Source organism: Promicromonospora sp. NPDC090134 (genome assembly GCF_044746965.1).
Taxonomy (GTDB): Bacteria; Actinomycetota; Actinomycetes; order Actinomycetales; family Cellulomonadaceae; genus Promicromonospora.
In genome coordinates, this window is the sequence record NZ_JBIVCZ010000007.1 from 113,226 (window position 1) to 226,494 (window position 113,269).

Here is a 113,269-nt window from a genome sequence, read left to right on the forward strand (position 1 = left end):
GCATCGGCTCGACCGTCCCGCCGGCGTCGAGGACGGCGACGGGCAGGTCGGAGACCTCGTCCCACGCCCAAGCCCCGCCGCCGACGGTCAGCAGCGACTCCCCGAGGTACCCGCCGAGTGCCTCGACGAGACCTTCACGGGGCGCAGCGTCCAGCGTCTCGGTGAGCAGGAGGCGTTCGAGGTCGTGCAGCGAGGCAGCGGAGTGGTCGAGCGTCGTGCCGGAGCCGGCGACGAGGTCCTGCAGTCCGTCGAGCATCGGGCCGATGTGGTCGAGCCAGTGGGCGAGGCCGTCGTCGGGCGCTGTCTGCATGCCGCCACGGTAGGCGGGTGGGCGCCGCCGCCGCCACAGAAGCTCGGCCGCGCCGTCTCGTGTCGACTTTGGTCGCCTTTGCGGAGAAACGGTGTCATGTTGGTGTCGCCGCGCGACGTCCGGCTCGATGGCCGGACGGCCCATCGTCCTGGAAGGAGTCATCGTGTCTATGGCGACCGATGCTCGGAAACGGCTACCGACGATCCTCCTGGCTCTCGCACTGACCTTTTCCCTGGTGACGGTCCCGCAGGCGGAGTCCGCCTCTGCGGCGCCGCTCACGGGAAAACTGTGTCGTGACCTGTTCAACCTGCCCAAGCCCACGGGCCCGCCGCGGACGACGATGCCAGACCCGGCGGAGATCGCAGCGCTCGGGGAGCTGGCCCTGGACTACGTGAACCCGGCCGAGCCGGTCCGGAACGCCGCGCTGCCGAGCGACGATCCCGCGAAGGTGCGTACGGAGTTCGGCACGAAGTACCGGGGAAAGAGCGTCGGCACCGAGAAGCACCTGTTCGCGCGGTGGAACGCCTGGCTCGACAAGCACCCGGAGCTCAAGACGAAGGCGGAGATCAACGGGGCCTTCGACGGGTGGCGCAACAGCTACGTCACGGTGCACGACAACAACGCGCGGGGCCACGCCCTGCACAAGCTCGTGGTCGAGAAGCTCGGGCTGACGGGCGACGACTGGCTGTGCGAGAAGACGCTCGGGCCGAAGGGCAACCAGGTGCGCGTCGACATCGTCCACAGGCGCACGCTGCACGGCTTCGAGGTGAAGGCGGGTTCGGGGCACACCCCGGACCAGCTGGCGAAGTACAAGGCCCTCGTCGACAACAAGACACTGTCCCGCACGACGTACGTCCACGGTCAGGAGCCGGACAAGGCCACCCGGGAGGCGCTCAAGAACGCCGGGGCGGACTCCGCCAGGATCAAGGCCAAGCCCAGGGTCACCAACATCCAGCCGACCCTCCCCGGCGGCGGGTGCGCCACCGGCAAGGTCCAGACGCTCGCCGCCCGCTGCGCGCCCGGCCCGATGGACCCGAGCTCGAAGGGCCAGAACAGCAAGGTGCAGGACCTGGCCAAGCAGACCGGCAGGAACCCGGCCGAGGCGCGGCGGTACCAGAACCTCCAACGTGAGCTCGGCGCGCGCGACTGGGGGTTCCGGCGGCCGGGCGGGATCGACTGGTCGACGCTCGAGCTCAGCTACCTGGAGGTCGACCCCGGCACGGGCGACGTCGGCTACTCGTTCCAGGCGGACGACAACCCCGACGAGGCCGCGAACCCGTCCTTCGGCGGCGAGGAGACCCTGGACCTGAGCTCGGACGCGTTCTACACGTGGCTCGCCCTGCCCGACCAGGTGTTCTGGGTCAACCTCAACCCGGACCACCCCGACCAGGTCACGGACCCGCTGTTCGCGGACACCAAGGCCGCCCGCGTGCTCCTGGAGGCCGACCTGGAGATGAAGCGTGACTTCACGCGGCTCACCAACCCGGAGACCGAGGTCGGTGCAGCGTACTGGGACTCGTTGCGGACCAACCCCGACGGCAGCGTGTGCTGGCCCTCCACCCGCCAGTGGATCTACGCCGCCCCGGCCAAGGTCCGCCAGGAGGGTGACCGCCTGTACATCCTGGATGCCCCGATGAGCGTGGGCAAGGAGCGGATGGAGTTCACCAACTACCCCGACGGCCAGGAGCCGTGCACCGCGAGCGACGAGATCATGGACCACAACTTCCGGATGGCGCAGGAGCACCTCGCCCCCGTGGTCGAGCGGCTGATCAACACCGACCCGAAGTACGCGGACCTGCGCAGCGTCTACCGGGCCCGGGTCGCCGCGGCGTGGGTGAAGCAGCGCAACGAGGCGAACCCCGGACCGTACGACGCGATCATCGACTCGGGCGACGTCTCCCTGTGGCCGGAGGGAACCGGCTGGAAGACCAAGGACGTCTGGGACGACATGATGGAGAACGACTGGACCCGGGTCCAGTTCGAGGTCACCCGGGAGGAGATCGTCGACGGCGAGCCGTACACCTGGACCTATCCGATCTACGGTGGCGTCGAGCTGGACAAGTCGCCCAGGAAGCAGACGCCGACGGAGGAGTTCCGCCGCGACCACCCGGAGCTGCCCCGGGCCGTCCAGGCTTCCCGCGTCGACATCGTGGGCTACGGGGACGAGGACGCGTTGGTCGGTGGTGGCACGGCGCAGGAGCCGATCGAGCCGGAGCCGACCCCGACCCCGACGCCTACGCCGACTCCGGACGACCCTCCGGCTCGGAAGGACCCGCCGCTGGTGGCCACCGGCTGATCCCGGCGACGGAGTGCAGGCCGGCCCGTCGATGCGGGCCGGCCTGCGCCGTTTCACGGGACCGCCGCACTGTCCCGGTTCGATAACGGCCGTCGAGCAGTGCGATGGTGATGTGCTCTCACCGTCGAGGTTCGTGGATGATGACTGCTCATGGACGCCAGAAAGCCGCTGTCGGGCCTCTACGCCCCGATGCCCGAGGTGGGCACGAAGAAGTTCTGCGTGTTCTGCCGCGAGCCGGTGACCCTGGAGCGGGCGGCGTCGGGGTGGCACTACTGGACGGCGTTCGGTGACCCGGTGGACGGCGGCCGGCACTGCTACGGCGGCACGATGGGCAACGTCCACTCGCCGGCCCTGCGCACGCTGCACCTGCCGCTGGCGGAGTCCGACGACCAGAAGTGGGCCTGGCGGTACTCGCCGGAGGGCGAAGGCCGGTTGCAGTAGGGCGCGCCGGCCCATCGTCTCAGAACGGCCAGATCACCGGCACGTACCACACCGCCGCCGCGAGGAACACGAGGGCCAGCGGCAGGCCGAGCCGCCAGTAGTCCCCGAACCGGTAGCCCCCGGGCTGCAGCACCATGAGGTTGGCCGGCGTCGCGATCGGGGTGAGGAACGCGGCGGCCCCGACCACGGCGAGGGCCATCATGAACGGCTGCACGCTCACGTCGAGCGTCTGGGCGAACGACACCGCGACCGGCGCCATGACGAGCACGGTCGCGACGTTCGAGATGAACTGGCCGAGCACGAGCGTGAGTGCGCACAGCACCAGGAGCGCGAGGTGCGGGGAGCCGCTGCCGGTGAGGCGCATCACGACGTCGGCGATCGCCTCGGCCGCGCCCGAGGACACGAAGGCCGCCGACAACGGGATGAGCGCGGCGATGAGGATGACCGTGTCCCAGGAGATCGCGCGGAGCCCCTGGGGAACGGTGACCACTCGCAGCAGCACGAGCGCTCCGGCCGCCAGCAGCCCGACGATCACCGGGGGCACGGCGCCGGTCGCCAGGAGCCCGATCGTCGCGACCAGCACCCCGAGACAGCGTTTCCAGCCGGCCCCGAGCGGCACGCTCCGTTGCAGGCTCTGTGACGCCTCGACGGCGATGACGTCCGGGGAGCGGGTGTACCGGTGGAGCGCCTCCCACGGCCCGCGGACCAGCACGGAGTCACCGGCCTGCAACGACAGCGGTCCTGACGAGGTCGAGCCGCCGGGACCGCTCGACGAGTCGCTGCCACGGCGGAGCGCGACCACCACGAGGTCCTCGTCCCGCGTGGTCATGCCCGGGCTGACACGACGCCCGATCAGGGTCGAGCGCGGCGCGATGAGCACCTCGACGACCCCCGTCGCGCCCGTGAAGAGGCGTGCCGCGTCGAGCTCCGCGGCGTAGCTCTCCCGCCACGAACGCACCCGTTCGCGCGGGTCTGCCGCGACGTCGACCAGGTGTTCCGGCGCCCGTTCCGGCAGGAGCCGTTCGCCGACGGTCACCACGAGGAGCATCGTGACCAGGACGAGCGGGAGGCCCACCAGCGCGAACTCGAAGTACCCGAACTCCCGGCCGCCCGCTTCCGCGGCGACCTCGGAGACGATCACGTTCACCGGGGTCCCGGTCAGCGTCAGCATCGACCCCGCGCTGGCGGCGAACGCCACGGGGATGAGCATCCTCGACGGCACGATGCCGGCCCGCGCCGCGGCGACGACGGCGACGGGCAGGAGGGCCGCGACGGCTCCGTTGATGCTGATGACCGCCGCGAGGACCGCCGTGCCGCCGACCATCGTCGCGAGCAGCGCGGCGCGCCCGAGCGAGGCGCACCGCTCGAGCTGCGTCCCGATCCACGCGGTGATCCCCGTGGTCTGCAGGGCCTCACCGAGCACGAACAACGTGGCGATGAACAGGACGATCGGATCGCTGAAGCCGGACAGCGCCTCACCCAGGGGCAGCACGCCGGTCGCCCACAGCGCCACCGGGACGAACAGCGCCACGACCACGAGCGGCACCCGGTTGGTCGCGAAGCCGAGCACCGCCAGCGACAGGATCACGAAGGTCGCGACCAGGGGATCGATCATGCCTGTCTCGCCCGTCGAGGGTGTCGTCGCACGTGGTCCATGGTCGCACCCGGCCGACGGGTCGGCGGGCGGCCCGGGCGCCGCGCTTGTCGTGATCCGGACCTGCCCCCGGCCCGACCGAGTCTCACCACGATCCTTCTGCACTAGTGCACAGGGCCCCGGTCTCCACTGTCTGCCAAGGCCACGGACCTGCGTCCATACGGTGTTCGCATGCGCTATCTGGAAGGGCCCTTCGCGCCCGTCACCGAAGAGATCACCGCCTACGGTCTGCCCGTCACGGGCCGGATCCCGGCCGAGCTGAACGGCCGCTACCTGCGCAACGGACCCAACGCGCTGGGCGTCGAGGACCCGAGCGTGCACATCTGGGGGATGGGCCAGGGCATGGTCCACGGCGTGCGGCTGCGTGACGGCAGGGCCGAGTGGTACCGCAACCGCTTCGTCCGCACGTCGGGCTTCGCGCCCATGGTGCACGTCATCGAGCACGCGGAACGCACGTTCGCCCTGGCCGAGGGCGGACTCCCACCCGCGGAGCTCGACGACGAGCTGAACACGGTGGGAGCCTGCACCCTCGGTGGCACCGCAGAGGGCTTCACGGCCGGGGCGCACTCGAAGCACGACCCGCTCACGGGGGAGCTGCACTCGCTGTCGTACATGATGGGCAGGGACGTCGTCCAGCACATCGTGACCGACGCCGGGGGGACCGTCACCGGGACCACCACGATCCAGATGTCGCGCTCACCCTTCATGCACGACTTCGCACTCACCGAGAAGCACGTGGTGCTCTGGGACACGCCGCTCGGCTTCGACGGCTACGACTGCCGCTGGCTGCCCGACCACCCGACCCGCGTCGGGGTCATGCCCCGGTCCGGGGGTGACGTGCGCTGGCTGGACATCGATCCCGTCCACGTCAGCCACACGCTGAACGCCTATGACGACGGCGACTCGGTGGTGGTCGACGTGGTCACCGCGGAAGGGCCGTTCGCCCCGAACGATCCCGGTGCGATCCGCCCGATGCTCGACCGCTGGACGATCGGGCCGGACTCGATCCGTCAGCAGCGCGTCGACGACCGGCCGCAGGACTTCCCGCGCGTCAACGAGTCCCGCCTCACCCTCCCGTACCGCTACGGCTACTCGGCGGCGACCGCGCTCTACGGGGTCCCGTTCGAGGCGGAGGGCGTACCGGCGGACGACGCCTTCACGAACGCCCTCGTCAAGCACGACCTCGAACGAGGCACGGCCGAGGTGCACCGGTTCGGCCGCGACGAGGCCGTGGGCGAGGCGGTGTTCGCCGCGGCGGGCGACGGCGAGGACGAGGGCTATCTGCTCACCTACGTCCACAACCCGGAACGCAACGCCAGCGACCTGGTGATCCTGGCGGCACAGGACTTCACCGGCGCTCCGGTCGCCCGGATCCACCTGCCGGTCCGGGTGCCGCTCGGCCTGCACGGCAACTGGCTGCCGGACCGCTGAGGCGTGGCACGATGACGCCGTGACCGACCTGCCGCGGTACCTCCGGATCGTCGCAGATCTCGAGCGGCGCATCGCCGACGGCGAGCTCCGACCCGGTGACCGCGTCCCCACGACCCGGGCGATCATGCTCGAGTGGGGCGTCGCGATGGCGACCGCCTCCAAGGCCCTCGCCACGCTCGGGCAGTCGGGCGCGATCGAGACGGTGCCCCGGGTCGGCGCGGTGGTCGCCGCCCGGCGGCTGCCGTCCCGTTCGGCGGGTGGGCTCGACCGCGACGACATCGTCCGGGCGGCGCTGAGGATCGCCGACGCCGACGGCCTGGCCGCCCTGTCCATGCGGGCAGTGGCGGCCGAGCTCGGGGTGGCGACCATGACGCTCTACCGGCACCTCGACGCCAAGGCAGAGCTCACGCAGCTCATCGCGGACGCCGCGTTCGCCGAGATCGAGTACCCCGAGGCGCCGCGAGGCTGGCGGGCCCATCTGCGTGTGGCCGCCCAGCTCCAGTGGGCGACCTATCAGCGTCACCCGTGGCTGCCTCGCCTCGTCTCGATCGTCCGGCCCGCCACCCTGCCGGGGCTGCTGGAGTACGGCGTCTGGACCCTGCGCGCGCTCGACGGCCTCGACCTGGACCCGACCACCCGGCTGCACGTCTACGGCACCCTGGTCAACTACGTGCGGGGTACGGCGGTGAACATCGAGACCGAGACCGGTGCCGAGCTCGACACCGGGATGACCAGCAAGCAGTGGACCGTCGCGCGGCTCGCCGTCGACGGTCCACTGATCGCCCAGGTGACGGAGCCGGGTACGGAGCTCGACCTCGAGTCGTTGTTCTCGTTCGGACTCGAACGTCTGCTGGACGGCCTGACGCTGCTGTTCACGCTCCGCAGCCGTACGGAGACGTGACGTGCCCGCCCGAGGGCGGTGGGTCCGCCCCCGCGGGCCCACCGGACGGTGTGATCACCGCGGGACGTACCCCAGCGACGCCGCGGCGCCGTCACCCCGGGTCCCGGCCGGGACCAGTGTGAGCACCAGCGCGTCGGCCGCGTCCATGGACGCCGCCCCGCCGTCCGGGCCACGTGGCGCCTGCGCCTCGGCCAGGAGGTTGCCCGGCCCCTGGGCGACCACGTACGCGCGCTCGATGGTGCAGGGCGTGCCCAGCACCACCTTGGCGTCGCCCTCGCCCGTCAGCGTGGTCCGGTTCGTCGCCGCCTGCCACGGCAGGGCCGTGCAGGACGACGTCGTGGTCGCCGAGGAGTCGACGTCGAGGACGGCGAGAGCGCCGGCGGGCCTGCCCAGGTACCTCGGCGTCATGATCCCGGGGGCTTCGGCCAGCGCCGGCACGAGGCCGTCCGCGCGGGCCGGTTCGGCCGTCGGGCCGACCACCGCGTCGACGACGACGCGGACGCGGGTGGCGCCGGCCACGAGCACGAGGCGGTCGGACGTGTCGGTGACGATCGACCACCTGCCCTCGGCCAGCTCACCGCTGTCCAGTGCGGCGCGGCCGCCCAGCACGAGCCTCGGCCCGGTCGTCTCCTCGTCCTCCAGGGGCCGCGCGGTGGCCGGTGCGGCCAGGGCGAGCGTCGCGGCGCCCACCGCGGCGAGCATGGCCGCCAGCTGTCCGGCGCGATGCGTGTTCCGAGCGTTCTGTCCAGTCATGGTTCCGTTCCTCTGTGATCGGACCCCTCCGCACGGAGCCCTGGTACGAGCGACGCTAGGAGCGGGCGCGACGCGAGACATGACCGGAACGGACCATCTTCGAGGGCCGTCGCACATGGTCAGAACTGACCATCGACCCGCACGAGCGCCCGGGCGTAGCGTTGCTGACGTGTCGGGTTGGTCGGCGAGCGGGCTGCGGCGCTGGGGCGAGGCGGCACAGAGCTGCTTCGTCGGACGCCGGGCCGAGCGCGCCCAGCTCCGGAAGGCCTGGGAGGCCGCCCGCGACGGGGCGCGCCAGGTCAGGCTCGTGGGCGGTGAGCCCGGAGCGGGCAAGTCGCGTCTCCTGGCACAGCTCGCGGCCGACCTGCCGCACGACGAGGTGACCGTGCTCGCCGGCACGTGCCCGAGCACGCTCGCGTCACCCTACGAGCCGTTCGTGGCCCCGGTCGCCGCGATGCGGACCGCGATCGCCGACGGCGCGCTCCCGCTGGCGCGTCCGGCACCGGACGAGAGGGCCGTGGCGGACACGGTCGCCCTCCTGGACACGATCGCCGGCGAACGCCCGGCGGGCCGCGCGTCCCGCCGCGACCTGCTCGACGCGGTCGTCACCTCGGTGCGCTCGGCGGCCGCCGTCGAACCGCTCGTGCTGCTGCTCGACGACGTGCACTGGGCTGGCGAGACGGCGTGGGAGCTGCTCTCGTACCTCGTGGAGCAGACGGCGGACCTCCGGCTGCTCCTCGTGGCGGCCCAGCGGGTGACCGCTACCGACCGGACCGACCGCCTCGTGAACCACGTGGCCGGCCTCTACCGCCTCGACGGGGTGCGGCGCCTCGACCTGCCGCCGCTGGCCACGGACGACGTCGAGGAGTACCTCGTGAAGGAGGCGAAGGTGCCGGCCGCCCTGGCCCGCACCGTCGCCGCTGACCTGCACGACCGCACCGGTGGCAATGCGTACTTCGTGCGCGAGCTCGTGCAGACCCTGGGCGCTCGCGGCCCGGCCGGGTTCGTGCACCCGGACGGGCGGGCGCCGCCGTCGGTGCAGGACGCGGTCGAGGCCCGCCTGGGCACGCTGGACCCCGGGGCGCGCGCGACGGTCGAGCGCGCGGCGGTGATCGGCGACGTCGTCGACGCGGAGCTGCTGGTCGTCACGAGCGGGGCCGAGCCCGAGGAGGCGCTCGGGCACCTCGACGCCGCGCTCGACGCGCACCTGATCGAGCCGGTCGACGACATGACGACCGCCGTCCGGTTCCGGCACGCCATCGCCCGCGAGGTCGTGCTGGGCGCGATGCCGTCCGCCCGGCGCGCCGGCCTGCACCTGCGGGTGGCGCGTGCGCTGGAGGCACGCGGCGGACGCGGCGCCGCCCACGTGGCCCGGGTGGCCCACCACTTCGAGGCGGCCCACGTCCTGGGGCACCGGGAGGAAGCCGTCCACTACCTGCGTCTCGCCGCGGTCCTGGCGGCCGAGGGCCTGGCGCACGACGAGGCCGCCGACCTCTACGAGCGCGCCGCCGCGATCGACGACGACCGGTCGCGGGCCGACGACGCCGTGCTGCTCGCAGCCTGGGAGCGCATGCTCAGCGGCGCGGTCGTGCGGTCGCAGGCGCTCGCCGAGCCGATCGCGGACGACGCGGCGTCCGCGCACCGGCTGCGGGCCGCCGTGCAGTACGAGGACGCCAACTGGCGGACCAACGTCGATGCGGGCCGTTCGGTCGAGCTGCTGCGGGCCGCGCTCGACTCGTCCGACGACCAGGACGAGGAGCTCCGGATCCGCGCACAGGCGGGCCTGGGCCGCGCACTCGCCTTCGACGGCGAGGACGAGCCGGGCCGTGTGCTGTTCGAGCGCTCGATCACGCGTGCCCGCGAGCTCGGGGGCGACGACCTGCTCGGGGACGTCCTGGTCGCCTCGCTCGTCCTCGGCAGCTCCGTCACCGACGCCGACCTCAAGCTCGGCCGCGCCATCGAGCTGTCCGAGCTCTGCCTGCGGACCCATGACCTCTGGCGGCTGGGCCCGGCCGCGTCGTACCGCACGCTGCTCGGCTACCAGCGCGGGGACACGGCTGTCGTCCAGGCCGGCCTCGCCGACCTGCGCCTGGCGGTCGAGAGCACCCACCAGCGCTACTTCGGCTACCTCGCGGGCTGCGTCGACTTCTCGCGGGACCTTGCGGCCGGGCGACTGGCACGGGCCGCCCAGGTGTCGGACGAGCTGCTCGAGATCGGGGAGTCCGTGGAGCTCGGCGCGGACGTGCGTCCGGACGGCCAGTACGGGGTGCAGCAGTTCGTGCTCCGCCGGGAGCGGGGCGAGCTGGACGAGGTCCGTGGGCTCGTCAGCAGTGACGCCGACTTCGACGGACGATGGGTTCCCGGCCTGCTCGCGCTCTACACGGAGCTCGGCATGGAGGACGCCGCGCGCCGCGCGCTGTGGTGGCTCATCGAGTCCGGGACGACCCACTCGTCGCCGGGCACCCGCGCGGGCGTCCTGACGTTCCTGGCCGACGCGGCGGTCGCGCTCGGCGACGTCGACGCGGGCCGGCTGGTGCGCACCGCGCTCGCCCCGTACGCGGGCCTCAACATCATGTTCGGCTCGCTTGTCAGTGCGATGGGCAGCGCCGACCGCTACCTGGGCTCCCTCGGCGCCCTGCTGGGCACGGGGGACTGGGAGGCGGAGTTCGAGCGGGCCGAGGCGATGGACCGCGCGATGGGGGCGCACCTGCACGTCGCCCACACCCTGACCGCGCACGTGACGGCGCACGTCATGACGGGCGCCGACGGCTGCGACGTCGGCGCGCTCGCTGTCGAGGCGCGGCGGATCGCCACGTCGGTCGGGTCGCGGCGCGTGCTCCGCATGCTCGACGCCGCACTCGGGGAGCCCGACGGCGTCCGGGCCCGGCGCGCCGACGGGCTCACCGAGCGGGAGATCGAGGTGCTGCGGCTCGTGGCGCAGGGGCTCAGCAACCGCGAGGTCGCGCGCTCGCTGGTGATCAGCGAGAACACGGCCGCCAACCACGTGCGCAGCATCCTGCTCAAGACGGGCTGCGAGAACCGGACCCGCGCCGCGCGGTACGCGGCGACCCAGGGCCTGCTCGACTGACGCCCGGACCTCCGGGCGACCGACGGCTGCTCAGACGACCGGTTCGAGCGCGCCGGACGGCATCATCCGGCCCACGACCTCGACCACCCGGTCCGCCGGCACCCCCGCCGCCGCGGCGGCGCTCAGGATCAGCTCGGCGTTCGGCGCCTCGTAGAGGCAGTACGACTTGCGGTGGTCGAGCGAGAGGAACGAGTACAGCCAGCGCACACCTGTGTCGGCGTTGACCTCGTTGACCCGCTCGAACGCGCCCAGGAAGGGCTCGACGCGTTCCGCGTACGTTCGCTCGATGACATAGAGCGGCATGATGGATCTCCTTCGGTCCGGCCTCACGGGCAGCGCGGCACCGGCGCGCTCCAGGTGGTGTTCGACCGGTTCGAGACGTAGTAGTCGCTGACCCAGCGGTTGCCGTACAGCTTGTTCCACACCGACGTGGTCCCGACCGGGCTCCCCGACGCCTGGCACATCACCGGGGCCAGGGCGCCGCGGCGCAGCGGGCTGCCGGTGGTCGGGAACGAGGCCCCGGGGCCGGTGCGCGCGTTGAGCGAGTCGACGGTCACCTGCCCCGGGTAGAGGCACCGCGGCAGCCCCGGGGAGAACCCGGTGCTCGACGGCGTCGAGACGTAGTAGTCGCTCGCCCACGCCCCGTTGGTCAGCCGGTCCCACACCGACGTCGTGCCAACCGTCTCGCCGGTGGCCTGACACACCACGAACAGCGAGGCACCCGACGCATAGGTGCGGACGGCGGGATAGGACGTCGCCGGACCGCTGCGGACGTTCAGCGGCGTCGCGCTCGTGACCTGGTACGTGCGCGCCACCGTGGCGACGGGCGCCTTGACGGCGTCGGAGTCGATGTTGAGCCTTACCCCGCCCCAGGTCTCGAAGTGGTCGCCCTGGTACTGCTTGGCGCGCTGGTAGGTGGGCCAGTGCGAGTTCGGCGCCGTCGGCCAGTTGGTCAGCGAGGGGTCGCCGTCCCAGCGGGCCATCCAGACGGCGTCCGGCCGGGCGTACGTGGTCCAGTTGTAGGCGTCGGAGAGGTCGCGGATCCCCGAGTCCTGGTGCGCGTACACGCCCGCCAGGTAGCCCGAGGCGTGCACGGTCTTGGTCCACGCCGAGACGTACCGGTGCACGGCGGTCCGGCAGTCCGGGTCGGTGCGGTCGTAGTGCTCGACGTCCGCGTACAGGCCGCTGCCCGGCCGCACGCCCAGGGCCGCGGCCTTCGTGACCGCGTCCGCGCCGTCCGAGTTCCCCCGGGCGATGGCGTTGGCCGCGGTGTAGTGGTTCGGCTTGTTGCCGAACATGCAGTACGGCTGGTAGCCGAAGTAGGTGGGCAGCAGCTTCCACCCGCCCACCACGGCGTCGCGCACCCACGTCCTGGTCAGGTTCGGCTGCGCGCAGCCGCGGTTGTTGCCGCCGAAGTAGATGTTCACCACCCTGTACGGCGACGTGCCCCGCCAGGCGGCCAGCTGCGTGAGCGACGGTGCGGTGCAGGCGTCGAAGCCGAGGCCGTCCGCCCGCGTCATGGTCGACCCGGACGTGTAGTACACCGGCGTCTCCGGCTCGGCGGCCGCAGGAAGGGCGAGCCCACCGAGCAGCAGTGCCAGGCCGCCGCCACACGCCGCAAGGCTCCTGAGGATCGTGCGGGCGGCGGACATGGGGTACCTCCGTGGACAGGCCCCCTCACCTACCTCGGAGTGTGCGTCTCACCAGGTCGCCGCGGCAGAGTCTTTGGTCCCGACCCTGCGGGCCCGCGGGTAAGGTCCGGGCATGGCTGGTTCGAGGGAGGCAGGTTCGGGCGCCGTCGGTCCGGGCGCTGCTGGGTCGGGCGCCGTCGGGTCCCGGCGTTACCGCGACGTGCGCGCCGCGACCGTCGGCGCCCCGCCCGAGGCGGTCTGGCGCGCCGTCCTCGACCAGGTCGAGGTGCTCGGGCGGCCGGCCTGGTACGTGCACCTGATCGGCTGCCGCGACCGGCGGCCCGAGGGGCCGCGCCCGCTCACGGCGGGTTCCGTGGTGCCGGGCTTCCGGGTCCGGGCGGCGGACCCGCCCGATCGGTTGGTGCTCGACGGCGTCCACCGGTTCTCGGTCTACACCCTCACCTTCCGCCTCGTGCCCGACGCCGCCGGCACGCGGGTCGAGGCGCACACCGACGCGACCTTCCCGGGCGCGCTCGGCGCGGTCTACCGCCTGCTGGTGATCGACTCCGGCTTCCACAAGATCGCGACGAGGAGCATCGTGACGCGCGTCCGGCGCCGGGTGGCGGCGTCCTGACATGAACACTCCTTCGCCCGTCAGGCCGTTGTGCCTGGTGATCAACGGTCCTTCGGCCGCAGGGAAGTCGACCCTGACGACGGCGGTCCAGGACCGATCCGAGATGCCTCTGTTGAGGTTCGGCCTCGACGAGCTGTTCCGCATGGTGCCCGATCACTGGGGAGGCGGGCTGGCGGGTGCACGGCACTCGGACCTCGGATTTCGCTACGAGGACGTCGAGGTGAACGAGCGCCACGAACGTGTCCGGCGGATCCGTACGGGCCCGGACGGAATGCTCATGCTGGAGGCGATGAACGCCGCCGTCGTCGCGATGTTGCGGGTCGGTCAGGGCGTGATCGTCGACGGGCAGGCGTTCGAGCCGGAGGTCAACCGAGACCTCGAAACCCGGCTGGCGGCGCTCGGTGCGGAGGGTGCGGCAGCCGTGGCGATCGTCGAGCTCAGGACGGACGACATGGACCTCGCGGACCGCCAGCGCCGGCACGAGCACCCGGCAGGGCTCTCGTTGTTCCACAACAGCCGACTGCCGCAATCGCCTCGACCGGACCTGGTCATCGACACCACGGGACAGGACGCGGTGCAGGTGGCGGACCTGCTCTGGGACTGGCTGGTGGCGTTCTATCCGGCGGCCGCGACCGGGACACGCACGAAGATCGAGTAGGGGTCTGGCCGCCGCGTCGGTGGCCAGACACCGGGCCCACCGACCCGGGTTCACCTGGACGTGGGGCAGGGTTCACGAAAACGAATGTGTCGGCCCCTCGTCGTGCGCAAGGATGACGAACGTGGACCCGCGAGCTGACGCTGCTGCCCTGGTGGCCGACCGTTACCCCGAGGCGCGCTGGGCGCTGCTCGCGGGCAGCGTGCTCGACCCCGGCTCCCGGACGGCGGGCTCCGACCTGGACATCGTGGTCTGCCTGCCGGACGACGCCGTCGGCCACCGCGACGCGCTGCGCTGGCGGGGCTGGCCGGTCGAGCTGTTCGTGAACACCGAGGCGGGGCACCGCTGGTTCATCGCCAAGGAGACGGCACGGAGGCGGCCGACGCTGGCGCGGATGATCGCCACGGGGGTGCTCGTGGCGGGCCCGGCCGGGGCGGTCGACGGCCTGCAGGCCGAGTGCCGCGCGATGCTGGACGCGGGCCCCGGACCGGCGTCGGACACCGCGCTGGAGGACGCCCGGTACGGCGTCACGGACCTGCTGGACGACCTCGCGTACGCGCGGGACGGCGGCGAGGCGGACGTGGTGCGGTCCGTGCTGTGGGAGCGGGTCGGACACCTCGCCCTGGCGGCGGCCGGGCGGTGGGACGGCGGCGGCAAGTGGCTGCTGCGCGAGCTGCGCACCTGGGACCTGGGCTACGCCGCCCGGTGGGTCGCCGCCCGGCACGACGACCAGGCCATGGTCGACGTCGCCCGCGCCACCCTGGACGCGGCGGGCGGACCGCTCTTCGAGGGGTACCTGCGCCAGGCGCCCGTCGTCGACGAGCCGCAGGCGGTCCGGACCGTCCCACCGGTGGTGGTGCGCCGCTCGGCCCGCGCGATCCTGCTCGACGACGCCGGCCGCCTCGTGCTCATCAAGCGGACCGTGCGGGGCCGGGCGCCGTACTGGGTGACGCCCGGCGGCGGCGTCGAACCCGAGGACGCCTCCGTCGAGGACGCGCTGCGCCGCGAGCTGATGGAGGAGCTGGGCGCCACGGCGGACGTCGTCCGGCAGGTGTTCCTGACCTCCCGGCCCAAGGACGCGGGCGTCGCGGTGCACCACTACTTCCTCGCGCGCGTGACCTCCATGGACCTGGCGCTGCGGTCCGGCCCCGAGTTCCAGGAGCCGATGCGCGGCACCTACGACGTCGAGCACGTGGACCTGCGCGACGAGAAGGCGCTCGCGGACGTCGACCTGGTGCCCACCGCGCTCAAGGCGTTCCTCCGGACCAACCGGCACGCGCTGCTCGCGGAGGCGCCGTGATCGAGGTCCCGGCCTCCTTCCTCGCGATGCCGCGCTGGTGGACCGCGACGGCGGCCGAGGAGCAGTGGCTGAACGACCTGCCGCGCCTGGTGGACGCCTGGTGCCGGCGCTGGGACCTGACGGTCGACGGCCTGCCCCTGCACGGTTCGAACGCGCTGGTCGTCCCCGTGCGCCGGGCCGGGGCGCCCGGCGCACTCCGCCTGACGCCCCCGGGCGACGACACCGCCGCGCTCTCGGCGGCGCTGGAGTTCTGGCGCGGCCACGGCGTGGTGGGGGAGCTCGATGCGGACCCCGCGGCCGGGGTGCTCCTGCTGGACCGGCTCGACCCGGACCGTTCGCTCGCGAGCGAGCCCCTGGAGGTCGCGTTCGCCGAGATAGGCCGGATCGCGCGGCGCCTCGCGATCCCCGCCGGCGACGGCGTCGCGGCCGGCGTCGGTCACGTGGCGGACGACGTGGCCCGGCTGACCCCTCGCCTGCGCCCCGCCTGGGAGCACCTGGGCCGGCCGTTCGACCCGGGCGTGCTGGACGTCGCGGCCGACGCCGCGGCCGTGATCCTCGCCGGCGACCGGGACCCGGTGGCCGTGAACGCCGACCTGCACTTCGACCAGGTGCTGCGGGACCGGGAGGGCCGGTGGTGCGTCGTCGACCCCGTGCTGCGGCGCGGCGACGCCGAGCGGACGGCGGTGAACGTGCTCTGGCACCGGGTCGACGAGATGACCGACGGGGAGATCGCGGGCTGGTTCGACGTGCTGGTCGAGGCCGCGGAGCTCGACGCCGGGCTGGCCCGGGCGTGGGCCCTGTGGCGGGTCACCGACTACTGGGTCTGGGGGCTGGACAACGGCCTCACCGAGGACCCGCCCCGGTGCGCCCGGCTCGTCGGCGCCCTGGCCTGACCGCGGCGCGAACCACGCCGGTGGCGTCCCGACCTGCGTTCGCGACCTGCTGACGCGTGGCCCAGGATGGTGCCGACAGGCACCGGCGGCGAGAGCCGGCGCCGCGAGCACCGGAGGACGTCGTGGGCTCCACCAAGTCGGGCGGCAGCACCAAGCACCGCGGGGGCGGCCTGAAGCGGCTCGTCACGCTCGTGACCATCGGCCTGACGGTCGCGGCAGTGGTCAAGGAGCTGCGCCTGCCGGAGGAAGAACGCACGTGGAACGGCAAGGTCGCGGCAGTGGTGCCGTACGAGTTCCGCTTCCCCACGCTGGAGCGCGCCAAGGAACGGCTATGGGACCCGGAGGCGGAGCACGTCATCGGGCCGCGCGTGTTCGGCGTCGGCTGGGCGGTCAACGTGGGCCGGGTCGTCGCGCTGGTGCGGGAGAAGCTCGGCGTCTGAGGTACCGCACCGCGCTCAGCGCGGCGGCGTCAGGGTCCCTAGCCGGCGATCGAGAGCAGGCCCCTGGTCAGAGCCGTGACCGCGCCCGCCACCGCTACCGTGACCGCCGTGCGCGACGCCGCCCGCGTCGTGACCCGGCGGGCCAGGACGTTGCCGAACGCCACTCCCGCGAGCACCGCGGCGAGCAGCACCGGCCAGACCCACCAGGCGGGGGCGGAGCCGGCCGGGATCGCGCCGAAGCCCAGCTTGGTGATCACCGACATGACGTTCATGACCACCAGCAGCGGCTGCATCGTCGCGGCGAACGACCGGTGCTCCCAGCGGGTGGCCAGCGCGTACGCGGTCCAGGCGGGCGCCGCCACACCCGAGGTCGTGTTCATGAAGCCCGCCGCCAGCCCGGTGACGACGGCGACGGGGCGGCCCTGGATCCGGACCCGCCGGCGCAGCAGGGCCGAGGCGCCCAGCGCGACCAGCACGGACCCGCCCACGATCACGTCGAGCCACGCCGTGTCGGCCTCGCGGACCGTCAGCGCGCCCAGCACGGAGCCCACGAGCATCAGCGGCAGGATCGTGATCACCCGCCGCCAGTCCACGCCGTCCCGCAGCGCCCGCAGGATGAGCAGCGCCGTGACGATCGCGGCCACGTTGCTGACCAGCACGCCCACCGACGCGCCGAGAAAGACCGTGAGCACGGGCGCGGCCACCATGCCGACGCCCATCCCGGCGACCCGCTGCAGCCCGGCTCCGAGGACGACGGCCAGGCACGCTGCGATCAGGGCCGTCGTCTCCACCGGGCCACGCTAACCCCGATCCGCTTCCGTGCCTGGCCGCGAATGCCCTGTTCAGCGGCCGTTCAGTGTTGCGTCTCCCACACCGTGACGGCCAGGTCACCGGGCCCGCGGCCACACGACGGTGAACCGGGCACCGCCGTCGGGCGACTCGCCGACGACGGCCCGGCCACCCCGGCGGCGGACGAGCTCGGCGACCAGCGCGAGGCCCAGCCCGGCGCCGCCGGAGGTGCGCGCGCGGTCGTCGGACACCCGGTAGAAGCGGTCGAAGATCTTGGCCCGGTGCTCGGGCCGCACCCCGGGGCCGTCGTCGTCGACGAGCACGCGCACGGTGGACCGGCCCGCGAGCACCGACACCACCACGCGCGTGGCGGCGTACCGGCAGGCGTTGCGCAGGAGGTTGTCCAGCACGAGCCCCGTCTCCGTGCGCGTGGCGGCCGCCCAGACCTGGTCGGCCGCCGCGTTGACCACGATCGGCACCGGTTGGTCCCCGGCGTGCGCCACCGCCGCGTGCACCTCGCCCACGAGGTCCACGTCGTCCGACGGCGGCAGCTCGCCGGCGTCCGAGCGGGCCAGCGCCAGCAGCCCGTCGAGCAGGGCCGACAGCCGTTCGGCGTCCGCCAGCACGTCGGCGTGCACCTCCTGGGACAGCGCGGGGTCCGGGGCGGCCACTGCCACCTCCGACTGGAGGCGGATGGATGCCACGGGCGAGCGCAGCTCGTGCGCGGCGTCGCCCGTGAACCGGCGCAGCCGCTCCGTGGTGGCCTCCTGCCGGTCCAGCAGCACGTTGAAGTCGTCGGCCAGGGCGCGCAGCTCGCCGGCCGTGCCCTCGGGCACCTCCACCCGGGCGCCGGGCGCGAGCCGGCGCACGGACTGGCGCATCCGCGCGACCGGGACCAGCGCGGACCCGACGGCGAACCAGATCGCGACCCCCGCCACGACCGTCCCGACGAGGGCCGTGACCAGCAGCCACCGGCTGCCCGACGCCTCGGCGGCGCGCTGGCCCACGAGCCCCGTGCCGACCACGACGAGCCGCTGGCTCCCGTCGGGCGCCGTGACCACGGAGCCCTGCCAGCGCACCTGCCGCCGGTCGCCCGCGGTGACCGGGGTCCCGGCCTTGAGCGCGCGCACCTGGTCGCGCGTCAGGGCGGGCGGTGGGGCGTCGTCGACGGCGCCGCCCGCCGTGTCCAGCACGCGCACCTCCAGGCCGTCGGCCGGGGCGGGCTCCGTGCCGGCGACGACGTCCTGGGCGGCCCCGCTGAGCGCCGTCAGGAGCTCGTCGTCCACGGCGCCGGTCAGCAGCGGCCCGAGGCCCCGGCTCGCGACCAGCGCCAGGCCCAGCAGGCAGACCAGCGTGACCGCCGTGGCGAGGGCGGTGATCCGCAGGCGCAGCGAGACGCCCGCCCAGGGCGCTCCCGTCCGCCGCCCGCCGGGCGCCGCACGCACTAGGGCGCGCCCCCGAGCCGGTACCCCTGCCCCCGGACGGTCCGGACCAGGCCGTCGGCGCCGGCGGCCGTCAGCTTGCGGCGCAGGTAGCCCACGTACACCTCGACGACGTTCCGGGTCGCGGCCTGCTCGTCGCCCCAGACCTCGGTCAGCAGCTCCTGCTTGGTCCACACCGTCCCGGCGCGCGAGGCCAGCGCCACGAGCAGCGCGTACTCGCGCGGGCTCAAGGGCACGTCGACGTCGTCGTAGCGGACGGCGCGGGCCCCGCGGTCGACGGTCAGCGGCCCGAGCCGGATCGGCTCCCGCGTGCTGCCCGCGGCCGTGCGGCGCAGGACGGCGCGGAGCTGGGCGAGCAGCACCACGAACGAGAACGGCTTGACCACGTAGCCGTCGGCGCCGAGGTCCAGCCCGTCGGCCTGGTCCACCTCGCCGTCCTTCGCCGAGACGAGCAGCACCGGGGTGGTGACGCCGGCAGACCGCAGCTCCTGCAGCACGCGGTACCCGGACAGGCCCGGGATCATGATGTCCAGCAGCACCGCGTCGAACGACCCGGTCCGCGCCAGGCGCAGCGCGGTCGGGCCGTCGGCCGCGACCGTGACGTCCATGCCCTTGGCGCGCAGGCCGCGGTCCAGCGCCTTGCGCACGCCCGGCTCGTCGTCGACCACGAGAATCTGCGGCCTCATGCCTGCCAGCATGCCGCACGCGGCGGCCGGTGCGTAGGCGGGCGAGTGCGCTGGTGGGCGTGTCGGTGCTCGGCGTGCGGTTCTCAGCGAGGTCTCAGGCGCCGCGGGGGATCGTGGAAGGAGGAGACTCGAACCGGACGCGAAGGAGCGGGACATGAGGCCGAGGACGAAGGCGCTGGTCGCCGCAGGGTCAGGGATCGCGGTCGGGCTGGGCGGGCTGGCGCTCACCGCGCTGCCCGCGGGCGCGGACGACGATCCGGTGCTCCCCGCGATCGACGCGGAGCAGCTCGTGACCTCCACGCTGGAGGCCACCCCGCCCGCGTTCGACGGCGTGGCCGAGGTGACCAACGAGCTCGGGCTGCCCGCCGTGCCCGGGGCGGACGCCCTGGACTTCGAGTCGGTGCGGGTGTTCCACGACGGCGCGGAGTCCGCCCGGGTCCAGGTCGAGCGGCCGACGTCGGAGCTGACGTTCGTCAGGAACGCCGACGAGGCGTGGGCCTACGACTCACAGGAGAACAGTGCGCGCCACCTGACCTGGGACGACGCGGACCTCGCTGCGGCCAGGGCCCAGGCTGAGCAGCACGCCGGGAAGCTCGCCGGGGAGCAGGGCCACGCCGAGGCGCGCATGGCGGACCCGGCGCAGGCGGCGACCGAGATCATCGAGCGACTTCGCCCGACCAGCGACATCGCCGTGGACGGCACGGCGCGCGTCGCCGACCGCGCCGCCTACGAGCTCGTGCTCACGCCCAAGCCGACGGAGAAGACGCTGCTGCGCGAGATCACGGTGGCGATCGACGAGCAGACGCGGGTGCCGCTGCGGCTCGAGGTGTACGCCAACGGCACGTCCGAGCCGGTCCTGGCGCTCGGTTTCACCGAGTTCGAGGTGGGCGCGCAGGACGCCGGCCTGTTCGAGTTCACGCCGCCGGCGGGCGCCGACGTCGAGACCACAGACGCGGGCGACGTCGCGCAGGCCCGGGGCGAGCACGCCGGGCAGGCGGGCGAGCCGGGCGGCCCCGGGGAGGGGCTGACGACGGTCGGCGACGGCTGGGACGCGGTGCTGGTGGGCACGGTGCCCGCCGACGCGCTGGGCCAGGATCTTGCCGGCCCGGGGTCTGACGGCGGCGCGGCCGGGAGCGAGGGCTTCCTCGGCGGCGCAGGCTCGGCGGGAGGCGAGCAGGACCTCGCCGGGCTCCTGGCCCAGATCGGCCAGCCGGTGTCCGGGGAGTTCGGCTCCGGCTCCTACGTCCGGATCGCCGTCGGCGGCGCGATCGTCACCGACGACGGCCGGGTCGCGGCCGGCGCGGTGCCCCAGCAGGTGCTCGTCGACGCCCTGGACCAGCAGTGACCGGACCAGCAGCGACCGGGCCAGCGACCGGAGGCTCGGCGACCGCCCTGGCCGCCCGGACGCGGGGCCTGCGCAAGGTCTACCGCGGCACGGTCGCCGTGGACGGCGTGGACCTGGAGGTACCTGCGGGTGCCGTGGTCGGGATGCTGGGGCCCAACGGTTCCGGGAAGACGACCACCATCCGGATGCTGCTGGGTCTCGTCCAGCCGACCGAGGGGGAGATCGAGCTGCTGGGCGTCCCGGTCCCGGGGGCGGTGGACCGGGTGCTGCCGCACGTCGGGGCGCTCGTGGAGGGGCCGGGATTCCACCCGTTCCTGTCCGGCCGGGAGAACCTGCAGCGGTTCGCCGCCGCCGAGCCCCTGCTGTCCGGGAGGGAGCTGGACGGCGCCGTGTCGGCGGCGCTGGAGCGGGTGGGCCTGGCGGGCGCCGCCCGCAAGAAGTACCGGGCGTACTCGCTGGGCATGAAGCAGCGGCTGGGGCTCGCCTCCGCGCTGCTGGTCCCACGTCGGCTCGTGGTGCTGGACGAGCCCACGAACGGCCTCGACCCGGCCGGTACGCAGGAGGTGCGCCGGATCATCGCGGAGCTGCACGCCCAGGGTGTGACGGTGCTCGTCTCGTCGCACCTCCTGGCGGAGGTCGAGGCCACGTGCACCCACGTGGTCGTGCTGAACGCGGGCGTCGTCGTGGCGCAGGGCCCGCTGGACGACCTGCTGGAGTCCGGCAACCCCACGCTGCTCGTGGCCACCGCCGACGGCGCGGCCGCGGCGGCCGCCCTGCGTGACCAGCGGGTCACCGCGTGGCTCGCCCCGGCCGGCATACGCGTCGACCTGTCGAGCACGACGCCGGCGACCGTGATCGAGACGCTGGTCCGGGCCGGGGTCCGGGTCGACGAGGCCCGCCGGGAGCGCACCGGGCTGGAGGACGTCTTCGCGCGGCTCACGCACGACCTCGGGGAGGCGTCGGGCGGGAGCGCCGCCGGCGAGCCCGCTGCCCGGCCCGCCGTCGCCCGGCCCGCGCCCGACCAGGAGCCGGTCCGATGACCGCCCAGGCCCCGGTCACCGCCCCGGACCCGGCGCCGGCCCGGCTGCGCGCCCCGGTCGGCCGCCTGCTGCGGGCCGAGCTGCGGTGGATCTTCCGGCGTCCGCGGACGCTGGTGGTGCTGGGCCTGCTCACCGTGCTCCCGGTGATCACCGGCATCGCCGTGAACCTGACCGCGGACGGCGCGGCCGCCCCGGCCACGGGCGGACCCGGCCCGGACGGGCCCGGCGGGGAGCCGCCGATCTTCGTGACCATGGCCACCAGCGCGTTCGTGCTGCCGCTGGGCTCGCTCATGACGCTGCTGATGCTCCTGCTGCCGCTCACGGTCGCGATGGCGGCCGGGGACGCGCTGGCCGGCGAGCAGTCCCACGGGGCGCTGCGCGGCTGGCTGCTCGCGCCCGTGGCCCGCGGCCGGCTGCTGGTGGTCAAGGCCGTGGGCGTACTGGCGGTCGCCCTGGTCGCGGCCACGCTCGTCGTCGCGTCCGGCTTCGTCACCGGGCTGGTCCTGGCCGGGACGGACAACCTGGCGTCGATGTCCGGGACCGAGCTGTCCGTCCCGGAGGTGCTGGGGCGGCTGGCCGTAGCGATCGCCTGGGCCACGCTCTACCTGATGGCGGTGGGCGCGGTGGCGCTGGCGATCTCGGCGTCCACCGAGCACCCCATGCTGGTGGTGGTGAGCGTGCTCGGCGGGCTCATCGTGTCCGGGGTGCTGCTGCAGATCTCGGCGCTGGACTGGCTGCACCCGTACCTGCTGCCGCAGTCGCTGGCCAGCCTGGTCGACCTGATCCGGGACCCCGTGGCCACCGGTGACCTGGGCGAGGGCGCGTTCCGGGCGCTGTGCTACCTCGTGATCGGCATGTCGCTGGCCTACGCCCGCCTCACGACGCGCGACGGCTGAGAGCACGAACGCCGTCGCGCACCCCCTTGCGGAAGGCGCGCGACGGCGTCGGTACGAGGGGCGGTCGTCAGTCCCCGACGTTCTCCGCGTAGTCCACGTCGCGCGTCTCGTGCGTCAGGATCAGCGCGACCAGCGTGATCACGGCCATCGCCGAGAGGTAGACGCCCACCAGCACGGGGGAGCCGTCGGCCTCGGCCCACAGCCACACGGCGATGAACGGGGCCACCGCCGCGCCGAGCACCGAGGACAGGTTGTACGCGATGCCGGAGCCCGTGTACCGCACGTTCGCCGGGAACAGCTCGGGCAGGACGGCGGCCATCGGGCCGAACGTGAGGCCCATGAGCGTGAAGCCGAGGATCAGCAGGGTCTGCACGCCCGCGTGACCCGCGGCGAACAGCGGCACGAACAGCGCGCCGAACACGATGATCGCGACCGTGACCCAGATGAGGTGCTTGCGGCGGCCGAACCTCTCCGCCATCGGCCCGGACGCCAGCGTGAAGATGCCGAAGAACACGACGCCCACGATCAGCATCCAGAGGAAGTCGATCTTCTCGTAGCCGAGGCCGGCGGGAGAGCCGTCGGTGGGCGCGGTCGGCGCGACGCCGTAGTTCAGCGTGAACGTCGTCATCAGGTAGAACAGCGCGTAGGTGGCCAGCATGATGAACGTGCCCGAGATGATCTGCTTCCACGAGGTGCGGAAGACGCGGGCCACGGGCACCCGGCTGACGGCCTCGGCCTCGATCACCTTGCGGAACGCGGGGGTCTCCAGCAGCGAGAGCCGCACCCACAGACCCACGATCACGAGGATCGCCGACGCGATGAACGGGATGCGCCAGCCCCAGGCGGCGAACTGCTCGGGCGTGAGCGACGTGGACAGGGCGATGAACACCGTGTTGGCGAGGATGAAGCCGATCGGCGCGCCGAGCTGCGGGAACGTGCCGTAGATGGCGCGCTTCCCCTCGGGCGCGTTCTCGGTGGCGAGCAGGGCCGCGCCGCTCCACTCGCCGCCCAGGCCGAGGCCCTGGCAGAACCGGCACAGCACGAGCACCGCCGGGGCGGCCACGGCCCAGCCGGGCGTCGACGCCGCCGGGATGAGGCCGATCAGCACCGTCGCGACACCCATCGTGAGCAGCGACGCGACCAGCGTCGCCTTACGGCCGATGCGGTCACCGAAGTGCCCGAACAGGACCGAGCCGACCGGTCGCGCCACGAAGGCGACGCCGAACACGGCGAAGGACGACAGGAGCTGCGTCGTGGGGTCCTCGGCGTTCGGGAAGAACAGCGTCGGGAAGACCAGCGAGGCGGCCGTCGCGTAGATGTAGAAGTCGTAGAACTCGATGGACGTACCGATGAGGGAGGCGACGACGACGCGGCCGCGCGGGTTGCCGGCCGGCGCTGTGCTCTCCTTGCCGCCGGGGGCCCCGGCGGTCGGTGCTGCGGAGGTGCTCATGCCCGCGAGATTAGGCGGCCTGTCCGCGATCCGGGAAGTGCGTCTCGCGATACGGATGGGGTCTTGACGTAGGCTGCCGACGGCGGCATGCGCGGGCCCTGTGCACGAGCGGCGTGTCGAACTGCGACCTGGTGCGTCGCGAGTGAAGGTGTGGTGAACGGTGAATACTCCCACCGGCTGCCGTGTTGGCACGACCGGCGGTGAGGGGCAGGATCGACCGGGCTCCCGGAGGCTCCGCCATCGGACATCCATCATCGGAACGAACGAGACGACGACGAGGATATGAACGATCTGCTGTATGTGAACGGCGGCAACCCGTTGAACGGGACCATCACCGTTCGAGGCGCAAAGAACTTCGTGTCGAAGTCCATGGTGGCTTCTCTGCTGGGGGAGACCCCGAGCGTGCTGCGGAACGTTCCGCAGATCCGTGACGTCAAGGTCGTCTCGGGGCTCCTGGACCTGCACGGCGTGAACGTCAAGTACGACACCGACGCCGGCATCCTGGACCTCGACCCGTCCAACGTCGAGTCCGCCCACGTGGCCGACATCGACGCCCACGCCGGCTCCAGCCGCATCCCGATCCTGTTCTGCGGGCCGCTGCTGCACCGTCTCGGCGAGGCGTTCATCCCCGACCTGGGCGGCTGCCGCATCGGCGACCGCCCCATCAACTACCACCTCGACATCCTGCGCCAGTTCGGCGCCGTCGTGGACAAGCGGCCCAACGGCATCCACCTGCGGGCGCCGCGCCGCCTCCAGGGCACCAAGATCTCCCTGCCCTACCCGTCGGTGGGCGCCACGGAGCAGACGCTCCTGACGGCGGTCCGCGCCGACGGCATCACCGAGCTCTCGGGCGCGGCGATCGAGCCCGAGATCATGGACCTCATCGCGGTGCTGCAGAAGATGGGCGCCATCATCTCGGTCGACACCGACCGCGTGATCCGCATCGAGGGCGTCGACCGCCTCGAGGGCTACACCCACACCGCGCTGAACGACCGGATCGAGACCGCGTCCTGGGCCTCCGCGGCCCTGGCCACGGGCGGCGACATCACCGTCAAGGGCGCCACCCAGCCCGAGATGATGACGTTCCTCAACACCTTCCGGAAGGTCGGCGGCCGGTTCGAGGTGCAGGACGACGGCATCCGCTTCTGGCACGCCGGCGGCGACCTCAAGTCCATCGTGCTGGAGACCGACGTCCACCCGGGCTTCATGACCGACTGGCAGCAGCCGCTCGTCGTCGCGCTCACGCAGGCCACCGGCCTGTCGATCGTGCACGAGACCGTGTACGAGAACCGCTTCGGCTTCACGGACGCGCTGCGCAAGATGGGCGCCACGATCCAGGTCTACAAGGAGTGCCTGGGCGGTCGCGACTGCCGGTTCGGCCAGCGCAACTTCCACCACTCCGCCGTCGTCTCCGGCCCGACGCCGCTCTCCGCGGCGGACATCGAGGTCCCGGACCTGCGCGGCGGGTTCTCCCACCTCATCGCGGCCCTGGCCGCCAAGGGGCAGTCGACGGTGCGCGGCATCGGCCTGATCGACCGCGGCTACGAGAACTTCCAGGACAAGCTGGAGGCGCTGGGCGCCGAGGTCGTCCGCGGCTGACCCACCCCTCGCACGCGTCAGGCGCTCAGGTCCCCCCGGTGACCTGAGCGCCTGACACGTCAGGGCGGGGCAGGGTTCGTGGTTTGGCCGAGTATTCTTTCGGCCGTGTCCATCCCACGCCCCGAGTCGCGCATGTATCGCTTCGTCGCGTTCATCGTGCGGAACCTCATGTTCGCGCTGTGCAAGTACGAGTGGAAGGGCGGGGAGAACTTCCCGGCCAAGGGCGGGTTCATCGCCGCGGCCAACCACGTCACCGAGCTCGACGCACTGACGCTGGCGCACTACCTCTTCGACATGGGCCGCGAGCCCCGGATCCTGGCCAAGCGCGGCCTGTTCGACTCGCCGCTGACGGGGTGGGCGCTGCGGGGCACCAAGATGATCCCGGTGGACCGGGACTCCACGAAGTCCGCCGAGTCGCTGAAGGACGCCGCGAGCCAGCTCGGCGACGGCGCCTGCGTGGCGATCCTGCCGGAGGGGACGCTGACGCGGGACCCCGACTACTGGCCGATGGAGGGCAAGACGGGCGTGGCCCGCATCGCGCTGACGACGCGCCTGCCGGTGCTGCCGGTCGCGCAGTGGGGCGTCACCGAGATCCTCGGCCGGTACAGCCGCGTGCTCAAGCCGTTCCCGCGCAAGAAGGTGACGATCCAGACCGGCCCGCCCGTGGACCTGAGCGACCTGTACGACCGGCCGCAGGACACCGCGACGCTTCGCGAGGCCACGAGCCGCATCATGGACGCCATCACCGCCGAGCTGGAGCAGATCCGCGGGGAGGTGGCCCCCAAGCCGCGCTTCGACCTCCGCAAGCACCCCGACCACGAGGCCAAGATGACGAACTACCCGCCGGTGGAGCGCCCGTGAGCGCCCCGACGCCCGCCCAGACCAAGGTCGCCGTGCTCGGCGCGGGCTCGATGGGCACCACGTTCGCGATGGTCCTTGCCGACGCCGGGTGCGACGTCACCCTCTGGGGTCGCGACGCCGCGGTGCTCGAGGCCGTGGACCGGACGCACCGCAACGAGAAGTACCTGCCGGGCGTGCAGCTGCCGCCGATGCACGGCACGACCGACCCCGCCGTGGCCCTGGCGGGCGCGTCCATCGTGGTCGTGTCGGTGCCGTCGCAGGTCGCCCGCGCCACGCTGGAGTCGATGAAGTCCCTGGTGCACGACGTCGCCGCGCCGGGTGCCGTCGTCGTCTCCCTGATGAAGGGCGTCGAGCTCGGCACGGACAAGCGCATGAGCCAGGTCATGGCCGAGGTGCTGGACCTGCCGGACGAGCGCGTCGCCGTCGTCTCCGGACCCAACCTGGCGCCCGAGATCGCGGAGCGGCAGCCGACGGCGACCGTGGTCGCCTCGCGCAGCGAGGCCACGGCCCAGCTCGTGGCCGCGGCCTGCTCCACCGGGTACTTCCGGCCCTACACGAACACCGACGTGGTGGGTGTGGAGCTGTGCGGCGCGGTGAAGAACATCATCGCCCTGGCCGCCGGCATGGCCCAGGGCCAGGGCTTCGGCTGGAACACGCTGGCAACGCTCATCACGCGCGGCCTGGTCGAGATCACGCGCCTGGGCCTCGCGCTCGGGGCCGACGCCGCCACGTTCGCGGGCCTGGCCGGCATGGGCGACCTGACGGCGACGTGCGCGTCGCCGCTGTCGCGCAACCACCGGCTCGGCAAGCACGTGGGCGAGGGGCTCACGCTCGCCGAGGCGATCAAGGCCACGGGCGGCACGGCCGAGGGCGTGAAGTCGTCGGAGTCGGTGCTGGAGCTGGCCCGGGCGCACGACGTCGAGATGCCGATCACGGCCGGCGTCGTCGAGGTGCTGGCGGGCAGGCTGCCGCTGTCAAACCTCGCGGCGACGCTGCTCGCCCGGCCGCAGAAGTCCGAGGTCGCGGGCTGATTCTGCGCCGGCCGAGCCGGCCCGGCCCGGCGTCGCCGGCGCCGGGCGGTCAGTGCCGCACGTCCACCACGACGCGCATCGGGTCCTCCAGGAGGAACACGCGGAACGGGCGCTCGGCGTCGTCCACGCCGATGAACGCCGTCGTGTACCCCTCGAACCAGTAGCGGTACACGATCTCCTCGACCGACTCCGTGCCGGCGGGCTCGATGCGGTCGCCGGAGAACTCCTCGACCCCGCTGTCCATCGGGGTGGCGGTGCCGGACAGCGACACCCGCAGGATCGCGTCGCCGTCCACCTCGACGCCGGCGCCGGAGCCGTCGTCGGACGCCCGGTCCACGTACTCGACGCGCCAGCCGGGCTTGCCGCTGCCCGTGCCGTCGAGGTCGAACACGACGCGGTCGTAGCCGTCGTGGGCGGCGACGCGCACGTCGGTGACGCTCAGGAACGTCTCGCCCTCACCGGAGGGCTCCGCGGTGTCGGGCTTCGTGTCCGCGGGGAAGGCCGGGCCGGACTCGGTCTCGGTCGCGGAGGCGCTCGGCTCGGGCGCGTCGTCCCCGTCCTCGTCCTCGTCCGACCCGCCTGACGACGGCGACGTCGTCGGGTCCGCGTCCGAGTCAGGGGACACCGGCACGGGGCTGGTGTTGCTGAGCTCCGGCCCGCCCGTGCCCTGTGCACCCGTGCACCCGGCCAGCAGCAGCGCCGCGCAGGCGGCGACCATCAGGGCTGTGCGGTGTCCGGCTCGTCCCATGTGCCCAGCGTAGGGCCTGGGGCGCGGCCGGGCCGGTCACGATCGGCCGACGGGAGCAGTCTGCACTCTTGACTTGTGATATATGTGACGTACTACATTTAGCTCGCGTCGTTCAACGGTGATGACACAGAGGACGAAGGAGTCGCTCGATGAATCCGATCACGCGAAGAGACCTCCTGCGCACGACGGGCCTGACCGCCGGGGCGTTCGCGCTCGCCGGGCACGCCCCAGCGAGCGCGGCGGCCGACCCCGAGGGCGCCGACGCCCCGGACACCAATCCCATGCGGCTCTGGTACACCGCGCCCGCCGAGGAGTGGCTGCAGGCGCTCGCCATCGGCAACGGCCGGCTCGGCGCCATGGTGTTCGGCGGCGTGGCCGCCGAGAAGCTCATGCTCAACGAGGACACCGTCTGGGCCGGCGGCCCGCACGACTACGCCGACCCGCTGGGGCACGAGGCGCTGCCGGAGATCCGGCGGCTCATCAGCGAGGAGAAGTGGCTGGAGGCGCAGAACCTCGCCGACGAGCGGTTCATGGGCCGCCCCACGGAGCAGATGCAGTACCAGCCGGTCGGCGACCTGCACCTGGCCTTTCCCGGGCTGACCGAGGACGTCACGGGATACGAGCGGTCGCTCGACCTGACCACGGCGATCACCACCACGACGTTCGTGGCCGACGGCGTGCGCCACACCCGGGAGGTGTTCGGCAGCCACGCACACCAGGTGATCGTCGCCCGGTTCACCGCGAGCGCGCGCGGGGCGATCTCCTTCGACGCCGGCTACACGTCGCTCCAGGAGACCTCGACGTACGCCCACGACGGTCGCACGCTCGCCCTGGAGGGCCGCAGCGGCGAGGCCGAGGGGCTGGAGGGTAAGGTCCGCTTCGTCAGCCTGGTCCGGGCCGTGCCCGAGGGCGGGAGCGTGACCTGCGACGACACCGGACTGCACGTGCGCGGCGCCGACTCCGTCACGCTGGTCGTCTCGATCGGCACGAGCCACCGGAACTACCTCGACGTCGGCGGCGACCACCTCGCCGCGGCGGTGGCCCCGCTGGAGCGGGCCACGCCGCAGGGCTACGGGATCCTGCGGCGGTCCCACGTGCGCGACCACCAGGAGATGTTCGGCCGGGTCGACATCGACCTGGGCACCTCGGCGTCCGTCGACCTGCCGACCGACCAGCGGGTCGCCGCCTTCCGCGACGGCCAGGACCCGCAGCTCGCGGCGCTGTACTACCAGTTCGGCCGCTACCTGCTGATCTCCAGCTCGCGGACGCCGGGCCAGCCGGCCAACCTGCAGGGCCTGTGGAACGACCAGATGCTGCCGCCGTGGCAGTCGAAGTACACCCTGAACATCAACTGCCAGATGAACTACTGGCCCGCCGGTCCAGCGAACCTCGCCGAGTGCTGGCAGCCGCTGTTCGCGATGATCGAGGAGCTGGCCGAGTCCGGCGCCCGGACGGCGCAGAAGATGTGGGGCGCCAAGGGCTGGGTGGCGCACCACAACACCGACCTGTGGCGCGGGTCGGCGCCCGTGGACTTCGCGTACTACGGGGTCTGGCCCACCGGGGGAGCGTGGCTCTCGCTGCTGTTCTGGGAGCACTACGAGTACACCGGCGACCTCGACGTGCTGCGGGAGTACTTCCCCGTGCTGCGCGGGTCCGTCGAGTTCTTCCTCGACACCCTCGTGGAGGACGCCGCGACCGGCTACCTCGTCACCAGCCCCTCGCACTCGCCCGAGCTCAAGCACCACGACATCGACAACGTGGGCGTGAGCATGTGCGCCGGCCCGACCATGGACATGCAGATCCTGCGGGACCTGTTCACGGCCTTCGACAAGGCGTCCGCCGTCCTCGGCCAGGACCGCGAGATGGCCGCGCAGGCGCTCGCCGCGCGCGAGCAGCTGCCGCCCAACCAGATCGGCTTCCTGGGGCAGATCCAGGAGTGGCTGATCGACTGGGAGGAGGCCGCGCAGGAGACCAGCCGGCACGTCTCGCACCTGTGGGGCGTGTTCCCGAGCGACCAGATCACCCCGCGGCGGACGCCGGAGCTCGCCGCGGCGGCCAACCGGTCGCTCGAGCTGCGCGGTCCCGCGGTCACGGCGGGCTGGTCGCTCGCGTGGAAGATGAACATCCGCGCCCGGCTGCTCCAGCGGGACGGCGTCTACACCCACCTGAAGCAGCTCCTCTCGCCCGGCCGGACCGCGCCGAACCTGTTCGACCTGCACCCGCCGTTCCAGATCGACGGGAACTTCGGGGGCACCTCGGCGATCAACGAGACGATCGTGCAGAGCCACTCCGGCGAGGTCTGGCTGCTGCCGTGCCTGCCGGAGGCCTTCCCGACCGGGCGGGTCCGTGGCCTGCGGACCCGCGGCGCGTTCGAGCTCGCGGTCGCCTGGCGCGACGGGCGGCTCCACGGCGCCCGGATCCAGTCGCTGGCCGGCAACACGATCCGGCTGCGCACCGAGGGCCAGGTCCGCGTCTCGGGCCCCGGCGGCCTGGTCGACGTCGAGCGCCCCGAGGACGGCCTCGCCGTCTTCCGGACGCGCCGCGGGGCCACCTACGTCGTCGAACCGCAGGCCTGACCGACCACCCTTACCGACCATCCCTACCGACCACCCGCAGGAAACACACCGAGGAGAGGACATCGATGTCCAGGAACTGGATACAGACGAGCACCGTGGCGGTCGCCGCGGTGAGCCTGGTCGCCGCCATGGGCGGCGGCGGGATCGCGTTCGACCGCCTCGCCGGCGCGGCGGCCGATGCCGCTGCCGCGGTCTCGGGCGGCGGGTGCCCGCAGCTCTACGTCTCCCCGTCGGGCGACGACCGGGGCAAGGGCACGGCGAAGGACCCGTTCAGGACGGTCGAGGCGGCGCGGGACCACATCCGCGAGAAGGGCCTGAACAGCGACAGCCGGCAGCGGTGCGACATCACCGTGAATCTCGCGGCGGGCGAGTACCCCGTCACGGAGACCATCGCCTTCACCGAGCAGGACTCGGGCGGCGGCGGCCACCAGGTCGTCTACCGCAGCAGCGACGGCCCGGGCGCCGCCAACCTCGTGGGCGCCGAGGAGGTCACCGGCTGGGAGGAGTACCGGGACGGCATCTACAAGACCCAGGTCGACCCCGACGAGCAGTTCTACACCCTCTTCGAGGACGGCGAGCGCTCCGAGCTGGCGCGCTACCCCAACCGCGGCTCGGACGACACCCAGGGGCCGTACCTGTTCTCGCGGCTCGGTGAGCCCGAGAAGGAGGCCGTGCACCAGTGGCTGTACTGGCAGGACGGCGACTGGGACCCGGCCTGGGACGACACCCCCGAGAGCAACCCGCTCAAGGACGCCCAGGTCACCCTGTGGTCCGGCGGCTCGTGGAGCTGGTTCACCGACATCGTGCCGATCGGCGGCGCGGACTACCGCAAGGGGTTCGCGACGCTCGACTACTGGGCGCGGTACGCCCTGGTGAACAGCCGCAGCGGGTCGCGCTACTTCATCCAGAACGCGCTGCCGTTCCTGGACCAGGCGGGCGAGTACTACATCGACCGTGAGGCCGGCGAGCTTTACTACAAGCCGCGCGGTGACATCGACAGCGTCACGATCATGAAGCCCACGGTCACCAAGGTGATCGACGTCAAGGGCGCCACGCCCGAGCAGAAGGCGCACGACATCACCTTCGACGGCATCGGCATCCAGTACTCCGACTTCGTGAGCTGGTACAGGTCGGGCTGGATCAGCGCGGGCGACTCCGGCGAGGAGCACAAGTACCCCGAGTACGACCGGCAGATCGAGATGCCGCGCAACCGCTTCGGGGCCGTGACGGTCGAGAACACGAGCAACATCACGCTCACCGGGATGCACATCCGCGACACCGGCTTCATGGGTGTCTACGCGCTGTTCGCCAACGACCACCTGACCGTCGAGAACTCCCTCCTGGAGAACCTCGGCGCGGACGGCATCAAGGTCGAGGGCGGCTGGCCGGGCGAGGGCGACCTCACGCACCACCACACCTTCCGCAACCTGTACATCGACCACGTGGGCGAGCTCGTCCCCGGCGACGCTGCGGGCATCGAGCTCATGGGTACCGGCGACAACCTCGTCGAGCACGTGAACGTGCGGCACTCCGCCCGGTACGGCATCAGCCTGGAGTCCCGCCCCGAGGTGGTCGACGGCGACCAGTACACCGACCACAACACGTTCCGGTACATCCAGATCGACGAGGCCGGCCTGGACTCCGGCGACATGGGCGCGTTCTACACCTACGGCGTCGACAACCAGGACCCGTACCCGGTCAAGAACACGGTGGACCAGATGGTGATCGGCGACGTGCTCCCCGACCCGGTGGGCGAGATGCCCGACAGCGGGACCCGGGGCATCCACATGGACGCCGGCGGCTGCGCCTTCTCGTTCAGCAACATCGAGGTGGGTGAGACCACCGACCAGTCGTACCAGTCCTACCAGTGCAACGAGGTGACCAACGGCAACTGGGAGGCCGGCTTCGACGCCAGCAAGATGAAGTACGACCTCATCGGCGTGACGGACGCGTTCCCGTACCCGGTCCCGGAGTCCTGACCCGGGCCACAGGCAGCGACACGAGCAGTGACCGGGGTGGGGCGCCCGCGACGTCGGGCGCCCCACCCCCCCCGTTTCGAACGACCACGTCTTGATCGACCGAGAGGACGACGATGTCCAGACAATGGATCCGCGACGGCGCCGTAGCCGTCGCCGCGCTCAGCCTGGTGGCCGGCCTGACCGGCGGCGCCGGGCTCGACAGCTTCGCCGCGCTGGGCGCGGGCCGGTGCCCGCAGCTCTACGTCTCCCCGTCCGGGGACGACGACGGCAGGGGAACCGCCAAGGACCCGTGGCGCACGGTCGAGCGGGCCCGCGACCACGTCCGGGAGGCGGGCCTGAACCGTCCGGGGCGGATGAGGTGCGACATCACGATCAATCTCGCGGCGGGTGACTACCCGGTCACCGAGACGATCGAGCTGACCGAGGAGGACTCGGGCGCCGGCGGGAACCAGGTGGTCTACCGCAGCACCGACGGCCCCGGCGCGGCAGACCTGGTCGGCGCCGAGGAGGTCACCGGGTGGGAGCCGTTCCGGGACGGCATCTACCGGGCGAAGGTCGACACCGACGCGCCGTTCTACACGCTCTTCGTCGACGGCGAGCGGGCCACGACCGCGCGGCACCCGAACCGCACGTCGGCGGACACCCACGCGCCGTACCTGGTCTCGCGGCTCATCGAGCCGGAGAAGGAGGGGGTCCGGGACCAGATCGGCTACCACCCGGGCGACTGGGACGAGTCGGCCGACCTGCGGTCCTCCACGAGCTGGCCGGCTCAGGTGACCATCTGGTCGGGCGGCTCGTGGAGCTGGTTCACCGACACGGTGCCGATCAAGAACGCGGACACCGCGGACAGCGACAACAAGATCATCCTGGACCACTGGACGCGGTACGCGATGATGAACAGCCGCAGCGGGTCCCGGTACTTCCTGCAGAACTCGCTCAGCTTTCTCGACCAGGCCGGCGAGTACTACCTCGACCACGAGGCGGGGGAGGTTTACTACAAGCCGCGCGACGGCGCCATGGACGGCGTCCGGGTCATGCGGCCGACGGTCGCCAAGGTGCTCGACGTCAAGGGCGCCTCGCCCGAGGACCGGGCGCACGACATCACGTTCGACGGCATCGGCGTCCAGTACTCCGACTACCTCGGCTGGTACCGCGCGGGGTGGATCAGCGCGGGCGACTCGGGCGTGGAGCACAAGTACCCCGAGTACGACCGGCAGATCGAGATGCCGCGCAACCGGTTCGGCGCCGTCACCCTGGAGAACACGAGCGACGTCACGCTCACCGGGATGCACGTCCGGGACACCGGGTTCACGGGTGTCTACGCGCTGTTCGCCAACGACCACCTCACGGTCGAGAACAGCCTGTTCGAGAACCTGGGCGCGGACGGCGTCAAGGTCGAGGGCGGTTGGCCGGGCGAGGGCGACCTGTCGCACCACCACACCTTCCGCAACCTCTACATCCACCACGTCGGCGAGCTGGTGCCCGGCGACGCCGCCGGGATCGAGCTCATGAGCACCGGGGACAACACGGTCGAGCACGTCCAGGTCGAGCACTCCGCGCGCTACGGGATCAGCCTGGAGTCGCGCCCGGAGGTGGTCGACGGCGACCAGTACACCGACAACAACACCTTCCGGTACATCAGGATCGAGCAGGCGGGGCTGGACTCCGGCGACATGGGGGCGTTCTACACCTACGGCGTCGACAACCAGGAGCCGCACCCCGTCCAGAACACCGTGGACCAGCTGGTGATCGGCGACGTCATCCCGGACCCCGCCGGGGCCATGCCGGACAGCGGGACCCGCGGCGTCCACATGGACGCGGGCGGCTGCGCCTTCTCGTTCAGCAACATCGAGGTGGGCGAGACGACCGACCAGTCGTACCAGTCCTACCGGTGCAACGAGGTGAGCAACGGCAGCTGGGAGGACGACTTCGACGCCTCGCTGATGGAGTACGACAAGATCGGCGTCACCGACGCCTTCCCGTACCCGGTCCCGGAGTCCTGACCGTTCCGCCGGGCGGCCGCTGTCAGGCCGCCCGGCGGAACGTGCGGCGGTAGGCCGACGGCGTCACGCCCAGCGCCGTCGTCACGTGCGCCCGCAGCGACTGCGCCGTGCCGAACCCGCACCGCCGCGCGACCTGCTCGACGGGAAGCACCGTGGTCTCCAGCAGGGTCCGCGCGTGCTCGACCCGCTGGCGCGTGAGCCACTGGGCGGGGCTCTCACCGGTCTCGTCCCGGAACCGGCGCGTGAACGTGCGCACCGACATCGCGGCGTGCCGGGCCATCGCGGACAGCGTCAGCGGCTCGTCGAGGCGGTCCAGCACCCAGGCGCGGGTCGCGGTCGTGCCCGCGCCGCGGCCGCCGTCCGCCCCCGGCATGCCGGGTCGCTCGGCGGCCACCGGGCGCCGGATGTACTGCGCCTGGCCGCCGTCCCGGTGAGGCGGCACCACGGTGCGGCGCGCGACGTCCTGCGCGACGGCGGCTCCGTGGTCCCGCCGCACCACGTGCAGGCACAGGTCGACGCCGGAGGCGACGCCGGCCGAGGTCAGCACGTCGCCGTCGTCGGTGTACAGGACGTCCGGGTCGAGGTCCACCTGCGGGTACAGCTGCCGGAACCGGCCGCTCTCCGACCAGTGGGTCGTGGCGGGGCGGCCGTCGAGCAGGCCTGCGGCGGCGAGCACGAACGCGCCCGTGCAGATCGACATGAGCCGGGCGCCCGGCCGGATCCGGGCGAGCGTGTCGGCGAGCTCGGGCGAGAGCCGCGCACCGCCGCCGGCCGGGTCGGCGCCGTCCGGCCCGGAGGTGTGCGACGCCGGGACCACCACCGTGTCCGCCGTCTCCAGGATCTCCGGCCCGTGCTCCACCTGGACCAGCACGTCGGAGTCCGACCGCACCAGGCCCGGGCCGCCGGGCGTGCAGGTCACCACCTCGTACAGGGGCCGGCGCTCGGCGTCGCGGGCGATGCCGAAGATCCGGTGCGGGATGCCGAGCTCGAGCGGGATGAAGCCGGGCCGGATCAGGACGGCGACGCGATGCCGGCGCGGGGCTGGAGAGGAAGGGGCCGGGGAAGCGGTGCTCTGGGCCATGTCCCGATCATATGGCCGAAACCTAGCGTTGTGTGTCCTGCGGGCCACTGGCCCGGCCCGCGGCGCCCCCGCATGCTGATCCCGTGACCCAGACAGACGTCCCCGTGCCGGCGGGCCAGAACGCCGCGCAGACCCCGGGCGCCCCGCTCCGCACGCCGCGCATCCACCCCGCCTGGTGGGTGGCCCTGGTCAGCTTCGTGACCGTCATGTGCGCCGCGGCGTTCACGGCCGCGCCCGGCCTCTTCGTGGACCCGCTCAACGCGGAGCTCGGCTGGTCGCGCGCCACCATCGGGTTCGCCGTCGGCCTCCAGTCGGTGCTCTACGGGCTCACGGCGCCGTTCGCGGCCTCCCTCATGGACCGGTTCGGCATGCGCCCCGTGGTCAGCATCGCCCTCGTGGTGATCACGGGCGGCGCCCTGTCGACCGTGTGGATGTCGGAACCCTGGCAGTTCGTGCTCGGCTGGGGGCTCCTGGTCGGCGTGGGCAGCGGCAGCATGGCGCTCGCGTTCACGGCCACCGTGACGGGGCGCTGGTTCGTGGCGCGGCGCGGCCTGGTCAGCGGCGTGCTGACGGCGGCCACGGCGTCGGGCCAGCTCGTCTTCCTGCCCCTGCTCGCGTGGATCGTCGAGAACCAGGGCTGGCGCCCGGCGTCGGTCACGGTGGCCATCGCCTCGCTCGTGGCCATCCCGCTCGTCCTGTTCCTGCTGCGCGACCACCCCGCGGACCTGGGCCTGGCGCCCTACGGCGGCACCTACGCGCCCAAGCCCGCGCCGACGCGCGGCGCGGCCCGGCGCGCCGTCACCGCCCTGTTCGACGCCGCCCGCACGGGTCCGTTCTGGCTCCTGGCCGGGGCGTTCGCGATCTGCGGGGCGACGACGAACGGGCTGGTCCGCACCCACTTCGTGCCCGGTGCGCACGACCACGGCATGCCCATCACGGTCGCCGCGAGCCTGCTCGCCGTGATCGGGGTGGTCGACGTGATCGGCACCATCGGGTCCGGCTGGCTCACCGACCGGTTCTCCCCGCGCGTGCTGCTGGGCGTCTACTACACGCTGCGCGGCGTCGCGCTGCTGTTCCTGCCGTCGCTCATGGCCCCGCACGTCGAGATGCCGATGCTGTTCTTCATCGTGTTCTACGGGCTGGACTGGGTGGCGACCGTGCCGCCGACCCTCGCCCTGTGCCGCGAGTTCTACGGCGAGGACGCGCCGATCGTGTTCGGCTGGGTGCTCGCGTCGCACCAGGTCGGGGCCGGCGTGGTGGCCTTCGCGGGCGGCCTGGTGCGGGACATGACGGGCTCGTACGACGCCGTCTGGTACGGCGCGGGCGCGCTGTGCGCGGGCGCCGCGCTGATGTCGCTGGTGATCCGCCGCGTCCGGCAGACCACCCCGGACGCGTCTGCCGCGTGAGTCCTTCGGCGGACTCGTGCGTCCGACACGTCCGGCCGCCCTGCGGACTGCCGGGGCGGCGGGCGCGGGGCGGTCGTATTCTCCCGACCATGAGCACTGCCCAGCACCCGTCCGCCGCCGGCCTCGCGCCCGCCACCGTCGTCGTCTCCGCCGGGCGCCCGGCCCGTGCGCAGGGCGGGCACATCAACCCGTCCGTGCCGCTGAACTCGACGTACGTCTCGCGCGGCGTCGTCACCCCGGACGAGCTGTCGTACGCGCGCGGGGACAACGACGCCTGGCACCCGTTCGAGGAGGCGCTCGCGGCGCTGGAGGGCGGCGCGGCCGAGGCCGGCGCGGGCGGCGCGGCCGCTCCCGCCACGGCGATCCTGTTCTCGTCCGGGATGGCGGCCGTCGCGGCCGCGTTCTCGCTGGTGCCGGACGGCGGCACGCTCGTGCTGCCGCGGCACGCCTACCAGGCGGGCCTGGTGCTGGCGCGCCAGATCTCCGAGCGGCACGGCGTGACCCTGCGGTACGTCGACATCGCGGACACGGACGCCGTGGTCGCGGCCCTGGACGGCGCGGACCTGCTGCTCGTCGAGTCGCCCACCAACCCGATGCTGGAGGTCGCCGACCTGCCCGCCGTGCTGGGCGCCGCCCGTGCGGCCGGCGTGCGCTCGGTGGTCGACAACACGTTCGCGACCCCGCTGGGCCAGCGCCCGCTGGAGCACGGCGCCGACGTGGTGCTGCACTCGGTCACCAAGTACCTGGCCGGCCACTCCGACGTCGTGCTGGGCGCGCTGGTGACGCGCGACGCCGCCCTGGCCGCCACCCTGCGCGAGCACCGCACGCTGCACGGCGCGATCGCCGGGCCGTTCGAGACCTGGCTCGCCCTGCGCGGGCTGCGCACCCTGGCGCTGCGGTTCGAGCGGGCCCAGGCGAGCGCGGCCGAGCTGGCCCGCCGCCTCGCGGAGCACCCGGAGGTCGCGGAGGTGCGGCATCCCTCGCTGCCCGGCGACCCGGGGCACGAGCGCGCGAAGGCGCAGATGAACGGGTTCGGCGCGATCATCGGCGTGCGGCCCCGACCCCGGCCGGGTGCGGGGGACGCTGAGGCCGCCGGGACGGGACCGGCCGCCGTCGAGCGGGCGGACGCCGTCGTGGACGCCGTCCGCCTGTGGCTGCCCGCCACGTCGCTCGGCGGCGTCGAGTCGATGCTGGAGCGCCGCCGCCGCTGGGGCACCGAGGCGCACACCGTCCCGGAGGACCTGCTGCGCCTGTCGGTGGGCATCGAGGACGTGGAGGACCTCTGGCGGGACCTGGACGCCGCCCTCCGCGCCTGACCCGCCGTCGGTGGCGTGCGGTTCAGCGGGCCGGTCGGACCACCTCGCTGACTCGGCATGGTTGCCACGGCGAGTCAGCGAGGTGGTGCGGGTGATACCCCGTTACTCCAGCGGGCCCAGGAGGGACTGGGCCACCGTGGAGTGGGCGGCGTCGTCGCTGGACGGGTGGAAGATGCCCGCCAGCACGTCCCGGTACAGGCGGCCCAGCTCGGAGCCGTTGAAGTACGTGGAGCCGCCGGAGACCCGCACCGCCTGGTCGACGACCTCACGGGCGGCCTCGGTGACGCGCACCTTGAGCCCGGCGGTGGCCCGGAACCAGCCCGCACCGCGGTCCAGCGTGGGATCCGCCGCGGACGCGTCGAGGTCGCGGGTGATCCCGTCGATCTGGAGCCAGACGCTGTCCTGGGCCAGTGCCATGTCGGCGATGCGGCGCCGGACGTCGGGGTCCTGCGCGTAGGTCTTGCCCGTCTTCATCGACGTGCGCTTGTTCACGGTCTCGACCGCGAGCTCCAGCGCCCGGTCCGCGATCCCCGCGTACACCGACGAGAGCAGCACCTCGAACGACGTGAAGATGCCCAGCACGTACGGGTCCAGCGACGGGCCCGGCGGCAGGAGGCGCAGCACGCGGTCGGCGGGCGCGTGGGCGCCGTCGAGCACCGTGGAGCGCGACTGGGAGGCGCGCATGCCGAGGGTGTCCCAGTCGTCGAGGATCTCGAACCCGCCGCCCTCGCGGGTGATGAAGGCGTGCACCAGGCGCGGCGCGCCGTTCCGGCCGTGGCGCAGCACGCCGGGCTTCTCGAGGCCGAGCACGCCCAGCCGCGTCCAGGCGGGGGAGTTGGACGTGAAGATCTTCCGGCCGTGGAAGGTGTACCCACCCGAGCCGTCGGGACGGGCCTCCGTGCGCGAGCCGAGGAGCACCAGGTCGTTGCCCGGCTCGGAGTAGCCGAAGCCGAATACCTCGCCCGACGCCGCCTCCCGCAGCAGCCAGTCCAGCGACGAGTCGCCGCGCTCGTGCAGGTAGCGGCCCACGCCGACCCAGACGTGGTGCATGTTCACGGCCAGCGCCGTGGCCGGCGCGTGCGCGGCCAGGCGGGCCTGCTCGTGGGCGGTCTCCTGCAGCGTGAGCCCCGTGCCGCCGAAGGCCGTGGGGACCATCGCGCCGAGGTAGCCGGACGCCTGGAGGTCGGCCAGGTCCTCGGCGAAGTAGGCGTTGTCCCGGTCGTAGTCGGCGGCACGTTCGCGAATGTCGGCGAGCAGCTCGCCGGACAGGAGATCGGTCACGTCACGAGGCTAACCCTGTGAGGGGCCGGGGCGGTGCTGGTTTTCGGCTGGAAGTGCGGTGAGTATCGCTGTTGGGTGAATTGTGCCGAGAATCGTGGGTTGCAGCCGGCGGGCGCGCACGGCCGCGTAGAGCTCGGCGGCGGCGCGCGGGTCGTTGACGTCGCGGCCGGTCAGGTCGGCGACGCGCGCCAGCCGGTTGAGCACCGTGTTGCGGTGGCAGTGCAGCGCCGCGGCGGCCCGGGTGCCGGACCCGCCGTGCTCGAACCACGCCTCGACGGTGGCCAGGAGCAGCTCCTCGTCCCGGGGGTCGCGCTCGCGGAGCCCGCCGAGGACGGCGAGGGCGAGCTCGCCGGCGCGCCCGTCGTCGGCGGCCAGCAGCGCGTCCAGCGGGCGGTCGCCGAAGCGGGAGAGCCCGGCCTGGCCCGGGGACAGGGACCGCACCGCGGTGCGGGCCTGGGCGAGAGCGGCCGGCGCCTCGGCGAGGCTGGTGAACGGGCGGCTGGCTCCGGTCCGGGTGCCCGCGGCGAGACCGGCCAGCGCCTCCTGGGCGTCCGGGGAGGTGGGGGCGGCCACGAGCGTGAGCCGGTCGCCCTCGTGGATCAGCCAGCGGGTGGTCACCCGGGCGGCGTCGGACGCCGCGGCCGGCGCCACGCCGGACCTCGGACCCCGCGCCGCACCCGCCGTCGAACCCGGCACCCCGCCCGACGCCGGACCCTGCGCCGTGACCGCGACCACCAGCATCACGTCGGCGGGCAGCCCGAGGGCGCGCCGCGCGGTCTCCAGGTCCTGGACGACGCCGGTCAGGATCCCGCGCAGCAGCTCGGTGCGGGCCATGCTCTCGCCGAAGCCGGCCGCGGCCTCCAGATGGCTCCGGACCGCGACGTTCGACGAGCGGTCGATCGCGGACCAGACCCGCGAGGAGGCCCGCAGCAGGGCGCCGGTGTCGGACGGGTGGCGCAGCCGCCGGGCGAGCTCCTCCCAGATGCGCAGCCCGGCCAGCCGGTAGGCGTCCTGGAGCAGGTCGAGCTGGATGCCCTCGGCGGCTGTGACCCGGCCGGTCTCCCGGGCAGGTGCGAGCGACGAGGTCTCACCGGCGAGGGCGGTGAGGATCTCCGCGATGTTGGCCCGGACCAGCGGTTGGACGACGGCGGCGGGGAGCCGGGTCTCGCTGTACACGGGCTCCGCGTGCAGGATGCCGTCGGCCACCTGTTCGCTCAGCAGATCCAGGGCGTCGCGGAGGTCATGACGCCCAGTCGCGGCGATGTCCGACATGCCAGGCAGCCTAGTCGCGGCGTCCCGGTTGTGCATCGAAGGTCGAAATGTAAAGGCGCGACGGGGTCTCGCCCTGGACCGGCTCCGACCCCTAGGCTATTGGAGCGCCGGTCAGCGAGGACCGGCGTGTCGGTCGAGCAGGCAGAGTGCGGTCGAAGGAGACAGCGGATGAGCGTGACGGACGCGCAGGCCACCACCGGGCGCGAGCTCGACCAGGCGGTCGACGAGCTCAAGGTCGGCGCGGAGCGGTGGGCGCAGCTGCCCGTCGCGGACCGGGCGGCGCTGTTCCGGAAGGTCCACTCCGCGGTCGTCGACGTCGCCCACGAGTGGGCCACCGTCGCGGCACGGGCGAAGCACATCGACCCGTCCGCGCCGTACGCCGGCGAGGAGTGGATGACCGGACCGTACGGGGCGCTGGAGAGCGCCGCGGCGTACGCGCGCTCCTACGAGGCCCTCGCGGCGGGCCGGTCGCCGGCCGAGGGCGTCCGGGTCGGCACGGCCCCGGGCGGCCGCGTGGCGGTCAAGGTGCTCCCGCGCACCGCCCAGGAGTGGGTGCTGTTCAACGGCTTCCGGGCCGAGGTCTGGATGCCGCCGGGCGTGGGCGAGCACCAGGTGCGCACCGAGGCGGGGCTGGGCGCCGGGAAGGTCGGCGAGTACGGCGGGGTCGGGCTCGTGCTGGGCGCCGGCAACATCTCGTCGATCGCCCCGCTGGACGCGTTCTACGAGCTGGTGGCGCACAACCGCGCCTCCATCGTGAAGCTCAACCCCACCTTCGGCGCGCTGCTCGACGTGTACCGCCGCGCGCTCGCGCCCTTGATCGAGGTCGGCGCGGTCCGGGTCGTCACCGGGGACGGCGCCGTCGGGGCTTACCTGACACGGCACCCCGGCATCGACAAGGTGCACATCACCGGCTCCGCCGCGACGCACGACGCGATCGTGTGGGGCACCGGTGACGAGGCCGAGCTGCGCCGGGCGGCCGACGACCCCCGGCTCACGGTGCCGATCACGAGCGAGCTGGGCGGCGTCGCGCCGGTGATCGTGGTGCCCGGGCGGTGGAGCGCCGCCGACCTGCGGTTCCAGGCCGAGCACCTGGTCTCGATGCGGCTGCACAACGCGGGCCACAACTGCATCGCGGGCCAGGTCGTGGTGCTGTCGGCGGACTGGCCGCAGAAGGACGACTTCCTCGCCGAGCTGCGCGCCGCGCTCGCGCGGATGCCCGCCCGCGACCCCTGGTACCCCGGCACGGCGGCCAAGGTCGCCCGCGCCGACGACACGCACCCGGACGCCGAGCACCTGGCCGGCCGGATCCTGATGGAGGTGGCCGCGGGCGACCCGGCGTGCTCCGACGAGTACTTCGCGCCCGTGCTGGCGTGGACGCAGCTGGCGGGCACGGGCGCCGAGTTCCTGCGCGCCGCCGTCGGGTTCGCCAACGACTCCCTGTACGGCACCCTGGGCGCCAACGTGGTGGTGCGGCCGCAGGACCGCCGGGCGATGGGGGCCGCGTTCGACGACACGATTGCCGACCTGCGCTACGGCACCGTCGCGATCAACGCGTGGACCGGCGTGGGCTTCCTCCTGCCGGGCGCGACGTGGGGCGCGTTCCCGGGGCACACGGTGGCCGACGTCGGCTCGGGGATCGACGTGGTGCACAACGGGAACCTGCTGTCCGGACCCGAGCGGACCGTCGTGACCGGGCCGTTCCGCCCGTTCCCGCGCAGCGTGCTGCACGGCGAGCTCTCGCTCTTCCCGAAGCCGCCGTGGTTCAGTGGTTCCCGGAGCGTGACGGACACGGGCCGGCAGCTCACCCGCTACGCGGCGGCGCCGTCGTGGGGGCGGCTGGTGCCGGTCCTGCTCGCCGCGTTCCGTGCCTGACGAACCGAGGGAGACCGACGATGGTGATCCGCAGCCCGCTGCCCGACGTGGAGATCCCGCCCGTCAGCGTGTACGAGTACCTGTTCGGCACGATCACGGACGCGGAGCTGGAGCGTGTCGCGGTGGTCGACGGCGTCAGCGGGGCGGCCACCACGTTCCGCGCCCTGCGCGACCAGATCGACGCGGTGGCGGGAGCCGTGGCGGCGCGGGGGTTCGGGGTGGGTGACGTCGTCGCCCTGCACGCGCCGAACGTCCCGGCCTACGTGACGGTGTTCCACGGCCTGCTGCGCGCCGGGGTCACCGTGACCACCGTCAACGCGCTGTCCAGCGCGCCGGAGATCACCAAGCAGCTCGCCGACTCCGGCACGCGGCTCATGATCACCGTCTCGGCGCTGCTCGCCGCGGGGGAGGACGGGGCCCGGGACGCGGGCCTGCGCGACGACCAGATCGTGGTGCTGGACGGCGCGGAGGGCCGCACCTCCCTGGCCGACCTGCTCGCCGACCCGCGCCCCGCCCCCGACGTGACGTTCGACCCGGCGACGCACCTCGCGGTGCTGCCGTACTCGTCGGGCACGACGGGCCGCCCCAAGGGCGTGATGCTCACCCACACCAACCTGGTGGCGAACGTGGCGCAGTCCATGGCCATCGGCGTGGGGTCGGACGACGTGGTGCCGTGCGTGCTGCCGTTCTTCCACATCTACGGCATGACGGTGCTGCTCAACCTGGCCCTGCGCACCCGCGCCCGGCTCGTGACGCTGCCCCGGTTCGACCTGGCCCAGTACCTGGGCGTGATCCAGGAGCACCGGGCGACCTTCCTGTTCGTGGCGCCGCCCATCGCGCTCGCGCTGGCGAAGCACCCGCTGGTCGACTCCTACGGCGTCTCCAGCGTGCGGGCCGTGCTGTCGGGGGCCGCGCCGTTCGGCGAGGGCCTCGCGGGGGCCGTGCGCGACCGGCTCGGCAAGCACGTGCGGGTGCTGCAGGGCTACGGCATGACTGAGATGTCACCCGTCTCGCACTGCATCCCGTTCGACCGCGCGGACATCCCGTCCGGGTCGGTGGGGCTGCTCGTGGCGGGCATGGAGGCCAGGATCGTCGACCCGGCGACGGGCGCGGAGATCGAGCAGCCCGCCGACGGCGTCTCCGGACCCGGCGAGCTGCTGTGCCGCGGGCCGAACGTGATGGTCGGCTACCTCGGCAACCCGGAGGCGACGGCGGCCACCCTGGAGGCGGACGGGTTCATGCACACGGGGGACATCGTCACGGTCGACTCCGGCGGCGTGTTCCAGGTCGTGGACCGGCTCAAGGAGCTCATCAAGTACAAGGGCTACCAGGTGCCGCCCGCGGAGCTGGAGGCGCTGCTGCTGTCCCACCCGCAGATCGCGGACGTCGCCGTGATCGGGCTGCCCGACGAGGAGGCCGGCGAGATCCCGAAGGCGTTCGTCGTGCCGGTGGCCGGGGCGTCGCTGACCGAGGCCGAGGTCATCGCGTTCGTCGCTGAGCAGGTGGCCCCGTACAAGAAGGTGCGCTCGGTCGAGTTCATCGAGGCCGTGCCCAAGTCGGCGTCGGGCAAGATCCTGCGCAAGGACCTGCGGACGACGGCGGGGTAGCCGCGCGGGCCGGCCCGCTCTCCGGATGCCGACCGGGTGCGCCGGTGCCACGATCGAGGCACCAGACACGGGTGCGGACACGGGGAGCGGCCATGGCAGACTCCCCGCACCGGGGCCGGGTGCTCGGCGCGCTCGTCCCCGAGAGCCAGCGGCGGGACCTGCCCGAGGTCACCGACCGGCTCGACCTCGACAGCGGCGACACACGCGCCAAGCGGTCCGCCTTCTGGGTCATGCTGGTGCTGTCCGGGACGATCGCGGTCTCCGGCGTCGCCACGGACTCGACGGCCACGGTCATCGGCGCCATGATCATCGCGCCGCTCTCGACGCCGATCCTCGGGATCGGGCTCGGCATCGTCACGGGGCGGCGCCGCCGGATCGTGCGGTCCATCGCGTACGTGCTCGGCGGTATGGCCGTCGTCGTCGTGCTCGGCCTGCTCGTGGCGCTCGCGCTGCCCGCGACGTCGGACGTCACGTCCAACTCCCAGGTGACGGGGCGCACCTCGCCCGGTGTGGGAGACCTCGTCGCGGCCTTCGCCACGGGGTTCGCCGGGGCGATCGCGCTCGCGCGCCGGGACCTCGCCGACGTGCTGCCGGGCATCGCCATCGCCATCTCGCTCGTCCCGCCGCTGGGCGTGGTGGGCGTGTGCCTCGGCCAGGGTCAGGCCTCGCTCGCGCTCGGCGCGCTGCTGCTGTTCGTCTCGAACGCCGTCGCCCTCGTCATCGCGGCGACCGTGGTGTTCTCGGGCGTCGGGTACGTCCAGGACGCCCGCGAGGCGCGGCAGGGGTCGCCGGCCCCACGGCGGCGGACGGCGGTGGTCGTCGCGCTCGTCGCGGTGCTGGTGGTCGCCGTCCCGATGGTGGCGAACACGGCGCAGGCGGCGCTCGCGGAGCTCTGGCTGAGCCAGGTCCGCACGGCCGCGCAGGAGTGGGCGGGGCCCGACGCAGAAGCCACCGTCGAGGACGTGTCCTGGCAGGCCCAGGACCTGGTCGTCGAGGTGCGCAGCCCGGACGCCGTGCCCGACGTCGCGCCGCTGCAGGAGCGGGTGGACGCCATAGTCCCCTGGCAGCCGGAGGTGGTCGTGCTGCACACCGTGGGCGAGCGGCTCGCGACGTCGGACGGCGGGTGAGCCGGTGGTGGGGCAGGGCGGGGTACGACGGCGTCCGGCGGCGCGCCGTTCCGGTAGGGTCGGGCGCGATGTCGCACCACACTCCTGAACCAGCCTCCGCCGGGGATTCGACGAACCTCGTGCCGACGCCGGGCGCTGCCCGCAAGACCCGCGTCGTGATCCTGTTCGGCGGCCGCTCCGGCGAGCACGGGATCTCCGTCGCCACGGCCGGCGGCGTCATGGGCGCGATCGACCGCTCGAAGTACGAGGTGGTGCCCGTCGGCATCACCCCGAACGGGCAGTGGGTCATCGCGGCCGACGAGCCCGAGCGCTGGGCGATCACCGACGGCAAGGCGGCCGAGGTGCCGGCGTCGGCCGCCGAGGTGGTGCTCCCGCTGACCGTGGGCGACTCCGCGCTGCGCGTGCTGGAGCCGGGCCAGGCCCCGTCCGCCCTGGCGGACGTCGACGTGGTGTTCCCGCTGCTGCACGGGCCGTACGGCGAGGACGGGACAGTCCAGGGCCTCCTGGAGCTCGCCGACGCGCGGTACGTCGGGTCCGGGGTGCTGGCGTCCGCCGTCGGCATGGACAAGCACTTCATGAAGATGGTGCTCGCCGGCCACGGCCTGCCGATCGGACCGTACGCCGTCATCAAGCCGGGCGACTGGGACGACCGCCGGGACGTCGTGCTGCAGACGATCGAGCCCCTGGGCCTGCCCCTGTTCGTCAAGCCGGCCCGCGCAGGCTCGTCGCTCGGCGTCTCCCGCGTGGACTCGCTGGACGAGCTGGACGCCGCCGTCGCCGAGGCGCGCCGGCACGACCCCAAGGTGATCGTCGAGGCGGGCATCGTGGGTCGCGAGATCGAGTGCGCGGTGCTCGGCGGCCGCGGCGGGGAGCGCCCGCGGGCCTCCCTGCCGGGCGAGATCGTGGTCACCGACGAGACCAAGAACGGCTTCTACGACTACGAGGCCAAGTACTTCGACGAGTCCGCGGTGCAGCTGACCTGCCCGGCCGACCTGCCGGACCACGTCATCAAGGAGGTCCAGGAGATCGCCGTGCGGACCTTCGAGGCCGTGGGCGCCGAGGGCCTCTCCCGCGTGGACGTGTTCGTCACCCCCGACGACGAGGTGGTCGTCAACGAGATCAACACCATGCCGGGCTTCACGCCGTTCTCGATGTACCCGCGCATGTGGGACGCGTCCGGCGTGCCCTACCCGGAGCTGATCGACGAGCTGATCCAGCTCGCCCTCGAACGGCCCACCGGCCTGCGCTGATCGCCTGTACTCTGCCTCTCACCACCACTGTCCGGAATGTCGGACAGAGGCTCTGAGGAGGCAGGATGGGGCGCGGGCCGCGCTACAAGTACGCCATGCGTGAGGTTCGGGTCGCCAACGGCGTGCTCACCGTCGGGCTCACCACCTTCGCGCTGAGCAACGTCATGCGGGTCGAGGTGGTCGGTGTGGCCAAGCCCCAGCCGATCGGGCCCTGGGTGAACCAGGTGGCCTACCCGTTCGCCATCGTCGCCGTGGTCATGCTGCTGCTGCGCCTGGTCGGTGCCGAGGTGCCGTGGGAGGCCGTCGTCGCCATGGCATGCGCGGGGGTCGCCTGGCCCGCCGCGCGGCTGTGGCAGGTCAGCGGGTTCTGGCAGCCCCTGTGGCGGTACCCCGTCTACGCCCTGGAGATGATCACCGCGACCCAGCACGTGCACCGGATCTGCGCGCACGACTCCCGGCACCTCGCGGCGCTGGCGGAGCTGCTGGGCGCAGCGATGAAGAACCCTGGTATCAGCTACACCGGGACCATCCAGGTGATCTCGAACGCCGACGCCCTGCACACGCTGGCGACCGGCAAGGAGTCGATGGTGCGCTGACCCGTTCAGCGCACGGTGGGGTGCGGGTCCAGGCCGAACCGCACCAGCAGCGAGGACACGAGGTCCTCGTGCAGCGCCACGTGGTCGCCGAACGCGAACTCCTGGTGCCCGTAGACGGCCATGCACTGCAGGCCGTAGACCTGCCGCCAGCTCGTCACCATGAGGTGGGCGATGCCGAGCGGCAGGTCCTGCCCGCCCACGGCGTCGCGGTACCGGCGCACCTGCTCGGCCAGCTCGGGGTCGAGCTCGTCGTCGGCCGGGCGGGGGACGCCGGAGGCGGCCAGCTCGCGGAACAGCGGTACGTAGTGGCCGCCGATCATCTCCGCCATGCGGCGCTGGAGGTCGTGGCTCTCGGGCAGCTCCGAGCTGATGCCCGAGCCGATGACCAGGTCGAACTCCGCCGGGTTCCGGACCGCCCAGTCCAGGGAGGCCCGGGTCGAGGCGACCAGCGCCGCGGCGACGTCGCCGGGCTCCTGCCGGGCGACGGCGGCGCCGAGCGTGTCCAGCACCTCCTCGACGATCAGCTCGCAGAGCTGCGCGATGACGTCCTGCCGGTTCTCGAAGTGCCGGTACAGCGCGGGCGGCGTGACGCCGACCTCCTTGGCGATCGCGGCCATCGTGAGCTTGCTCAGGCCGTGCTGCCCGGCGATCTGGTGGCGGGCCGCGTCGAGCACCTCGCGGTGCAGCTCGTCACGCAGGCGCTCCCGCCGGGACTGGACGGGCGGGTCCGCATCGACGGTCGCCGGCTGCCCCGTGGCGGGCCGTTCTGTCACGGCAGGGCTCACTGACACTCCTTCGTGGCAGGTACCTGGGTCACGGCATCGGCGAGGTCGGCGATGAACGACGTCGAGTGGTTGTCCGTGACCGCGGGCGGGACGATCACCTCGACCGCGGGGTCGCGGCCGTAGGTGACGAACGACCAGGTGCCCTCGTCGTCGGTCGTGACGATCCAGTCGACGGTGGTCCCGTCGCCCGAGTCCACGTGCTGGCAGTCCCCGGACGGGCCGAGCTGCTCCACGCCGCAGCGCATCGTCACGGCGCCGCCCGGCTCGCCCCAGGCCGCCGTGGCCTGGGCGTCGGTCGGCACCTTGGGCAGGTCCTCGCCGAGCTCGTCGGGCACGGCGAGCAGCACCTCCGCGCACAGCGGGTCGGCGGCGTCGGGCGCGACCTCCACCCCGATCGTCCGCGCGCAGCCGCCCAGGGCCACGGCGGTGAGGGCGGCGGCGGCCAGCACGGCGACGGTCCGGGGGGTGACGATTCGGGCGGGAAGCACGGAGATACGTTACCCGCCTGGGGAGCGTGCCCGCCCTCGGCGCCCGCCGGGTGCCGGGCGCCGAGGGCGGCCCAGGGTGCCGGACCCGGCATCGTTGCGGCCCCCGCGCGCCGGGCCGGATGCCGCGCCGGAGCGGGGCGGCACCTTAAGGTCTTCCAGTGACCCGCGTCCGTGACCTCTCCGAGGAGCAGATCCTCGAACGCATCCTCCCCCTGCTGCCCCGGGGGAGCGCCACGCTGCTCGGCCCGGGCGACGACGCCGCGGTGCTCGCCGCGCCCGACGGACGGTTCGTGGTCTCCACGGACGTGCTCGTCGAGGACCGCCACTTCCGCGCGCGCTGGTCCACGGGGTACGACGTCGGACGGCGCGCCGCCGCGCAGAACCTCGCCGACATCGCGGCGATGGGTGCCCGGCCGACCGCGCTGGTCACGTCCCTGGTGGTGCCCGGCGACACCGACGTGGAGTGGGTGACGGGGCTGGCCCGGGGACTGGCCGACGGCTGCGCGCCCGCCGGTGCGGGCGCCGTGGGCGGCGACCTGTCCGGCGGTCCCTGCCTGGTCGTGAGCGTCACCGTGCACGGTGACCTGGAGGGACGCCCACCGGTGCTCCGGTCGGGCGCGCGGCCGGGCGACGTCGTCGCGCACGCGGGGGTGCGCGGGTGGTCGGCCGCCGGGCTGGCGCTCCTGGAGGCGGGTCTGGTCAAGGAGCCGCCGTCCCCGGTGCCGCTGGAGGTCAGCGAGGGTGTGCTGCTCGAGGACGCCTGGGAGCGGCTGGTGTCCGCGCACCTGCGGCCCGAGCCGCCGCTCGCCGCGGGTGTCGCGGCCGCCGAGGCCGGGGCGACGGCGATGCTCGACCTCTCCGACGGTCTGCTCCGCGACGCCGGGCGGCTCGCCGCCGCGAGCGGCGTGCGGATCGACTTCGACGCCGGGGCATTCCCCGCCGACCGGGAGGAGCTGCGCTCGGCGGCCCGGGCAGTCGCCGCGGCGTCGGGCCTGGGCGACCCCGGGTGGGGGCCCGGCCGGTCCGACGTCGACGGTGTGCTCGACGGCTGGATCTGGGGCGGGGGAGAGGACCACGGGCTGCTCGCCACGTTCCCCGCGGACGTGCCGCTGCCGGCGGGCTGGTCCGCCGTCGGGCGGGTGCTCGATGCCCAGGCGGGGAGCGCCGGCGCTCCCGCCGTCACGATCGGCGGCGCGGAGCCCGACGTCGGACCGGGCTGGGACCACTTCCGGGCGTGAGGTCGGCAGATCCCTGCGAGGTCGTGACTCTGCATCGAGATCGGTCCAGCCCTGTGCCGACTGTGATGCCGACTGCCGACCGCGATGCACGGTGCCGACCTCGCCGGCCGCAGATGTCGGTGCGGAGTGCCGAGCTCAGCGCTTGCGGAACCGGAGCTGCGTGAGCGGCTGGCCGCCGATCTCGTCGATGCGCTCGGTGCCGTCGTGCAGGAAGCCGTGCCGCCGGTAGAAGTGCTGCGCGCGCTCGTTGCCCTCCAGGATCCAGAGCGTCACGGAGCCCGAGTGCAGGCCGTCGAGCACGGTGCGCATGAGGTCGCGCGCCACGCCGCTGCCCCAGGCGCGCGGGTGCAGGTAGATGGCGTAGATCTCCAGGTCACCCGGTTCGGCGTCCTCGTCGCGCGACGGCCCCACGCTGGTGAACCCGACGGGTCCGCTCTCGTCCTCGGCGACGAGCACAGTGGTGTCTCGCGCGGTCACTGCCGCCGTCCACTGCCCGGCGCGGTCGGTGATGTCGAGCGAGGCCAGGTAGGAGTCGGACAGGATCTCTGAGTAAGCACCACGCCAAGAGGCGATGTCGACACGAGCGATAGCTTCGGCGTCGGTCGTCGTTGCTGGGCGGATGGTCACGTCTTCCGGTGCCATCATGACCTTACCTTTTCACCGTGCGGGGCCTTGCGCAACCACTTCTTTGGTACCAGATGAAGGTCTGGAACGCCGAAAACGCCCGCCGGGCGAACCGGCGAGCGTCTTCGTCAAGCATGTGCGGGTCGCGTCAGCGACCCGGCTGCGGCAGCGTCAGGCCGAGACCTTGCGCGTGACCTTGCCGGCCTTGAGGCAGGAGGTGCACACGTTGACGCGCTTGGGAGTCCCGCCCACGATCGCGCGGACGCGCTGGATGTTCGGGTTCCAGCGGCGCTTGGTGCGGATGTGGGAGTGCGAAACGCTGTGCCCGAAGCCCGGGCCCTTGCCGCAGACGTCGCAGTTGGCAGCCACGGTGTCTCCTGAATGTCGTGCACGCCGGTGCATAACGACAGCACGACGTGATGGTGGTCTAAGGGAACGCCTGGAGACTTCGGAGCAATCAACGCTTCTTGGCGTTCCAGGCAACTTCGACAGAGTACCTGATGGCGGGCCGCGCCCTCAAACCGTAGCCGCGGGGTGGTGCGTCACACCGGCCGGACCGGGCGGCTGCCCACAGGCCTGCGGACTGCCGGACGCAATCGTCTCACCCGCTCGGTACGGTGGGATCCGTCCGAGCGGGTGCCCGGGCAGCCGCTCGTTCGTGGCACGAGCGTTCGTGACACCAGGTGCAGGAGGGCAGAGCGTGACCGACGTCGACAGCGGCAGCCGGACGGCTGAGCCGGGTCCCCAGGCGTACCCGTCCGGGGCCGGGCTCGACGACCCAGGCGTCGTGCGCGCCTGGGCGCGCGGGGCCACGGCGGCGCTGCGCCGCGAGCGCGCGGCGATCGACCGGGTCAACGTCTTCCCGGTGGCGGACGCCGACACCGGCACCAACCTCTACCTGACTCTCCGCGAGGGCGACCGGGCGGTCGCCGCGGCACCCGCGGACGCCACGGGACCGCGGCTCCTGGCCATGCTCGCCCGGGCGGCGCTGCTGGGTGCGCGCGGCAACTCCGGCGTGATCCTCAGCGAGTGGCTGCGCGGGCTGGCCGTCGCCGCCCGGCGCGGTGGCACCACGGCGGACCTGCTCACGCGCGCTGCGGCGTCCGCCCGGTCCGCGGTGGCGGAGCCCGCCGAGGGCACCATCCTCTCGGCCGCCGACGCCGCGGGGGCGGCCGCGCGCGCCGCCGGACCCGACGCCGGGCCGCTGCCCGTCGTGACCGCCGCGGCGGCCGCCGCCCGGGCGTCCGCACGGGCCAGCCGGGACGAGCTCGACGTGCTGCGCACCGCGGGCGTGCTCGACGCCGGGGCGCTGGGCCTGGTCCTCGTGCTCGACGCGCTCGTCGTCGCGGCGGCGGGAGCGACGGCCGGTGCGGCGGCCGGTGCGGCGACCGGTGCAGCGGGAGCCGGCGGACCGGCCGCCGCCGACCCGGCCGCGGGCGGAGTGTCAGTGGTGCGCGGCAGCATGGACGCCGTGACCCTGGACCAGCTTCTCGACGCCGGTGCGCTGCCGAGCGCGCCGGACCCGGCGGCGACCGCAGACGGCGAGGCCGAGCCGCACGGTGCCGGCTCCGGCGCCCTCGAGCTCATGTTCGTCCTCACCGGCCCCGCCGGCGAGCAGGCCGACACCGTCGCCGCCGGGCTGCGCGGCGCCCTGGCGGAGGTGGGCGACTCCGTGGTCGTCGTCGGCGGGGACGCGGGGACCGGCACGGCGGTCTGGCAGGCCCACGTGCACACCGACCACCTCGACCGGGCGCTCGCGATCGCGGCCGGCGCCGCGCGGGCGGGCACGCTCGCGCAGGTGCACGTGCGGCACCTCGCGGCGGCCGGCCAGCACGAGTGGGGCGTGGTGGCGGCGACGTCGGCGCCCGGGCTGGCCGGGGAGCTCGCGCGCGCGGGGGCCGTCGTCCTCCTCACGGGCGGGGTCGGCGCCACCGTCGAGGCCCTGGTGGCCGACGACGTCGAGCGGGCCGCCGCCTCGACCGGCGCCCGGCGCGTGCTGCTCCTGGGGGCACCCGAGGTGACCGCCGGGCCCGGCGCGCACCTCGACGTCGACGAGCTGATCACCGTGCCGTCGGCCACCGACGTCCACGCCGTCGTGGCGCTGGCGGCTCTCGGCACGCTGCTGCCGGTCGGACTGCCGGACCAGGCCGGCGACCCCGTCGACGCGCACGCCGCCGTGGCCGACGCCCTCGCCGGGCTGACCGTCCACGCGACGTCCGCCGCGGCCGCCGTCGGCGTGCTGGAGGGGGCCGCCGGGCCCGAGACCACCGTGGTGACGGTGCTGCTCGACGCCGGCGTGCCCGCCGACCTGCCCGACCGGCTCGCCGCCGCCCTAACCGGGCGCGCGCCGGACGCCGAGCTCGTCGTCCTGGCGACCGGCCGAGCGGGTGACGGGGTGCAGCTCGGCGCGGAGGCCGCCGCGCCGGAACCGGAGGCAGGCGCATGAGCGAACGGGTGGACGAGCGCCTGGATCGGGCGTTCGACAAGCGGACCGCGACCGCCCTGGGCAAGCTCGGGCTGCAGACCGTGGGCGACCTGCTGGGCCACTACCCGCGCCGGTACGCCGACCCGGGCGCGCTCACGGACATCGCGGCCCTCGAGGTGGGCGAGCACGTGACGATCCTCGCGCGGGTCGAGCAGGCCACCGTGCGGCCCATGCGCAACCGCAACGGAGCGCTCATGGAGGTGGTGGTCACCGACGGCACCAGCCGGCTGTCGCTCACCTTCTTCGGCAAGCACCGCGGCTCGCTCTACAACCACGAGAAGCGCCTGGTCCCGGGCGCGAAGGGCCTGTTCACGGGCACCGTCGGCCTGTACCGCGGCACGCGCCAGCTCACGCACCCGGACTTCACGTTGATGGGCGAGGAGTCCGACCTCGACAGCGACGAGGCGCTGCTGGAGCACGCCACCAAGCCCATCCCGATCTACCCGGCCGCCGCGGGCATCCCGAGCTGGAAGGTCCAGGGCGCGCTGCGCGTCGTGCTGGACACGCTGACCGACGCCGACGTGCCGGACCCCGTGCCCGACGAGGTGCGGCAGCGCCAGGGGCTGCCGGGACGGGCCGCCGCCCTGCGCAGCCTGCACCGGCCCGCGACGCTGGAGGAGGCCTACCGGGCCCGGCACCGCATGCGGTTCGAGGAGGCGTTCGTGCTGCAGGCCGCGCTCGCGCAGCGCCGCGCCCGCACCGCCGCCGAGGACGCGACCGCCCGTCCGCCGCTGCCGGCGGGGCAGCCGAGCATCCTCGCGGACTTCGACGCGGCGCTCCCGTTCGCGCTCACCGACGGCCAGCGCCAGGTCGGCGACGAGATCGCGGCCGAGCTCGCCCGGCCCCGCCCGATGCACCGGCTGCTGCAGGGCGAGGTCGGCAGCGGCAAGACGGTGGTCGCGCTGCGGGCCATGCTCCAGGTGGTCGACGTCGGCGGCCAGGCGGCCCTGCTCGCCCCCACGGAGGTGCTCGCCGCGCAGCACGCCCGCACCCTGCGCGCCCTCCTGGGCCCGCTGGCCGACGGCGGCACGCTGTTCGGTGCCGAGCGCGCGGGCGCCAGCACCCGCGTGGCGCTGCTGACCGGGTCGCTCGGCGCGAAGGCCCGCAAGGAGGCGCTCCTGCAGGCCGCGAGCGGGGAGGCCGGGATCGTGGTCGGCACGCACGCGCTGCTGTCGGAGCAGGTGCAGTTCGCCGACCTGGGCCTCGTCGTGGTGGACGAGCAGCACCGGTTCGGCGTCGAGCAGCGGGACGCGCTGCGCGCCAAGGGGCGCGTGTCGCCGCACCTCCTGGTCATGACCGCCACGCCCATCCCACGCACCGTCGCGATGACGGTGTTCGGCGACCTGGAGACGTCGTCCCTCACGGAGGTGCCGGCCGGGCGTGCGGGCATCACGACCGTCGCGGTGCCCGCGGGGAACGTCCGCTGGACCGACCGCACCTGGGCCCGCGTGCGCGAGGAGGTCGACGCCGGCCGCCGCGCCTACGTCGTGTGCGCGCGGATCCACCCGGACGAGGAGAGCGACGACAAGAGCGGCGCGAGGACCAAGGCCCCGGCCAAGGACTTCGACGACGTGCCCGAGTTCCTCGACCCCGCCGACCCCGGCGTCGCGGGCGCGGCGGACCGCCCGCCGCTTCGCGCCGTGCTCGAGGTGGTCGAGGAGCTGCGCTCGCGTCCGGAGCTCGCCGGGATCGAGGTCGGTGTGCTGCACGGGCAGATGCCGCCGGACCAGAAGGACGCCGCCATGGCCGCCTTCGCCTCCGGGGCCGCACCCGTGCTCGTCTCCACCACGGTGGTCGAGGTGGGCGTGGACGTCCCCGAGGCCACCGCCATGGTGATCTTCGACGCCGACCGGTTCGGCATCTCCCAGCTCCACCAGCTTCGCGGCCGGGTCGGCCGCGGCAGCGACCCGGGCCTGTGCCTCCTGGTCTCCGACGCGGAACCGGGCACGCCCGCCTTCGCCCGGCTGGAGGCCATGACGCAGACCACCGACGGCTTCAAGCTCGCCAACCTCGACCTGGAGCTGCGCAGCGAGGGCGACGTGCTCGGCGCCGCGCAGTCCGGCCGGGCCAGCTCGCTGCGCCTGCTCCGCGTCGTCAAGGACGCCGGGCTCATCGAGGAGGCCCGCACCGCGGCCGCCGACGTCGTGGCGGCGTCCCCCGACCTCACCGAGTTCCCGGAGCTCGCGCGCGCCATCCGCGCGCAGCTCGACGAGGACCAGGAGGAGTTCCTGGAGCGCACGTGACCCGCTGACCTGGTCGGACGGCCGGATCCGGGGCACGGCTCACCACGAACGGGATGACCCACTCCTTACGCCCGAAACATACAACCGATAGAGTCCCCGCCCGTGACGGTCGATGCGAGGCACGCGATCCACACGGGCAGGCCCGCGAAGACCGCGTGGCAGCGCGGGAGACTGCTCGCGCTCGGATCCGTCCTGGTCGCCCTGCTCCTCGTGGGCCACGAGTACGTGCCCAACCGCTGGGGAAACCTCGGCAGCCTCGTCCAGTCCTTCCTGCCCTGGCTCGGCCTCGCGGTGCCGCTCGGCATCCTCGCGGCGCTGCTGCGGCGGTCGGCGCTCGCGGTCCTCGCCGTCCTGCTGCCGCTCGCGGCCTGGATCTGGGTCTTCCTGCCGCAGATCCGTGCCGAGGCCACGCCGCCGGGCGACCTGACGGTGGTGCAGCACAACGTGAGCGACACCAACACCGACATCGAGGGCACCGCCGAGGTGCTGCTCGCGGCCGAGCCCGACGTCGTCACGCTCACCGAGGTGTCCGACACGACGGCGGACCAGTTCACGCAGGCGTTCGCGGAGACCCTGCCGCACCACGAGACCCAGGGCACCGTCGGGATCTGGTCCCGGTACCCGCTCAAGGGGGCGCAGGCCGTGGACATCCGGCCCGAGGGCGTGGACGCCTCCTGGGACCGCGGCCTGCGCGTGGTCATCCAGCGGGAGGGCGCTGGCGTCGCGCTGTTCGTCGCGCACCTGCCGTCCGTCCGGTTCGGCACGGGCGGCTTCGAGACGGAGCCGCGCAACGCGAGCGGCCTGCGGCTCGCGGAGGCGGTCGACGCCGAGCAGACGGAGACGGTGATCGTGGCGGGGGACCTGAACGCGGTCCTGGCCGACGACGCGATCGCGCCGCTGACCAACCTCGTCACCGCGCCGACCACCGGCTTCGAGTTCACCTACCCCGCGGCGTTCCCGGTGGCGCAGATCGACCACGTCCTGGCCCGCGGCGCGACCGTGACGGACGTCCGCACCCTGCCCCGCACGGCCAGCGATCACCGCCCGATCGTCGCCCACGTCGACACCCCCTGGTCCTGACGCGGGCGGGTTAGGGTCGGGGGCGTGACCAGGATCGTTGCGGGGTCGGTGGGCGGGCGGTCCATCGCGGTGCCCGCGAAGGGCACCCGCCCCACCAGCGACCGTGTCCGCGAGGCGATCTTCTCCCGGCTGGAGCACCTCGACGTGCTCGACGGCGCCCGCGTGCTCGACCTCTACGCCGGCTCCGGCGCGCTCGGGCTGGAGGCCGCCAGCCGCGGCGCGGTGTCGGTGACCCTCGTGGACAGCGCGCGTGCCGCGGCCGACGTCGCACGCAAGAACGTCGCCACCCTCGGCCTGGCCGGGGTGCGCGTCACCACGGAGAGCGCCGAGCGGTACGCGGCGGCGCTCGCGGGCCGGGTGGCCGGCGGCGGGGCGGGCCCGGGCGGCGCCGCGGCCGCCGGCCTCGTCGGCGCCGCCGGCGGGCTGGACCTCGTGTTCCTCGACCCGCCGTACGACCTCGCCGAGGACGAGCTCGCCGTCGTCCTGACACACCTCGCGACGCCGGGGGTGCTCGCCGACGGCGCCGTCGTGGTCGTCGAGCGGTCGACCCGCACCCCGGAGCCGGCCTGGCCGGCCGGCCTGGCCCCGTTCGCGCGCAAGGACTACGGCGAGACGGCGGTCCACTACGCGGAGCCGTCAGGCACCGCGCCCGAGGACGAGGGTCCCGCGCCGTCGGATAGCGTGGGCGCGTGACCATCGTCGTCTGCCCCGGGTCGTTCGACCCCATCACGCTCGGCCACCTCGACGTGGTCCGCCGCGCCACCACGATGTTCGACGACGTGGTGGTCGGCGTCGCGAAGAACCCCGGCAAGTCCGGCCTGCTGGACCTGGAGACGCGCGCCGGGCTCGTGCGCGCGGCCCTGGCGTCCGCGGCCGGGGCCGAGCCGGAGCTGGCCCGGGTGCGGGTCGCCGTCGTGCCCGGGCTGCTCGTGGACTTCTGCCGGGAGATCGGCGCGGTCGCCGTCGTCAAAGGCCTGCGCGGCGGCGCGGACTTCGACGCCGAGCAGCCGATGGCGCTCATGAACCGGCACCTGTCGGGCGTCGAGACGATCTTCCTGCCGGGCGACCAGCGGTACGCGCACGTCGCTTCGTCGCTGGTCAAGGACATCGTGCGGCACGGTGGACCGGTCGACGACCTGGTCCCGGCGGGAGTGACGGAGGCCCTGCGGGCCGCGCTGGGGCAGCCCGCCGCGGGCTCGTGAGCCCTGTCACTCCGCACGGGCGCGCGTGCCGCCCGTTCCATGTCGTAGGATTGCTTTTTGGCCCCTGGCGTCAGCCTCCTCTGCGTGGCTGAGAGCCGGTCCACCCCCCTCATCGTCCATCCGGACGCTGTCCTCGTTCTGCCCTCATCGGAGCCTGTTATCTCCCGCGAACCGAAATCGCCGCTCGTGCTCGACACGCACGAGCTCTCTCGGCGTGCCGGAACGATGCGTACGCACAGCGCGACCGTGCAGGCGCCGTCGGACCTCGGCACCGCCGTGATCGGTATCCCGGAAGGCTCTGACCTGGAGCTGGACCTTAGGCTCGAGTCCGTGATGGAGGGCGTGCTGGTCTCCGGCACCGTCCGCGGCACGGTCAAGGGCGAGTGCAGCCGCTGCCTCGACGACATCTCCCGTGAGATCACGGTCGACGTCACCGAGCTGTTCGCCTACCCCGAGAAGGCCGCTGCGTCGGCCAAGGCGGGGGACGTCGACGTGGAGGACGAAGAGTCTGTCCTGAACGAGGACGACATGGCAGACCTGGAGCCCTCGCTTCGGGATTCGGTCGTGACTGCACTACCATTTCAACCGTTGTGCCGGGAGGACTGCCCGGGCCTGTGCTCCGAGTGCGGAGCGCGCCTGGCGGATGACCCCGGTCATCACCATGACGTGGTCGACCCTCGTTGGTCGGCGCTACAGAGCATGCTCGAACCTACGAGCGTGTCGGACGAGACGAAAGAGAGCTAGCCGTGGCTGTTCCGAAGCGCAAGATGTCGCGCAGCAACACCCGTGCGCGTCGCTCGCAGTGGAAGACCACCGCAGCGACCCTCACGACCTGCCCGCAGTGCCAGGGCAACAAGCTGCCCCACACGGCGTGCCCGACGTGCGGTACCTACAAGGGTCGCACCTACCGCGACGCCCTGAAGACCGTTCACGCGGGCTGACGTGGCCAAGGGCGGGACGGCCCCGGCAAGGCCGGAACCTACCGCGCTGCTCGAGAAGCTCGGGGTCCATCTGGACCCCGAGCTTCTTGTGCTGGCACTGACCCACCGGTCGTTCGCGCACGAGGCCGGGGGCATCCCCACCAACGAGCGCCTGGAGTTCCTGGGTGACACGGTGCTGGGGCTGGTGGTCACCGAGGCGCTGTACCGGCGCCACCCGGACCAGTCGGAGGGCGACCTGGCGCGCATGCGCGCGGCCACGGTGTCGCAGCGTGCGCTCGCCGCGATCGCGCGCACCCTCGGGCTGGGCAAGTACGTGCTGCTCGGCAAGGGTGAGATCCGCACGCGCGGTTTCGAGAAGGACTCGATCCTGTCCGACACGGTCGAGGCGCTGATCGGCGCCACGTACCTGTCGCACGGTCTGGAGACCTCGCGCGAGCTCGTGCACCGGCTGGTGGACCCGACGCTCGACATCGCCGCCGGGCTGGGCGCGGGCCTGGACTGGAAGACCTCGCTCCAGGAGGCGTCCGCCGAGCGCGGCCTGGGTTCGCCGGACTACATCGCCACGTTCGAGGGGCCGGAGCACGCGCGGGTCTTCCACTCGACCGTCGTGATCGACGGCGTCACCTACGGGTCCGGTTCCGGCACCGCGAAGAAGCACGCCGAGCAGGGCGCCGCGGAGGAGACCTACCGGGCCCTGCTGGAGAAGTTCCCGCTGCACAAGGCGCCGGCCGCCGGTGCCTGAGCTTCCCGAGGTCGAGACCGTCCGGGACGGTCTCGACCGGCTCGTCGTGGGCGCCGTGGTGCGCGACGTCGAGGTCGCCCGCGAGTACAGCGTCCGCAGGCACGACGGCGGCCCGGACTCCTTCCGCGACCAGCTCACCGGACGGCGCCTGGCGGCCGCGGTGCGCCGCGGCAAGTTCCTCTGGCTGCCGCTCCTGCCAGAGGGCCCTGCGAGCCCCGTGGGCGACGTCGTCCCGGCGGCCGCGCTGCTGGCGCACCTCGGGATGTCGGGCCAGCTCCTCGTGCGCGGCGCTGCGCCGGCCGCCGCGCCCGGCGCCGCCCCGGACGAGGAAGCTGCCCGGACCCCGACCGGCGCCGCAGACCCGGCGGACGACTGGCAGCACCCGCACCTGCGGGTCCGCCTGCACCTGGACGGTGCCCCCTCCGGGGCGCGGTACCTCGACTTCGTGGACCAGCGGACCTTCGGGCACCTGAGCGTCCAGGACCTGGTGCCCGACGGGACGAGCGCGAGCGTCCCCGCCGGACACGGTTCCGACCTGCCCGTGCTGCCCGAGCCGGTGGCGCACATCGCGCGCGACCTGCTCGACCCGAACCTGGACCTGGACGCGCTGGTGAGCCGCGTCCGCCGTCGTCGGACGCAGGTCAAGCGCGCCCTGCTGGACCAGACCGTCGTGTCCGGCGTGGGCAACATCTATGCGGACGAGGCGCTGTGGCGGGCGCAGGTGCACTGGGCACGGCCCACGGACAAGCTGAAGGCCGCCGACGTGCGCCGCGTGCTGGACTCGGCGGCCGAGGTGATGCGCGAGGCGCTGGCGCAGGGCGGCACGAGCTTCGACGAGCTGTACGTCAACGTCAACGGCCAGTCGGGGTACTTCGACCGGTCGCTCGCCGTCTACGGCCGGGAGAACGAGGAGTGCCGTCGCTGCGGTGCGCTGGTGCGCCGTGACGCGTTCATGAACCGGTCGTCGTTCAGCTGCCCGGTCTGCCAGCCCAAGCCCCGCGGCCTCTGACCTCGCTCCACCCCTCGCCCCACCGTCGAGTGCTGGGTACGTGTCGCTTCCGAGCGGCCGGAACCACCCATACCCAGCACTCGACGAGGGCGGGAGGTGGGTCAGCGGGTGGCTACGTTGCGGAGGGCGTCGCCCGCGCGCCAGGCCGTGAGCTGTTCGGCCAGGAACCGGGCCGCGCCGCGGGGCCGGCCGCCCGCGACGTGCGGCGTGAGGATCAGGTTCGGCACGTCCCACAGCGGCGAGTCGGCGGGCAGCGGCTCGGTCTCCATGACGTCGAGCGCCGCGCCGGCGAGCCGGCCGGAGCGCAGGGCGTCCTCCAGGGCGGCCTCGTCCACGGTCGCGCCGCGGCCGACGTTGACGAAGCGGGCGGTCGGCGGCAGCAGGCCGAGCAGCCGGGCGTCCAGGATGTGCCGGGTCGCGGGCACGGCCGGCAGCAGCGAGACGAGCAGGTCGGTCTCGGCCAGCAGCGCGTCGAGGCCGCCGGCGTCGACCACGGGGTAGCCGGAGCGCTCGCCCGCCCGCGAGGCCACGCCCGTGACCTGCGCGCCGAGCGCGGTCAGCAGCGGCGCCAGGCGCAGGGCGATGGACCCGAAGCCCCAGATCGTCACGCGCGCGCCGTCGAGCGAGTACTCGAGGCCGGTGACGCCGTCGGCCTGGGCGAACGCGATCTCCTTGGCCCAGCGGTGCTCCCGCTGCGCGGCCAGGGACACGTCGATCCGGCGGACCGACGCCAGGATCAGGGCCAGCGCGTGCTCGGTCACGGTGTCGTCGTGCAGGGACTGCCCGGAGGAGATGACGACGTCGGGGGCGAACCCGGAGCGCAGCGCGACGTCCGGACCCGCCGACAGGGTCTGCACCCAGCGCAGGCCGGTCAGCCGCTCGGCGGCGTCGGCCACGATCTTGGGCGGGCTGGACCAGGTGACGAGCAGCTCGGCGTCGGTGTGCTCGGCGGGGATCGGCTCGTTCATCGCGTAGGTGGCGACGGTGTCGGTGCCGCCGGGCGCGAAGGAGGCTCCGCCGTCGGGCAGCAGGGACGGGAAGTCGAGGTCGAAGGGCACGTCCGGTACGAGGATCTTCACGCCGGGGACGTTACCCGACCGGGGCCACGAAGCAGAGCGCCCGTCCGGCCCGCCGAGGAGGTTCCTCGGGACGGCCGGACGGGCGCTCCGACGTGTGATGCGGGAGGCGTCAGCCCGTCACCCGGATGAAGACCGGGTTGGTCTGCCACATCTCCGTGTAGTGCACGGGAACGCCCTCCTGCTGGGCCTCGACGACCATGCCGTCGCCCGCGTAGAGCGAGACGTGGCCGGACGTCCAGACGATGTCGCCCGGCTGGGCCTCCGCGGCGGAGACCTGGTAGCCGACGGTCGACATCGAGGCCGAGCTGTGCGGGAGGCTGACCCCGAGCTGAGCGTAGACGTACTGGATGAGCCCGGAGCAGTCGAAGCCGCTGGGGGAGGCTCCGCCCCACACGTAGGGCACGCCCACGTACTCGAGGGCGAGGTTGACGGCCTGCTGCCCCAGGTCCGCGGAGGACTCGGACGCTGCCGCCGCGGCGGCCTCGGCCTCGGCGGCGGCTGCCGCAGCGGCCTCGGCGGCGGCCTTCGCCTCCGCCTCTGCCTGCGCCTTGGCTTCCGCCTCGGCCTTGGCGCGAGCCTCCGCCTCAGCCTTCGCCTTGGCCTCGGCGATGCCGGCCTCGGTCTCGGCGTACGGGGTCACGGTGACGCGACCCTTCTCGGCCTGGAAGTCGGCGTCGCGGGCGACCTCGACCTTGGTCACGAGGTTCTCGGCGAGACCCGCACGGGTCTTGGTGTCGAACGTCTTGTTGGCGAGCGTGGTCTGGGTGTGGGACTCGGCAGGCGCGGTGTGGGCGGTCTGGGTGAAGACCGACGCGAGCATGCCGGACGTGACGACCGCGATGGCGCCGGTACGGGCGGCATTCTCGGCTGCTGTCTGGCTCAGAGCGGTGAAGGGGGTGAGAGCGGGGCCCTCGGCGCGGTGCCGCCCCCGGTTGCTGGGTCGGTTTGCCTGGTCGTCCGCCCAGTCGTGGGTGCGGTCGGTGAGTACGGTCACCAGTGATCTCCTCGGACGCCTACGAGGTGAGCTGTCGGGTTCGGATGGGGAGAGCGATCACCCGGCCTCACAAGGAGGCTTCACCCCGAGGACACTCGCGTGCCCGGCTTACCTGGTTCCCCCGCCCCTGTCACGTTCTGGCTGCTCAGGACCGGTGACAGGATTCGGCGTCCGGGCCTGGACCTCCCCGTTGCTGGAGCGGCGAGATCGACCGTACTCGTCCGTTGCGGAAATGTCACGATTGGGTCACATACCGTCTTGTGATGGAACGTTCCTGGCAATGAGTGCCGCGTGTCACCATGGCGTGCATGCCCGATTCCCTGCTCGACCCCCTGCGCGCCCGGTACGACGTCGTCGTCGTGGGCGGCGGTCACAACGGCCTCACCGCGGCGGCCTATGCGGCCCGCGGCGGGCGCTCGGTCCTCGTCCTGGAGCGCGCCGACCACGTGGGCGGCGCCGCCGTCTCGGCCCGGCCGTTCCCCGGTGTGGACGCCCGCCTGTCGCGCTACTCCTACCTCGTATCGCTCCTCCCGCGCCGGATCGTCGACGAGCTCGGCCTGCCGGTCCGTCTCGTCCGGCGCCGCTGGTCGTCGTACACCCCCGTGGCCGACGGCGGCCTGCTGGTCGACACCCAGGACGACGCCGCCACCCGCGCCTCGTTCCGGCGCCTCACCGGCTCCGAGGCCGACTTCGAGGCGTGGGGCCGGTTCTACGCGATGACCGCCGAGGTGGCCCGCCGCCTCGCCCCGACGCTCACCGAGCCCCTGCTCCCGCGCTCCGCCGTGCGGCACCTCGTGGCCGACGGCGTGGGCGAGGAGGCCTGGCGCGCGCTCTTCGAGGAGCCCCTCGGTGAGGTAATACGCCGCACCTTCGCCGACGACGTCGTGCGGGGCGTCGCTGCCACCGACGGCCTGATCGGCACGTTCGCCGACGTCGACGAGCCGTCCCTGCGGCAGAACCGCTGCTTCCTGTACCACGTCATCGGCAACGGGACGGGGGACTGGGACGTGCCGGTGGGCGGCATGGGCGCCGTCTCCGGCGCCTTGCGCGACGCCGCGGTGGCGGCCGGCGCCACGATCGTCACCTCGGCGACCGTCACCGCCGTCGACCCCGGGGCCGTGGGGGCCGAGGTGGCCTGGACCGACGCCGACGGGCGCACCAGGGGCGTGACCGCCGGGCACGTGCTCGCGGGGTGCGCGCCGGCCGAGCTGGAGCGGCTGCTCGCCGTGGCCGGCCGGGGTGCGGCCTCCGGGTCGTCCTCCGCGGAGCCGTGGCCGGCCGGGGCTGCCGGGCCGGGTCCCGAGGGCGCCCAGCTCAAGGTGAACATGCTGCTCAACCGCCTGCCGAGGCTGCGGGACGACGTCGACCCGGTCGCCGCGTTCAGCGGAACGCTGCACGTCAACGAGTCGCTCACCCAGCTCCAGGACGCGTACGCGCAGGCCGCCGCCGGGCGCATCCCGGACCTGCCGCCGAGCGAGATCTACTGCCACACGCTGTCCGACCGGACCATCCTCGGCCCGGAGCTCGCCGCGACCGAGGCGCAGACCATCACGCTGTTCGGGCTGCACATGCCGGCCCGGCTCTTCCGCGCGGACCCCGACGGCGCCCGCGAGCGGGCCCTGCAGGCCACCCTCGCGTCCCTGAACTCAGTGCTGGCGGAGCCCATCGAGGACGTGCTCGCCCTCGACGCCGACGGCACGCCCTGCCTGGAGGTGCGCACCCCCGTGGACCTGGAGGGCGACGTGGGGCTGCCGGGCGGGCACATCTTCCACCGCGACCTGAGCTGGCCGTTCGCGGAGTCGGACGCGGGGTCCGGGGCTGAGGGAGGAGCCGGGGCCGGCGCCGGGGCTGCGGGCGGTGCCGCGGCCTGGGTCGACCCCGGGTCCGCGCCCGGCGCCGCCGAACGCTGGGGCGTGGCGACCGCGCACCCCCGGGTGCTGCTCGCGGGCGCCGGCGCCCGCCGCGGCGGCGGCGTCAGCGGCATCCCGGGCCGCGCGGCAGCGATGGCGGTCCTGGAGACCCCGCCGAGCTGACCCGCCGGGGCTCGCTCGGTTGACCCACCGGTGTTGACCACAGCAGTTGCTGCCACCTGGGCCCTCGGCCTGGCAGCAACCGCTGTGGTCAACACCGGGGGTGACGCGGCCGGGCGGCGTCAGTCGAGGGTCAGGGCCGTCGTCGGGGTGACGGCGGCCGCCCGGCGGGCCGGGAGGACGGCGGCCAGCAGGCCCGCGAGGGCGCCCACGGGCACGACGGCGGCCAGCTCGGCCCACGGGACGCGCCAGGTCGCGACGTCGAGCGCCGTCTTCACGAACGTCTCGTAGCCCACCCAGGCGAACCCCACGCCGAGCACCGTGCCGAGCAGGGTCGCGGTCACGGACAGCAGCACGGCCTCGGCCGCCAGCATCCGCCGCAGCTGCCGGCGGGTGAGGCCGAGCGCGCGCAGCATCGCGTGCTCGCGGACCCGTTCCAGCACGGACAGCCCCAGCGTGTTCGCGATCCCGATCAGCGCGATCACCACGGAGATGCCCAGCAGCCCGAGCGTCGCACCCGTGATGGTCCCCAGCATCTGGTTGTCGGCCACCTCGGCCCGCAACCCGTTGTCGACGTCGGCGCCGGCCGCGTCGGCCAGCGTGTCCAGGTCGGCGAGGAGCGCGACCGGGTCGGCGTCGGCCGAGGCGCGGACCCACACCGCGTACGTCCGCGGCGAGCCCAGGGACGCCAGCGTCTCCGGTGCGACGATGCCGGCCCCGCCCCAGCCCGAACCCGTGGTGACCCGCAGGTCCACGCGCGAGGCGGCGCCGTCGTGCCCGCCGTCCCCGGTGGCGCTCGCCGTCACCGTGCCGGCGGTCCCGTTGCCGAGCCGCTCCGCCGGGTCGTCGCCGTACACGTCCGCGTCCAGCGCGACCGTGCCCGGCTCGACCCGGGCGAACGCCCCGCCGTCCCGGGCGACGCGCTCGCGTCGGGCGCGTCGAGCAGCAGGAGGGGCCGGTCGGCCGCGGTCACGTCGCCTCCGGCCGTGTCTTCCCCGGCCGCGTCGCCTCCGGCCGCGTCGCCCCCGGTCACGTCCACCAGCACGCCGTCGACGGCGATCGCCTCACCCACGCCGGGCGTGGCCCGCACCTGGTCCAGCACGTCGGCGTCCAGCGGCCCGGTCCACGACGTGAGCGCGACGTCGAGCGGGTGCGCGGTGCCGTGGTTCGCGTCCACCGAGGCGCGCGTGGTGGCCAGCCCGGTGAGCACCGCCGTCGTCAGGGTGACGCCGACCAGCAGGGATGCGGCGGTGGCGGCGGTCCGGCGCGGGTTGCGCACCGCGTTCTCCGTCGCGAGCCTGCCGCCGGGGCCGAGCAGCGCCCCGACGACCCGCACCACCCGGGGTACCAGCAGGGGCCCGAGGAGGAGGACGCCCGCGAACAGGGTCCCGCCGCCGGCCACCATGCTGACCGTGCTGTCCCGGACGGCCGCCACCGCGAGCAGCGCGATGCCGCCGGCCAGGAACAGCGCCCCGAGCACCACCCGGGCGCGGCCCGCACCCGACCGCACGTCCACGGCGCCGTCGGGACGCAGCGCCGCCAGCGGGCTGATCCGGACGACGCGCCGGGTCGGCAGCCAGGACGCGACCGCCGTCACCACCAGTCCGACGGCGAACCCGCCCAGCAGCCACCAGACCGGGAGCTGCGCGGGAGCGGTCAGCGGGCTCTGCCGTGTGAGCGCGTCGACCAGGGCGATCAGGCCGTAGCCGAGGCCGGTCCCGGCCGCGACCCCGACCAGCGAGGCGAGCACCCCGACGACGGCGGCCTCCCGGCGCACCGACCCCATGACCTGGCGGCGGGTGGCGCCGACGCAGCGCAGCAGCGCGAAGTCGCGCACCCGCTGGGCGAACAGGATCGAGAACGTGTTCGCGATGACCAGCACCGAGACGAAGACCGCGATGCCGGCGAAGACCAGCAGCAGCAGCGACAGGATGTTCACGTTGTTGGTGTGCTGGGCCATGCTCTCGGCGGCGTGCTCCTCGGGCGTGACCGCCGTCGCGCCGTCGGGCAGCGGGCCGGTGTCCCCGACGACGACGGCCCGGTCCAGCAGGAGTGTCTCGTCGTCGCGCCAGTTCAGCAGCTGCTCGAAGGTGACGTAGACCGCGGCCTGGCCCAGGTTCGCGGATGCCGCCACGATGCCCACCACCCGCAGGTCGGCGGCGGTGGACCCCGCCCCGAGCGTGATCTGGTCGCCGACGGAGATCTCCATGTCCTGGGCGGTCCAGACGTCGACCACGGCCTCGCCGGTGCGCTCCGGGAAGCGGCCCGAGTCGAGCGTCTGCCAGCGCAGCCGCGGCGCGGCGGCGATGTTCCCGACGAACTTGCCAGGGGCCTGCTCGGCGCCGGCGCGCAGCGGCAGGGTGGCCGAACCGAGCACGGCGACGTCGTCGCCGTGCTGCGCGGCGTAGGTGATCGCGTTCTGGGTGCCCAGGTCCCGGACCACGTGGTCGGCGCCCGCGAACTGCGACCCGGTGCCGGCGGTGATCCCGGTCCGGACGCCGGCCGTGAGCACGCCGACCGCCACGACGAAGGCGACCGCGACCACCACGGCGATCGCGGCCGCGACGTACCGGCGCAGGTGGCGGCGCAGCGACTGCAGCAGGACGGTGCGCATCAGGCGATCAGCCCGTCCTGCACGGTGACCACGTCGTCGGCGTACGCCGCGGCGTCCGGCTCGTGGGTGACCATCACGACGGTCTGCCCGAGCTCGCGCGCCGACCGGCGCAGGTGGTCCAGCACCTCGGCCGACGTGGTGCTGTCCAGGTTGCCGGTGGGCTCGTCGGCGAACAGCAGGCTCGGCCGGGTGATCAGGGCCCGGGCGATCGCGACCCGCTGCTGCTGGCCGCCCGACAGCTCGGCAGGCCGGTGGTCGAGCCGGTCGGCCACGCCGAGGCTCTCCGCGAGCTCGTCGGCGCGCTCGCGGGCGGCGTCGTCGATCCGTGGGTGGGCCAGCTCCAGGGGGAGCAGGATGTTCTGGCGCGCGGTGAGCATCGGCAACAGGTTGAACGACTGGAACACGAAGCCGATGTGCTGGCGGCGGAAGATCGTCAGGGCGTCGTCGTCGAGCGACCCGAGGTCGGTGCCGCCCACGGCGACGGTGCCGCCGCTGGGGCGGTCGAGCCCGGCCAGGCAGTGCATGAGCGTGGACTTGCCCGATCCGCTCGGGCCCATGATCGCGGTGAACCGCCCGCGCGGGACGTCGAGGTCGACGCCGCGCAGGGCGTGCACCTGGGCCTCGCCCCGGCCGTAGGTCTTGGTCAGGGCGCGCGCGCTCGCGGCCAGGGGCGGGTCCGCCGCGGTGCGCGTCGTGGGTTCCGTGGTGCCTGCGGTGGAGGGCCCGGTGGTGGGCCGCGTGGCGGCCGGCCGGCCGGCCGCCGTCGCCGGTGCTCGTCTGCTGGAGGACATGGCGCCAGCCAAGGCGGCACGCCGTTGCGGGCGTGTATGCGAATTTTGATACGCCCGCGATATACCGCCGGTCCGTAGCATCGAGGGCATGCGTGTGCTGATCGTCGAGGACGAACCCGAGATGGCGGAGGGCATCCGCGCGGGCCTGCGTCTGGAGGCGATCGCCGCCGACGTCGCCGGCGACGGCCACACGGCGCTGGAGCTGCTGAGCGTCAACGCCTACGACATCGCGGTGCTCGACCGCGACATCCCCGGACCCTCGGGGGACGAGATCGCCCGGACCGTGGTCACGTCCGGCAGCGGCATGCCGATCCTGATGCTCACCGCCGCCGACCGGCTCGACGACAAGGCCTCCGGGTTCGAGCTCGGCGCCGACGACTACCTCACCAAACCCTTCGAGCTGCGGGAGCTCGTGCTCCGGCTCCGGGCGCTCGACCGGCGTCGGGCCCACCACTGCCCGCCCGTGCGGGAGATCGCGGGGCTGCGGCTCGACCCGTTCCGCCGCGAGGTCTACCGCGACGGCCGCTACGTGCCGCTCACGCGCAAGCAGTTCGCCGTACTGGAGGTGCTCGTGGCCGCCGACGGCGGCATCGTCAGCGCCGAGGACCTGCTGGAGCGGGCGTGGGACGAGAACGCCGACCCCTTCACCAACGCCGTGCGCATCACCGTCTCGGCGCTGCGCAAACGGCTCGGCGAACCCTGGGTGATCGCCACCGTACCGGGCGTGGGCTACCGGATCGACGTGCCGGCGCCCGCGGAAGCCGGCCGTGGATAGGGCGCCCGGCCTGAGCGTCCGCCTCAAGCTCACGCTGAGCTACACGGGGTTCCTCATGCTGGCCGGCACCCTCGTGCTCGGCGTCGTGTGGGTGTTCCTGCTGCGGTACTCGCCCGCGGACGGGATCGACTCCCTGCGCGAGCTCCTCAACCCCGGGGTCTTCATCGGCGGGTGGGGACCGCGGGTGTTCCTGCCGGCCGCCATGCTGGTGATGGCGTTCCTGCTGGTGTTCGGCCTGGTGGGCGGCTGGTTCCTCGCGGGCCGCATGCTCGCCCCGCTGGCGCAGATCACCGACGCCACCCGCCGCGCCTCGGGCGGGTCGCTCGCGCACCGGATCCGCCTGCCCGGCCGCCGCGACGAGTTCCGCGAGCTCGCCGACTCCTTCGACGCCATGCTCGCCCGGCTGGAGTCGCACGTGGCGGAGCAGCGGCGGTTCGCCGCCAACGCCTCCCACGAGCTGCGCACCCCGCTGGCCATCACCCAGACCTTCCTCGACGTGGCCCGCCGCAACCCGGACGGCGACACCGGCGACCTCGTCGAGCGGCTGCACGCCGTCAACTCCCGGGCGATCGACCTCACCGAGGCCCTGCTCGTGCTCAGCCGCGCCGACCAGCGGTCCTTCACCCCGGAACGCATCGACCTGTCCCTCCTGGCGGAGGAGGCCACCGAGACGCTCCTGCCGTTCGCGGGACGCCGCGGCGTCACGATCGAGACCTCGGGCGACGTCGCCCCCACGATCGGTTCGCCGACCCTCCTGCTCCAGCTCACGACGAACCTGGTGCACAACGCGATCGTCCACAACCTGCCGGACGGCGCCGCCGGAACGGTGCTGGTCCGCACCGGGGCGGCACCCGAGGGGGTGACGCTCACGGTCGAGAACACGGGCGAGCGGCTCACCGCGGGCCTGGTGGCCACGCTCGCCGAGCCGTTCCAGCGCGGCACCGAGCGAGCACGTGCCCGGCGGGCCGACGGCGACCACGCGGGCGTCGGCCTGGGCCTGGCCATCGTCCGGAGCATCACCGAGGCGCACGACGGGACCCTCGCCCTCGAACCCCGGGCCGGCGGCGGCCTCCGCGCCACGGTCCGCCTGCCCGCCGGCTGACCTGGCCGCGCGCCGCTCGGCGTCGATGCCGTCAGACCTCCTGGGCCGCCGACCAGGCGTAGCCCGCTTCGGCGGCGAGCAGGTCCACGTGCCGCCCGCGGGCCGCGACCGTCGCGGGGGAGCCAGGGCCGGCCGTCCCGTCCGCCGGTCCGTCCGCCAGGAGCAGCACCTCGTCCGCGACGGCCAGCGGCGTGAGCCGGTGGGTCGCCAGCAGCACCGCCCGGCCGGTCGCGCGGGCGTGCGCCGCGACGGCGTCCACGAGCGCGTCGGCGGTCGCCCCGTCGAGGTGCTCGGCGGGCTCGTCCACGAGCAGCACCCGGGCCGGTGCCAGCAGCGCGCGGGCCACCAGCAGCCGACGGCGCTCGCCGCCCGACACCGCGGCCGCGTCCGTGCCCACCACGGTGTCCAGGCCCGCCGGGAGCGCGGCGAGCCAGTCGCCCAGCCCGACGGCGTCCAGCGCGGCGCGGGCCTCGTCGTGCGTGACGTCGCCGCGCGCGACCCGCAGGTTCTCCAGCACGGTGGTGTCGAACACGTGCCCGTCCTCGGCGACGAACAGCGCGTCGGAGCCGGTCACCCCGCCGGTCACCGGCGGGATCAGCCCGGCCGCCGTCATCAGCAGCGTCGTCTTGCCCACGCCGGACGGCCCCGCCAGCGCCACGACCGAGCCCGGCCCCAGCGTGAGGGACACCCCCTCGACCGCCACGACCGGCCGGCCGTCGGCGCCGGGCCAGCCCGCGGCGACGTCGTCCAGCACGAGCAGCGCGCCACCCTCGGCACCCCCGCCGTCCGCAGCTCCCGACGTGTCAGACGTACGGGTCACCCGGGTGACCCGCACGTCTGACATGTGGGCGGCGTCCGGGGGCAGCAGCGCCAGCAGCCGCCGTGCCGCCTCGCGCGACCGGTGCAGCTGGACCGCCGCGGCGGGCAGGCCGGCGGTCGCCTCGAACACGGCGAGCGGCGTCAGCACGATCACCGTCAGCGCCTCGGGCGACAGCGTCCCCGCCAGCGCCGCCGGGATCCCGAACGCCAGCGACGCGAGCACCGCGAGGCCCTGGGCCAGCGCCCCCAGCGCGGCGGCGCGCCCGGAGGTGCGGGCGCCGTCGTCGGCCACGGCGGACAGGCGCGCGTCCGCGGCGTCCAGGTCGGCCAGCCGCGCGTCGAACCGCCCCGCGACCCGCAGCGGCGCGGATTCCTCCAGGAGCTCCAGGGTCAGCGCCGTCACCTCGCCGCGGGCCGCCGCGCCCCGCGCCTCGGTCCGGGCCGCGGCGCGCGCCGCGAGCCACGGCGTCACGACTCCCGCCAGCACCAGGCAGAACGCCAGCGCCACGCCCGCGGCCGGCAGCAGCACACCCAGCAGGATCACGGAACCGAGCGACGTCACCACCGCGACGCCGGCGGGCACCATGGCGCGCACCACGACGTCGCCGACGTCGTCGACGTCCTGCCCGATCCGCGCCAGGAGCTCGCCGCGTCGCACGGTGACCGGCCGGTCGTCGGCGGCGAGCCGCTCGTACAGGTTGGCGCGCAGGGCGGCCATGCCCCGCAGGGCGACGTCGTGCGAGGCGAGGCGCTCGCAGTAGCGCAGCACGCCGCGCCCGATGCCGAAGGCCCGCACCGACACGACCGCCACGGAGAGCGTGAGCACCGGCGGCATCTGCGACGCCCGGGCGACCAGCCAGGCGGCGACGGCCGCGAGCCCGATCGCGCAGGCCAGGGCCAGCACGCCCAGCCCGATCGCCGCCGCGACCTTGGCGGGCCGGACCTCCAGCAGCGGCAGGATGCGCCGCAGCGGATCAGCGCCCGGGCCGGGCGCGGCCGGGTGGGCCCGGTCCTGGGTCAGGGAAGTGGTCATCGTGCCTCCCGGCTCGCGAGGCCGGACGCCGGCCCGGTCGTGTGCTTCGCCGGCCCCGCCGGCCCGGCCGGGTCCGCCGCCGAGCGGACGTCGATCACCTGGTCCGCGAGGGCGAGCAGCGACGCCCGGTGCGCGACGACGAGCACGGTCCGCCCGGCGTCGCGCCAGGCCCGGACGGTGTCGAGCACGGCCTGCTCACCGCGCGCGTCGAGGTGCGCGGTCGGCTCGTCGAGGATCACCAGCGGCCGGGCAGCGGCGTCGTCGAGCAGGGCGGACGTGAGCGCGACACGCTGGCGCTGCCCCACGGACAGCCCCACCCCGCCGAGCCCGACGCGCGTGTCCCACCCGTCGGGCAGCGTGCCGACGACGGCGTCCAGCCCGGTCAGCCGCGCCGCCCCGGCAAGAGCCCGGCCGCCGTCCGCGTCCGCGACACCGTCGAGCGCCGTGGCGCCCTCCAGGACGACGTCGCGCAACCGCCCCGGCGGCAGTGCGGGCCGCTGCGGCACCCAGGTGAGCCCGCCCCACCAGCCCGCGAGCTCGTCGGCGGACGCGTCGGCCAGGTCGAGGAACGCGCCGTTGCCGGTGACCAGACCCACCCGCCCGGCATCCGGCCTGAGCAGCCCGAGGATCGTGAGCACGGCGGTCGACTTCCCGGCCCCGCTGGGCCCCCGCAGCGCGACGACCAAACCGCCCCCGTCCCCGACCGGTATCCGCGCCGACAACCCGGAGGGAGCAACCACCCCCCGCCCGGAAGCCCGCACCCCGACCCCCTCCAACACCACGCCCCGCACGCCGCCCACCGCACCACGGCCCCCACGAACCAAGGCGCCGCTCCCACCCACCTGGCCCAACCCTCCGCCACCCACCCCGGAAGGCGAGCCACCAGCCGAGGTCGGAGGGCGAGGACGTCCCTGCGCCGCCGTCAAGCCGTAGCGGAGGGAGCGAGGAACGAGCGAGCGTGAGCGAGGCGGCGCAGGGACGTCCTCGCCCTCCGACCGGACCGGACCCAAGCCGCCCGAGCCAATCAGAGCAAACGCCCGATCCACAGCCGCCACCCCGTCCACCGACGCATGGAACTCAGCCCCCACGCGCCGCAGCGGCAGATAGATCTCCGGAGCCAGCACCAGCACCGCCAACGCCGGCTGCAGCAGCATGGCGCCCTCGACGAGCCGCAGCCCCACGCCCACGGCGATGATCGCCACGGACAGCGTGGTGAGCAGCTCCAGCACCATCGAGGACAGGAACGCGATCCGCAGCGTGCCCATCGTGGCCCTGCGCGAGGCGTCGCCCAGCGCGCGCACCCGTTCACCCGGCCCGAACGACCGGCCGAAGGCGCGCAGGGTCGGGAGCCCGGCGACCAGGTCGAGCACCTGGGCGCCGAGCCGCTCCACGGTGGCGAGGCGGCGCTCGGAGGTCCCCGCCGTCAGCCGCCCCACGAGCACCATGAACACGGGCACGAGCGGCAGGGTCACGATCGCGATGACGGCCGAGACCCAGTCCAGGCCGAACACCACGCACACGAGGGCGGGGGTGACCAGCGCCGTCAGCACGAGCTGCGGCACGTACCGCACGAGGTACGGCTCCAGCGCGTCCAGGCCGCGCGTCGCGAGGGTCGCGACCTCGGCCTCGGGGCTCGCTCCGCTCCCGCTGCCCGACGTCGCCGCAGGGCCGTTCCCGCCGGTGTCGGCACCGCCGTCCGCCGTCGGCCGGTTTGCCCGGGGCCCGCGCTGAGCCCACGCCTCGACCACGGCGCGCCGCAGCTCGGCGATGGTGCGGGCGGCCGCGCGCAGCGCGTACCGCTCCTGCGCCCAGGCGACGGCGGCGCGCCCGGCGACGACGAACGCGAGCCACGCGAAGGACCGCACCAGCTCCGGCCCGGCCACGCCGTCCCCGCGTATCACCGGCGTCAGGATCGCGGCGATGAGGAGCGCCTGCGCCACGATCAGCCCGGCGGAGGCCACGCCGAGCCCGACCGTGAGCGCCACGTACCAGCGGGCCGCGTGCACCTGGCGCAGCAGGCGGGGGTCGAGGGGCTTCATGACGTGATGTTCCCGTACCTGGTCCCGGTCCGGCTCAGAACGCCGACTCCTTGATCTTCTTCCAGGTCAGGCCCGCCGGCGCGGGGATGTGGTCCACCGTGAGCCGGCGCCGGAAGACCCAGTAGGTCCAGCCCTGGTACAGGATCACCAGGGGCGTGAGGAACGCGGCCACCCAGGTCATGATGGTCAGGGTGTACGGGGTCGACGACGCCTCGGCGATGGTCAGGGAGTTCCCGCCGTCCAGGCCGGGCATGACGTCGGGGTACATGGAACCGAAGATCAGCACGGCGGCAGCGACGATCGTCACGGCCGACAGGCCGAAGGCCCAGCCCTCGCGTCCGAACCGGTTGGTCAGTGCGACGCCGACCAGGCCCAGCGCGGCGACCACGACGACCGCCCAGGTCCAGGTCACGGAGAACGCGACCTGCGCCCACACCGCCCACCCGCCGGCCACCAGCACGGCGGCCAGGGACAGCACGCCGGCGAACCGGCGGGCCCGCGCCCGGATGTCGCCGTCGGTCTTGAGCGCCACGAACACGGACCCGTGCAGCAGGAACAGCACGAGCGTCGTGGCCCCGCCGAGCAGCGAGAACGGGTTGATCAGGGCCCAGAAGCCGCCCACGTACTGGTGCGCCTCGTCGAGCTGGACGCCACGCACCAGGTTGGCGAACGCCACGCCCCAGAGCACGGCGGGCACCCAGGAGCCCACCTGGATCGCGAGGTCGCAGCGGCGCGCCCAGACGGCGTCGGCGATCTTGCCGCGGTACTCGATGGCGACGCCGCGCACGATCAGCGCCACCAGGATCAGCAGCAGCGGCAGGTAGAACCCGGAGAACAGGGTGGCGTACCACTCGGGGAACGCCGCGAAGGTGGCGCCGCCCGCCGTGATCAGCCACACCTCGTTCCCGTCCCAGACGGGTCCGATGGTGTTCAGCAGGACCCGCCGTTCCTTCTCCCGGTGTGCCGCGCTGCCGCGGGGGAGCAGGGACATCAGCATCCCGACGCCGAAGTCGAACCCCTCGAGCACGAGGTACCCGGTCCACAGGATCGCGATGATGAAGAACCACACGATTGCGAGGTCCACGGTCACTTCCTTGTCTGAGTCAGGTCAGGTCTTGCGGGTACGGGCACGGGTCAGTAGGCGAAGGAGAGGGGGCGGTCGGAGTCGTCCGACGCGGCCTCGGGCGACTCGTCGCGGACGGTCGTGGGCACGCCCTCGACCGTGTACCGGTGGATGAGGCGGAACCAGATCACGGCCAGCACGCCGTAGACCAGGGTGAACACGATCATCGAGGTGAGCACCATGCCCGGGCTCACCACCTCCGAGACGCCACGCATCGTGAGCAGGCGGATCTGGTCGATGCCGGTGGGGTTCGGCGCCACCACCCAGGGCTGGCGGCCCATCTCGGTGAAGATCCAGCCGAACGACGAGGCGAGGAACGGTGTGGGGATCGCTATGAGGCCGATGCGGGCGAGCCACTTGTTGTCGCTGACCCGGCCGCCGCGCGTGAACCAGAGGGCGGCCAGGGCGAGCAGCACCGAGCCGGCCGCGAACCCGATCATGAGCCGGAAGCTCCAGTAGGTGACGGCGAGGTTCGGCGTGTACGAGATGTCGTTGCCGGCGTCGTCGGTCTCGCCGTACCGCTCGGAGTAGTCCTGCTGCACGTCGTTGACGCCGGGCAGGAAGCTCTCCGGGCCGGAGAAGTGCCCGGTGCCGAGGTAGCTGGCCAGGCCGGGGACCTCCAGGATGTGCCGCACGCCCTCGCAGGAGTTCGACAGGTCGCCGATGGTGAGGATCGAGAAGTTCGCCGCTTCCTCGCCCTCGCACAGCGCCTCGGCGGACGCCATCTTCCCGGGCTGCTGCTCGAACATCAGCTTGCCCTGGGCGTCGCCCGTCAGCGCCACGCCGACGCCGGCCACCAGCATGACCACCGTCCCGAGGATCACGGCGGGGCGGTACACATTCCGGGCGAGCTCCACGGACTCGGGCTGCTTGGTCCGGGCCAGGCGCACCATCCACCACGCGGCGATGCCGGCCACGAACGTCCCGGCCGTCAGGAACGCGGCCGACACCGCGTGCGGGAAGGCCGCCCAGAGCGTGTTGTTCGCGAGGATCGCCCAGATGGACTCCATCTCGGCGCGGCCGGTCTCGGGGTTGAACCGGGCGCCGACGGGGTGCTGCATCCACGAGTTGGCGGCCAGGATGAAGAAGGCCGACAGGTTCACCGCGATGGCCACGGCCCAGATGCAGGCCAGGTGCACCTTCTTGTTCAGGCGGTCCCAGCCGAAGATCCACAGGCCGAGGAACGTCGACTCCACGAAGAACGCGGCGAGGGCCTCCATGGCCAGCGGCGCGCCGAACACGTCGCCGACGAACCGGGAGTACTCGCTCCAGTTCATGCCGAACTGGAACTCCTGCACGATCCCGGTCACGACGCCGAGCGCGAAGTTGATCAGGAAGAGCTTGCCGAAGAACTTGGTCAGCCTCAGCCACCGCTCGTTCCCCGTCCGGACCCAGGCGGTCTGCATGATCGCGACCAGCGGCGCCAGCCCGATCGTGAGCGGGACGAAGATGAAGTGATAGACGGTGGTGATGCCGAACTGCCAGCGTGCCAGGTCGAGAGCTTCCACTCCGGGCTCCTGAGGTGTGTCTCTAGAAACGGCTCTTCCCTTGGGACGCTAGGCCTGATCTGCCAGGTCCGCGCGTCGCCGCAGGGCGAATCGTCGCTTGTGAATGTCTTCACAAGGCACTGTACACGCACTTGGAGCGCAGTTTGGCTCCTTGTTGCCCAAGGCTCAGATGCGGGCGGTGCGTGCATGGTCTCCTGTGCGATACTGGTCGAACCCGCGCAGGCCACATCCCTGCGTGGACTGCAGAGTCCATCACTGCCCGCGATCCGCACGCGGTGCCGCAGTCACGACAGAACGTGGCCGCAGGCGTCCGCGAAGATCGCAGGAACAGGGCCGCAGCCGAGACTTCCGTCCAGATGTGTCGCTTCGCCGCGGCGCATCCACCGGACGACCGACCGCCTGGCGGTCCGCATGGTGTGGAGCGGACGCCGGCTACAGGAGCACCTCACGTGACGCCTTCCAGCACCACCGGTTCGACCATCGGGTCACAGGATGATCACGACGCACCTGGGGCGACCGCCCAGGTCACCACTGGTGGGGAGGCTCCGGCGGACGCTGCGCCCGCCAAGCGCCCGCGTCGTCGGGCCACGCGGTCCGTCGTCTCGACGGCGACGAACGTCGAGCCCATCGTCGTCGGCCCGTCCGACGCCCCCGCCGCCCCGGCGGAGAGCCAGCCCGTGACCACGGGCGGCACCGCGGCGGTCGCGACCTCCGCGGCTCCCGCGGCCGGTGAGCCCACCACCAAGCGCCCGCGCCGTCGCGCCACGCGTGGCGTCTCCACGCCCACCGCGGTCGAGGCGCCTGCCGCTCCCGCGCCCGTCGAGGAGCCGACGGCGGCGCAGCCGGCCGCCGCCGAGCCCGTCGTGGCCGAGGAGATCGCGCCCGCCGAGACGGAGATCACCACGGACGCGGCTCCCGTTGCCGAGTCCGGCGCCGAGCCTGAGGCCGTCGTCGCAGCCGAGCCCGAGGTTCCCGCGGAGCCCGAGGCTCCTGCCGAGCCCGAGGTGCCCGCCGAGCCCGAGGTGGCCGCCGAGCAGGCCGCCCCGCTCGACCTCGACCTGCCGGAGCCCGCCGCGGCTCCCGAGGCTGCCGCCGCCGAGGCGCCGGCCCGCGGGGTCGTGAGCCTCGACGACATCGTGCTGCCCGGTGGCCTGTCCACCGAGCCCGCCGCGGAGCAGGCAGCCCCGAAGCGCCGGACCCGCAGGAAGGCCGAGCCGACCGCGGAGGCCGCCACGGCCGAGCCGTCCGCCGAGGCCGTCGCGGAGCCCGCAGCCGAGGCGGCGCCCAAGCGCAGCCGGTCGCGCCGCAAGCCCGCCTCGGCGGAGCAGGCCGTCGAGCAGACGCCGGCGGAGGCCGCCCCGGTCGAGCCGGCTGCCGTCGAGACGCCCGCCGCCGAGACGCCCCTTGCCGAAGCGCCCGCCGCCGAGGCCCCGGCCGAGCCCGACACGCGGTCTCGCACGCGCCGCGGCGGTCGCCGGCCGGCGTTCGAGCAGCCCGAGGCGCCCGCGCAGCCCGCGACGTCGCCCGCCGCGACCACGGCCGGCACGCGCGTGCCGCGGCTGGCCACCACGGCGCTGCTGTTCCAGGCGCCGGACGACTCGTCGGCGCGCCGGTCGCGCCGTGCGCAGGCACCCGCCGGGCCGCCGCGTCCGCAGGACCTGACGCCGACGTTCGCGCGTCCGGTCGCCCGCCCGGTCGAGCCCGCGCCCGAGCAGGCCGCGCCCGAGCAGGCCGCGCCCGAGCAGGCCGCGCCCGAGCGCCGTGCGCCCCGGACCGAGGCGCCCGTGACCCCTGCTGCCGAGGCGCCCGTCGCCGACGCGCCCGCGCAGGCACCGTCCGAGACCGCGCCGGAGCCCCGGACCCGCAGGTCCGGTTCGCGCCGGGCCGTGCGCCGTACGGGCGAGCCGGCCGCGCCGCCTGCGGCCGAGCCCGCGCCCCAGGCCGGCACCCCGGACATCGCGCAGGAGAGCACGCAGCCCGACGCCGAGACCACGGTCGACGCCCCGGTCGAGACGTCCGCCCCGGAGGCCGCCGCCCCCGCCGTCCCGCAGTTCATCGTCGCTGAGCTGAGCGAGGACGACGCGGCGGCGGTCGACGAGGTCGGCGCCATCGAGGAGGAGCTGGTCGCCGAGGGCGTCGAGCTCGAGGAGCTCGCCCCGGCGGACTTCGAGGAGTACGACGACGAGGAGGTGCGCCCGTCGCGCCGTCGTCGTCGCCGGGGTGGCCGAGGCCGCCGTGGTGGCCGCACGCGTTCGGACGACATGGACGACTCGGCGGACGAGGACCAGGACGAGGAGTCCGAGGAGGACGCGCAGTCGTCCGCGGACGAGGACGGCGACGCCGAGGACGCCGGCCAGGACGCCGCCGAGGGTGACGACGGCGAGGGCGAGGGCGGCAGCCGTCGTCGGCGTCGGCGTCGCCGGGGCACCCGCGGCGAGCGGGCCGAGGCCGCGGCCGCCCGCACGAGCCGCAGCGACGAGGTCACGGCGCTCAAGGGCTCGACCCGTCTCGAGGCGAAGCGTCAGCGTCGTCGCGAGGGCCGCGACCACGGCCGGCGTCGCCAGATCATCACCGAGGCCGAGTTCCTGGCCCGCCGCGAGTCGGTGCAGCGGTCGATGATCGTGCGCGAGAAGGACGGTCGCACGCAGATCGCGGTGCTGGAGGACGGCGTGCTCGTGGAGCACTACGTCTCGCAGCAGTCGCAGGCGTCGATGGCCGGCAACGTGTACCTGGGCCGCGTGCAGAACGTGCTGCCGTCCATGGAGGCCGCGTTCGTCGACGTCGGCAAGGGCCGCAACGCCGTGCTGTACGCGGGCGAGGTCAACTGGGACGCGGCGGGCCTGGAGGGCCAGCCGCGCCGCATCGAGCAGGCGCTCAAGTCGGGCGACTCCGTCCTGGTGCAGGTCACCAAGGACCCGATCGGCCACAAGGGCGCCCGGCTCACGAGCCAGGTCACGCTCGCCGGCCGGTACCTCGTGTTCGTGCCCGGCGGCGGCATGACCGGTATCAGCCGCAAGCTGCCCGACACCGAGCGGTCGCGCCTCAAGAAGATCCTCCGCGAGGTCGTGCCCGACGGCGCGGGCGTCATCGTGCGCACCGCCGCCGAGGGGGCGAGCGAGGACGAGCTGCGCGCCGACGTCGAGCGCCTGCAGGGCCAGTGGGACGCCATCCAGGCCAAGTCCAAGAAGGCGTCCGCCCCGGCCCTGCTGCAGGGCGAGCCGGACATGGCGATCCGCGTGGTCCGCGACATCTTCAACGACGACTTCTCGTCGCTGGTGGTGCAGGGCGAGGGCGCGTGGGACGAGATCGCTCACTACGTCGAGGAGCTGGCCCCGGACCTGCGCGAGCGCGTGTCCAAGTGGGTCGAGAACACCGACGTGTTCACCGTGCACCGCGTGGACGAGCAGCTCGCCAAGGGCATGGACCGCAAGGTCTGGCTGCCCTCGGGCGGCTCGCTGGTCATCGACCGCACCGAGGCCATGACCGTCGTGGACGTCAACACCGGCAAGTTCACCGGTGCGGGCGGCACGCTCGAGGAGACCGTCACGCGGAACAACCTCGAGGCGGCCGAGGAGATCGTGCGGCAGCTCCGCCTGCGCGACATCGGCGGCATCATCGTCATCGACTTCATCGACATGGTGCTGGAGTCCAACCGCGACCTCGTGCTGCGTCGCCTCGTCGAGTGCCTCGGCCGGGACCGCACCAAGCACCAGGTGGCGGAGGTGACCTCGCTGGGCCTGGTCCAGATGACGCGCAAGCGCGTGGGCCAGGGTCTGGTCGAGGCGTTCTCCGAGACCTGCGAGCACTGCAAGGGCCGCGGCTTCATCGTGCACGAGGAGCCGATCGAGAAGCCGGGTTCCGGCGTCGGCCCCGGTTCCGCCGCGGTCGAGGAGAGCCCGCGCGCCGCGCGGTCGCGCCGCAAGCGCGGCAAGGAGGTCAAGGAGAAGACGGCCCCCGCGCCGGAGCAGACGGCGCCGGTCGCCAGCCTGCCCGAGGAGCGGTCCGAGGCGCGCGAGGCCGTGAAGGCCACGCTCGCCACGATCGCCGCCGCGGCGCAGCACGCGCACGAGACGAAGGACGCGACGGAGGACGGGCCCGCCACGCTGGACGAGATCCAGCTGCCCGCCGGGTCGGGTACGTCGAGCCCCGCACCGTCCGCCTCCGCCGGTTCGCCGGCCACCGCTGACACCTCCGCCTCCGCGGACTCGCCGGCTGACGCCGCGACGTCGGCGAGCGGCGCGCCGGAGGGGGGCTCCGGCACTGGGCAGCCGGAACCGCCCAAAGGAGCTGGCGACGAGGTCGCCTGAGCAGAGGAAGGGATTCTGGGCGCGGCTGCTGGGCCGCTGACCTGATCCGGACGAGGGTCGCCACCGCGAGGTGGCGGCCCTCGTTTTTTGTTGCGCGCCGCGCATGTTCTGTGGTTCATTAGTCGAGTAATGAACCAACGAAGCGTGGCCGAGACGACGGAGACCGAGATGACAACGATCGCCGCGAGGCCGACCACCCGGCTGGGGTACGTCGACAACCTGCGGATCCTGCTGACCGTGCTGGTCCTGGCCCACCACTGCGCGCTGACCTACGGCGCGCTCCCGATCTGGTACTGGACGGAGCCCAGCGAGAGCCTGTCCGGCCTCGCGCTCATGGTGTTCGTGGTCGCGAACCAGTTCTGGTTCATGGGCTTCTTCTTCCTGCTCTCCGGCCTGTTCGTGCCAGGTTCGGTGGACCGCAAGGGGCCGGGCGCGTTCGCCCGTGACCGGCTCGTCCGGCTCGGCGTCCCGCTGGTCGCGTTCTGGCTGCTCGCGCGGCCGGTGCTCTCCCTGCCGAGCTGGCCCGAGCGCCGCGACCAGGGTGAGTCGTTCCTGCAGTTCTGGTTCAGCGTGGGTGACCCCGGCCCGATGTGGTTCGTCGAGGTGCTGCTGGGGATGTCCCTTGCCTACGCGGCGTTCCGCGCCCTGCGCGCACGGTCGGCCGCACGCCCCGCCGCGCTGTCTGGTGCCGTGACGGGGGCCGTGACCGCGGCCGACGGTGCCACGGACACTGGTTCGGCCCTGGTCGCGCATCCCCTGACCTTCCGCGCGATCGCCGGGTTCGTCGCGGTCCTGACCGTCGTGACCGCCCTCTGGCGGCTCGCGGTGCCGCTGGGTACGTACTGGGTGGGCGTCGGCCTTCCGACACCGGCCTACCTGCCGCAGTACGTGCTCCTCTTCGTGGCCGGGGTGCTCGCCGCGCGCCGCGGCTGGCTGACGTCGCTCACGGTGCGGCAGGGCCGGGGCGCTCTGATCGTGGCGCTCGTCGGGGTGGGGCCGGCCCTCGGTGTCTCGGCCCTCGCCTCGGCGCCGGACGCCGGTATCCTCGCGCTGCTCGGCCAGAGCCTCATCGAGAACGTCGTCGCGATCGGCGCGGTCGTGGGCCTGCTGGTGCTGTTCCGGGAGCGGTTCTCGGGCCGGCCGGCGTGGGCCCGGTTCGCCGCGCAGCACTCGTTCGCGGTGTACGTGATCCACCCGCTGGTGCTGGTGGGCGTGGCGATGCTGTTCGCACCGCTCGTGGCGCCGGCGGGCGTGAAGTTCCTGATCCTGCTGGTCGTGTCGGTGCCGCTGTGCTGGGGCGTCGCCTACCTGCTGCGCCGTATCCCGGGCGTGGCGCGCGTCCTGTAGCCGCGGGTCGTGGTGCGAGGTCCGTCTCGATCAAGCGATCAGGCCCGCGTTCCGCTCGGGGACGCGGGCCTGATCGCAGGGTCGAAAAGGACTTCCGCCGGTAAGCGCCGCCCGGGGAGGATCGAGGGCGTGACAGCCAAGACCTACGCCCGTGGGGTGACCCTCGCCGGGACGGCCGTGACCCTGCGTGGCTGGACCGTCCCCGACCTTGACGCATTCCGCGGATGGTTGCGTCCCGAGCACGAGTGGCACCGCTGGGACGGCCCCTACTACCCGGTCCCGGCAGAGGAGCAGGCTGATGCGCTCGTCGCGGCGCTGGCCCGGAGCAGCGGGCTGGAACGGCCGGCTGGCGAGGCGCCGCCGTCGGACACACCGCCCGTCGTCGAGGACCCCTTCGCCGGCGGCGAGCTTCTGCCGCCCGGCAGGCTCGTGGTCGACGTCGGCGGTGCGCTCGTGGGGACGGTCGCCTGGTACTGGGAGTCCCGCGAGACGGAGTGGGCACGCATGGGGGTCACCGTGTACGACCCGACGGTGCGCGGCCGGGGGATCGGGCGCACGGCGCTGGCCCTGTGGACGTCGTTCCTGTTCGAGAGCACGCCCTGGGTGCGGCTCGACTTCGCCACGTGGTCGGGCAACGCCGCGATGCTCGGCGTGGGCAAGGCGCTGGGCTTTGCGGAGGAGGCGCGGTTCCGGCAGGCCCGGGTGGTCGACGGCGTGCGGTACGACTCTGTGGTGATGGGCGTGCTGCGGGACGAGTGGCGCGACCCGGGGCGACGTCAGTCGTCCCGCGACAGCCGCTCGTAGAACTCCGCGATCGTCCGCGAGAAGAGAGCGGGGAACTGGACGTTCCAGGGGTGGCCCGCGCGCGGGACGATCCGCAGCTCGGCGCCCGGGATCCCGGCGGCCAGCTCGCGTGCCGCCGGGATGTTGGCGACGTCGCGACTGCCGCACAGGACGAGCGTCGGCGCCTGGATGCTCGGCAGCCCGGCCCGGAAGTCCGCGTCCGCGACGACCCGGAGGGCGCCGAGCCACTGCGCCTTGGTCATGTCCATGCCGGCGGCGGTGCGCTCCGGCAGCATCCGGACGACTCCGCGCTGGATCAGCATCAGAGCGGGGTGCGGTCGCACCTGGCTGCCCGACAGGACGAGCGACGCCACGCGGTCGGGGAAATCGAGCGCGAGCCGCGTGGCGGTCATCGCGCCGAGCGACAGGCCGCAGACGTGCGCCCGCTCGATGCCCCGCTCGTCGAGCAGGTCGCACAGCTCGCGGGCGGCGTCGGCCAGCGTGAACGCACCGGGCGTGGCGGCTCGGTCGAGGCCCGGGATCTCGGGCGCCAGCCCGGTCAGCCCGGCGGGCAGGGCGCCCAGCTGGGCGGCCCACGGGTCCTTGCCGGCGCCCAGCCCTGGGAGGAACAGCACGGTGTCGACGTCGGTGGCCATGCCGAAGAACGTAACCGAATGCTTGACTGGCGCCTATGAAAGACGGTCTGGGCGCCGGGCGCCTCGAGGTCATCGCCGGCCCGATGTTCGCGGGCAAGTCCGAGGAGCTGCTCCGCCGGGTGCGTCGCGCCCGGATCGCGCGGCGCGACGTGGTGGTGGTGAGCCACGCGCTGGACGACCGGCGCGGCGTCGGCCGGGTGACGTCGCACTCCGGCCAGGGCGTGCCGTCGCACACGGTGTCGGACGCCGGGGAGATCCCCGGCCTGCTCGGTCCCGGCACCGAGCTCGTCGCCGTCGACGAGGCCCAGTTCTTCGGCGCCGGCCTGGTGCCCGTCGTCTCCGGCCTGGCGGACCGCGGGCTCGTGGTGGTCGTCGCCGGGCTGTCCGTCACCTTCGACGGGCAGCCCTTCGCGCCGCTGCCCGAGCTCATGGCGCTGGCCGAGTCCGTGGAGAAGCTCACGGCGGTGTGCTCGGTCTGCGGGGCGGACGCCGCCTTCCATGTCCGGCTGTCCGGCACGTCGACCGCGTCGCACACCGGCTCCGCCCAGCCGGACGACGCGCTCGTGCCGGTCGCGGCGCACGTGGGTGGGTCGGAGTCGTACGAGGCCCGCTGCCGGAGGCACGCCGCCGTCGTGCCGTGACGGGCGCTCGCGCCGCCGTCAGACCTTGCGCATCAGCGTGTACTGCGGGCAGTCGAAGGGGTCCCGTGCGGCGAGCCCCACCTTGTTGAGGTAGTTGACGACGATCACGTACGACTGCGCCAGGCTGGTCTCGGTGTAGGGGATGCCGAGGGTCGCGCAGTGCTCCCGGACGATCTCGGCGGTCCGGATGAGGTGCGGGCGCGGCATGCTCGGGAAGAGGTGGTGCTCGATCTGGAAGTTGAGCCCGCCCATGAGGATGTTCATGAACCGTCCGCCGCGGATGTTCCGCGAGGTGAGCACCTGCTTGGACAGGAAGTCGATGCGGCTGTCGGCGGGGATGATCGCCATGCCCTTGTGGTTCGGGGCGAACGACGCGCCCATGTAGACGCCGAACACGGCCAGCTGCACGCCGAGGAACGCGAAGGCCATGCCGGGCGGCAGCGCCCAGAACAGGATCGCGACGTAGACGCCGAGACGGATCGTGATGGTGACGAGCTCGCGGACGCGGGAGCGCAGGGTCTCGGGGCTGCCCTTGAGCAGCGAGCGGAACGAGATGAGGTGCAGGTTCAGGCCCTCGAGCGTGAGCAGCGGGAAGAACAGCCAGCCCTGGTACCGGTTGATCAGACGGACCAGCCCGCGGTTCTGGCGCACGCCCTCCTCCGTGAACGCGATGGTGTCGTTCTCGATGTCCGGGTCCTTGCCCATCTTGTTCGGGTTGGCGTGGTGCCGGGTGTGCTTGGTCATCCACCACGAGTAGCTGATGCCGACGACGACGTTGGCCAGCAGCCGCCCCGCGCGGTCGTTGCGGGGGCCGGACTCGAAGACCTGCCGGTGCGAGGCCTCGTGGGCCACGAAGGCGAACTGGGTCAGGACGAGGCCGAGCGCTCCGGCCATCAGGAGCTGAAACCACGAGTCGCCCAGGAGCACGAACCCGGTGACGATCCCGCCGAGCGCGACCGTGAGCGCGGCGAGGACCCAGGCGTAGTAGTGGTGAGCCCGGCCCAGCAGCCCGGCGTCGCGCACCGTGCGGGCCAGCGACGAGTACGTGCTGGTCACGGGCTCGGCGTCGGGATCACGGGGCTTGGTCGGGCGAAAACCGTCGCGGACGGCGGGGGCAGCTTGGGCCATGTGGTCCTCACATGCTCGGGTTCGACTTCCCAGCCGGGGAGTTGGACGGTGCCGCCCGTCGTGCAGATGCTCTCGAGCCTACGGGACCGTAGGTTGGCGTCCCAGGGGCAGTTGTGGACGCCTCGCGGAGAGTTGAAGGCAATATGTTTACCTTCGCCAGACATTTCGGGCGCGGTCGTCAGTCCTCGATCAGGGGGACGAAGCGGTATCCGCCGTGGTCGGTCGCCCGGGTGCGCCCGTCGGGCAGGCGCTCGATCAGCAGCAGCGTGGTCCGGACGGGGATGACCATCCGGCCGCCGATGCCCACCTGCTCCACCAGGGTGCGCGGCAGCGCGGCGGCGGACGCGGACACGAGGATGCGGTCCCAGCCGCCCTGCTGGGGATGGCCGAGCACGCCGGGTGCCGAGTGCACGAGCTCCGCCCAGCCCATCCCGGTGCGTCCGACGTTGGCGGCACCCCATTCGGCGAGGCGGCTGTCGCGCTCGACGCCGAGCACGAAGCCCTGCGGCCCCGTCAGGTAGGCCAGGAGGGCCGTGCTCCAGCCGGAGCCCGCGCCGACGTCGAGCACCCGTGCCCCCAGCGGGACCCGCAGCAGGCGCAGCATGGCGGCCACCGTCGTGGGCTGGGAGGAGGTCTGGCCGCGCCCGATCGGCAGCGGCTGGTCCTGGCCGGCCAACGGCCGCTGGGACCGGGGCAGGAAGTCGCGACGGGGTATGGCGCGCATCGCCCGTGCGATGTCGTCGTGGTCGTCTGCCGGCTCGGAAACCATCAGGTATCACCTGAGCCCAGGGTAGACACACGCGGATCCTGCCCGCCACGTGCTCTGTTCCGGGCCGGCCTGCCCATGGGCTGCGCCCCGTCCCGACCGCGTCCACCAGGAGAGGCCTTGGCCATCGGCCTCAGCGGCTTCGAATGACGCCGGGGGCTTGACGAAGGCTCGATGCGGGCCGGGCGTGGGCAAGGCCACGCCTCCGCCGGTTTGAACCCGCTGAGGGCATCGCGTAACCTTGTGCTTCGGTGTGCTGTCTGCGCACCCGTCCTGCGTGCCCATGGCGCATCGCACTCGACCGCCGCGGCGGAGCGAGTCACAGCAAAGCCGATGATCTCCGTCGTGCGCGCACGCCAAGACTAGAGAGATGAGTTGAACGTGGTTTACGCGATCGTCAAGGCCGGTGGCCGCCAGGAGAAGGTGTCTGTCGGGACCATCGTCGTCATGGACCGTGTCCAGGCGAGCGCCGGTGAGACCGTCGAGCTCCCGGCCCTCCTGCTCGTGGACGGGGAGAAGGTGACCACCGACGCGAAGAAGCTGGCGAAGGTCAAGGTCACCGCTGAGGTCGTGCGGGACGAGAAGGGTCCCAAGATCACGATCCTCAAGTACAAGAACAAGACCGGTTACCGGAAGCGCCAGGGCCACCGCCAGTCGCTGACCCGCCTCAAGGTCACCGGCATCAAGTGACTTCCGCTGCGGGCCTCCTCTGACGAGCGAGCCCGCGCGAGCCAGATACTTCTTCTTCCTCCTTCGTCCCGAAAGACAGGTCAGCCAGATGGCACACAAGAAGGGCGCGAGCTCCTCGCGCAACGGTCGTGACTCCAACGCCCAGCGCCTCGGCGTGAAGCGCTTCGGTGGCCAGGTCGTCAAGGCCGGCGAGATCATCGTCCGCCAGCGCGGCACCCACTTCCACCCCGGCGTGAACGTCGGCCGCGGCAAGGACGACACCCTGTTCGCCCTCGACGCCGGCGCCGTGCAGTTCGGCACCCGTCGTGGCCGCAAGGTCATCGACATCGTCGCCGCCGAGGTCTGACTCGGCTTTCGCGTGAGGGGGCGCACCGGTGACGGTGCGCCCCCTCACGTCTTTTCATGAGCGGCCCTGGGCCGCTCCACCTGAGCAGTACCTGAGAGGATCGAGACATGGCCAGCTTCGTGGACCGCGTGGTTCTGCACGCCGCCGGCGGTAACGGCGGGAACGGCTGCGCCTCGATCCGCCGGGAGAAGTTCAAGCCCCTGGCGGGCCCCGACGGCGGCAACGGCGGTGACGGCGGCACGGTCAAGCTCGTCGTCGACGCCAACACCACCACCCTGCTGGAGTACCACCACTCGCCGCACCGGCGGGCGACGTCGGGCACCCAGGGGATGGGCGACGACCGGGACGGCGCCAACGGCGGTGACCTCGTCCTGACCGTGCCGGACGGCACCGTCGTGAAGGACCTCGACGGCAACGTCCTGGCCGACCTCGTGGGCGCGGGCGCCGAGTACGTCATCGCCGCGGGTGGCAAGGGCGGGCTGGGCAACCGCGCGCTGTCGTCGCCGAGGCGCAAGGCCCCGGGCTTCGCGCTGCTCGGCGAGGAGGGCGAGACCGCGGAGGTCGAGCTCGAGGTCAAGACCATCGCCGACGTCGCGCTGGTGGGCTTCCCGAGCGCGGGCAAGTCGTCGCTGATCGCCGCGATCTCCGCAGCGCGCCCCAAGATCGCCGACTACCCGTTCACCACGCTCGTGCCGAACCTCGGCGTGGTGCAGGCGGACCAGTCGCGGTTCACCGTCGCGGACGTGCCGGGCCTGATCCCGGGCGCGAGCGAGGGCAAGGGCCTGGGCCTGGAGTTCCTGCGGCACATCGAGCGCACGGCGATGATCGTGCACGTGCTGGACTGCGCCACGCTGGAGCCGGGCCGCGACCCGATCAGCGACCTCGACGTGATCGAGGCCGAGCTCGCCGCCTACTCGGGCGACATCGGCATCGCGGGCGGCCGCGTGCCGCTCGCCGAGCGTCCCCGCCTCGTGGTGCTCAACAAGATCGACGTGCCCGAGGCGCGCGAGCTCGCGGACTTCGTCAAGGCGGACCTGGAGGCGCGCGGGCTGCGCGTCTTCGAGATCTCGACCGCGTCCCACGAGGGCCTGCGCGAGCTGAAGTTCGCCCTGGCCGAGGTCGTGGAGAAGGCCCGCGCGGAGGCCCCCGCGCCGGAGCCCGCCCCGATCGTGCTGCGCCCGCGCGCCGTGAACGAGTCGAAGTTCACCGTGCGCCGGCTGGGCGGCGAGACCGCCTACTGGTTCGAGGTGCGCGGTACGAAGCCGGAGCGCTGGGTGAAGCAGACCGACTTCAACAACGACGAGGCCGTGGGCTTCCTCGCGGACCGGCTCGCGAAGCTCGGCGTCGAGGACGGCCTGTTCAAGGCGGGCGCCGTCGCGGGCGACGAGGTGCGCATCGGCGACCCGGACAACGCCGTGGTCTTCGACTGGGAGCCCACGCTGCAGACCGGCGCGGAGCTGCTCGGCGGACGCGGGACCGACCTGCGGCTCGACCAGAACGAGCGGCCCACGCGCGGCGACAAGCGCCGCGAGTTCACCGAGCGCATGGACGCCAAGGCCGAGGCCCGGCGCGAGCTGTGGACGGAGCGCGAGGCGGGCCACTGGACCGACCCCGAGGACAACTGACGGCTGCCCGGCCCGTGGAATGAGTGAGCGTCGGGGGCGGGCCTCCGGGGAGGATGAGGGTGTGAACTCCCTCGACCCCTCGGTGAACGCCCACGACGCCTCGGAACTCCAGGACGGTCCGGCCGTCTCCGGCCCGCGGTCCGCGATCGCCACCGCCCGGCGCGTGGTGGTCAAGATCGGCTCGTCGTCGCTCACCGGCCCGGACGGGCACCTCGACGTCGGCGCGCTGCGCGGGGTGGTCGAGGTGCTCGCCGCCCGGCAGGCCGCGGGGGCCCAGGTCGTGCTGGTCACGTCGGGCGCGGTGTCGGCGGGCATCGGGCCGCTGGGGCTGGGGAGCCGGCCGCGCGACCTCGCCACGATGCAGGCCGCGGCCTCCGTGGGCCAGGGCCAGCTCGCGGGCCGGTACCAGGAGGAGTTCGCGGCGTTCGGCATCCAGATCGGGCAGATCCTGCTCACGGCCGAGGACACGGTCCGCCGCGCCCGCTACCGCAACGCCCAGCGCGCGCTGGAGCGCCTGCTCGCGCTCGGGGTCGTGCCGGTCATCAACGAGAACGACGCCGTCACCACCGACGAGCTCAAGTTCGGCGACAACGACCGCCTCGCCGCGCTCGTGTCGCACCTGGTGCGTGCGGACGCCCTGCTGCTGCTGACCGACGTCGACGGCCTGCACGACGCCCCGCCGTCGCGCCCCGGCGCCCGTCGGATCCCGCTGGTCGACGACCTCGCGGAGATCGCCGGCGTCGAGGTGACGGCGCGCGGCAGCTCCGTCGGCACGGGCGGCATGGTCACCAAGCTGGAGTCGGTGCGGATCGCGACCGGCGCCGGCGTGCCCGCCGTCCTTACGCTCACCGCCAACGCGGCCGCCGCGCTCGCGGGGGACGACGTCGGCACGTTCTTCGCCGCCACCGGCCGCCGCACCTCGGCGCGCCGGCTCTGGATCGCGCACGCCGCCCGCACGCAGGGCCGCCTCCACCTGGACGACGGCGCCGCGCGCGCCGTGCTCGGCGGCCGCGCGTCGCTGCTGCCCGCCGGGATCACCCGGGCCGAGGGCCAGTTCGACGCGGGCGACCCGGTCGAGCTCGTCGCGCCGGACGGCGCCGTCGTCGCCCGGGGGCTCGTCGCCTTCGACGCGAGCGACCTGCCCGCGCTGCTGGGCCGGTCCACCTACGCGCTGCGGGAGGAGCTGGGGGAGGGGTACGACCGCGTGGTGGTGCACCGGGACGACCTGGTGCTGGAGACCGGCCGATGAGTTCTCCGGGGGCGCCCCGTCAACCGGTCAGGCGGCTGCGCACGGACGCGCGCCGCACGACCCGAGGAGTTTCCCCATGCGACGCACCCGACATGCCGCGACGGCGCTGGCGGCGCTGACCGCCCTGCTCGTCCCCCTGCTGGCCGGGCCTCCGACCGCCCAGGCGGGCACGGCACCGCCCGCTGGAACGCTCGCCGAGGCAGTGCCCGCCGAGGCTCCGCCCACCGAATACACCGGCGAGATCGACGGCGCCGACTACCGCGTGCTGGTCCCCGAGGACTGGAACGGCACGCTGCTGCTCTTCAGCCACGGCAACTACCCGTCCGAGTACTTCGGCGAGGGCAACCCGGTGCCGCACCTGCTGGCCAACCAGCCCGCCTCGGAGGAGGCGCTCACCGACCGCGGCTACGCGCTGGCCGCCTCGCTCTTCCAGGGCGGCGGCCTCGACTTCACCGTGCCCACCGCCGTCCAGGACCAGTCGCGGCTGCTCGACTGGTTCGAGCAGCACGTGGGCGAGCCGGAGCGCACCTTCACCACCGGTGCCTCGATGGGCGCGGTCACGGCGATCAAGCACGCCGAGACCGAGCCCGAGCGGATCGACGGCGTGCTGACGATCGGCGGCGCCATCGACGTGGTGGGCATGCTCGACGCGATCCTCGACGTGAACCTGGCGACGAGGACCCTGCTCACGGACGGCACCGACGCCGACGGCGACCCGATCGAGCTGGTGCACCCCACCAAGCCGGTGGCGAGCCGTACCGCCCTGGCCGACGCGCTCACGGCCGCCCTGGAGACGCCGGAGGGACGCGCCAGGATCTCGCTCATCGCCTCCCTCAACACGGTCACCGGCTGGTACGACGTGTCGCGCCCGGAGCCGGAGGACCTCCAGGAGTGGATCGACGGTCAGGCGCAGTGGCTCATCTGGGCCTACACGACCGGCCTGGGCCCCACGGCGCGCGTGGACTGGGAGGAGAAGCTGGGTGGCAACGCGTCGGCCTCCTTCGACGGCGACTGGGCGCACCGGCTGCGCCACTCCGGCGCGCTGCGCGAGGTGCGCCAGGCGTACGCCGCGGCCCCGGGCGCCGACCTGTCCGACGACCTCGCCGCGCTCGGCGCGGAGCCCGTGATCGAGGCGGAGCCGGCGGCCCGGGCGAACCTCGAGCGGCACCGCCCGGAGGGCACGACGCCGCAGCCGGTGCTCACCCTGCACACGACCGGGGACGGCGGGGCGCCGCCGTCGTACGAGCGGTCCTTCGGCGACCGGATCGCCGACGTCGGCCACCCGGGCCGGTACCGGAGCGTCTACGTGGAGCGCGGCGCGCACCTGACGGTCAGCGTCGCCGAGGAGCTCGTCGCTCTGACGGCGCTCGAACGCCGGGTCGACACCGGGCGCTGGCCGGCGCTGAGCCCCCACGCGCTGAACCGGGGCGCCTGGCGGCTCGGACCCGATTACTTCGGGATCTTCGACCCCGTCACCGGGGTGTCCTCGCACGAGCCCGCGTTCGCGCACTTCGTCCCGCCGCGCGCCGCCCGCCCGTCCTGGTGACGACGCCCGTCCGCACCACGGAATCGCCCTCGGCAATCGCCCGCACCCGACGTACTCTCGACGCATGACGATCGTGAGCCAGTACGAGGCGACACCAGCCGGGGGCGATTCCGCGGGAGCCGGCACCCCGCCGTCGGGCACCGACGTCACCGCCGCCGTGCACGACGTCGCCCGGCGCGCCAAGGTCGCCTCGCGCACCCTGGCCACGGCGAACCGCATGACCAAGGACGCCGCGCTGGGCGCGGTCGCGGACGCCCTGGTGGCCTCCGCCGACCAGATCGTCGCGGCCAACGCCGAGGACCTGGAGCGCGGTCGCGCGAACGGGATGTCGGACGGCCTGCTGGACCGGCTCGCCCTCACCCCCGACCGGATCGGCCAGATCGCGGCCGCGCTGCGCGACGTCGCCGGCCTGCCGGACCCGGTCGGTGAGGTGGTGCGCGGGCAGACCCTGCCGAACGGCCTGCGTCTGCGCCAGGTCCGCGTCCCGATGGGCGTGGTCGGCATGATCTACGAGGCCCGCCCCAACGTGACCGTGGACGCCGCGGGGCTGGCCCTCAAGTCCGGCAACGCGGTGATCCTGCGCGGGGGCAGCGCGGCGGCGTCGTCCAACGCGGTGATCGTCGCGGTGATGCAGGGCGCCCTGGAGGCGCGCGGGCTGCCCGCCGACCTGGTCCAGTCGATCGACGCGTACGGCCGCGCCGGCGGCGTGGCGCTCATGCGCGCCCGCGGCCTGGTGGACGTGCTGATCCCGCGCGGCGGCGCCGACCTCATCCAGACCGTCGTGCGCGAGTCCCTGGTGCCCGTCATCGAGACGGGCGTGGGCAACGTGCACGTCTACGTGGACGCCACGGCCGACGTCGACATGGCCGTCGCGATCGTGATGAATGCCAAGACCCAGCGCGTGGGCGTGTGCAACGCTGCGGAGACGCTGCTCGTGCACGAGGACGCGGCCCCGGCCTTCCTGCCGGCGGCGCTCGCCGCGCTGGCCGACGCCGGCGTGGTGCTGCACGGCGACCCGGCAGCCCTGTCCTTTGCCCCGGAGGGAGCCACCGTGCTTCCCGCCACGGACGAGGACTGGGCAACGGAGTACCTCGCGCTGGAGCTCGGCGTGCGGGTGGTCCCGTCGCTGGACGAGGCGATCGAGCACATCCGCACCTGGTCCTCCGGGCACACCGAGGCGATCGTGACGCGGGACATCGCGGCGGCGGACCGGTTCGTCGCGGAGGTGGACTCGGCGGCCGTGATGGTGAACGCGTCGACCCGGTTCACCGACGGCGGCGAGCTCGGCCTGGGTGCCGAGATCGGCATCTCCACGCAAAAGCTGCATGCGCGCGGCCCCATGGGACTGACCGAGCTGACCACCACCAAGTGGGTGGTGACGGGCGACGGCCACGTCAAGCCGTGAGGGCACTTTGGCGTCCCGGAGACCTCCGCAGGATCTCCTTGCGACCCGGTGCCGCGGTGCGCCCGCCACAATTCGTCCGTGAGAGACTAAAGCCCACCTGAGCTTGTTCGACTAGGAGGAACACCCGTGCTGCACACCGCCGTCCTGGCTGCCGAGGCCGCCTCGGAGCACGCCAACGAGCCGATCGCCCCGATCGTGCTCGGCCTGATCGCCTTCGGCGCGCTCGTGACCGCGCTGCTCGTCACGTACGCCTTCCGCAACGTCGGCAACCGGCACTGATCCATCTAGACGGGAGCCTGACGACCAGATGAGTGCACGCACCGCATGAGTGCCCCCACTGGGACCAGGCCGCGCATCGGGGTGATGGGCGGCACGTTCGATCCCATCCACCACGGTCACCTCGTGGCCGCGAGCGAGGCGGTCGCGCAGCTGGAGCTGGACGAGGTCGTCTTCGTTCCCACCGGCCGTCCGGGCTTCAAGCAGAAGCAGCGGGTCACCCCGGCGGAGCACCGCTATCTCATGACGGTGATCGCCACGGCGTCGAACCCGCGGTTCACGGTGAGCCGCGTCGACATCGACCGGGCGGGCCTCACCTACACGGTGGACACGCTCCGGGACCTGCACACGCAGCGCCCGGACGCGGACCTCTACTTCATCTCGGGAGCGGACGCCATCCAGCAGATTCTCTCGTGGAAGGATGCCGAGAAGCTCTGGGACATGGCACACTTCGTCGCTGTCACACGGCCAGGGCACATGCTCACCGTGGACGGGCTTCCTCGGGACGGCGTGACGACACTCGAGGTTCCTGCACTAGCTATCTCCTCGACCGACTGTCGTCGTCGGGCCGAGGAGGGTTTGCCGGTCTGGTATCTGGTGCCTGACGGCGTGGTCCAGTACATCGCCAAGCACGGACTGTATCGAGGTCTTCACGATGAGTGACAACAAGGGTCGTCCCATGACGCGCCGCGAGATCCGCGAGCGTGAGGCTGCCGCTGCGGCCGCCGCCGCGGGTGGTGGTTCCTACCCGCCGCAGGGCGGGCAGCAGCAGCCTCCGCACCGCGGCGCGCCCGCACCCGCCCCTGCTCCCGAGGGCGGCTGGTCGCCGAACCCGGCCAACCCCCCGGTCGCGCGGCCCCCACAGGCGACGGGCGGCTCGCGCGGCGTGGACGCGACGGGCCGGCTCACGCCGGTGCAGCAGCCCGGTGGCAACCCCTCACCCTTCGGCCCCGGTGGCGGCCAGAGCCGTCCGGGTGCTCCGTCCGGACCGGGTGGCCAGGGTGCCCCCGGCGGCCACGGCGCGCCGGGCGGCCCCGGACAGCAGGGTGCCCCGCCGAGCCCGTTCGGCTCGCGCCCGGCGAGCGCACCCGTGCCGCCCGCGCCCCAGCAGGGCCGCTCCGCGCGGTTCGCCCCGCCGCAGGCGCCCGGCGCGCCCGCGGGACCGGCCGACGTCGGCCAGACGACGCAGTGGGGACCGCCCGCGCCCGCCCCGGCCCAGCAGCAGCCGCCGTCGCCGTTCGGCGCCCGTCCTGGTGCGCCGACCGCGCCCGGGACGCCCGGCGGCCTCGGCCAGCAGCGACCGGGTGTACCGGGCCGCCCGGCCGGAGCCCCGCCCAGCGGTGCCGTCTCGGGCAGCGCGCCCGCGCTGCCCTGGGAGGCCGGTAGCCCTGCGGCTCCGCCGTCGGCGCCCCCGGGCGGCGCGCCCGCGGCCCCCGGCTCGCCGTTCCCCGGACGTCGGGGTGGCCCGGGCGGCCAGCCCGCCCCCGGCGCCCCCGTTGGTCCCGGCTCCGGTCAGATCGGTGGTCCGGGCCAGATGGGCGGCCCCGGTCAGCAGCATCCCGGTGCTCCCGGCCAGTTCGGTGCCGGCCCCGTCGCCCCGTCCCGTGCTTCCCGCCGTGAGGTGGAGGAGGAGTGGGAGGAGGAGGACGAGGGCCCGCAGTACACCTGGCTGCACTACATCATCCTGGTGGTCGTGGCGTTCGTGCTCGGCCTCCTGATCTGGAAGCTCGTGCTCGAGGGGGAGAGCGGGTTCCCGGGGGACCAGGCGGCGGCCCTGCTGGGCAATCTGCCGGGCGGGCTGCCCGGCTTCATGGGAGGTAATGCGGTATGACGGCGACCGAGCGGGCCACGGAGCTCGCGATCATCGCGGCGCGGGCGGCGAGCGACATCAAGGCGCAGGAGATCATCGCGCTCGACGTCAGCGAGCAGCTCGTGCTGACCGACGTGTTCCTCATCGCCTCGGGCGCCAGCGAGCGTCAGGTCTCGGCGATCGTCGACGCGGTCGAGGAGGCGCTCTTCAAGGAGGGCGTCAAGCCGATCCGGCGCGAGGGCAAGTCCGAGGCCCGGTGGGTGCTCATCGACTTCGGCGACGTCGTGGTGCACGTGCAGCACGCCGAGGACCGGACCTACTACGCGCTCGAGCGCCTGTGGAAGGACTGCCCGGCCATCCCGCTGCCCGAGGACGCCCAGGGCGGCGGCGACGCGGCGGAGTACCGCGAGCCGGACGACGGCGCGATCCACCTGGCCGGGGACTCCCGCCTGTGACCGCAGGAACGATCGTGCTGCTGCGCCACGCGCGCACGGCGTACAACGCGGGCCTGCGCCTGCAGGGCCAGATCGACATCCCGCTCGACGAGGTCGGCCGCTGGCAGGCAGAGCAGGGCGCCACGGCGCTGGCGGCGTCGCACAAGGGGTCCCTCGTGGTCTCCAGCGACCTGCAGCGGGCCCGCGACACGGCCGTCGCGTACGCGCGGCACCTCGACCTGGAGGTCGTGACCGACGCCGGGCTGCGCGAGCGGTCGTTCGGCGAGTGGGAGGGGATGACCGACGCCGAGATCGCCGAGCGCTGGCCGCAGGAGCACGCCGTCTGGCGCGGCGGCGGCGAGCCCGAGGCGAACGGCGTGGAGTCCAAGGCGGTCACCGCCCGGCGTATGGAGGAGGCGGTGCTGCGGCACGCCGGGTCCCTGGGCCCGGGGGAGACGCTCGTGGTGGTCTCGCACGGTTCGGCGATCACGCAGGCGATCACTCGCCTGCTGGGTCTCGACCCCGCGACGTGGCGCGGGCTGCACGGCCTGCACAACGTGCACTGGTCGCACCTGCGCGCCTCCGGACCGGGCGCGACCCCGGCGTGGCGTCTCGTCGCGCACAACGTGGGCGCGGGCTACCCGCTCGACACGTGGCAGTCCGGACCCGAGGCCCGGCAGTGACCGAGCGCACGCCGGTTTGAATTTGGTCCCTGGCGTCGGTCTGCATAGACTAACGACGCTCGCCCGGCCCAACCGCTGGGAGAGACCAATCTGGGGCTGTGGCGCAGCTGGTAGCGCACCTGCATGGCATGCAGGGGGTCGGGGGTTCGAGTCCCCCCAGCTCCACCCGGTGAAGGCCGCTGACCCGCACGAGAGTGCGGGTCGGCGGCCTTTCTCGTTCCCCGGCCCCGGCGCTCGCCCGCGCTCGTGCGGGTGGGTGTGTCGACCATCACTGTCGCACCCGGTCCGGGTCCGTTGACCTGAACCGCGGTTGAGGTTCTAGCGTCGGAAGCACTCGACGAGAGGACCCGGAAATGCCTGTCTACACCCTGCCTGACCTGCCCTATGACTACTCCGCGCTCGAACCGCACATCAGCGGGCGGATCATGGAGCTGCACCACGACAAGCACCACGCCGCGTACGTGGCCGGCGCCAACGCCGCGCTCGACGCGCTGGCCGAGGCGCGCGAGAGCGGCAACCTGGCGGCGGTGAACCTGCACGAGAAGAACCTCGCGTTCAACCTGGGCGGCCACACGAACCACACCGTCTTCTGGAACAACCTCTCGCCCGACGGCGGCGGTGAGCCCACCGGCGAGCTCGCGGCGGCGATCATCGACCAGTTCGGCAGCTTCGCGGCGTTCAAGGCGCACTTCGCCGCCGCGGCCACCGGCATCCAGGGCTCGGGCTGGGCGGTGCTCGGCTGGGACAGCATCGGCGGGCGGCTGCTGGTGTTCCAGCTCTTCGACCAGCAGGCGAACGTGCCGCTGGGGATCACCCCGCTGCTCATGCTCGACATGTGGGAGCACGCGTTCTACCTGGACTACCTCAACGTCAAGGCGGAGTACGTCAACGCCTTCTGGAACCTCGCGAACTGGGCCGACGTCGGCGCGCGGCTCGACCGGGCGCGGGCGACGACCGGAGGTCTCCTCGTCGCGGCGTGACCGCTGCGCCACATCGCGGCACAGGCGGAAACGGAAGAGCCGGGACATCGACGATGTCCCGGCTCTTCCTGTCGGTGGAGCTGGGGGGACTCGAACCCCCGACCCCCTGCATGCCATGCAGGTGCGCTACCAGCTGCGCCACAGCCCCGAACGGCGTTCGCCCAGGTGGGCGAGCGCCGTCAGTCTAGACCGATCCCGGCCCGGAGACCAAAGCGGGGCTGTCGACCACCGTGAACGGCACTCGCAGCAGGTCCGCGGCGCGCGACGAGGAGCCGACGAGCAGCTCGAAACCGCCCGGCTCGACCACCCGGTCGCCGGCCTGGTCCACGATCGTGCAGTCCGCCACCGGCAGGTCGATCTCGACCACGACGCTCTGCCCGGGGGCGACGTCGACCTGGCGGTAGGCCTTGAGCTCCTTGTCGGTCCAGCTCACGGACGTCACGGTGTCGCTGACGTAGACCTGCACGGTCTCGCGCGCCGGGCGGGCGCCCGTGTTGGTCAGGGTCACCCGGGCGCGGACGGTGTCGTCCGGACCCAGCTCGGCGTCCCGCACCTCGAGGCCGGAGTACTCCACCGTGCTGTAGGACAGGCCCTGGCCGAAGACGAAGGCGGGCTCCTGCGTCAGGTCGGCGTACCGGGCGCCGTGCTGGCCGCGGATCTGGTTGTAGTACACCGGCTGCTGGCCCACGTGGCGGGCGAACGAGATCGGCAGCCGGCCGGACGGCTCGACCAGCCCGAGCAGCAGCTCGGCGACCGCCCGGCCGCCCTCCATGCCCGGGTTCGCCGTCCAGAGGACCGCCGAGGCGTTCAGCGCGGACTCCGGCAGCACCAGCGGCTTGGACGCCATGACCACGACGACCATCGGCGTCCCGGTCGCGGCGAGCGCGTCCAGGAGGGCGATCTGCCCGCCGACGAGCTCCAGCGTCGCGGTGGACTTGTACTCGCCGACCAGCTCGACCTGGTCGCCGACCACGACCACGACGTGGTCGGCGTCCCGTGCCTGGGCCACGGCCTCGGCGATCAGCTCCGGGTCGGGGTCGCGGGGGACGGCGATCTTGGGCCGGGGCTGCCCGTCGGGCAGGGTGTCACCCTCGGGCGGCGAGACCAGGGAGACGATCTCGGCGCCGAGCGCGCTGGTCACCGTCCAGTCCTGCGGGCTCAGGGCGCGCAGCCCGTCGAGCACGGTGGTGATCATCTCCCGTGGGTGCCCGTCGGGCAGCCAGTCGGCCTGGCCCGAGCTGCCGGCCCAGTCGCCGAGCTGGGCCTGGGCGGCATCGGCGAGCGGTCCGACGACGGCGACGCGCCGGGGCCGGTCGTCCGCGGAACCGGCCGCGCGGCCGCCGTCGTCCACGCCGGTGAAGCCGCCGGCGAACGGGAGCGCCGCGTCCGTGTTGCGCAGCAGGACCAGCGACCGGCGCGCCACGTCGAGGTTGACGGCGGCGTGCGCGGCGGAGCCGATGAGCGCCCTGTCGCGGGCGAGGGTGGGCCGGCGCGGGTTCTCGAACAGGCCGAGCTCGAACTTCAGCGTCAGGATGCGGGCCACGGCGCGGTCGAGGTCGGACTCGGCGAGCAGGCCCTGGTCGATGGCCTCCTGGGCGCCCTCGAAGAACTGCGGGGTGGTCATCACCATGTCGTTGCCGGCCCGGACGGCCGCCGCGGCGGCGTGGGCGTGGTCGGGCTGGACCTTCTGCTCCCAGACCATCCGGCCCACGTTGTCCCAGTCGGTGATCAGCGTGCCGGTGTAGCCCCACTCGCCGCGCAGCACGTCGTTCAGCAGCCAGTCGTTGATCGTGATCGGCACGCCGTCCATCGACTGGTAGCCCAGCATGAAGGTGGCCACGCCCTCCTTGGCGACACGCTCGAACGGCGGCAGGAACCAGGACCGCAGCTTGCGGCGGGAGATGTCGGCCTCGGACGCGTCGCGCCCGCCCTGCGTCTCGGAGTACCCGGCGAAGTGCTTGGCGGTGGCCAGGATCGCCGTCGGGTCGGACAGGCCGGAGCCCTGGTAGCCGCGCACCATCGCCGAGGCGAGCTCGCCGATCAGGTACGGGTCCTCGCCGAACGTCTCGTCCACCCGGCCCCAGCGCAGGTCGCGGGCGATGCAGAGCACGGGGCTGAAGGTCCAGTGCACGCCGGTCGCGGACGCCTCGACCGCGGTGATCCGCGCGGCCTGCTCCACCAGCGCGGGGTCCCACGTCGCGGCCATCCCGAGCTGAGTCGGGAAGATGGTCGCGCCCTCGAAGAACGAGTGCCCGTGGATGCAGTCCTCGCCCACCAGCAGCGGGATGCGCAGCCGGGTCTGCTCCACCAGGTCGTGCGCGAGTCCCACCCGGTGCGGCGAGGTGTGCAGGATCGATCCCACGTGCTTGCGCAGGATGTCGCCCTCGTAGTCACCGCGGGCGTCGAGCTGGAGCATCTGCCCCACCTTCTCCGCCACGGTCATCCGGGCCAGGAGGTCGGCCACCCGCTCCGCGACCGGGAGGCCCGGGTCGAGGTAGGCCTGTGCCGGGGCGGACGTGTCGTGGACGCTGGTCATCGGGCGCTCCTGTCGGTCTGTGTTCGCACGCCGGAAACCTACCAGTCGCTAGGTAAGGGCCGCTGGGCCGTTCACAGGGTGTGGTCCGGCCCACCGGCGGGGCTACTGTCCCTCTGACGGAGCCGACGCCGATACCGACCCGCGAGGTGCCCATGGCCGACAAGACCGACCTCAAGAAGACTCTCGACGCCTACCAGGCCAAGCGGGACCGGTTCCGGATCGTCGACGTGCCCGACCTGCGGTACCTGATGATCGACGGGCACGGCGACCCGAACGGCTCGCCGGCCTTCACCGAGGCGGTCGAGGCGCTGTACCCCGTGGCCTACACCCTCAAGTTCGCCGGCAAGCGCGAGCTCGGGCGCGACTACGTCGTCATGCCGCTGGAGGGGCAGTGGTGGGCGCAGGACATGGCCGCCTTCACGACGTCGCGCGACAAGTCCCGCTGGGACTGGACGCTGCTCATCCTGGTGCCGGACTGGACGACCCCGGAGATGTTCGCCGCCGCGGTGGAGCAGGTCCGGGCCAAGGGTGGCCCGGCCCGGCTCGGCGACGTCCGCCTGGAGACGCTGTCCGAGGGGCGCTGCGTGCAGACGCTGCACGTCGGTCCCTTCGACGCCGAGGCCGCCACGCTCGCGCGGATGCACGACGAGTTCATCCCCGCCCACGGGCTGCGCCGGACCGGCAGGCACCACGAGATCTACCTCAGCGACTTCCGCAGGGTCGCGCCGGAGAAGCAGCGGACGATCCTCCGGCAGCCGGTCGAGCAGGTCGAGCCGGTCGAGCCGGCCAAGACGTCCGCCGGTCCTGACTGATGGCGCCCGCCACCTGCCCGTCCGCCGGCCCGGATGATCGACGGACGACCTGGGACGTCGCCGGGGCGCGGTGACCCGCCCACCTCAGCGCGCCCGCCCGCGGCCTCCCGCCAGCGCGACGAGCGCCGCCACCACGAGGGCGACGGCCGAGACGCCGAACGCCGTCGTGTAGCCGGCCGCGGTGGGCAGCCCGGTGCCCGCGAGCGTCGTCGCGCCGACGACGGCGGTCGCGACCTGTGCCCCGAGGGAACCGCCGATGGTCCGCACGATGGTGTTCACGCCCGTGGCCTCCCCGGTCTCGTGCGGTTCGACGGCGCCGACCACCACGTTGGCGAGCGACGAGAAGGCGAAGCCGATGCCGACGCCGAGCACGCCGGCCCCCGTGGCGACGGCCCACGGGTGCTGGTGGCCCACGGCGAAGGCCGCGAAGCCGATCGCGCCGATGACGCAGGCCACGACCAGCGTCGCGGTGAACCCGATGCGCGGGCCCAGACGCCCGGCGAGCGGTCCGGCGAAGAGCATGGTCACGGCCATGGGCAGCAGGTAGAGCCCCGACTCGGTCACGGTGGCGCCGAACCCGTACCCCGCCTCGGCGGGAGTCTGCACGAGCTGCGGCACCAGGGTGAACGCGCCGTACATGCCGAAGCCGATGATCAGGGCGGTCAGGTTCGCGGTGACGAGCGTCCGGCGGCGCAGCACGCGCAGGTCGACCAGCGGCTCGGCCAGGCGCGACTCCAGCAGCACGAAGCCCGCGAACGCCGCGACCGCCACGGCCGCCAGGGCGACGACGACGCCGGGCGCCCAGAGGCGGGACTGGCTGATCGCCAGCAGCAGGGCGGTGAGCGCGACGGTCAGCACGCCGCCGCCGGCCCAGTCGACCCGGCCGCCGAGCTCCGGCCGGTCGGGGCCGACGAACGCCGCGACCGCGGCCAGGGCGAGAACGATCACGACGAGCGCGGCCCAGAACAGCCAGGGCCAGCCGAGTGCGTCGATGATCGGGCCGGGCACCACGAGGCCCACCCCGAAGCCGATGCCGAAGATCGCGCTGACGGTCCCGATCGCCACCGGCACGCGGTCCCGAGGGAACGTCTCGCGCACGATCCCGAACGCCAAAGGGAACGTCCCGGCGCCCAGCCCCTGGACCGCACGGGCGGCGACGAGCACGCCGATCGACCCGGGCAGCGCGCCCGCGAGGGCGGCCAGCAGCGTCCCGGCCGCGAGGATCGCCAGGCTCACGAGCAGCAGGCGGCGCTTGCCGAACATGTCGCCCAGGCGGCCGATGATCACCGTGCCCACCGACGACGTGAGCAGGAACGAGCTGATCAGCCACGCCGTCGTCGTGGGCGAGACGCCGAGCTCCCGCTGCAGGGCGGGCAGCGCCGGCACGACCATGGTCTGCAGCAGGGAGAACGAGAGCACTGCCAGCAGCAGTGCGACGAACGGTCCGGCGGTGCCCTGTCGGGTCGCCTCACGAGTTGATGTCATGGCGACATCATTACATTATGTAACGACCGAGTGATAGTGTCCCCCCGTGGAACACCCCGCGGGCCGACCCCCGACGCTGCTGGGCCTGCCCTCCTATCTCGCCGGGCACGTCTCGCGCATCGGCCACCGCGCGCTCGTCGCGGACCTCGCGCGGCACGGGCTCCGGCTGCCGCACTTCGCGGTGCTCACGGGTCTCCACGACCTCGGCCCGCTCGGCCAGCACGAGCTCGCCGACCGGCTCGGCCTCAACCGCAGCCACCTGGTCGGATACCTCGACCGGCTCGAGGAGGCGGGCCTGCTCAGCCGGCTCCGCGACCCGGGGGACCGCCGGCGTCAGCAGGTGCAGCTCGAACCCGCGGGCGAGCGCCTCACGGCCGAGCTGATCGAGGGCGCCCGCGCCGGCGAGGCGGCCGACCTGGCCGTGCTCAGCGAGGACGAGCTGGCGACGCTGACGGAGCTCCTGCGCCGGGTGCTGCTCGCCGACGACGCCGCCGCTGCCGCCGCCGGGGGCACGCCGCCCACCGGCGACTGACGGCGACTGACGGCGACGACCGGCGCCGCCGGCCGGGTCGCTCAGCCCCGCAGCTCGTCGACGGAGGCGCCCGGCTGCTCGGTGAGCTCGGCGGCGTCCTGCGTGGCGGCCCAGGAGGCCAGCAGTGCCAGGCCGTCCGCGGCCGGTGAGCCGGCCGGCGCGGTGTAGACGTTGAGCACCAGCCCCGGCTCCGACGGCAGCTCCATCGACTCGAAGGTCAGGTCGAGCTGCCCCACCACCGGGTGTCGCAGCCGCTTGAACCCGCTGCGGTGCAGCCGCACGTCGTGCGAGGCCCACCGCTGCCGGAACAGCTCGCTCCGCGTGGAGAGCTCGCCGACGAGCTCGATCAGCGCCGGGTCGTGCGGGTTGCGGCCCGCCTCGAGGCGGAGGTAGGAGGCGGAGTCCCTGGCGATCCGCTCCCAGTCGACGAAGAAGTCCCGGGCTGCGGGGTCCAGATAGACGAACCGCGCGGTGTTCGCCGGACGGCGCGGGTCGGCGAGCACCGGCGCGTACAGGGCGCGGGCCAGCCGGTTCATCGCGACGATGTCGTGGCGTCCGTTGCGCACCCACGCGGGCGCGTCGCTGATCGCGTCGAGCACCTGCTGCACGGCGGGGCGCACCGTCGTCGGCGCGCGTCCTCGCCGGGCCTTGCCCGAACCCGCCGAGCGGGCCAGCGTGAACAGGTGCTCGCGTTCGGCCTCGTCGAGCTGCAGCGCCCCGACCAGGGCGTCCAGCACGCCGTCCGAGGCACCGGACAGGTTCCCGCGCTCCATCCGCACGTAGTAGTCGACCGAGACGCCGGCCAGCATCGCGACCTCCTCGCGGCGCAGGCCCTTGACCCGCCGGTTGCCGCCGTAGGCAGGCAGCCCGGCCTGCTCGGGCGTGATGCGGGCCCGCCGCGAGCTGAGGAACTCGCGGACCTCGGCGCGGTGGTCGATCTGTCCCATGCCCCCACGGTAAGCCGACCCCTGCCGCCATGGGAGGCACTGGCGTTACCCGGAACCACCGGGACTCCCCGGGGCCCGCGGACCGCGGTGTGCTGAGGGCGACGCACCAGGAGAGGCAGCATGCACACCACCGCAGCACCCCACGTGGGCACCCCCACGAAGACCGGCACGACGGCGATCCTCGCCGTCATCCTCATCAGCTACTTCATGATCCTGCTCGACAACTCCGTGATCTTCACCGGGCTGCCGAGCATCCGCGCCGACCTCGGCCTCGACCCCGCCGCGCTCTCCTGGGTGCAGGACGCCTACACCCTCGTGTTCGGCGGCCTCCTCCTGCTCGGCGCCCGCGCCGGCGACCTCCTGGGCCGGCGACGCCTCTTCGTCGCCGGGCTGGCCGTCTTCGGCGCCGCCTCGCTGCTCGTCGGGCTCGCCCCTGCCGGCTGGTGGATGATCGCGGCCCGCGCCCTGCAGGGGGTCGGCGCCGCCGTCGTCGCCCCCACCTCCCTGGCCCTGATCACCGCGCACTTCGAGGGCCCCGCGCGGGCCCGCGCCGTCGCCTGGTACAGCGCGACCGCCGGGATCGGCGCCAGCCTCGGGCTGGTGGTCGGCGGGGCGCTCGCGGACTGGGTCTCGTGGCGCGCCGCGTTCCTCGTCAACGTGCCGATCGCGGTGGCGATGATCGTCCTGGCCCGGCGGGTCCTGGCCGAGACGGAGCGGCGCACCGGCCGGTTCGACGTCGGGGGCGCGGTCGCCGCGACCCTCGGCACGGGTGCCCTCGTGCTCGGGATCATCGAGTCGGGCGAGCGGGGCTGGACGTCGCCCGTGACCCTGGGCGCGCTCGCGGCGGGCCTGGTGCTGCTGACCGTCCTGGTGCTGCACGAGGCGCGGACGGCCCACCCGATCATGCCGCTGCGGTTGTTCCGCAGCCGGGAGCGCAGCGGCGCCTACGCCGCCCGCCTGCTCTTCCTGGGTGCCATGATCGGCTTCTTCTACTTCACCACCCAGTACCTCCAGGACGTGCTCGGCCTCAGCCCGCTGCAGGCCGGCCTCGGGTTCTTCCCGATGACGCTGGTCAACTTCGCCGTGGCGCTGGCCGTCCCGCGGCTGCTGCGCCGGATCCCGGGTGCCGTGCTCCTGGCGGCCGGCCTGGTGCTCAAGCTCGCCGGCCTGGCCTGGCTGAGCCGGGTCGGCCCGGACGACGCCTACCTCACCGCCGTCGCGCTCCCGATGCTGCTCGTCGGGGCGGGCCAGGGCCTCGCCTTCGCGCCGCTGACGAGCTCCGGCATCGCCGGGGTCGCGCCCGAGGACGCCGGGGCGGCGTCCGGCCTCGTCAACACCGCCCACCAGCTCGGCATGGCGCTCGGCCTGGGTGTCCTCGTCGCGGTCGCCGCGCACGCCGGCGGCGGGTCCGACGCCACTGCGCCCGACCTCGCCGGGCCGGCTGCCGCACAGGTCGCCGCGCAGGTCAGCGCGGCCCTGACCGGGGCCACGACGCTGGTCGCGCTGGCGCTCGTCGTGGTGCTGGTGGTGCTCCTGCCGGCGCGGCGGCCGCGGGGCTGACCGGCCGCCGGCCGCCCTCGTCCGGCGTGACGTCCACCCTGGGGACGACGACGACGTCCACCCTGGGCCCGATGCCGGCGCCGACGCCGGTCGGTAGCTTCGTGGCCATGACCCCGACCGTCCGGAGCACCTCCGGCCCGACCGCGACCGCCTCGACCCCCTCCGCCCGCGCGGGCCTGGCCCACCCGGTGGTGCGCGCCGGGGTCGTCGTGGTCCTGAGCGTCGTGCTGGGCGGTCTGACGTCGTACGCCCAGGGCTTCCTGCCGGACGCGTTCGCGTCGTTCGCCAACTCGGCCAGCGGCTGGACGGTGCTCACGGCCCTGCTCGTCCTCTGGTCCCGGCTGCGCACCGCGCCCGCCGCGGTGCTGGGCGCGGTGAGCTTCGTGCTGCTCGTGCTCGGGTACATGGCGGCGTCCCAGGTGCGGAGCTACGTGTACGACCCGCTCCTGTTCTCGGCGGTGGGCGTGGTGGCCGGCCCGTTCGTCGGCGTCGCCGCGTCCTGGCTGCGCGCCACCGGCGTCCGTGCGGCCCTCGGCGCCGCGCTGCTCGCGGGCATCGGGGTGGGGGAGTCGGTGTACGGGCTGAAAGTGGTCCGGGAGACGACCAGCCCCGTCTACTGGACCGTGATCGGCGTCGCCGGGCTCGCGCTCCTGGCGGGCCTGCTCGTGCGCCGTGTTCGCGGTGCGCTGCCGGTGGCCCTGGCCGCGGGCGGGACGGTGCTCGTCGCGGCGACCTTCTTCCTCGCCTACTCCAGCCTGTAGTCCGTCCGGGGCGCGACCGGGCCAGGTCAGCGCGCGGGTCGCGCGGTTCGTCGGGCAGCACGACCCGTCGGTGCACGTCGACGGCTGAGCTCGCGGGGCGGCCGGGCCCGGGGGTCGCTTGCTTGCTCCACGCTGTTTGAGAATCGTTCTCACTTCTGGTTGACTCCTCCTCGGTAACGAGAATGATTGTCATTCTAGATGGAAGGAGCGGGCGGCCCAGACCGCCCGACCGACGATGAGAAATCACCCCACCCGCGCGGCCGCAGGCCTCGGCGCGGCACTGTCCCTCGTCATGCTCAGCGCCTGCGCTGCGGAGGGCGCGTCGTCCGGCTCGGCCTCGGAGCCGGCCGGCGCCGACGAGCACGAGGAGCACGCGGCGCCCGACGCGACCGAGGCCCAGGCGCGCACGCCTCGCGTCGCGGTCACGTACGACGGCGGTGTCCTGGTGCTCGACGCGATGAGCCTCGAGCCCGTGGGCGAGATCGAGCTGGAGGGCTTCACCCGCCTCAACGCGGCGGGCGACGAGCGGCACCTGATGGTCTCCACGACCGGCGGCTTCCAGGCCCTCGACCTGGGATCCTGGGCCGAGGCGCACGGTGACCACTCCCACTACTGGACGGCCAGGCCGACGCTCACCGACGTCACGTACGAGGCGTCCGAGCCCGGTCACGTCGTGGTCCACGAGGGCCGCACCGCGCTGTTCGACGACGGCACCGGCCTGGTGCGCGTGCTCGACTCGGCGCACGTGGCCGACGCCGACGCGGCGGCCCGCGAGCACACCACGCCGTCGGCCCACCACGGTGTGGCCGTCGAGCTGACCGACGACACCCTGGTGGTCTCCGAGGGCACCGAGGACGCGCGCACCGGCATCCGGGTGCTCGACGGCGACGACCAGGAGATCGCGGCGTCCGACGAGTGCCCCGGCGTGCACGGCGAGGCGGTGGCCGCCGACGAGGCCGTCGTCATCGGCTGCGAGGACGGCGCCGTGGTCTACGCCGACGGCAAGATCACCAAGGTCCAGTCCCCGGACGCGTACGGCCGCATCGGCAACCAGGCCGGCACCGAGGCGTCGCCGGTCGTGCTGGGCGACTACAAGACCGACAACGACGCCGAGCTGGAGCGGCCCACGCAGGTGTCGCTGATCGATACGCGGACCGGCGACCTCCAGCTGGTCGACCTGCCGTCGTCGTACACCTTCCGGTCGCTCGCGCGGGGCGACGAGGGCGAGGCCCTCGTGCTCGGCACCGACGGCCAGGTGCACGTGATCGACCCGGAGTCGGGCGAGCTGACGTCATCGATCCCGGTGATCGACGAGTGGGAGGAGCCGGCCGAGTGGCAGGAGCCGCGACCCGCGATCCTCACGCTGGACGGCTCGGTCTACGTGACCGACCCGGCCACGGACTCGATCCACGCGGTGGACGTCGAGACGGGCGAGGTCTGGAAGTCCGCCGACCTCGGCGTCACCCCGAACGAGCTGGCCGGCGTCACGGGCGGGGAGGCCCACACCCACTGACGTGACGACCGCACGCGTCAGACCCTCAGGTCACCCGGGTGACCTGAGGGTCTGACACGTCGGAGGATCAGGGCTGGGCGAAGAAGGTGCGGATGTCCGCGACGACCTGGTCCGGGACCTCCATCGCCGCGTAGTGGCCGCCCGTCGGGTACTCGGCCCAGTGCTCGATGCGGGCGTTGTCGCGCTCGGCGAAGGCCCGGATCGTCTTGAAGTCGTCGGCGAAGACGGCCACGCCGATCCGGCCCGTGCTGACCACCGGCTCGGCGCCGGACCGCGCCTCGGTGTAGTGGTAGCGCGTCGAGGTGGCCGACGTGTTGGTGAGCCAGTAGAGGCTGACCTGCGCCAGGACCTGCTCGCGGGAGACCCGGCTCGTGCCGTTGCCGAAGCTCTCGAACAGCTCGTTGTACGCGAGCTGCCCGACCGGGGAGTCGCTGAGCGCCGCGGCCACGGTCTGCGGCCGGGAGCCGTTCATCGTGTTGTACGCGCCCACGCTCTGGAACCACTGGAGGTGCTCCAGCGCCGCGAACTCCTTGGGTCCGAACCCGTCCATCTCGCCGTCGGCGCCCGACGGGAACGAGAAGAGCTGCAGCAGGTGCGCCCCCTGGAATCCCTCGGGGTCGAGCACCGCCAGCTCGCGGCCGATCATCGCGCCGGCGTCGCTGCCGTGGGTGCCGTAGGACTCGTAGCCGAGCCGGCGCATCAGGGTGTCCCAGGTGCGGGCGACGCGGGCCATCGTCCAGGTGCCGCCGTCGGCCGGCTCGCTCAGCGGGGTGCTGAACCCGAAACCGGGGATCGACGGGACCACCACGTCGAACGCGTCCTCGGCGCGGCCGCCGTGCGCGACGGGGTCGGTGAGCGGGCCGATCATGTCGAGGAAGTCGAGCACCGAGCCCGGGTAGGTGTGGGTCAGGAGCAGCGCCCGTGCGCCGGGCTCGGCCGAGCGGACGTGCAGGAAGTGGACGTTCTGGCCGTCGATGTCGGTCAGGAACTGCGGGAACGCGTTGACGCGCTCCTCGACCGCGCGCCAGTCGAAGTCGTCGCGCCACTGCTCGACCGACTCGCGGAGGTAGGACTCCGGCGTGCCGTAGTCCCAGGAGTCCCCCGGCGCGGCCGGGGCGAAGCGGGTCCGGGCGAGGCGGTCGTTCAGGTCGTCGAGGTCGGCCTGGGGGATGTCGACGCGGAAGGGGCGGACGCTGGTGTCGTTGGTGTTCATGTCTCCGACTCTACGAGCCGTTCAGGAACGGTTCTTTCCTCTATTCTGAACGGGTCCCAGATCTTTTTTCGGATGTCGCAGAGGAGCCACGATGACGACGACGGCGGGGCGCCTGCTCGCCCTCCTGGGCCTGCTCCAGTCCCGTGCCGAGTGGACCGGGCCGGAGCTCGCGGCGCGCCTCGACGTCACCGACCGGACGGTGCGCAACGACGTCGCGCGCCTGCGCGACCTCGGCTACCCCGTGGACGCCGTGCGCGGGCCGGGCGGGCGGTACCGCCTCGGCGTGGGCGGCAAGCTGCCCCCGCTGGTGCTCGACGACGAGGAGGCGGTCGCGATCGCCGTCGGGCTGCGGGCCGCGAACGCCGTGGCGGGCATCGAGGAGTCCAGCGCCCGCGCGCTGGGCAAGCTGGAGCAGGTGCTGCCCGACCGGCTGCGGCGTCAGGTCGTCGCGCTGCGCGACGCGACGGAGGCCGGGCCCTTGAACACCAACAGCAACGTCGAGGATCCCGTCGTCGACCCCGCGCTGCTCACCGAGCTGGCCGCGGCGATCCGCGACCACCAGGGCCTGCGCTTCTGGTTCCGCGAGGAGCCGCGGGAGGTGGAACCGGTCCGGCTCGTGGCGTGGCAGCGCCGCTGGTACCTCGTGGGGCGGGACGTCGGCTCGGGGCGCTGGGAGCCGTTCCGCGTGGACTGGCTGGAGCTGCGCCGGCCCGGCGGGCGGCGCTTCACACCCGTGGCGCCGCCGTTCGACCTGACCGAGTTCGTGGTGCGCGAGGTGGCCCGGACGGGCTGGGCGGTGCACACGCGGATCGTCGTGCACGCCCCGGCGCACGAGGTGCTCGACCGCATCAACCCCGCGGTCGGCACGGTGGAGCCGCGCGACGACACGTCCTGCCTGCTCGTCACCGGCGGAGACAGCATCGAGACGGTGGCCGTCTGGATCGGCATGCTCGGGCTCGACTTCACGGTGACCGGGCCGCAGGGCCTCGTGGACCACCTGAACGTGCTGTCCCGGCGGTACGCGGCGGCGGCGCGCTTCGCGTGAGATTCGCGGGTGCGTCGGACGACACCGCAGGACCCTGTGGCGCGCGCATCCCAGTACCTCGGGATGCCACGGATCTGCTCTGGATGAGGTGGGACCCGACAACGGGGCTGGAGGAATGGGTCATGTACGCCGTCGTGCAGGCCATCGCCGAGGAGTATCTGACCGGTGGTGCCGAGCGGGGCGCTCGGTCGGCCGATGACGGGGTGGTCTGGATCGCCCTCGACGACTGACCCGGCCTACGCCAGCATGCCGCGCAGCATCGCGCCGAGGATCCGGGCCAGGCGCGGCTCGACCTCCACCAGGGCGTGCGAGAGCCGCGGGTCGGAGCGGTAGAGCGCGGCGACCTCCGGGCCCGGGGTGGCGATCTGGTGGAAGGTGCCCGCCATCGAGGTGGCCGCCGCCACCAGGTCGACGCCGTCCTGCTCGGTCAGGCCGGGCAGGGCCGCGCGGACCGCCGGGACGATCTGGCCCAGGCCGTCGCGCGTCGTCAGCTTGAACTCCCGCACCTTCTCCACCGACACGTTCCGCTCGAGGTTCAGCGGCGTCTGCGCGAGCAGGTCGCAGAACATCCCGCGCGCCGCCAGGGTCGAGGCGAACGCGGCGGCGACGGCGTCGGCGTCCGGCCGCGTGACGGCGCGCACCCGGGCGGCGAGGGCCGGCGCCCAGTCCTGCCAGCCCTCGGCGGTGAGTCGCAGGAAGATCTCCTCGCGCGTCTCGAAGTACCGCAGCATCGCGGACTTGTGCATGTCCACGGCGGAGGCGATGTCGGTCAGCGTCACCTCCCGGATGCCGCGCTCGGCGCCCAGCCTGCGGGCGGCGTCCAGGATGGCGGCCTCGCGCAGCAGCTTGGCCTCGGGGGAGCGGGCGCGCTGGAAGTCGGGAGTCGTCATGGGCACATCTTAGCGCAACGGGGTTGCGTAAGTTAGAGCAACGGTGTTTTATTAACGACATGCAGAAGACATGGTTCATCACCGGTTCGTCCCGCGGCTTCGGCCGTTCCCTCGTCCTCGCCGCGCTCGCCGCCGGCGACCGGGTCGCCGCCACGGCGCGCCGCCCCGAACAGCTCGACGACCTCGTGGCCGAGTACGGCGAGCGGATCCTCCCGCTCCGCCTCGACGTGACCGACCAGGACGGCGCCCGCGCCGCGCTGGCCGAGGCCGCCGCCCGGTTCGGGCGCGTCGACGTCATCGTCAACAACGCGGGCTACGCCAACGTGGCCCCGATCGAGACGGCGGACGACGCCGACGTCCGCACCCAGTTCGAGACCAACTTCTGGGGCGTCTACCACGTGTCCAAGGCGGCGATCCCGCTGCTGCGGCAGCAGGGCGGCGGCCTCGTGATCCAGTTCTCCTCGGTGGGCGGCCGGGTCGGCGGCTCGCCGGGCATCGCGTCCTACCAGGCGGCGAAGTTCGCCATCGACGGCTTCAGCCGCGTGCTCCGCGTCGAGACGGCGCCGTTCGGCGTCAAGGTGCTCGTCGTCGAGCCGAGCGGGTTCCGCACCGACTGGGCCGGCACGTCCATGACCGTGCACGACACCCCCGCCGGGTACGAGTCCACCGTGGGCGCCATGAACGACCGCATGCGCCAGGCCGGCGCGAGCCAGGCGGGTGACCCGGCCCGGGCTGCCCAGATCCTCGTCGCGCTGGCCTCGCGCGACGACCTGCCCGACAACCTGCCGCTCGGCGTGAACGCCACCGAGATGTCCGTGGCGCAGGACCGCCGGCTCCTGGAGTCGGACCAGCGCTGGAGCGCGGTGAGCCGCTCCGCCGACTTCGCGGAGCCGTTCCCGGCGGAGCTCCCCGCGGTGTGAGTGCTCATCTGTGAAGGTCATCGTGCTCATCTGTTAGCCTGGCGGCTGTTCAACGGAGTCGAAGGGCGGCGGAGGAGCACGATGACGGCACTCGACGAGGAGACCGTGGGCAGCCTGGTGGCGTCCGCGCCGCAGGGCGCGGACCTGACGGTGCCCACCTATGACCGGTCCCGGCTCACGGCCGGGATCGTCCATCTCGGGGTGGGCGGCTTCCACCGCGCGCACCAGGCGATGTACCTCGACCGGCTGATGGCGCAGGGCAAGGCGCTGGACTGGGCGGTCTGCGGCGTCGGCGTGCTGCCGGGCGACGCCCGGATGCGCGACGCCCTGACCGCCCAGGACGGCCTCTACACCCTGGTGCTCAAGGACCCCGACGGGCGCCTGGAGGCGCGCGTCGTCGGGTCGATCAAGGAGTACCTGCTGGCCCCCGACGACCCGGAGGCGGTGCTGGAGAAGATGGCCTCGCCCGAGGTCCGCATCGTCTCGCTGACCGTCACCGAGGGCGGGTACAACATCCACCACGTGACCGGCGAGTTCGACCTGGCCGACCCGGCGGTCGCCGCCGACCTGGCAGACGGGGCCGTCCCGGCCACGACGTTCGGGCTGGTCACCGAGGCCCTGCGCCGCCGCCGCGACCGGGGCGTGCCGCCGTTCACCGTGATGAGCTGCGACAACATCCAGGGCAACGGCGAGGTCGCCCGGCGCGCCTTCACCACGTTCGCCCGCGCCAAGGACGCCGGCCTGGCGGCCTGGATCGAGCGGGAGGTCGCGTTCCCGAGCTCCATGGTCGACCGCATCACGCCCGTCACCACGGACGCCGACCGCGCCATGGTCGCCGAGCGCTTCGGCGTCGACGACGCCTGGCCCGTGGTGGCCGAGCCGTTCGAGCAGTGGGCGCTGGAGGACACCTTCCCGACGGGTCGGCCCCCGTTCGAGGACGCCGGCGTGCAGGTGGTGTCCGACGTCGAGCCGTACGAGCTGATGAAGCTGCGGCTGCTCAACGCGAGCCACCAGGCCCTGTGCTACGTGGGCTACCTCGCCGGGCACCGGTACGCGCACGAGGTGGCCGGCCAGGACGTGTTCGCCCGGTACCTGCTCGGCTACATGGACCGCGAGGGCACGCCCACGCTGGAGCCGGTGCCGGGCATCGACCTGGACGCCTACAAGCACACGCTCGTCGAGCGGTTCGCCAACCCGCACGTGGCGGACACTCTCGCGCGGCTGTGTGCCGAGTCGTCGGACCGTATCCCCAGGTGGCTGCTGCCCGTGGTCCGGCACCACCTGGAGCACGGCGGGCCGATCGAGCACGCGGCGCTGGTCGTGGCCTCCTGGGCCCGCTACGACGAGGGCGTGGACGAGGCGGGCGCACCCATCGAGATCGTCGACCGCCTCGCCGACCGGCTGCACCGCGCGGCCCTGGCTCAGCAGGAGGACCCGCTCGCGTTCCTGCGCGACCGCGAGGTGTTCGGCGACCTGGTCGACGACGAGCGGTTCACCGCCGCCTACCTCGCGGCGCTGGACTCCCTGCACCAGAAGGGCGCCCGCGCCACGGTCGAGGCCCTCGTCGCCCGCTCCTGACACGCCGGGGTCAGGGGGCGAGGGCCTCCAGCGCGGTCGCGGCGGCGTCGTCCACCACCAGGGTGTCGGCGACGCCGCCGCCCACCGCGGCCAGCAGGCCGGGCGCGACGGCGGACCCGTAGCCGATGGCGATCACCCGGGGCGTGGCGGCGAGCTGTTCCAGCGTCACGCCCACCACGCGCTCGTCGAGGCTCGTCCGGACGGGTCGGCCCGCGGCGTCGAACAGGCGGCCCGAGCACTCGGCGATCGCGCCCGCCGCCGTGGCCGCCCGCTGCTCCTCGGCGCTGATCTGCGGGAACACGGTGGAGCTGCGCTCCGACCAGTGGCCGATCGCGACGACGGCCACGTCCAGGTGGTCGGCCCGCGCCAGCGCGTCGGCGA

At 73.5% G+C, this 113,269-nt stretch carries 98 protein-coding genes, 2 tRNA genes and 1 riboswitch (2 of these 101 only partly in view); of the genes, 64 read left to right on the top strand and 36 right to left on the bottom strand.

Annotated elements, in window-relative coordinates; genetic code table 11:
* Positions 1-310 carry the start of a hypothetical protein gene (locus tag ACIPN7_RS19405; RefSeq protein ID WP_400545843.1) on the bottom strand. It extends 575 nt beyond the left edge of the window, so 310 of the gene's 885 nt are visible here — the first part of the coding sequence; it begins with the start codon at positions 308-310; its stop codon lies beyond the left edge, outside the window.
* A 235-nt stretch (positions 311-545) separates the two neighbouring features.
* Between ACIPN7_RS19405 and ACIPN7_RS19410 the strand changes: the two genes are divergently transcribed.
* Positions 546-2,606 (top strand): hypothetical protein, encoded by a 2,061-nt coding sequence (locus ACIPN7_RS19410; protein ID WP_400545846.1) that lies wholly within the window; start codon positions 546-548, stop codon positions 2,604-2,606.
* 150 nt (positions 2,607-2,756) lie between these two features.
* Positions 2,757-3,047 carry a hypothetical protein gene (locus ACIPN7_RS19415; RefSeq protein ID WP_400545849.1) on the top strand — a complete coding sequence of 97 codons (291 nt, stop codon included), beginning with the start codon at positions 2,757-2,759 and terminating at the stop codon, positions 3,045-3,047.
* 19 nt (positions 3,048-3,066) lie between these two features.
* On the opposite strand, the gene ACIPN7_RS19420 is transcribed toward ACIPN7_RS19415, so the two are convergent.
* The gene (locus ACIPN7_RS19420) at positions 3,067-4,662 is read right to left on the bottom strand and encodes an SLC13 family permease (protein WP_400545852.1); all 1,596 of its coding nucleotides are present in this window, start codon (positions 4,660-4,662) and stop codon (positions 3,067-3,069) included.
* Between the two features lie 210 nt (positions 4,663-4,872).
* Between ACIPN7_RS19420 and ACIPN7_RS19425 the strand changes: the two genes are divergently transcribed.
* Both ACIPN7_RS19425 and ACIPN7_RS19430 read left to right on the top strand, forming a co-directional pair.
* Positions 4,873-6,132, top strand: a complete 1,260-nt coding sequence (locus ACIPN7_RS19425) for a carotenoid oxygenase family protein (protein WP_400545855.1) — start codon at positions 4,873-4,875, stop codon at positions 6,130-6,132.
* Positions 6,133-6,151: 19 nt separating this feature from the next.
* Positions 6,152-7,033 (top strand): GntR family transcriptional regulator, encoded by an 882-nt coding sequence (locus ACIPN7_RS19430; RefSeq protein WP_400545858.1) that lies wholly within the window; start codon positions 6,152-6,154, stop codon positions 7,031-7,033.
* Between the two features lie 54 nt (positions 7,034-7,087).
* On the opposite strand, the gene ACIPN7_RS19435 is transcribed toward ACIPN7_RS19430, so the two are convergent.
* A complete protein-coding gene (locus ACIPN7_RS19435) occupies positions 7,088-7,786 on the bottom strand; it encodes a hypothetical protein (RefSeq protein ID WP_400545861.1) in 699 nt (232 codons plus the stop codon).
* A 169-nt stretch (positions 7,787-7,955) separates the two neighbouring features.
* Here ACIPN7_RS19435 and ACIPN7_RS19440 point away from each other — a divergent pair, with 169 nt between their 5' ends.
* Positions 7,956-10,874 carry an AAA family ATPase gene (locus ACIPN7_RS19440; RefSeq protein WP_400545864.1) on the top strand — a complete coding sequence of 973 codons (2,919 nt, stop codon included), beginning with the start codon at positions 7,956-7,958 and terminating at the stop codon, positions 10,872-10,874.
* A gap of 30 nt (positions 10,875-10,904) precedes the next feature.
* Here ACIPN7_RS19440 and ACIPN7_RS19445 read toward each other — a convergent pair whose 3' ends face one another.
* Positions 10,905-11,177 carry a DUF4242 domain-containing protein gene (locus tag ACIPN7_RS19445; RefSeq protein WP_400545867.1) on the bottom strand — a complete coding sequence of 91 codons (273 nt, stop codon included), beginning with the start codon at positions 11,175-11,177 and terminating at the stop codon, positions 10,905-10,907.
* A 23-nt stretch (positions 11,178-11,200) separates the two neighbouring features.
* Positions 11,201-12,526, bottom strand: coding sequence for a glycoside hydrolase domain-containing protein (locus ACIPN7_RS19450; protein ID WP_400545870.1), 1,326 nt, complete (start codon positions 12,524-12,526; stop codon positions 11,201-11,203).
* Positions 12,527-12,638: 112 nt separating this feature from the next.
* Between ACIPN7_RS19450 and ACIPN7_RS19455 the strand changes: the two genes are divergently transcribed.
* The 5 genes from ACIPN7_RS19455 to ACIPN7_RS19475 all read left to right on the top strand — a co-directional run bounded on the left by ACIPN7_RS19455 (position 12,639) and on the right by ACIPN7_RS19475 (position 16,427).
* A complete protein-coding gene (locus ACIPN7_RS19455; RefSeq protein WP_400545873.1) occupies positions 12,639-13,139 on the top strand; it encodes an SRPBCC family protein in 501 nt (166 codons plus the stop codon).
* Position 13,140: 1 nt separating this feature from the next.
* On the top strand, positions 13,141-13,797 hold the full coding sequence (locus ACIPN7_RS19460; protein ID WP_400545876.1) for a chloramphenicol phosphotransferase: 657 nt from the start codon (positions 13,141-13,143) through the stop codon (positions 13,795-13,797).
* Between the two features lie 121 nt (positions 13,798-13,918).
* Positions 13,919-15,094, top strand: a complete 1,176-nt coding sequence (locus ACIPN7_RS19465; protein ID WP_400545879.1) for an NUDIX domain-containing protein — start codon at positions 13,919-13,921, stop codon at positions 15,092-15,094.
* Complete coding sequence (locus ACIPN7_RS19470; protein WP_400545882.1) at positions 15,091-15,987, top strand: aminoglycoside phosphotransferase family protein; 897 nt, start codon at positions 15,091-15,093, stop codon at positions 15,985-15,987. Before ACIPN7_RS19465 ends, ACIPN7_RS19470 begins: the two co-directional genes overlap by 4 nt.
* Positions 15,988-16,109: 122 nt before the next feature.
* Positions 16,110-16,427: a DUF5808 domain-containing protein gene (locus ACIPN7_RS19475; RefSeq protein ID WP_400545885.1), complete on the top strand. Its 318-nt coding sequence runs from the start codon at positions 16,110-16,112 to the stop codon at positions 16,425-16,427.
* A 38-nt stretch (positions 16,428-16,465) separates the two neighbouring features.
* Here the strand turns inward: ACIPN7_RS19475 and ACIPN7_RS19480 are convergent, their stop codons facing one another.
* The 3 genes from ACIPN7_RS19480 to ACIPN7_RS19490 all read right to left on the bottom strand — a co-directional run bounded on the left by ACIPN7_RS19480 (position 16,466) and on the right by ACIPN7_RS19490 (position 19,344).
* Positions 16,466-17,218, bottom strand: coding sequence for a TSUP family transporter (locus ACIPN7_RS19480; protein ID WP_400545888.1), 753 nt, complete (start codon positions 17,216-17,218; stop codon positions 16,466-16,468).
* 96 nt (positions 17,219-17,314) lie between these two features.
* Positions 17,315-18,661, bottom strand: coding sequence for a sensor histidine kinase (locus ACIPN7_RS19485; RefSeq protein WP_400545890.1), 1,347 nt, complete (start codon positions 18,659-18,661; stop codon positions 17,315-17,317).
* Complete coding sequence (locus tag ACIPN7_RS19490; protein ID WP_400545893.1) at positions 18,661-19,344, bottom strand: response regulator transcription factor; 684 nt, start codon at positions 19,342-19,344, stop codon at positions 18,661-18,663. Before ACIPN7_RS19490 ends, ACIPN7_RS19485 begins: the two co-directional genes overlap by 1 nt.
* A gap of 154 nt (positions 19,345-19,498) precedes the next feature.
* On the opposite strand from ACIPN7_RS19490, the gene ACIPN7_RS19495 reads away from it, so the two are divergent.
* From ACIPN7_RS19495 to ACIPN7_RS19505, 3 genes are read left to right on the top strand one after another with little or no spacing between them, the layout of a single operon-like run.
* The gene (locus tag ACIPN7_RS19495; RefSeq protein ID WP_400545896.1) at positions 19,499-20,689 is read left to right on the top strand and encodes an outer membrane lipoprotein carrier protein LolA; all 1,191 of its coding nucleotides are present in this window, start codon (positions 19,499-19,501) and stop codon (positions 20,687-20,689) included.
* Positions 20,686-21,729 carry an ABC transporter ATP-binding protein gene (locus tag ACIPN7_RS19500; protein WP_400545898.1) on the top strand — a complete coding sequence of 348 codons (1,044 nt, stop codon included), beginning with the start codon at positions 20,686-20,688 and terminating at the stop codon, positions 21,727-21,729. Before ACIPN7_RS19495 ends, ACIPN7_RS19500 begins: the two co-directional genes overlap by 4 nt.
* Entirely contained in the window at positions 21,726-22,625 is a 900-nt protein-coding gene (locus ACIPN7_RS19505; RefSeq protein WP_400545900.1) for an ABC transporter permease subunit, read from the top strand. Before ACIPN7_RS19500 ends, ACIPN7_RS19505 begins: the two co-directional genes overlap by 4 nt.
* Before the next feature lie 67 nt (positions 22,626-22,692).
* On the opposite strand, the gene ACIPN7_RS19510 is transcribed toward ACIPN7_RS19505, so the two are convergent.
* Positions 22,693-24,075: an MFS transporter gene (locus ACIPN7_RS19510; RefSeq protein WP_400545902.1), complete on the bottom strand. Its 1,383-nt coding sequence runs from the start codon at positions 24,073-24,075 to the stop codon at positions 22,693-22,695.
* 282 nt (positions 24,076-24,357) lie between these two features.
* Here ACIPN7_RS19510 and murA point away from each other — a divergent pair, with 282 nt between their 5' ends.
* From murA to ACIPN7_RS19525, 3 genes are all read left to right on the top strand, one after another.
* Entirely contained in the window at positions 24,358-25,674 is a 1,317-nt protein-coding gene (murA, locus tag ACIPN7_RS19515) for a UDP-N-acetylglucosamine 1-carboxyvinyltransferase (protein ID WP_020013735.1), read from the top strand.
* Positions 25,675-25,779: 105 nt separating this feature from the next.
* On the top strand, positions 25,780-26,535 hold the full coding sequence (locus ACIPN7_RS19520) for a lysophospholipid acyltransferase family protein (protein ID WP_400545905.1): 756 nt from the start codon (positions 25,780-25,782) through the stop codon (positions 26,533-26,535).
* Positions 26,532-27,566, top strand: coding sequence for an NAD(P)H-dependent glycerol-3-phosphate dehydrogenase (locus tag ACIPN7_RS19525; protein ID WP_400545908.1), 1,035 nt, complete (start codon positions 26,532-26,534; stop codon positions 27,564-27,566). The genes ACIPN7_RS19520 and ACIPN7_RS19525 overlap by 4 nt, the downstream gene beginning before the upstream one ends.
* Positions 27,567-27,615: 49 nt before the next feature.
* Here ACIPN7_RS19525 and ACIPN7_RS19530 read toward each other — a convergent pair whose 3' ends face one another.
* On the bottom strand, positions 27,616-28,314 hold the full coding sequence (locus ACIPN7_RS19530) for a hypothetical protein (protein WP_400545910.1): 699 nt from the start codon (positions 28,312-28,314) through the stop codon (positions 27,616-27,618).
* Positions 28,315-28,463: 149 nt separating this feature from the next.
* Between ACIPN7_RS19530 and ACIPN7_RS19535 the strand changes: the two genes are divergently transcribed.
* The 3 genes from ACIPN7_RS19535 (at position 28,464) to ACIPN7_RS19545 (ending at position 34,872) form a co-directional block, all read left to right on the top strand.
* The gene (locus tag ACIPN7_RS19535; RefSeq protein ID WP_400545913.1) at positions 28,464-30,890 is read left to right on the top strand and encodes a glycosyl hydrolase family 95 catalytic domain-containing protein; all 2,427 of its coding nucleotides are present in this window, start codon (positions 28,464-28,466) and stop codon (positions 30,888-30,890) included.
* Between the two features lie 65 nt (positions 30,891-30,955).
* Positions 30,956-32,869: a right-handed parallel beta-helix repeat-containing protein gene (locus ACIPN7_RS19540; RefSeq protein WP_400545916.1), complete on the top strand. Its 1,914-nt coding sequence runs from the start codon at positions 30,956-30,958 to the stop codon at positions 32,867-32,869.
* Between the two features lie 113 nt (positions 32,870-32,982).
* Entirely contained in the window at positions 32,983-34,872 is a 1,890-nt protein-coding gene (locus ACIPN7_RS19545) for a right-handed parallel beta-helix repeat-containing protein (RefSeq protein ID WP_400545919.1), read from the top strand.
* A gap of 22 nt (positions 34,873-34,894) precedes the next feature.
* Here ACIPN7_RS19545 and ACIPN7_RS19550 read toward each other — a convergent pair whose 3' ends face one another.
* Positions 34,895-35,953, bottom strand: a complete 1,059-nt coding sequence (locus ACIPN7_RS19550) for a GlxA family transcriptional regulator (RefSeq protein WP_400545922.1) — start codon at positions 35,951-35,953, stop codon at positions 34,895-34,897.
* An 83-nt stretch (positions 35,954-36,036) separates the two neighbouring features.
* Between ACIPN7_RS19550 and ACIPN7_RS19555 the strand changes: the two genes are divergently transcribed.
* Both ACIPN7_RS19555 and ACIPN7_RS19560 read left to right on the top strand, forming a co-directional pair.
* Positions 36,037-37,359 carry an MFS transporter gene (locus ACIPN7_RS19555; RefSeq protein ID WP_400545925.1) on the top strand — a complete coding sequence of 441 codons (1,323 nt, stop codon included), beginning with the start codon at positions 36,037-36,039 and terminating at the stop codon, positions 37,357-37,359.
* An 89-nt stretch (positions 37,360-37,448) separates the two neighbouring features.
* On the top strand, positions 37,449-38,675 hold the full coding sequence (locus ACIPN7_RS19560; RefSeq protein WP_400545928.1) for a trans-sulfuration enzyme family protein: 1,227 nt from the start codon (positions 37,449-37,451) through the stop codon (positions 38,673-38,675).
* 102 nt (positions 38,676-38,777) lie between these two features.
* On the opposite strand, the gene ACIPN7_RS19565 is transcribed toward ACIPN7_RS19560, so the two are convergent.
* Both ACIPN7_RS19565 and ACIPN7_RS19570 read right to left on the bottom strand, forming a co-directional pair.
* Entirely contained in the window at positions 38,778-39,956 is a 1,179-nt protein-coding gene (locus tag ACIPN7_RS19565; RefSeq protein WP_400545931.1) for an acyl-CoA dehydrogenase family protein, read from the bottom strand.
* A 9-nt stretch (positions 39,957-39,965) separates the two neighbouring features.
* A complete protein-coding gene (locus ACIPN7_RS19570; protein WP_400545934.1) occupies positions 39,966-41,228 on the bottom strand; it encodes a PucR family transcriptional regulator in 1,263 nt (420 codons plus the stop codon).
* 168 nt (positions 41,229-41,396) lie between these two features.
* Here ACIPN7_RS19570 and ACIPN7_RS19575 point away from each other — a divergent pair, with 168 nt between their 5' ends.
* The 5 genes from ACIPN7_RS19575 (at position 41,397) to ACIPN7_RS19595 (ending at position 47,680) form a co-directional block, all read left to right on the top strand.
* Positions 41,397-43,100, top strand: coding sequence for an aldehyde dehydrogenase family protein (locus ACIPN7_RS19575; RefSeq protein ID WP_400545937.1), 1,704 nt, complete (start codon positions 41,397-41,399; stop codon positions 43,098-43,100).
* Between the two features lie 20 nt (positions 43,101-43,120).
* Positions 43,121-44,707 carry an AMP-binding protein gene (locus ACIPN7_RS19580; protein WP_400545940.1) on the top strand — a complete coding sequence of 529 codons (1,587 nt, stop codon included), beginning with the start codon at positions 43,121-43,123 and terminating at the stop codon, positions 44,705-44,707.
* Between the two features lie 92 nt (positions 44,708-44,799).
* On the top strand, positions 44,800-45,834 hold the full coding sequence (locus tag ACIPN7_RS19585; RefSeq protein ID WP_400545943.1) for a TIGR00341 family protein: 1,035 nt from the start codon (positions 44,800-44,802) through the stop codon (positions 45,832-45,834).
* Between the two features lie 68 nt (positions 45,835-45,902).
* Positions 45,903-47,084 (top strand): D-alanine--D-alanine ligase family protein, encoded by a 1,182-nt coding sequence (locus ACIPN7_RS19590; RefSeq protein ID WP_400545946.1) that lies wholly within the window; start codon positions 45,903-45,905, stop codon positions 47,082-47,084.
* 65 nt (positions 47,085-47,149) lie between these two features.
* Complete coding sequence (locus tag ACIPN7_RS19595; RefSeq protein ID WP_400545949.1) at positions 47,150-47,680, top strand: hypothetical protein; 531 nt, start codon at positions 47,150-47,152, stop codon at positions 47,678-47,680.
* Positions 47,681-47,685: 5 nt separating this feature from the next.
* On the opposite strand, the gene ACIPN7_RS19600 is transcribed toward ACIPN7_RS19595, so the two are convergent.
* Positions 47,686-48,465: a TetR/AcrR family transcriptional regulator gene (locus ACIPN7_RS19600; protein WP_400545952.1), complete on the bottom strand. Its 780-nt coding sequence runs from the start codon at positions 48,463-48,465 to the stop codon at positions 47,686-47,688.
* Complete coding sequence (locus ACIPN7_RS19605) at positions 48,462-48,953, bottom strand: DUF3515 domain-containing protein (RefSeq protein WP_400545955.1); 492 nt, start codon at positions 48,951-48,953, stop codon at positions 48,462-48,464. The genes ACIPN7_RS19600 and ACIPN7_RS19605 overlap by 4 nt, the downstream gene beginning before the upstream one ends.
* Positions 48,954-49,111: 158 nt before the next feature.
* Between ACIPN7_RS19605 and ACIPN7_RS19610 the strand changes: the two genes are divergently transcribed.
* Positions 49,112-50,191, top strand: a complete 1,080-nt coding sequence (locus tag ACIPN7_RS19610; RefSeq protein ID WP_400545958.1) for a thiamine-phosphate kinase — start codon at positions 49,112-49,114, stop codon at positions 50,189-50,191.
* A gap of 135 nt (positions 50,192-50,326) precedes the next feature.
* Here ACIPN7_RS19610 and ACIPN7_RS19615 read toward each other — a convergent pair whose 3' ends face one another.
* Positions 50,327-50,836 (bottom strand): GNAT family N-acetyltransferase, encoded by a 510-nt coding sequence (locus ACIPN7_RS19615; RefSeq protein ID WP_400545961.1) that lies wholly within the window; start codon positions 50,834-50,836, stop codon positions 50,327-50,329.
* A 150-nt stretch (positions 50,837-50,986) separates the two neighbouring features.
* Positions 50,987-51,184 carry a 50S ribosomal protein L28 gene (rpmB, locus tag ACIPN7_RS19620; protein WP_119143026.1) on the bottom strand — a complete coding sequence of 66 codons (198 nt, stop codon included), beginning with the start codon at positions 51,182-51,184 and terminating at the stop codon, positions 50,987-50,989.
* A gap of 331 nt (positions 51,185-51,515) precedes the next feature.
* Between rpmB and ACIPN7_RS19625 the strand changes: the two genes are divergently transcribed.
* From ACIPN7_RS19625 to mutM, 9 genes are all read left to right on the top strand, one after another.
* On the top strand, positions 51,516-53,261 hold the full coding sequence (locus ACIPN7_RS19625; RefSeq protein WP_400545965.1) for a DAK2 domain-containing protein: 1,746 nt from the start codon (positions 51,516-51,518) through the stop codon (positions 53,259-53,261).
* On the top strand, positions 53,258-55,543 hold the full coding sequence (locus ACIPN7_RS19630) for an ATP-dependent DNA helicase RecG (RefSeq protein WP_400545968.1): 2,286 nt from the start codon (positions 53,258-53,260) through the stop codon (positions 55,541-55,543). The genes ACIPN7_RS19625 and ACIPN7_RS19630 overlap by 4 nt, the downstream gene beginning before the upstream one ends.
* A 102-nt stretch (positions 55,544-55,645) precedes the next feature.
* Positions 55,646-56,623 (top strand): endonuclease/exonuclease/phosphatase family protein, encoded by a 978-nt coding sequence (locus ACIPN7_RS19635; RefSeq protein ID WP_400545971.1) that lies wholly within the window; start codon positions 55,646-55,648, stop codon positions 56,621-56,623.
* A gap of 24 nt (positions 56,624-56,647) precedes the next feature.
* Complete coding sequence (locus ACIPN7_RS19640; RefSeq protein WP_400545974.1) at positions 56,648-57,316, top strand: RsmD family RNA methyltransferase; 669 nt, start codon at positions 56,648-56,650, stop codon at positions 57,314-57,316.
* Positions 57,313-57,825, top strand: a complete 513-nt coding sequence (gene coaD, locus ACIPN7_RS19645) for a pantetheine-phosphate adenylyltransferase (protein WP_400545977.1) — start codon at positions 57,313-57,315, stop codon at positions 57,823-57,825. Before ACIPN7_RS19640 ends, coaD begins: the two co-directional genes overlap by 4 nt.
* Positions 57,826-58,011: 186 nt before the next feature.
* Positions 58,012-58,569 carry a YceD family protein gene (locus ACIPN7_RS19650; protein WP_400546436.1) on the top strand — a complete coding sequence of 186 codons (558 nt, stop codon included), beginning with the start codon at positions 58,012-58,014 and terminating at the stop codon, positions 58,567-58,569.
* 2 nt (positions 58,570-58,571) lie between these two features.
* Positions 58,572-58,766, top strand: coding sequence for a 50S ribosomal protein L32 (gene rpmF / locus ACIPN7_RS19655; RefSeq protein WP_108495103.1), 195 nt, complete (start codon positions 58,572-58,574; stop codon positions 58,764-58,766).
* 1 nt (position 58,767) lies between these two features.
* Entirely contained in the window at positions 58,768-59,508 is a 741-nt protein-coding gene (gene rnc / locus ACIPN7_RS19660; protein ID WP_400545981.1) for a ribonuclease III, read from the top strand.
* Positions 59,501-60,517: a bifunctional DNA-formamidopyrimidine glycosylase/DNA-(apurinic or apyrimidinic site) lyase gene (mutM, locus tag ACIPN7_RS19665; RefSeq protein ID WP_400545984.1), complete on the top strand. Its 1,017-nt coding sequence runs from the start codon at positions 59,501-59,503 to the stop codon at positions 60,515-60,517. Before rnc ends, mutM begins: the two co-directional genes overlap by 8 nt.
* A 101-nt stretch (positions 60,518-60,618) precedes the next feature.
* On the opposite strand, the gene ACIPN7_RS19670 is transcribed toward mutM, so the two are convergent.
* Together ACIPN7_RS19670 and ACIPN7_RS19675 are read right to left on the bottom strand one after the other, a co-directional pair.
* Complete coding sequence (locus ACIPN7_RS19670; RefSeq protein WP_400545987.1) at positions 60,619-61,596, bottom strand: NAD(P)-dependent oxidoreductase; 978 nt, start codon at positions 61,594-61,596, stop codon at positions 60,619-60,621.
* 109 nt (positions 61,597-61,705) lie between these two features.
* Complete coding sequence (locus tag ACIPN7_RS19675; protein WP_400545990.1) at positions 61,706-62,590, bottom strand: C40 family peptidase; 885 nt, start codon at positions 62,588-62,590, stop codon at positions 61,706-61,708.
* A riboswitch (cyclic di-AMP (ydaO/yuaA leader) is annotated at positions 62,591-62,770 on the bottom strand.
* Positions 62,771-62,898: 128 nt separating this feature from the next.
* On the opposite strand from ACIPN7_RS19675, the gene ACIPN7_RS19680 reads away from it, so the two are divergent.
* Positions 62,899-64,623 (top strand): phytoene desaturase family protein, encoded by a 1,725-nt coding sequence (locus tag ACIPN7_RS19680; protein ID WP_400545993.1) that lies wholly within the window; start codon positions 62,899-62,901, stop codon positions 64,621-64,623.
* Positions 64,624-64,742: 119 nt separating this feature from the next.
* On the opposite strand, the gene ACIPN7_RS19685 is transcribed toward ACIPN7_RS19680, so the two are convergent.
* From ACIPN7_RS19685 to ACIPN7_RS19695, 3 genes are read right to left on the bottom strand one after another with little or no spacing between them, the layout of a single operon-like run.
* Positions 64,743-65,477: an ABC transporter permease gene (locus ACIPN7_RS19685; protein ID WP_400545996.1), complete on the bottom strand. Its 735-nt coding sequence runs from the start codon at positions 65,475-65,477 to the stop codon at positions 64,743-64,745.
* Complete coding sequence (locus ACIPN7_RS19690; protein WP_400545999.1) at positions 65,423-67,234, bottom strand: FtsX-like permease family protein; 1,812 nt, start codon at positions 67,232-67,234, stop codon at positions 65,423-65,425. Before ACIPN7_RS19690 ends, ACIPN7_RS19685 begins: the two co-directional genes overlap by 55 nt.
* A complete protein-coding gene (locus tag ACIPN7_RS19695) occupies positions 67,234-68,025 on the bottom strand; it encodes an ABC transporter ATP-binding protein (RefSeq protein ID WP_400546002.1) in 792 nt (263 codons plus the stop codon). Before ACIPN7_RS19695 ends, ACIPN7_RS19690 begins: the two co-directional genes overlap by 1 nt.
* An 88-nt stretch (positions 68,026-68,113) precedes the next feature.
* Between ACIPN7_RS19695 and ACIPN7_RS19700 the strand changes: the two genes are divergently transcribed.
* The gene (locus ACIPN7_RS19700; RefSeq protein WP_400546005.1) at positions 68,114-68,800 is read left to right on the top strand and encodes a response regulator transcription factor; all 687 of its coding nucleotides are present in this window, start codon (positions 68,114-68,116) and stop codon (positions 68,798-68,800) included.
* Complete coding sequence (locus ACIPN7_RS19705) at positions 68,793-69,902, top strand: sensor histidine kinase (RefSeq protein WP_400546008.1); 1,110 nt, start codon at positions 68,793-68,795, stop codon at positions 69,900-69,902. The genes ACIPN7_RS19700 and ACIPN7_RS19705 overlap by 8 nt, the downstream gene beginning before the upstream one ends.
* Before the next feature lie 31 nt (positions 69,903-69,933).
* Here the strand turns inward: ACIPN7_RS19705 and cydC are convergent, their stop codons facing one another.
* From cydC to ACIPN7_RS19725, 4 genes are read right to left on the bottom strand one after another with little or no spacing between them, the layout of a single operon-like run.
* Positions 69,934-71,754, bottom strand: coding sequence for a thiol reductant ABC exporter subunit CydC (cydC, locus tag ACIPN7_RS19710; RefSeq protein WP_400546011.1), 1,821 nt, complete (start codon positions 71,752-71,754; stop codon positions 69,934-69,936).
* Positions 71,751-73,793: a thiol reductant ABC exporter subunit CydD gene (gene cydD / locus ACIPN7_RS19715; RefSeq protein WP_400546014.1), complete on the bottom strand. Its 2,043-nt coding sequence runs from the start codon at positions 73,791-73,793 to the stop codon at positions 71,751-71,753. Before cydD ends, cydC begins: the two co-directional genes overlap by 4 nt.
* Positions 73,794-73,827: 34 nt before the next feature.
* On the bottom strand, positions 73,828-74,877 hold the full coding sequence (gene cydB, locus ACIPN7_RS19720) for a cytochrome d ubiquinol oxidase subunit II (RefSeq protein ID WP_400546017.1): 1,050 nt from the start codon (positions 74,875-74,877) through the stop codon (positions 73,828-73,830).
* 50 nt (positions 74,878-74,927) lie between these two features.
* Positions 74,928-76,424 carry a cytochrome ubiquinol oxidase subunit I gene (locus ACIPN7_RS19725; RefSeq protein ID WP_400546020.1) on the bottom strand — a complete coding sequence of 499 codons (1,497 nt, stop codon included), beginning with the start codon at positions 76,422-76,424 and terminating at the stop codon, positions 74,928-74,930.
* Positions 76,425-76,873: 449 nt separating this feature from the next.
* Here ACIPN7_RS19725 and ACIPN7_RS19730 point away from each other — a divergent pair, with 449 nt between their 5' ends.
* The 3 genes from ACIPN7_RS19730 to ACIPN7_RS19740 all read left to right on the top strand — a co-directional run bounded on the left by ACIPN7_RS19730 (position 76,874) and on the right by ACIPN7_RS19740 (position 82,882).
* On the top strand, positions 76,874-80,731 hold the full coding sequence (locus ACIPN7_RS19730) for an Rne/Rng family ribonuclease (protein ID WP_400546023.1): 3,858 nt from the start codon (positions 76,874-76,876) through the stop codon (positions 80,729-80,731).
* Between the two features lie 168 nt (positions 80,732-80,899).
* Positions 80,900-82,078: an acyltransferase family protein gene (locus tag ACIPN7_RS19735; RefSeq protein WP_400546026.1), complete on the top strand. Its 1,179-nt coding sequence runs from the start codon at positions 80,900-80,902 to the stop codon at positions 82,076-82,078.
* Positions 82,079-82,207: 129 nt separating this feature from the next.
* Positions 82,208-82,882 (top strand): GNAT family N-acetyltransferase, encoded by a 675-nt coding sequence (locus ACIPN7_RS19740; RefSeq protein ID WP_400546029.1) that lies wholly within the window; start codon positions 82,208-82,210, stop codon positions 82,880-82,882.
* Here the strand turns inward: ACIPN7_RS19740 and ACIPN7_RS19745 are convergent.
* A complete protein-coding gene (locus ACIPN7_RS19745; RefSeq protein ID WP_400546032.1) occupies positions 82,855-83,517 on the bottom strand; it encodes an alpha/beta fold hydrolase in 663 nt (220 codons plus the stop codon). The genes ACIPN7_RS19740 and ACIPN7_RS19745 overlap by 28 nt on opposite strands.
* 35 nt (positions 83,518-83,552) lie before the next feature.
* Between ACIPN7_RS19745 and ACIPN7_RS19750 the strand changes: the two genes are divergently transcribed.
* Complete coding sequence (locus ACIPN7_RS19750; protein WP_400546035.1) at positions 83,553-84,158, top strand: thymidine kinase; 606 nt, start codon at positions 83,553-83,555, stop codon at positions 84,156-84,158.
* Positions 84,159-84,176: 18 nt separating this feature from the next.
* Here ACIPN7_RS19750 and ACIPN7_RS19755 read toward each other — a convergent pair whose 3' ends face one another.
* A complete protein-coding gene (locus ACIPN7_RS19755; protein ID WP_400546038.1) occupies positions 84,177-85,286 on the bottom strand; it encodes a fatty acid desaturase family protein in 1,110 nt (369 codons plus the stop codon).
* 178 nt (positions 85,287-85,464) lie between these two features.
* Positions 85,465-86,055: a protein-L-isoaspartate O-methyltransferase gene (locus ACIPN7_RS19760; protein ID WP_400546041.1), complete on the bottom strand. Its 591-nt coding sequence runs from the start codon at positions 86,053-86,055 to the stop codon at positions 85,465-85,467.
* A gap of 378 nt (positions 86,056-86,433) precedes the next feature.
* On the opposite strand from ACIPN7_RS19760, the gene rplU reads away from it, so the two are divergent.
* From rplU to ACIPN7_RS19825, 13 genes are all read left to right on the top strand, one after another.
* Positions 86,434-86,742, top strand: a complete 309-nt coding sequence (gene rplU, locus ACIPN7_RS19765; protein ID WP_377228594.1) for a 50S ribosomal protein L21 — start codon at positions 86,434-86,436, stop codon at positions 86,740-86,742.
* Positions 86,743-86,830: 88 nt separating this feature from the next.
* Positions 86,831-87,088: a 50S ribosomal protein L27 gene (gene rpmA, locus ACIPN7_RS19770; RefSeq protein ID WP_036961235.1), complete on the top strand. Its 258-nt coding sequence runs from the start codon at positions 86,831-86,833 to the stop codon at positions 87,086-87,088.
* A 107-nt stretch (positions 87,089-87,195) separates the two neighbouring features.
* Positions 87,196-88,713, top strand: a complete 1,518-nt coding sequence (gene obgE / locus ACIPN7_RS19775) for a GTPase ObgE (protein WP_400546046.1) — start codon at positions 87,196-87,198, stop codon at positions 88,711-88,713.
* A gap of 61 nt (positions 88,714-88,774) precedes the next feature.
* Positions 88,775-89,962 carry a glutamate 5-kinase gene (gene proB, locus ACIPN7_RS19780; RefSeq protein WP_400546049.1) on the top strand — a complete coding sequence of 396 codons (1,188 nt, stop codon included), beginning with the start codon at positions 88,775-88,777 and terminating at the stop codon, positions 89,960-89,962.
* Positions 89,963-90,038: 76 nt separating this feature from the next.
* Positions 90,039-91,508, top strand: coding sequence for a hypothetical protein (locus ACIPN7_RS19785; RefSeq protein ID WP_400546052.1), 1,470 nt, complete (start codon positions 90,039-90,041; stop codon positions 91,506-91,508).
* A 64-nt stretch (positions 91,509-91,572) separates the two neighbouring features.
* Positions 91,573-92,913 carry a glutamate-5-semialdehyde dehydrogenase gene (locus tag ACIPN7_RS19790; RefSeq protein WP_400546055.1) on the top strand — a complete coding sequence of 447 codons (1,341 nt, stop codon included), beginning with the start codon at positions 91,573-91,575 and terminating at the stop codon, positions 92,911-92,913.
* A 126-nt stretch (positions 92,914-93,039) separates the two neighbouring features.
* Positions 93,040-93,192 carry a hypothetical protein gene (locus tag ACIPN7_RS19795; RefSeq protein WP_400546058.1) on the top strand — a complete coding sequence of 51 codons (153 nt, stop codon included), beginning with the start codon at positions 93,040-93,042 and terminating at the stop codon, positions 93,190-93,192.
* 45 nt (positions 93,193-93,237) lie between these two features.
* Positions 93,238-93,852, top strand: coding sequence for a nicotinate-nucleotide adenylyltransferase (gene nadD, locus ACIPN7_RS19800; RefSeq protein WP_400546061.1), 615 nt, complete (start codon positions 93,238-93,240; stop codon positions 93,850-93,852).
* Complete coding sequence (locus ACIPN7_RS19805; protein ID WP_400546064.1) at positions 93,845-95,020, top strand: hypothetical protein; 1,176 nt, start codon at positions 93,845-93,847, stop codon at positions 95,018-95,020. Before nadD ends, ACIPN7_RS19805 begins: the two co-directional genes overlap by 8 nt.
* The gene (rsfS, locus tag ACIPN7_RS19810) at positions 95,017-95,454 is read left to right on the top strand and encodes a ribosome silencing factor (RefSeq protein WP_400546067.1); all 438 of its coding nucleotides are present in this window, start codon (positions 95,017-95,019) and stop codon (positions 95,452-95,454) included. The genes ACIPN7_RS19805 and rsfS overlap by 4 nt, the downstream gene beginning before the upstream one ends.
* On the top strand, positions 95,451-96,116 hold the full coding sequence (locus ACIPN7_RS19815) for a histidine phosphatase family protein (RefSeq protein ID WP_400546070.1): 666 nt from the start codon (positions 95,451-95,453) through the stop codon (positions 96,114-96,116). Before rsfS ends, ACIPN7_RS19815 begins: the two co-directional genes overlap by 4 nt.
* 92 nt (positions 96,117-96,208) lie before the next feature.
* Positions 96,209-96,281: transfer RNA gene (locus ACIPN7_RS19820), tRNA-Ala, on the top strand.
* A gap of 188 nt (positions 96,282-96,469) precedes the next feature.
* The gene (locus ACIPN7_RS19825) at positions 96,470-97,096 is read left to right on the top strand and encodes a superoxide dismutase (RefSeq protein ID WP_400546073.1); all 627 of its coding nucleotides are present in this window, start codon (positions 96,470-96,472) and stop codon (positions 97,094-97,096) included.
* Positions 97,097-97,171: 75 nt separating this feature from the next.
* Here ACIPN7_RS19825 and ACIPN7_RS19830 read toward each other — a convergent pair.
* Positions 97,172-97,244: transfer RNA gene (locus ACIPN7_RS19830), tRNA-Ala, on the bottom strand.
* 36 nt (positions 97,245-97,280) lie between these two features.
* Positions 97,281-99,632: a glycoside hydrolase family 3 N-terminal domain-containing protein gene (locus ACIPN7_RS19835; RefSeq protein WP_400546076.1), complete on the bottom strand. Its 2,352-nt coding sequence runs from the start codon at positions 99,630-99,632 to the stop codon at positions 97,281-97,283.
* Between the two features lie 152 nt (positions 99,633-99,784).
* On the opposite strand from ACIPN7_RS19835, the gene ACIPN7_RS19840 reads away from it, so the two are divergent.
* Positions 99,785-100,444 (top strand): GyrI-like domain-containing protein, encoded by a 660-nt coding sequence (locus ACIPN7_RS19840; RefSeq protein WP_400546079.1) that lies wholly within the window; start codon positions 99,785-99,787, stop codon positions 100,442-100,444.
* 84 nt (positions 100,445-100,528) lie between these two features.
* Here ACIPN7_RS19840 and ACIPN7_RS19845 read toward each other — a convergent pair whose 3' ends face one another.
* Positions 100,529-101,929: an MFS transporter gene (locus tag ACIPN7_RS19845; RefSeq protein ID WP_400546082.1), complete on the bottom strand. Its 1,401-nt coding sequence runs from the start codon at positions 101,927-101,929 to the stop codon at positions 100,529-100,531.
* 46 nt (positions 101,930-101,975) lie between these two features.
* Here ACIPN7_RS19845 and ACIPN7_RS19850 point away from each other — a divergent pair, with 46 nt between their 5' ends.
* Entirely contained in the window at positions 101,976-102,461 is a 486-nt protein-coding gene (locus tag ACIPN7_RS19850; protein ID WP_400546085.1) for a MarR family winged helix-turn-helix transcriptional regulator, read from the top strand.
* A 41-nt stretch (positions 102,462-102,502) separates the two neighbouring features.
* Here ACIPN7_RS19850 and ACIPN7_RS19855 read toward each other — a convergent pair whose 3' ends face one another.
* A complete protein-coding gene (locus tag ACIPN7_RS19855) occupies positions 102,503-103,408 on the bottom strand; it encodes a helix-turn-helix transcriptional regulator (protein ID WP_400546088.1) in 906 nt (301 codons plus the stop codon).
* Between the two features lie 120 nt (positions 103,409-103,528).
* Here ACIPN7_RS19855 and ACIPN7_RS19860 point away from each other — a divergent pair, with 120 nt between their 5' ends.
* The 3 genes from ACIPN7_RS19860 to aztD all read left to right on the top strand — a co-directional run bounded on the left by ACIPN7_RS19860 (position 103,529) and on the right by aztD (position 107,242).
* Entirely contained in the window at positions 103,529-104,968 is a 1,440-nt protein-coding gene (locus ACIPN7_RS19860) for an MFS transporter (RefSeq protein WP_400546091.1), read from the top strand.
* Positions 104,969-105,075: 107 nt separating this feature from the next.
* Positions 105,076-105,729, top strand: a complete 654-nt coding sequence (locus ACIPN7_RS19865; RefSeq protein WP_400546094.1) for a DUF6518 family protein — start codon at positions 105,076-105,078, stop codon at positions 105,727-105,729.
* 235 nt (positions 105,730-105,964) lie between these two features.
* Positions 105,965-107,242: a zinc metallochaperone AztD gene (aztD, locus tag ACIPN7_RS19870; RefSeq protein WP_400546096.1), complete on the top strand. Its 1,278-nt coding sequence runs from the start codon at positions 105,965-105,967 to the stop codon at positions 107,240-107,242.
* A 67-nt stretch (positions 107,243-107,309) separates the two neighbouring features.
* Here aztD and ACIPN7_RS19875 read toward each other — a convergent pair whose 3' ends face one another.
* Positions 107,310-108,455 (bottom strand): epoxide hydrolase family protein, encoded by a 1,146-nt coding sequence (locus tag ACIPN7_RS19875; protein ID WP_400546099.1) that lies wholly within the window; start codon positions 108,453-108,455, stop codon positions 107,310-107,312.
* A gap of 91 nt (positions 108,456-108,546) precedes the next feature.
* Between ACIPN7_RS19875 and ACIPN7_RS19880 the strand changes: the two genes are divergently transcribed.
* Positions 108,547-109,500 carry a helix-turn-helix transcriptional regulator gene (locus tag ACIPN7_RS19880; RefSeq protein WP_400546102.1) on the top strand — a complete coding sequence of 318 codons (954 nt, stop codon included), beginning with the start codon at positions 108,547-108,549 and terminating at the stop codon, positions 109,498-109,500.
* Positions 109,501-109,736: 236 nt separating this feature from the next.
* Here ACIPN7_RS19880 and ACIPN7_RS19885 read toward each other — a convergent pair whose 3' ends face one another.
* The gene (locus ACIPN7_RS19885; RefSeq protein ID WP_400546105.1) at positions 109,737-110,390 is read right to left on the bottom strand and encodes a TetR family transcriptional regulator; all 654 of its coding nucleotides are present in this window, start codon (positions 110,388-110,390) and stop codon (positions 109,737-109,739) included.
* A 59-nt stretch (positions 110,391-110,449) separates the two neighbouring features.
* On the opposite strand from ACIPN7_RS19885, the gene ACIPN7_RS19890 reads away from it, so the two are divergent.
* Positions 110,450-111,310, top strand: a complete 861-nt coding sequence (locus ACIPN7_RS19890; RefSeq protein WP_400546108.1) for an SDR family NAD(P)-dependent oxidoreductase — start codon at positions 110,450-110,452, stop codon at positions 111,308-111,310.
* 81 nt (positions 111,311-111,391) lie between these two features.
* Complete coding sequence (locus tag ACIPN7_RS19895) at positions 111,392-112,888, top strand: mannitol dehydrogenase family protein (RefSeq protein WP_400546111.1); 1,497 nt, start codon at positions 111,392-111,394, stop codon at positions 112,886-112,888.
* 10 nt (positions 112,889-112,898) lie between these two features.
* Here the strand turns inward: ACIPN7_RS19895 and ACIPN7_RS19900 are convergent, their stop codons facing one another.
* Positions 112,899-113,269, bottom strand: the end of a protein-coding gene (locus tag ACIPN7_RS19900; protein WP_400546114.1) for a sugar-binding transcriptional regulator. Its footprint extends 559 nt past the window's final position; the window shows 371 of its 930 coding nt (coding positions 560-930); the start codon falls outside the window, past its right edge; its stop codon occupies positions 112,899-112,901.

What these genes read in the sequence shown, in the direction of transcription:
- ACIPN7_RS19415 (WP_400545849.1), top strand. Translation starts at nt 2,757, where the DNA reads ATGGACGCCAGAAAGCCGCTGTCGGGCCTCTACGCCCCGATGCCCGAG.
- ACIPN7_RS19420 (WP_400545852.1), bottom strand. Translation starts at nt 4,662, where the DNA reads ATGATCGATCCCCTGGTCGCGACCTTCGTGATCCTGTCGCTGGCGGTG.
- ACIPN7_RS19425 (WP_400545855.1), top strand. Translation starts at nt 4,873, where the DNA reads ATGCGCTATCTGGAAGGGCCCTTCGCGCCCGTCACCGAAGAGATCACC.
- ACIPN7_RS19435 (WP_400545861.1), bottom strand. Translation starts at nt 7,786, where the DNA reads ATGACTGGACAGAACGCTCGGAACACGCATCGCGCCGGACAGCTGGCG.
- ACIPN7_RS19445 (WP_400545867.1), bottom strand. Translation starts at nt 11,177, where the DNA reads ATGCCGCTCTATGTCATCGAGCGAACGTACGCGGAACGCGTCGAGCCC.
- ACIPN7_RS19450 (WP_400545870.1), bottom strand. Translation starts at nt 12,526, where the DNA reads ATGTCCGCCGCCCGCACGATCCTCAGGAGCCTTGCGGCGTGTGGCGGC.
- ACIPN7_RS19455 (WP_400545873.1), top strand. Translation starts at nt 12,639, where the DNA reads ATGGCTGGTTCGAGGGAGGCAGGTTCGGGCGCCGTCGGTCCGGGCGCT.
- ACIPN7_RS19460 (WP_400545876.1), top strand. Translation starts at nt 13,141, where the DNA reads ATGAACACTCCTTCGCCCGTCAGGCCGTTGTGCCTGGTGATCAACGGT.
- ACIPN7_RS19490 (WP_400545893.1), bottom strand. Translation starts at nt 19,344, where the DNA reads ATGAGGCCGCAGATTCTCGTGGTCGACGACGAGCCGGGCGTGCGCAAG.
- ACIPN7_RS19495 (WP_400545896.1), top strand. Translation starts at nt 19,499, where the DNA reads ATGAGGCCGAGGACGAAGGCGCTGGTCGCCGCAGGGTCAGGGATCGCG.
- ACIPN7_RS19505 (WP_400545900.1), top strand. Translation starts at nt 21,726, where the DNA reads ATGACCGCCCAGGCCCCGGTCACCGCCCCGGACCCGGCGCCGGCCCGG.
- ACIPN7_RS19510 (WP_400545902.1), bottom strand. Translation starts at nt 24,075, where the DNA reads ATGAGCACCTCCGCAGCACCGACCGCCGGGGCCCCCGGCGGCAAGGAG.
- murA (WP_020013735.1), top strand. Translation starts at nt 24,358, where the DNA reads ATGAACGATCTGCTGTATGTGAACGGCGGCAACCCGTTGAACGGGACC.
- ACIPN7_RS19530 (WP_400545910.1), bottom strand. Translation starts at nt 28,314, where the DNA reads ATGGGACGAGCCGGACACCGCACAGCCCTGATGGTCGCCGCCTGCGCG.
- ACIPN7_RS19535 (WP_400545913.1), top strand. Translation starts at nt 28,464, where the DNA reads ATGAATCCGATCACGCGAAGAGACCTCCTGCGCACGACGGGCCTGACC.
- ACIPN7_RS19540 (WP_400545916.1), top strand. Translation starts at nt 30,956, where the DNA reads ATGTCCAGGAACTGGATACAGACGAGCACCGTGGCGGTCGCCGCGGTG.
- ACIPN7_RS19545 (WP_400545919.1), top strand. Translation starts at nt 32,983, where the DNA reads ATGTCCAGACAATGGATCCGCGACGGCGCCGTAGCCGTCGCCGCGCTC.
- ACIPN7_RS19550 (WP_400545922.1), bottom strand. Translation starts at nt 35,953, where the DNA reads ATGGCCCAGAGCACCGCTTCCCCGGCCCCTTCCTCTCCAGCCCCGCGC.
- ACIPN7_RS19560 (WP_400545928.1), top strand. Translation starts at nt 37,449, where the DNA reads ATGAGCACTGCCCAGCACCCGTCCGCCGCCGGCCTCGCGCCCGCCACC.
- ACIPN7_RS19570 (WP_400545934.1), bottom strand. Translation starts at nt 41,228, where the DNA reads ATGTCGGACATCGCCGCGACTGGGCGTCATGACCTCCGCGACGCCCTG.
- ACIPN7_RS19575 (WP_400545937.1), top strand. Translation starts at nt 41,397, where the DNA reads ATGAGCGTGACGGACGCGCAGGCCACCACCGGGCGCGAGCTCGACCAG.
- ACIPN7_RS19580 (WP_400545940.1), top strand. Translation starts at nt 43,121, where the DNA reads ATGGTGATCCGCAGCCCGCTGCCCGACGTGGAGATCCCGCCCGTCAGC.
- ACIPN7_RS19585 (WP_400545943.1), top strand. Translation starts at nt 44,800, where the DNA reads ATGGCAGACTCCCCGCACCGGGGCCGGGTGCTCGGCGCGCTCGTCCCC.
- ACIPN7_RS19590 (WP_400545946.1), top strand. Translation starts at nt 45,903, where the DNA reads ATGTCGCACCACACTCCTGAACCAGCCTCCGCCGGGGATTCGACGAAC.
- ACIPN7_RS19595 (WP_400545949.1), top strand. Translation starts at nt 47,150, where the DNA reads ATGGGGCGCGGGCCGCGCTACAAGTACGCCATGCGTGAGGTTCGGGTC.
- ACIPN7_RS19615 (WP_400545961.1), bottom strand. Translation starts at nt 50,836, where the DNA reads ATGATGGCACCGGAAGACGTGACCATCCGCCCAGCAACGACGACCGAC.
- ACIPN7_RS19630 (WP_400545968.1), top strand. Translation starts at nt 53,258, where the DNA reads ATGAGCGAACGGGTGGACGAGCGCCTGGATCGGGCGTTCGACAAGCGG.
- ACIPN7_RS19680 (WP_400545993.1), top strand. Translation starts at nt 62,899, where the DNA reads ATGCCCGATTCCCTGCTCGACCCCCTGCGCGCCCGGTACGACGTCGTC.
- ACIPN7_RS19690 (WP_400545999.1), bottom strand. Translation starts at nt 67,234, where the DNA reads ATGCGCACCGTCCTGCTGCAGTCGCTGCGCCGCCACCTGCGCCGGTAC.
- ACIPN7_RS19695 (WP_400546002.1), bottom strand. Translation starts at nt 68,025, where the DNA reads ATGTCCTCCAGCAGACGAGCACCGGCGACGGCGGCCGGCCGGCCGGCC.
- ACIPN7_RS19700 (WP_400546005.1), top strand. Translation starts at nt 68,114, where the DNA reads ATGCGTGTGCTGATCGTCGAGGACGAACCCGAGATGGCGGAGGGCATC.
- cydC (WP_400546011.1), bottom strand. Translation starts at nt 71,754, where the DNA reads ATGACCACTTCCCTGACCCAGGACCGGGCCCACCCGGCCGCGCCCGGC.
- cydD (WP_400546014.1), bottom strand. Translation starts at nt 73,793, where the DNA reads ATGAAGCCCCTCGACCCCCGCCTGCTGCGCCAGGTGCACGCGGCCCGC.
- ACIPN7_RS19735 (WP_400546026.1), top strand. Translation starts at nt 80,900, where the DNA reads ATGACAACGATCGCCGCGAGGCCGACCACCCGGCTGGGGTACGTCGAC.
- ACIPN7_RS19745 (WP_400546032.1), bottom strand. Translation starts at nt 83,517, where the DNA reads ATGGCCACCGACGTCGACACCGTGCTGTTCCTCCCAGGGCTGGGCGCC.
- ACIPN7_RS19750 (WP_400546035.1), top strand. Translation starts at nt 83,553, where the DNA reads ATGAAAGACGGTCTGGGCGCCGGGCGCCTCGAGGTCATCGCCGGCCCG.
- ACIPN7_RS19755 (WP_400546038.1), bottom strand. Translation starts at nt 85,286, where the DNA reads ATGGCCCAAGCTGCCCCCGCCGTCCGCGACGGTTTTCGCCCGACCAAG.
- ACIPN7_RS19760 (WP_400546041.1), bottom strand. Translation starts at nt 86,055, where the DNA reads ATGGTTTCCGAGCCGGCAGACGACCACGACGACATCGCACGGGCGATG.
- rpmA (WP_036961235.1), top strand. Translation starts at nt 86,831, where the DNA reads ATGGCACACAAGAAGGGCGCGAGCTCCTCGCGCAACGGTCGTGACTCC.
- obgE (WP_400546046.1), top strand. Translation starts at nt 87,196, where the DNA reads ATGGCCAGCTTCGTGGACCGCGTGGTTCTGCACGCCGCCGGCGGTAAC.
- ACIPN7_RS19785 (WP_400546052.1), top strand. Translation starts at nt 90,039, where the DNA reads ATGCGACGCACCCGACATGCCGCGACGGCGCTGGCGGCGCTGACCGCC.
- ACIPN7_RS19790 (WP_400546055.1), top strand. Translation starts at nt 91,573, where the DNA reads ATGACGATCGTGAGCCAGTACGAGGCGACACCAGCCGGGGGCGATTCC.
- nadD (WP_400546061.1), top strand. Translation starts at nt 93,238, where the DNA reads ATGAGTGCCCCCACTGGGACCAGGCCGCGCATCGGGGTGATGGGCGGC.
- ACIPN7_RS19805 (WP_400546064.1), top strand. Translation starts at nt 93,845, where the DNA reads ATGAGTGACAACAAGGGTCGTCCCATGACGCGCCGCGAGATCCGCGAG.
- rsfS (WP_400546067.1), top strand. Translation starts at nt 95,017, where the DNA reads ATGACGGCGACCGAGCGGGCCACGGAGCTCGCGATCATCGCGGCGCGG.
- ACIPN7_RS19825 (WP_400546073.1), top strand. Translation starts at nt 96,470, where the DNA reads ATGCCTGTCTACACCCTGCCTGACCTGCCCTATGACTACTCCGCGCTC.
- ACIPN7_RS19835 (WP_400546076.1), bottom strand. Translation starts at nt 99,632, where the DNA reads ATGACCAGCGTCCACGACACGTCCGCCCCGGCACAGGCCTACCTCGAC.
- ACIPN7_RS19840 (WP_400546079.1), top strand. Translation starts at nt 99,785, where the DNA reads ATGGCCGACAAGACCGACCTCAAGAAGACTCTCGACGCCTACCAGGCC.
- ACIPN7_RS19845 (WP_400546082.1), bottom strand. Translation starts at nt 101,929, where the DNA reads ATGACATCAACTCGTGAGGCGACCCGACAGGGCACCGCCGGACCGTTC.
- ACIPN7_RS19855 (WP_400546088.1), bottom strand. Translation starts at nt 103,408, where the DNA reads ATGGGACAGATCGACCACCGCGCCGAGGTCCGCGAGTTCCTCAGCTCG.
- ACIPN7_RS19860 (WP_400546091.1), top strand. Translation starts at nt 103,529, where the DNA reads ATGCACACCACCGCAGCACCCCACGTGGGCACCCCCACGAAGACCGGC.
- ACIPN7_RS19865 (WP_400546094.1), top strand. Translation starts at nt 105,076, where the DNA reads ATGACCCCGACCGTCCGGAGCACCTCCGGCCCGACCGCGACCGCCTCG.
- aztD (WP_400546096.1), top strand. Translation starts at nt 105,965, where the DNA reads ATGAGAAATCACCCCACCCGCGCGGCCGCAGGCCTCGGCGCGGCACTG.
- ACIPN7_RS19875 (WP_400546099.1), bottom strand. Translation starts at nt 108,455, where the DNA reads ATGAACACCAACGACACCAGCGTCCGCCCCTTCCGCGTCGACATCCCC.
- ACIPN7_RS19880 (WP_400546102.1), top strand. Translation starts at nt 108,547, where the DNA reads ATGACGACGACGGCGGGGCGCCTGCTCGCCCTCCTGGGCCTGCTCCAG.
- ACIPN7_RS19885 (WP_400546105.1), bottom strand. Translation starts at nt 110,390, where the DNA reads ATGACGACTCCCGACTTCCAGCGCGCCCGCTCCCCCGAGGCCAAGCTG.
- ACIPN7_RS19890 (WP_400546108.1), top strand. Translation starts at nt 110,450, where the DNA reads ATGCAGAAGACATGGTTCATCACCGGTTCGTCCCGCGGCTTCGGCCGT.
- ACIPN7_RS19895 (WP_400546111.1), top strand. Translation starts at nt 111,392, where the DNA reads ATGACGGCACTCGACGAGGAGACCGTGGGCAGCCTGGTGGCGTCCGCG.